The organism is Thalassotalea marina (genome assembly GCF_014656435.1).
In the GTDB taxonomy this organism is placed as follows: domain Bacteria; phylum Pseudomonadota; class Gammaproteobacteria; order Enterobacterales; family Alteromonadaceae; genus Thalassotalea_C; species Thalassotalea_C marina.
Genome location: NZ_BNCK01000010.1, coordinates 1 through 115,343, shown reverse-complemented (window position 1 = coordinate 115,343; position 115,343 = coordinate 1). Strand labels below are relative to the sequence as shown.

General features: G+C 38.8%; 116 protein-coding genes (1 of these 116 running past the window's edge). 47 read left to right on the top strand and 69 right to left on the bottom strand.

What is annotated here, in order from left to right; all coding sequences use genetic code 11:
* Positions 1-661, top strand: partial view of a DMT family transporter gene (locus tag IE199_RS18930; RefSeq protein WP_189773809.1) — the 3' portion only. The gene continues 251 nt to the left of window position 1, outside the view; the window shows 661 of its 912 coding nt (coding positions 252-912); its start codon lies off the left edge, out of view; its stop codon occupies positions 659-661.
* Between the two features lie 27 nt (positions 662-688).
* On the opposite strand, the gene IE199_RS18925 is transcribed toward IE199_RS18930, so the two are convergent.
* From IE199_RS18925 to IE199_RS18915, 3 genes are all read right to left on the bottom strand, one after another.
* The gene (locus tag IE199_RS18925; RefSeq protein ID WP_189773807.1) at positions 689-829 is read right to left on the bottom strand and encodes a hypothetical protein; all 141 of its coding nucleotides are present in this window, start codon (positions 827-829) and stop codon (positions 689-691) included.
* Positions 830-1,029: 200 nt separating this feature from the next.
* On the bottom strand, positions 1,030-1,731 hold the full coding sequence (locus IE199_RS18920; RefSeq protein ID WP_189773805.1) for a hypothetical protein: 702 nt from the start codon (positions 1,729-1,731) through the stop codon (positions 1,030-1,032).
* An 81-nt stretch (positions 1,732-1,812) separates the two neighbouring features.
* Positions 1,813-4,227 (bottom strand): zinc-dependent metalloprotease, encoded by a 2,415-nt coding sequence (locus IE199_RS18915; RefSeq protein ID WP_189773804.1) that lies wholly within the window; start codon positions 4,225-4,227, stop codon positions 1,813-1,815.
* A gap of 263 nt (positions 4,228-4,490) precedes the next feature.
* On the opposite strand from IE199_RS18915, the gene IE199_RS18910 reads away from it, so the two are divergent.
* From IE199_RS18910 to IE199_RS18890, 5 genes are all read left to right on the top strand, one after another.
* Positions 4,491-5,462 (top strand): class 1 fructose-bisphosphatase, encoded by a 972-nt coding sequence (locus IE199_RS18910; RefSeq protein WP_189773802.1) that lies wholly within the window; start codon positions 4,491-4,493, stop codon positions 5,460-5,462.
* A 115-nt stretch (positions 5,463-5,577) separates the two neighbouring features.
* Complete coding sequence (locus tag IE199_RS18905) at positions 5,578-6,498, top strand: manganese-dependent inorganic pyrophosphatase (RefSeq protein ID WP_189773800.1); 921 nt, start codon at positions 5,578-5,580, stop codon at positions 6,496-6,498.
* An 87-nt stretch (positions 6,499-6,585) separates the two neighbouring features.
* Entirely contained in the window at positions 6,586-7,131 is a 546-nt protein-coding gene (locus IE199_RS18900; RefSeq protein ID WP_189773799.1) for a GNAT family N-acetyltransferase, read from the top strand.
* A gap of 64 nt (positions 7,132-7,195) precedes the next feature.
* Positions 7,196-8,131 (top strand): ABC transporter ATP-binding protein, encoded by a 936-nt coding sequence (locus IE199_RS18895; RefSeq protein ID WP_189773798.1) that lies wholly within the window; start codon positions 7,196-7,198, stop codon positions 8,129-8,131.
* Positions 8,118-9,329, top strand: coding sequence for an ABC transporter permease (locus tag IE199_RS18890; RefSeq protein ID WP_189773797.1), 1,212 nt, complete (start codon positions 8,118-8,120; stop codon positions 9,327-9,329). Before IE199_RS18895 ends, IE199_RS18890 begins: the two co-directional genes overlap by 14 nt.
* Before the next feature lie 86 nt (positions 9,330-9,415).
* Here IE199_RS18890 and IE199_RS18885 read toward each other — a convergent pair whose 3' ends face one another.
* The 12 genes from IE199_RS18885 to IE199_RS18830 form a co-directional block, all read right to left on the bottom strand.
* A complete protein-coding gene (locus tag IE199_RS18885) occupies positions 9,416-11,494 on the bottom strand; it encodes a S9 family peptidase (protein WP_189773796.1) in 2,079 nt (692 codons plus the stop codon).
* Between the two features lie 136 nt (positions 11,495-11,630).
* Entirely contained in the window at positions 11,631-11,978 is a 348-nt protein-coding gene (locus IE199_RS18880; protein WP_189773795.1) for a MaoP family protein, read from the bottom strand.
* 246 nt (positions 11,979-12,224) lie between these two features.
* Positions 12,225-14,045, bottom strand: coding sequence for a hypothetical protein (locus IE199_RS18875; RefSeq protein ID WP_189773794.1), 1,821 nt, complete (start codon positions 14,043-14,045; stop codon positions 12,225-12,227).
* 511 nt (positions 14,046-14,556) lie between these two features.
* Positions 14,557-15,159 (bottom strand): DVUA0089 family protein, encoded by a 603-nt coding sequence (locus IE199_RS18870; RefSeq protein WP_189773976.1) that lies wholly within the window; start codon positions 15,157-15,159, stop codon positions 14,557-14,559.
* A 263-nt stretch (positions 15,160-15,422) separates the two neighbouring features.
* Positions 15,423-16,589, bottom strand: coding sequence for an acetyl-CoA C-acyltransferase FadA (gene fadA / locus IE199_RS18865; RefSeq protein ID WP_189773793.1), 1,167 nt, complete (start codon positions 16,587-16,589; stop codon positions 15,423-15,425).
* Between the two features lie 9 nt (positions 16,590-16,598).
* Positions 16,599-18,758, bottom strand: a complete 2,160-nt coding sequence (gene fadB, locus IE199_RS18860) for a fatty acid oxidation complex subunit alpha FadB (protein ID WP_189773792.1) — start codon at positions 18,756-18,758, stop codon at positions 16,599-16,601.
* Positions 18,759-18,876: 118 nt separating this feature from the next.
* Entirely contained in the window at positions 18,877-19,572 is a 696-nt protein-coding gene (locus IE199_RS18855) for a lysoplasmalogenase (RefSeq protein ID WP_189773790.1), read from the bottom strand.
* Entirely contained in the window at positions 19,565-20,800 is a 1,236-nt protein-coding gene (locus tag IE199_RS18850) for an ABC transporter permease (RefSeq protein ID WP_189773788.1), read from the bottom strand. Before IE199_RS18850 ends, IE199_RS18855 begins: the two co-directional genes overlap by 8 nt.
* Positions 20,800-21,984, bottom strand: coding sequence for an efflux RND transporter periplasmic adaptor subunit (locus tag IE199_RS18845; RefSeq protein WP_189773786.1), 1,185 nt, complete (start codon positions 21,982-21,984; stop codon positions 20,800-20,802). The genes IE199_RS18850 and IE199_RS18845 overlap by 1 nt, the downstream gene beginning before the upstream one ends.
* A 2-nt stretch (positions 21,985-21,986) precedes the next feature.
* Positions 21,987-22,994: an HlyD family secretion protein gene (locus tag IE199_RS18840; protein WP_189773784.1), complete on the bottom strand. Its 1,008-nt coding sequence runs from the start codon at positions 22,992-22,994 to the stop codon at positions 21,987-21,989.
* The gene (locus tag IE199_RS18835; protein WP_189773782.1) at positions 22,991-23,941 is read right to left on the bottom strand and encodes an HlyD family secretion protein; all 951 of its coding nucleotides are present in this window, start codon (positions 23,939-23,941) and stop codon (positions 22,991-22,993) included. The genes IE199_RS18840 and IE199_RS18835 overlap by 4 nt, the downstream gene beginning before the upstream one ends.
* Positions 23,929-24,609 carry an ABC transporter ATP-binding protein gene (locus IE199_RS18830; RefSeq protein WP_189773780.1) on the bottom strand — a complete coding sequence of 227 codons (681 nt, stop codon included), beginning with the start codon at positions 24,607-24,609 and terminating at the stop codon, positions 23,929-23,931. The genes IE199_RS18835 and IE199_RS18830 overlap by 13 nt, the downstream gene beginning before the upstream one ends.
* A 355-nt stretch (positions 24,610-24,964) precedes the next feature.
* Between IE199_RS18830 and IE199_RS18825 the strand changes: the two genes are divergently transcribed.
* Together IE199_RS18825 and IE199_RS18820 are read left to right on the top strand one after the other, a co-directional pair.
* On the top strand, positions 24,965-25,537 hold the full coding sequence (locus tag IE199_RS18825) for a hypothetical protein (protein WP_189773778.1): 573 nt from the start codon (positions 24,965-24,967) through the stop codon (positions 25,535-25,537).
* A 141-nt stretch (positions 25,538-25,678) separates the two neighbouring features.
* The gene (locus IE199_RS18820; RefSeq protein WP_189773776.1) at positions 25,679-26,866 is read left to right on the top strand and encodes an MFS transporter; all 1,188 of its coding nucleotides are present in this window, start codon (positions 25,679-25,681) and stop codon (positions 26,864-26,866) included.
* 46 nt (positions 26,867-26,912) lie between these two features.
* On the opposite strand, the gene IE199_RS18815 is transcribed toward IE199_RS18820, so the two are convergent.
* A complete protein-coding gene (locus IE199_RS18815; RefSeq protein ID WP_189773774.1) occupies positions 26,913-29,135 on the bottom strand; it encodes a bifunctional diguanylate cyclase/phosphodiesterase in 2,223 nt (740 codons plus the stop codon).
* Positions 29,136-29,478: 343 nt separating this feature from the next.
* On the opposite strand from IE199_RS18815, the gene IE199_RS18810 reads away from it, so the two are divergent.
* The gene (locus IE199_RS18810; RefSeq protein ID WP_189773772.1) at positions 29,479-30,381 is read left to right on the top strand and encodes a TIGR03899 family protein; all 903 of its coding nucleotides are present in this window, start codon (positions 29,479-29,481) and stop codon (positions 30,379-30,381) included.
* A gap of 61 nt (positions 30,382-30,442) precedes the next feature.
* Here the strand turns inward: IE199_RS18810 and IE199_RS18805 are convergent, their stop codons facing one another.
* The 3 genes from IE199_RS18805 to IE199_RS18795 are packed head-to-tail and all read right to left on the bottom strand — an operon-like array spanning position 30,443 to position 34,726.
* Positions 30,443-31,204, bottom strand: a complete 762-nt coding sequence (locus IE199_RS18805) for a phosphoadenylyl-sulfate reductase (RefSeq protein ID WP_189773770.1) — start codon at positions 31,202-31,204, stop codon at positions 30,443-30,445.
* On the bottom strand, positions 31,197-32,936 hold the full coding sequence (gene cysI, locus IE199_RS18800; protein ID WP_189773768.1) for an assimilatory sulfite reductase (NADPH) hemoprotein subunit: 1,740 nt from the start codon (positions 32,934-32,936) through the stop codon (positions 31,197-31,199). The genes IE199_RS18805 and cysI overlap by 8 nt, the downstream gene beginning before the upstream one ends.
* Positions 32,936-34,726 (bottom strand): assimilatory sulfite reductase (NADPH) flavoprotein subunit, encoded by a 1,791-nt coding sequence (locus IE199_RS18795; RefSeq protein WP_189773765.1) that lies wholly within the window; start codon positions 34,724-34,726, stop codon positions 32,936-32,938. The genes cysI and IE199_RS18795 overlap by 1 nt, the downstream gene beginning before the upstream one ends.
* Before the next feature lie 346 nt (positions 34,727-35,072).
* On the opposite strand from IE199_RS18795, the gene IE199_RS18790 reads away from it, so the two are divergent.
* Positions 35,073-36,791, top strand: a complete 1,719-nt coding sequence (locus IE199_RS18790; protein WP_189773763.1) for a S41 family peptidase — start codon at positions 35,073-35,075, stop codon at positions 36,789-36,791.
* Between the two features lie 169 nt (positions 36,792-36,960).
* Here the strand turns inward: IE199_RS18790 and IE199_RS18785 are convergent, their stop codons facing one another.
* From IE199_RS18785 to IE199_RS18770, 4 genes are all read right to left on the bottom strand, one after another.
* Positions 36,961-37,938 (bottom strand): Gfo/Idh/MocA family protein, encoded by a 978-nt coding sequence (locus tag IE199_RS18785; protein ID WP_189773762.1) that lies wholly within the window; start codon positions 37,936-37,938, stop codon positions 36,961-36,963.
* A 6-nt stretch (positions 37,939-37,944) separates the two neighbouring features.
* Positions 37,945-38,871 carry a Gfo/Idh/MocA family protein gene (locus IE199_RS18780; RefSeq protein WP_189773760.1) on the bottom strand — a complete coding sequence of 309 codons (927 nt, stop codon included), beginning with the start codon at positions 38,869-38,871 and terminating at the stop codon, positions 37,945-37,947.
* A 144-nt stretch (positions 38,872-39,015) separates the two neighbouring features.
* A complete protein-coding gene (locus IE199_RS18775) occupies positions 39,016-39,522 on the bottom strand; it encodes a helix-turn-helix transcriptional regulator (protein ID WP_189773758.1) in 507 nt (168 codons plus the stop codon).
* Positions 39,523-39,530: 8 nt separating this feature from the next.
* Entirely contained in the window at positions 39,531-40,271 is a 741-nt protein-coding gene (locus IE199_RS18770) for a cytochrome b/b6 domain-containing protein (RefSeq protein WP_189773756.1), read from the bottom strand.
* A gap of 249 nt (positions 40,272-40,520) precedes the next feature.
* On the opposite strand from IE199_RS18770, the gene IE199_RS18765 reads away from it, so the two are divergent.
* On the top strand, positions 40,521-41,003 hold the full coding sequence (locus tag IE199_RS18765) for a hypothetical protein (RefSeq protein ID WP_189773754.1): 483 nt from the start codon (positions 40,521-40,523) through the stop codon (positions 41,001-41,003).
* Positions 41,004-41,148: 145 nt separating this feature from the next.
* Positions 41,149-42,378: a cell division protein ZapE gene (gene zapE, locus IE199_RS18760; protein WP_189773751.1), complete on the top strand. Its 1,230-nt coding sequence runs from the start codon at positions 41,149-41,151 to the stop codon at positions 42,376-42,378.
* 105 nt (positions 42,379-42,483) lie between these two features.
* Here zapE and IE199_RS18755 read toward each other — a convergent pair whose 3' ends face one another.
* From IE199_RS18755 to IE199_RS18730, 6 genes are all read right to left on the bottom strand, one after another.
* The gene (locus IE199_RS18755; protein WP_189773749.1) at positions 42,484-43,881 is read right to left on the bottom strand and encodes a serine hydrolase domain-containing protein; all 1,398 of its coding nucleotides are present in this window, start codon (positions 43,879-43,881) and stop codon (positions 42,484-42,486) included.
* Between the two features lie 260 nt (positions 43,882-44,141).
* On the bottom strand, positions 44,142-44,417 hold the full coding sequence (locus tag IE199_RS18750) for a hypothetical protein (RefSeq protein ID WP_189773747.1): 276 nt from the start codon (positions 44,415-44,417) through the stop codon (positions 44,142-44,144).
* 378 nt (positions 44,418-44,795) lie between these two features.
* On the bottom strand, positions 44,796-46,730 hold the full coding sequence (locus IE199_RS18745) for a PAS domain S-box protein (protein WP_189773745.1): 1,935 nt from the start codon (positions 46,728-46,730) through the stop codon (positions 44,796-44,798).
* Positions 46,731-46,822: 92 nt separating this feature from the next.
* Positions 46,823-47,359 (bottom strand): RNA polymerase sigma factor SigX, encoded by a 537-nt coding sequence (gene sigX / locus IE199_RS18740; protein ID WP_189773743.1) that lies wholly within the window; start codon positions 47,357-47,359, stop codon positions 46,823-46,825.
* 18 nt (positions 47,360-47,377) lie between these two features.
* A complete protein-coding gene (locus tag IE199_RS18735) occupies positions 47,378-48,202 on the bottom strand; it encodes a mechanosensitive ion channel family protein (RefSeq protein ID WP_189773741.1) in 825 nt (274 codons plus the stop codon).
* On the bottom strand, positions 48,202-48,435 hold the full coding sequence (locus tag IE199_RS18730) for a hypothetical protein (RefSeq protein ID WP_189773739.1): 234 nt from the start codon (positions 48,433-48,435) through the stop codon (positions 48,202-48,204). The genes IE199_RS18735 and IE199_RS18730 overlap by 1 nt, the downstream gene beginning before the upstream one ends.
* A gap of 318 nt (positions 48,436-48,753) precedes the next feature.
* Here IE199_RS18730 and IE199_RS18725 point away from each other — a divergent pair, with 318 nt between their 5' ends.
* The 5 genes from IE199_RS18725 to IE199_RS18705 all read left to right on the top strand — a co-directional run bounded on the left by IE199_RS18725 (position 48,754) and on the right by IE199_RS18705 (position 53,006).
* Entirely contained in the window at positions 48,754-49,803 is a 1,050-nt protein-coding gene (locus IE199_RS18725; protein WP_189773737.1) for an OmpA family protein, read from the top strand.
* A gap of 119 nt (positions 49,804-49,922) precedes the next feature.
* Positions 49,923-50,090 carry a hypothetical protein gene (locus IE199_RS18720; RefSeq protein WP_189773735.1) on the top strand — a complete coding sequence of 56 codons (168 nt, stop codon included), beginning with the start codon at positions 49,923-49,925 and terminating at the stop codon, positions 50,088-50,090.
* 108 nt (positions 50,091-50,198) lie between these two features.
* Positions 50,199-50,918, top strand: coding sequence for a hypothetical protein (locus IE199_RS18715; RefSeq protein WP_189773733.1), 720 nt, complete (start codon positions 50,199-50,201; stop codon positions 50,916-50,918).
* A 350-nt stretch (positions 50,919-51,268) separates the two neighbouring features.
* Entirely contained in the window at positions 51,269-52,258 is a 990-nt protein-coding gene (locus IE199_RS18710) for a sensor histidine kinase (protein ID WP_229854833.1), read from the top strand.
* Entirely contained in the window at positions 52,251-53,006 is a 756-nt protein-coding gene (locus IE199_RS18705) for a LytR/AlgR family response regulator transcription factor (protein WP_189773731.1), read from the top strand. The genes IE199_RS18710 and IE199_RS18705 overlap by 8 nt, the downstream gene beginning before the upstream one ends.
* A gap of 245 nt (positions 53,007-53,251) precedes the next feature.
* On the opposite strand, the gene IE199_RS18700 is transcribed toward IE199_RS18705, so the two are convergent.
* Entirely contained in the window at positions 53,252-54,352 is a 1,101-nt protein-coding gene (locus tag IE199_RS18700) for an NAD(P)/FAD-dependent oxidoreductase (protein WP_189773729.1), read from the bottom strand.
* 102 nt (positions 54,353-54,454) lie between these two features.
* On the opposite strand from IE199_RS18700, the gene IE199_RS18695 reads away from it, so the two are divergent.
* The gene (locus tag IE199_RS18695) at positions 54,455-55,339 is read left to right on the top strand and encodes a S1/P1 nuclease (protein WP_189773727.1); all 885 of its coding nucleotides are present in this window, start codon (positions 54,455-54,457) and stop codon (positions 55,337-55,339) included.
* A gap of 83 nt (positions 55,340-55,422) precedes the next feature.
* Positions 55,423-55,884, top strand: coding sequence for a sigma D regulator (rsd, locus tag IE199_RS18690; protein WP_189773725.1), 462 nt, complete (start codon positions 55,423-55,425; stop codon positions 55,882-55,884).
* A 102-nt stretch (positions 55,885-55,986) separates the two neighbouring features.
* Here the strand turns inward: rsd and fkpA are convergent, their stop codons facing one another.
* Positions 55,987-56,799 carry an FKBP-type peptidyl-prolyl cis-trans isomerase gene (fkpA, locus tag IE199_RS18685; RefSeq protein WP_189773724.1) on the bottom strand — a complete coding sequence of 271 codons (813 nt, stop codon included), beginning with the start codon at positions 56,797-56,799 and terminating at the stop codon, positions 55,987-55,989.
* Between the two features lie 113 nt (positions 56,800-56,912).
* Here fkpA and IE199_RS18680 point away from each other — a divergent pair, with 113 nt between their 5' ends.
* Together IE199_RS18680 and IE199_RS18675 are read left to right on the top strand one after the other, a co-directional pair.
* On the top strand, positions 56,913-57,902 hold the full coding sequence (locus tag IE199_RS18680) for a WD40 repeat domain-containing protein (protein ID WP_189773723.1): 990 nt from the start codon (positions 56,913-56,915) through the stop codon (positions 57,900-57,902).
* Positions 57,884-58,123 carry a SlyX family protein gene (locus IE199_RS18675; RefSeq protein ID WP_189773722.1) on the top strand — a complete coding sequence of 80 codons (240 nt, stop codon included), beginning with the start codon at positions 57,884-57,886 and terminating at the stop codon, positions 58,121-58,123. Before IE199_RS18680 ends, IE199_RS18675 begins: the two co-directional genes overlap by 19 nt.
* Here IE199_RS18675 and IE199_RS18670 read toward each other — a convergent pair.
* A complete protein-coding gene (locus IE199_RS18670) occupies positions 58,120-58,314 on the bottom strand; it encodes a YheV family putative zinc ribbon protein (protein WP_189773721.1) in 195 nt (64 codons plus the stop codon). The two genes, IE199_RS18675 and IE199_RS18670, sit on opposite strands and share 4 nt — an antisense overlap.
* 106 nt (positions 58,315-58,420) lie before the next feature.
* Between IE199_RS18670 and IE199_RS18665 the strand changes: the two genes are divergently transcribed.
* The 5 genes from IE199_RS18665 (at position 58,421) to IE199_RS18650 (ending at position 62,714) form a co-directional block, all read left to right on the top strand.
* Complete coding sequence (locus tag IE199_RS18665; RefSeq protein WP_189773720.1) at positions 58,421-60,322, top strand: ATP-binding cassette domain-containing protein; 1,902 nt, start codon at positions 58,421-58,423, stop codon at positions 60,320-60,322.
* Between the two features lie 208 nt (positions 60,323-60,530).
* A complete protein-coding gene (locus tag IE199_RS18660; RefSeq protein ID WP_189773719.1) occupies positions 60,531-61,262 on the top strand; it encodes a tetratricopeptide repeat protein in 732 nt (243 codons plus the stop codon).
* Between the two features lie 144 nt (positions 61,263-61,406).
* Entirely contained in the window at positions 61,407-61,538 is a 132-nt protein-coding gene (locus IE199_RS21990; protein WP_229854831.1) for a DUF3149 domain-containing protein, read from the top strand.
* A gap of 181 nt (positions 61,539-61,719) precedes the next feature.
* Positions 61,720-62,409, top strand: coding sequence for a flagellin (locus IE199_RS18655; protein WP_189773718.1), 690 nt, complete (start codon positions 61,720-61,722; stop codon positions 62,407-62,409).
* Between the two features lie 71 nt (positions 62,410-62,480).
* Positions 62,481-62,714, top strand: a complete 234-nt coding sequence (locus tag IE199_RS18650) for a YheU family protein (protein ID WP_189773717.1) — start codon at positions 62,481-62,483, stop codon at positions 62,712-62,714.
* A gap of 3 nt (positions 62,715-62,717) precedes the next feature.
* Here the strand turns inward: IE199_RS18650 and IE199_RS18645 are convergent, their stop codons facing one another.
* The 3 genes from IE199_RS18645 to nudE are packed head-to-tail and all read right to left on the bottom strand — an operon-like array spanning position 62,718 to position 64,690.
* On the bottom strand, positions 62,718-63,290 hold the full coding sequence (locus tag IE199_RS18645; protein ID WP_189773716.1) for a YceI family protein: 573 nt from the start codon (positions 63,288-63,290) through the stop codon (positions 62,718-62,720).
* Between the two features lie 27 nt (positions 63,291-63,317).
* The gene (cysQ, locus tag IE199_RS18640; protein ID WP_189773715.1) at positions 63,318-64,136 is read right to left on the bottom strand and encodes a 3'(2'),5'-bisphosphate nucleotidase CysQ; all 819 of its coding nucleotides are present in this window, start codon (positions 64,134-64,136) and stop codon (positions 63,318-63,320) included.
* Positions 64,133-64,690: an ADP compounds hydrolase NudE gene (nudE, locus tag IE199_RS18635; protein WP_189773713.1), complete on the bottom strand. Its 558-nt coding sequence runs from the start codon at positions 64,688-64,690 to the stop codon at positions 64,133-64,135. The genes cysQ and nudE overlap by 4 nt, the downstream gene beginning before the upstream one ends.
* An 87-nt stretch (positions 64,691-64,777) precedes the next feature.
* Between nudE and yrfG the strand changes: the two genes are divergently transcribed.
* Positions 64,778-65,455, top strand: coding sequence for a GMP/IMP nucleotidase (yrfG, locus tag IE199_RS18630; RefSeq protein WP_189773711.1), 678 nt, complete (start codon positions 64,778-64,780; stop codon positions 65,453-65,455).
* Here yrfG and IE199_RS18625 read toward each other — a convergent pair.
* From IE199_RS18625 to gspC, 12 genes are read right to left on the bottom strand one after another with little or no spacing between them, the layout of a single operon-like run.
* The gene (locus IE199_RS18625) at positions 65,452-66,192 is read right to left on the bottom strand and encodes a type II secretion system protein N (protein ID WP_189773709.1); all 741 of its coding nucleotides are present in this window, start codon (positions 66,190-66,192) and stop codon (positions 65,452-65,454) included. The two genes, yrfG and IE199_RS18625, sit on opposite strands and share 4 nt — an antisense overlap.
* Positions 66,193-66,194: 2 nt before the next feature.
* Positions 66,195-66,659: a type II secretion system protein M gene (locus tag IE199_RS18620; protein WP_189773707.1), complete on the bottom strand. Its 465-nt coding sequence runs from the start codon at positions 66,657-66,659 to the stop codon at positions 66,195-66,197.
* Entirely contained in the window at positions 66,656-67,891 is a 1,236-nt protein-coding gene (gspL, locus tag IE199_RS18615; protein WP_189773705.1) for a type II secretion system protein GspL, read from the bottom strand. The genes IE199_RS18620 and gspL overlap by 4 nt, the downstream gene beginning before the upstream one ends.
* Entirely contained in the window at positions 67,891-68,874 is a 984-nt protein-coding gene (gene gspK, locus IE199_RS18610; RefSeq protein WP_189773703.1) for a type II secretion system minor pseudopilin GspK, read from the bottom strand. Before gspK ends, gspL begins: the two co-directional genes overlap by 1 nt.
* The gene (gene gspJ, locus IE199_RS18605; protein ID WP_189773701.1) at positions 68,874-69,578 is read right to left on the bottom strand and encodes a type II secretion system minor pseudopilin GspJ; all 705 of its coding nucleotides are present in this window, start codon (positions 69,576-69,578) and stop codon (positions 68,874-68,876) included. Before gspJ ends, gspK begins: the two co-directional genes overlap by 1 nt.
* On the bottom strand, positions 69,575-69,970 hold the full coding sequence (gspI, locus tag IE199_RS18600) for a type II secretion system minor pseudopilin GspI (protein ID WP_189773699.1): 396 nt from the start codon (positions 69,968-69,970) through the stop codon (positions 69,575-69,577). The genes gspJ and gspI overlap by 4 nt, the downstream gene beginning before the upstream one ends.
* A gap of 4 nt (positions 69,971-69,974) precedes the next feature.
* Positions 69,975-70,577, bottom strand: coding sequence for a type II secretion system minor pseudopilin GspH (gene gspH, locus IE199_RS18595; protein WP_189773697.1), 603 nt, complete (start codon positions 70,575-70,577; stop codon positions 69,975-69,977).
* A 20-nt stretch (positions 70,578-70,597) separates the two neighbouring features.
* Positions 70,598-71,026, bottom strand: coding sequence for a type II secretion system major pseudopilin GspG (gene gspG, locus IE199_RS18590; protein ID WP_189773695.1), 429 nt, complete (start codon positions 71,024-71,026; stop codon positions 70,598-70,600).
* A 20-nt stretch (positions 71,027-71,046) separates the two neighbouring features.
* Positions 71,047-72,270, bottom strand: coding sequence for a type II secretion system inner membrane protein GspF (gspF, locus tag IE199_RS18585; RefSeq protein ID WP_189773693.1), 1,224 nt, complete (start codon positions 72,268-72,270; stop codon positions 71,047-71,049).
* Positions 72,271-72,275: 5 nt separating this feature from the next.
* Complete coding sequence (gene gspE / locus IE199_RS18580) at positions 72,276-73,802, bottom strand: type II secretion system ATPase GspE (protein ID WP_189773691.1); 1,527 nt, start codon at positions 73,800-73,802, stop codon at positions 72,276-72,278.
* Between the two features lie 8 nt (positions 73,803-73,810).
* Entirely contained in the window at positions 73,811-75,895 is a 2,085-nt protein-coding gene (gene gspD, locus IE199_RS18575; RefSeq protein WP_189773972.1) for a type II secretion system secretin GspD, read from the bottom strand.
* A 28-nt stretch (positions 75,896-75,923) separates the two neighbouring features.
* Positions 75,924-76,847 carry a type II secretion system protein GspC gene (gene gspC, locus IE199_RS18570; RefSeq protein ID WP_189773689.1) on the bottom strand — a complete coding sequence of 308 codons (924 nt, stop codon included), beginning with the start codon at positions 76,845-76,847 and terminating at the stop codon, positions 75,924-75,926.
* Positions 76,848-77,031: 184 nt separating this feature from the next.
* On the opposite strand from gspC, the gene hslR reads away from it, so the two are divergent.
* The gene (hslR, locus tag IE199_RS18565) at positions 77,032-77,439 is read left to right on the top strand and encodes a ribosome-associated heat shock protein Hsp15 (RefSeq protein ID WP_189773687.1); all 408 of its coding nucleotides are present in this window, start codon (positions 77,032-77,034) and stop codon (positions 77,437-77,439) included.
* Positions 77,440-77,445: 6 nt separating this feature from the next.
* On the top strand, positions 77,446-78,306 hold the full coding sequence (gene hslO / locus IE199_RS18560; protein WP_189773970.1) for an Hsp33 family molecular chaperone HslO: 861 nt from the start codon (positions 77,446-77,448) through the stop codon (positions 78,304-78,306).
* A gap of 234 nt (positions 78,307-78,540) precedes the next feature.
* Here hslO and IE199_RS18555 read toward each other — a convergent pair whose 3' ends face one another.
* On the bottom strand, positions 78,541-81,492 hold the full coding sequence (locus IE199_RS18555; protein WP_189773685.1) for a TonB-dependent receptor: 2,952 nt from the start codon (positions 81,490-81,492) through the stop codon (positions 78,541-78,543).
* A gap of 440 nt (positions 81,493-81,932) precedes the next feature.
* On the opposite strand from IE199_RS18555, the gene IE199_RS18550 reads away from it, so the two are divergent.
* A complete protein-coding gene (locus IE199_RS18550; protein WP_189773683.1) occupies positions 81,933-82,286 on the top strand; it encodes a DUF3802 family protein in 354 nt (117 codons plus the stop codon).
* A 24-nt stretch (positions 82,287-82,310) separates the two neighbouring features.
* A complete protein-coding gene (locus IE199_RS18545; RefSeq protein ID WP_189773681.1) occupies positions 82,311-82,721 on the top strand; it encodes an OsmC family protein in 411 nt (136 codons plus the stop codon).
* 1 nt (position 82,722) lies between these two features.
* On the opposite strand, the gene IE199_RS18540 is transcribed toward IE199_RS18545, so the two are convergent.
* From IE199_RS18540 to rplN, 18 genes are all read right to left on the bottom strand, one after another.
* Positions 82,723-83,622, bottom strand: a complete 900-nt coding sequence (locus tag IE199_RS18540) for a phosphoribulokinase (protein ID WP_189773679.1) — start codon at positions 83,620-83,622, stop codon at positions 82,723-82,725.
* 200 nt (positions 83,623-83,822) lie between these two features.
* Entirely contained in the window at positions 83,823-84,230 is a 408-nt protein-coding gene (rplQ, locus tag IE199_RS18535) for a 50S ribosomal protein L17 (protein WP_189773677.1), read from the bottom strand.
* Positions 84,231-84,269: 39 nt separating this feature from the next.
* Positions 84,270-85,259 (bottom strand): DNA-directed RNA polymerase subunit alpha, encoded by a 990-nt coding sequence (locus IE199_RS18530; protein ID WP_189773675.1) that lies wholly within the window; start codon positions 85,257-85,259, stop codon positions 84,270-84,272.
* A gap of 24 nt (positions 85,260-85,283) precedes the next feature.
* Positions 85,284-85,904, bottom strand: coding sequence for a 30S ribosomal protein S4 (gene rpsD / locus IE199_RS18525; RefSeq protein ID WP_189773673.1), 621 nt, complete (start codon positions 85,902-85,904; stop codon positions 85,284-85,286).
* A gap of 21 nt (positions 85,905-85,925) precedes the next feature.
* Complete coding sequence (rpsK, locus tag IE199_RS18520) at positions 85,926-86,315, bottom strand: 30S ribosomal protein S11 (RefSeq protein WP_074496178.1); 390 nt, start codon at positions 86,313-86,315, stop codon at positions 85,926-85,928.
* 14 nt (positions 86,316-86,329) lie between these two features.
* Entirely contained in the window at positions 86,330-86,686 is a 357-nt protein-coding gene (rpsM, locus tag IE199_RS18515; RefSeq protein WP_093331397.1) for a 30S ribosomal protein S13, read from the bottom strand.
* Between the two features lie 148 nt (positions 86,687-86,834).
* On the bottom strand, positions 86,835-86,951 hold the full coding sequence (rpmJ, locus tag IE199_RS18510; protein WP_074496180.1) for a 50S ribosomal protein L36: 117 nt from the start codon (positions 86,949-86,951) through the stop codon (positions 86,835-86,837).
* Between the two features lie 19 nt (positions 86,952-86,970).
* Entirely contained in the window at positions 86,971-88,296 is a 1,326-nt protein-coding gene (gene secY, locus IE199_RS18505; protein WP_189773664.1) for a preprotein translocase subunit SecY, read from the bottom strand.
* An 8-nt stretch (positions 88,297-88,304) separates the two neighbouring features.
* A complete protein-coding gene (rplO, locus tag IE199_RS18500; protein ID WP_189773662.1) occupies positions 88,305-88,739 on the bottom strand; it encodes a 50S ribosomal protein L15 in 435 nt (144 codons plus the stop codon).
* 2 nt (positions 88,740-88,741) lie between these two features.
* Entirely contained in the window at positions 88,742-88,921 is a 180-nt protein-coding gene (gene rpmD / locus IE199_RS18495) for a 50S ribosomal protein L30 (RefSeq protein WP_189773660.1), read from the bottom strand.
* Positions 88,922-88,927: 6 nt separating this feature from the next.
* Positions 88,928-89,431: a 30S ribosomal protein S5 gene (rpsE, locus tag IE199_RS18490; protein ID WP_189773968.1), complete on the bottom strand. Its 504-nt coding sequence runs from the start codon at positions 89,429-89,431 to the stop codon at positions 88,928-88,930.
* Positions 89,432-89,440: 9 nt separating this feature from the next.
* Positions 89,441-89,794 carry a 50S ribosomal protein L18 gene (rplR, locus tag IE199_RS18485; protein WP_189773656.1) on the bottom strand — a complete coding sequence of 118 codons (354 nt, stop codon included), beginning with the start codon at positions 89,792-89,794 and terminating at the stop codon, positions 89,441-89,443.
* 9 nt (positions 89,795-89,803) lie between these two features.
* A complete protein-coding gene (gene rplF / locus IE199_RS18480) occupies positions 89,804-90,337 on the bottom strand; it encodes a 50S ribosomal protein L6 (RefSeq protein WP_189773654.1) in 534 nt (177 codons plus the stop codon).
* An 11-nt stretch (positions 90,338-90,348) separates the two neighbouring features.
* A complete protein-coding gene (gene rpsH, locus IE199_RS18475) occupies positions 90,349-90,738 on the bottom strand; it encodes a 30S ribosomal protein S8 (RefSeq protein WP_373304827.1) in 390 nt (129 codons plus the stop codon).
* A gap of 19 nt (positions 90,739-90,757) precedes the next feature.
* Complete coding sequence (gene rpsN / locus IE199_RS18470; RefSeq protein ID WP_189773651.1) at positions 90,758-91,063, bottom strand: 30S ribosomal protein S14; 306 nt, start codon at positions 91,061-91,063, stop codon at positions 90,758-90,760.
* A gap of 11 nt (positions 91,064-91,074) precedes the next feature.
* A complete protein-coding gene (gene rplE / locus IE199_RS18465; protein ID WP_189773641.1) occupies positions 91,075-91,614 on the bottom strand; it encodes a 50S ribosomal protein L5 in 540 nt (179 codons plus the stop codon).
* A gap of 19 nt (positions 91,615-91,633) precedes the next feature.
* On the bottom strand, positions 91,634-91,948 hold the full coding sequence (rplX, locus tag IE199_RS18460; protein ID WP_189773639.1) for a 50S ribosomal protein L24: 315 nt from the start codon (positions 91,946-91,948) through the stop codon (positions 91,634-91,636).
* A 12-nt stretch (positions 91,949-91,960) separates the two neighbouring features.
* Positions 91,961-92,329, bottom strand: a complete 369-nt coding sequence (gene rplN / locus IE199_RS18455; protein ID WP_189773637.1) for a 50S ribosomal protein L14 — start codon at positions 92,327-92,329, stop codon at positions 91,961-91,963.
* Positions 92,330-92,583: 254 nt separating this feature from the next.
* Between rplN and IE199_RS18450 the strand changes: the two genes are divergently transcribed.
* The 14 genes from IE199_RS18450 (at position 92,584) to IE199_RS18395 (ending at position 108,488) form a co-directional block, all read left to right on the top strand.
* Positions 92,584-93,798 carry a capsular polysaccharide export protein, LipB/KpsS family gene (locus IE199_RS18450; protein ID WP_189773635.1) on the top strand — a complete coding sequence of 405 codons (1,215 nt, stop codon included), beginning with the start codon at positions 92,584-92,586 and terminating at the stop codon, positions 93,796-93,798.
* A 54-nt stretch (positions 93,799-93,852) separates the two neighbouring features.
* Complete coding sequence (locus tag IE199_RS18445; RefSeq protein WP_189773633.1) at positions 93,853-94,686, top strand: glycosyltransferase family 2 protein; 834 nt, start codon at positions 93,853-93,855, stop codon at positions 94,684-94,686.
* A gap of 332 nt (positions 94,687-95,018) precedes the next feature.
* A complete protein-coding gene (locus IE199_RS18440; protein ID WP_189773631.1) occupies positions 95,019-95,954 on the top strand; it encodes a CPBP family intramembrane glutamic endopeptidase in 936 nt (311 codons plus the stop codon).
* A 9-nt stretch (positions 95,955-95,963) separates the two neighbouring features.
* Positions 95,964-96,161, top strand: a complete 198-nt coding sequence (locus IE199_RS18435; RefSeq protein ID WP_189773630.1) for a hypothetical protein — start codon at positions 95,964-95,966, stop codon at positions 96,159-96,161.
* 194 nt (positions 96,162-96,355) lie between these two features.
* Entirely contained in the window at positions 96,356-98,407 is a 2,052-nt protein-coding gene (locus IE199_RS18430; RefSeq protein WP_189773628.1) for a winged helix-turn-helix domain-containing protein, read from the top strand.
* A 281-nt stretch (positions 98,408-98,688) separates the two neighbouring features.
* Positions 98,689-99,936, top strand: coding sequence for an HlyD family secretion protein (locus IE199_RS18425; protein WP_189773625.1), 1,248 nt, complete (start codon positions 98,689-98,691; stop codon positions 99,934-99,936).
* Positions 99,937-100,094: 158 nt separating this feature from the next.
* A complete protein-coding gene (locus IE199_RS22115) occupies positions 100,095-100,223 on the top strand; it encodes a hypothetical protein (protein WP_268245334.1) in 129 nt (42 codons plus the stop codon).
* Positions 100,223-100,378, top strand: a complete 156-nt coding sequence (locus tag IE199_RS18420; protein WP_189773623.1) for a hypothetical protein — start codon at positions 100,223-100,225, stop codon at positions 100,376-100,378. Before IE199_RS22115 ends, IE199_RS18420 begins: the two co-directional genes overlap by 1 nt.
* The gene (locus tag IE199_RS22110; protein WP_268245333.1) at positions 100,375-100,506 is read left to right on the top strand and encodes a hypothetical protein; all 132 of its coding nucleotides are present in this window, start codon (positions 100,375-100,377) and stop codon (positions 100,504-100,506) included. Before IE199_RS18420 ends, IE199_RS22110 begins: the two co-directional genes overlap by 4 nt.
* A gap of 739 nt (positions 100,507-101,245) precedes the next feature.
* A complete protein-coding gene (locus IE199_RS18415; RefSeq protein ID WP_189773621.1) occupies positions 101,246-103,411 on the top strand; it encodes a peptidase domain-containing ABC transporter in 2,166 nt (721 codons plus the stop codon).
* 321 nt (positions 103,412-103,732) lie between these two features.
* Complete coding sequence (locus tag IE199_RS18410) at positions 103,733-103,900, top strand: hypothetical protein (protein WP_189773619.1); 168 nt, start codon at positions 103,733-103,735, stop codon at positions 103,898-103,900.
* A gap of 620 nt (positions 103,901-104,520) precedes the next feature.
* Positions 104,521-106,614 carry a winged helix-turn-helix domain-containing protein gene (locus tag IE199_RS18405; protein WP_189773617.1) on the top strand — a complete coding sequence of 698 codons (2,094 nt, stop codon included), beginning with the start codon at positions 104,521-104,523 and terminating at the stop codon, positions 106,612-106,614.
* 367 nt (positions 106,615-106,981) lie between these two features.
* The gene (locus IE199_RS18400; RefSeq protein WP_189773615.1) at positions 106,982-107,605 is read left to right on the top strand and encodes a fused MFS/spermidine synthase; all 624 of its coding nucleotides are present in this window, start codon (positions 106,982-106,984) and stop codon (positions 107,603-107,605) included.
* Positions 107,598-108,488 carry a spermidine synthase gene (locus IE199_RS18395; RefSeq protein WP_189773613.1) on the top strand — a complete coding sequence of 297 codons (891 nt, stop codon included), beginning with the start codon at positions 107,598-107,600 and terminating at the stop codon, positions 108,486-108,488. The genes IE199_RS18400 and IE199_RS18395 overlap by 8 nt, the downstream gene beginning before the upstream one ends.
* Before the next feature lie 4 nt (positions 108,489-108,492).
* Here the strand turns inward: IE199_RS18395 and IE199_RS18390 are convergent, their stop codons facing one another.
* Positions 108,493-109,098, bottom strand: coding sequence for an FMN-binding negative transcriptional regulator (locus tag IE199_RS18390; protein ID WP_189773611.1), 606 nt, complete (start codon positions 109,096-109,098; stop codon positions 108,493-108,495).
* Positions 109,099-109,249: 151 nt separating this feature from the next.
* Here IE199_RS18390 and IE199_RS18385 point away from each other — a divergent pair, with 151 nt between their 5' ends.
* Complete coding sequence (locus tag IE199_RS18385; RefSeq protein WP_189773609.1) at positions 109,250-111,511, top strand: hypothetical protein; 2,262 nt, start codon at positions 109,250-109,252, stop codon at positions 111,509-111,511.
* Between the two features lie 54 nt (positions 111,512-111,565).
* Here IE199_RS18385 and IE199_RS18380 read toward each other — a convergent pair whose 3' ends face one another.
* Positions 111,566-112,951, bottom strand: a complete 1,386-nt coding sequence (locus IE199_RS18380; RefSeq protein ID WP_189773607.1) for an aminotransferase-like domain-containing protein — start codon at positions 112,949-112,951, stop codon at positions 111,566-111,568.
* A gap of 83 nt (positions 112,952-113,034) precedes the next feature.
* On the opposite strand from IE199_RS18380, the gene IE199_RS18375 reads away from it, so the two are divergent.
* Complete coding sequence (locus IE199_RS18375) at positions 113,035-114,402, top strand: pyridoxal phosphate-dependent decarboxylase family protein (protein WP_189773605.1); 1,368 nt, start codon at positions 113,035-113,037, stop codon at positions 114,400-114,402.
* Positions 114,403-114,445: 43 nt separating this feature from the next.
* Here the strand turns inward: IE199_RS18375 and rluF are convergent, their stop codons facing one another.
* A complete protein-coding gene (gene rluF / locus IE199_RS18370) occupies positions 114,446-115,195 on the bottom strand; it encodes a 23S rRNA pseudouridine(2604) synthase RluF (RefSeq protein WP_229854830.1) in 750 nt (249 codons plus the stop codon).
* Positions 115,196-115,343 lie beyond the last annotated feature (148 nt).

Sequence of the window (115,343 nt, the reverse complement as noted above, 5' to 3'; positions counted from 1 at the left end):
CCAACAAAATATCAATTCAGCACTGGCCTGCATTGCCTTTTCCACCTTGATGATCATGAATATTTTTAACGCGCGTTTATTTTTTGGCACCAAAATTAAGGCCAATGTTTATCTCGGGAGTTTTTTAGGATTAGTGGGCATCATCACGCTGTTTTGGCCACAAGTGACCAACCTATCTTTATCAGATAGCACGGTATTGGGCTTTGTGTTGTGTCTAGTTGGCACCTTGTCTGCCTCTTTTGGCAATATGTTATCGATTAAAAATCAGCAAGATGGTTTTGCCATTATGCCAGCTAATGCGTGGGCCATGGGCTATGGTGCACTTTTCATGACGGTACTTTTATTATTACAGGGTAAAAGCTTTTCGTTTGAATGGAGCTTTAGTTACCTGGGTTCTTTGTTGTACTTGTCTATATTTGGCTCGGTTATCGCCTTTGCCTGTTATTTAACTTTGTTAACAAAAATAGGCGCGCAAAAAGCGTCTTACGCCAACATTCTGTTTCCCGCGGTCGCAGTTGCTATTTCAACGATGTTTGAAGGCTTTATCTGGAGTGAATACACCTTAATGGGCTTTGTTGCCATTATGTTAGGTAATGTGGTGATTATTACAGATATAAAAAAGTTAAGAGCTCGTAAAACAAATGTACCGGCAAGTATTTAAGGCTTTATGGCTAACACAGTGTTAGCTTTAGCGGTTTGAATCCCCTTCCGGTTCAAGCCGCTTTTTTATAAATTGCTTAACCGAAGGCAAACGCTCACACTTTACCGTGCCGCCCAGCAAGCCACGAATACCAATTGAATTAAATATTTGTTCAACATAGAACTTCATTAGCGTACTTAGAACAAGCTAAATAATTTAAGCATAGTCATTCTATGGTTAGATTATTTAGAGATGTTATCAGAGCGCTAATGAGTTCCCAAAGGGCGAGTTTAACAGGCTCATAGCCCGCGTTATTGATTTTAACAATGGAATAACCATTCTTTGCAATCAATGCCTTGCCTCTGAACTTGTTAACCCTCGCTAAGTGGTCAAATATTTATTTCAATTGGTATAAACACCGCGACACTTTTGTTTAGCGCGTTGTCACAATTGACCGGCTTAGTTTTTACCTTTAGCTCACCAACTGCAAGTCCCTCAACATAGGGCGTTATCGAGCGAGCTATTTGCGATTTTTTGTCAATAAATTCTTGATAATTGATAGTGGCAGCGTCGTTTTTTGCTTGCTCAACTATTTGTGAGGCTAAGCCTTGCAAGGTTTTTTCAGCTAACGAGGTTGGGGCAGACTTTGCTTGCTCCACTGGCGGTATTCGATGACTGACTTCAAGCTCAGTTTTCACTTTTTTATTGGTTATTGGTTTAACTGGAACAACTTCAGGATTGGGCAATGGTTCAGCGGGCACTGCTGACTCACTAACTTGTACTAGTGGCTGTTGCTGCTTTTGCTTTTTAACATAGTACAATTTAGCGTGAATTTGTGGCGTACCATCTGCTATCTGAGGCTTTTCAATGGTGACCTTCGCCATGTAAAACAATAACAAGTGGCCTAATAGTACCGATAAAATAATTGGGATGAATTGTGTTGGCGCTTTGGATAAAAAGTGATTTGTTTTAGTGCATTGCCCCCCATCTTTTTTCCAAGTTCCAAATATTTCATCGAGGTCATGTACAGTTAAAGAAGCCGTGTTAACCATAACACCAGCTTCCTTTTTAATGTCGCTTCCATGCTTCATGCCACCCCAAATGACTCAAGAATTTAATTTTTATGAGTCATTTGGCTAACATTAAGTTCCGTATTAGATTAATTGCTCGGCTTATCCACCAATTGGCGAGCCTGGCGGTAATTTAACCTTTGATGCTGGCACTGCAGGTTCACGATGTTCCAAGCTGAACTCAATTTGACGAGCTAACAAAGCAAAATGTGCGTTAAGTTCACGGTACTTTTTACTCTCGCTATAATCTTCAAACCAATCTTGCATATGTTCAAGTTCGGCTAACACTGCCGCTCTCACTTCTGACACTAATGACTTGTTATGCCACAACGACAATAAGTGCTCTACCACTTGTTGGTTAACACGTTGTTGCACCAACAACTGATGCCCACTAGCCGGCTTTTGTTTAAGTGTGTTTGTACTCAATTCACTTAACAATGCTTCCACTGAAGGAATTGTTTCATTGTTTGCCGCTTGCTGAGCAAGACGAGCTAAACGGCTCGAGTTCAATAACAAAGTTAAAGTATGTTTGGCACTCGCTTCTGCGGCACTGATCGGATCAAAGGCTAAACCAGTATTACTGGCAAAACTTTCACGGTCACGATAATAGCCATAAGCCTTAGGTGGGATTACATCAATAATGTGTTGTGGCAGCGTTAAAACTTGTGGCGATAACGTATTTAATAATGCACTCAGCGCTCGTTTTTGCTCAGCTCCAGATGTCACTGACATCTCACTAGGTACGCCAATTTCTTTTACTTGATAGCTATAGTTTAAACCAGCAATAGATTTCACCGCCGCTTCCACTTGATAACGGTGGAAGTTATAAATTGGCGCTAATACTGGTTCAATTTCAGATAACGGCGTGCCTTCTGGAATACTGTTTAACCCAAAGTCAGCCAAGGCTTTTTGACGAACTTTTAATACACGATTTAATTCATCAACCGCATTGGCACCGTTATCCCATAAATGACCATGAGCATCGGCACCAGAGCTAGGACGAGCATCAGGATCTGACATATATTGCAGACCTTTTTCTTGGGCTTGTTTAATAACATTAGCTAAATAAGCGGCTTCATCTTGGCCGGTTGTGTCTTGATAACCATAGGCAACAACGTGTTTGTCCCAGATACCAATATTGCTGTCATAAGCATCTGATAAATCAATTTTGCCATCGGTTAACTTAATGAGTGGATGAGGATAATCCATCACCGAAGCGCGGTTATTTACGCTAGCAGAAAAGTTATGTGCGATACCAAGGGTATGGCCCACTTCATGGGCTGACAATTGTTCGATACGTTTTAGCGCCATCGCCTTCATTTTGCTGGTATCGGTATTTTCTTGGCTAAAAGGTGAAGTTAAACCAAGCGCAATTAAATAGTCTTGGCGGACACGCAATGATCCTAAAGTTACATGACCTTTTAAGATTTCGCCCGTTCTTGGGTCAACAACGGATGAACCATACGACCAACCACGTGTCGCTCTATGTACCCATTGGATCACGTTATAACGAACATCCATCGGGTCGGCATCAGCAGGTAACATTTTTACCTGAAAGGCATTTTTATAACCAATTGCAGCAAATGCTTGATCCCACCATAACGCACCGTCAATTAATGCCGTTTTAATTGGCTCAGGAACGCCAGGATCTAAGTAGTAAACAATAGGCTCAACCGCTTCACTTACTTTTGCTTGTGGATTTTTCTTTTGTAGACGGTGTCTATTGATGACACGTTTTACCAGCGGCTGTTCAATTGGTGCTGCGTAGTCAGCATAGCTGTGTGCCCAGTGTCCACTGTATGGATGAAAAGTTCTTGGTTGATAATTATCATCTGGTAATGCAATTAATGAGTGATGTAATTGCACAGTTACGGCAGTTGGTTCAGGCGTTACAGAACGTAAGTATTGCCCCGCACCAGAACCTTTAAATGTCACGATCGCTTCTAATTCTGTATTTTGCGGAAAGGCTTTACTGCGAGGTTGATAAAACGCACTGCGATTACTATCAACTGAAAAGTTACCTTGTTTACGGTTTTTTAATGTCGCTGCTAAACCGTGAATATCTGATAATAAAAATGGCGTGTAATCAATTAACACTTTTTGACCATCACGTTTAGCAACCTTAAAGCCCCAAATAATTGAAGTAGCAAATGCTTCGTTTACAGCACGCTGCTCCAGTACATTGTCACTTACCGCGCGGTAATAAGGGTTGAGCTGTCTAAACAAGACTTTGTCGCCAACACGCTCAAACTTCACTAAACGTGTTTTGCCTAACTGCCCGCGATCTAAACCAATGTCATTTGACCCTACCCCATGAGGCATAGCACTTTGAAAGAGGAAATCTTGGTTGAATTTATCAATTTCAAGATAAACTTTGCCGGAATCTTCGTCATAATAGAAATTGAAGAAACCCTGATGCTTTTTCATGTCTTTGACAAAATCACCATAATCGGCCAAAGCACTAAATGAAAAAATACTACAAAAAAGTAGTAAAAAAACATATTTCACTGAATTCATTATTTTTCCTTTTTTGTTAGCCAATATCGCGTATTTCTTAGAATTATCTCTACAATAAACGGCAAACTTCTTGTTATAATCCACCTGAAAGTATCAGTGAAAACTTTTATTTTTAACTTACATCGCTAAGTTTGATTGAGTCATTCACTATACTAAAACTAACACTTTTAAATCATCGTGGGGCTAAGTTACTGCTTTTACGCTCAAAAAGTCACCATGATATACAATGTTAACTGTCATACTCTAAAAAATTAGGTAATACAATGCAACGACTTGCTCCCGCTTTACGTGAAGATAATGTGCCATTAGATCTTATTTCCCTAATAAAAACCATTTTGGCTGCAACAAAGGAAATTTCATTTCGTGTTAGCCAAGCACATTTAGGCGGTTTGATGGGTTCCACCTTAGACGAGAACATTCAGGGTGAAATTCAGAAAAAACTCGATGTCGTTGCCAATGAACTATTTAAAGATATTCTTTTAGAGTCAGGTTTTGTTCGTGCTATTTCTTCTGAAGAAGAAGAAAATTCAGTGGTTGGTGATGCCAAAGGCAAGTTTGTTGTTTCGTTTGATCCACTTGATGGCAGCTCAAATATCGATATCAATTCATTAATCGGTACTATTTTCTCAATCCATGAAGCACGTGACGATGTTGACGCTGCAGATCCTGCTCAGTTTAGACAAGCGGGCCATAAACAAGTTTGTGCCGGTTATGTGTTATATGGTCCATCAACGATGTTAGTGATGACCACAGGTAGAGGCACACACTTTTACGTATTGGATCGCACACATGGCGGTTATTTATTGGTAGAGCGTAACGTGCAAGTGCCACAAGATACAAAAGAGTTTGCCATTAACATGTCTAACCAACGTTTTTGGCAAGCGCCAATGCAACAGTATATTCAAGACTTAGTTGCTGGTGACACAGGTCCTCGTGGTAAAAACTTTAATATGCGCTGGATTGCTGCCATGGTAGGAGATATTCACCGAGTATTAACTCGCGGTGGTATTTTTACTTATCCGGCAGACAACAAAAACCCTGAACAACCTTATAAGCTTCGACTTATGTATGAAGCAAACCCAATGAGTTTTTTAATTGAACAAGCAGGTGGCTTAGCCATGACGTCTCAAGGTCGTATCATGGATATTGAGCCAGAAGATATTCACCAACGTGTTGAAGTGATAATGGGTTCAAAAAACGAAGTGGAAACTTGTTTAAGCTATTATCAACAATAACGGCTTAATATAACGAATATAAAGCCGCTTATAGCTTAAGCGGCTTTTTTTTGCCCGCAGAATTTTGCTAAAATAGCGACAGTTCTAATTAATCAGCCTCGAAAGAGAAAAATTTATGCCTAATTATGTAGTGGGACACAAGATCCCCGATTCAGATTCAATTTGTTCGGCTATCGCGCTTTCTTATTTGAAAACGCAATTAGGCGAAGAAACTGTGCCAGCTCGTCTTGGTGAGTTATCACCAGAAACCTTATTCATTTTAGACAAATTTGGTTTTGAGCAACCAGAATTAAAAATGAGCTATGCTGGGGAAAGCTTATACATTGTTGATCACTCAGAGCGCACTCAAGGTCCTGATGACATCGACGATGCGACTATTTTGGGTATTATTGATCACCATAAATTAGGTGATATTACCACTTCTACGCCGTTAGAGTGTTGGATCCGCCCAGTAGGTTGTACTAACACTATTATCAAAATGATGTACGACTTCCATGATGTAGAAATCCCTAAAAACATAGCTGGTGCTATGATGTGTGCCATTTTATCAGACACAGTTATCTTCAAGTCACCAACATGCACTACAGCTGATATTAAGTGTGTTGAAGCGTTAGCAGAAATTGCCGGTATTGAAGATCCGCAAGCACTTGGCATGGAAATGTTCAAAGTAAAATCTGCTGTTGAAGGTACACCAATTCGTGACCTAGTAATGCGTGATTTTAAAGACTTCGATATGAACGGTAACTTAGTTGGTATCGGTCAATTAGAAGTGATCGACCTTGCTATTTTTGACAATATCAAAGAACAGCTTGAAGCTGATATTGCTGCGTTAAAAGCAGAAGGTAACCGTCACAGTGTATTATTACTATTAACTGACATCATGAAGGAAGGTTCAGAAGTGTTAGTGGTTAGTGATAACGACGACTTAACCGAAAAAGCTTATGGCAAAGCCAGTGAAAATGGCCGTGTATGGCTAGATGGCGTGCTTTCTCGCAAGAAGCAAGTTGTACCGCCATTGCAAGACTCTTTAGCTTAAGCAATAAATAGCGTTTAAAACTCAGCTTCGGCTGAGTTTTTTATCTCTTTAAAAACTATTCAACTTAATAACTACCGAGGTACTGACATGCAAATCACCAATACAGAGCGTTTATCGTTTCGACTAATGGATGAAAATGACAGTGAACTTTTGTGGTTGTTAGACCAAGATCCCAAGGTGATGAAATACATTACTGGTGGCGAAATCTCATCAAAAGAAAAGATACACGATGTGTTTATTCCGCGAATGCAGGCTTACCGTAACTCAGAAAAAGGCTGGGGTCTTTGGCAGGTAAATTTACTAACAACCAATGAGTATTTGGGCTGGATTTTAATACGTCCGATGGAGTTCTTTACTGGCACTCCAGAAGAAGACAACTTAGAAATTGGCTGGCGCTTTTTTCAAAAAACATGGGGGCATGGTTACGCGACAGAGGCTGCTCAACATATTATCAATACCCTTTCTGCTAACCGTTCAATTCGTGCTTTCAGTGCTATCGCGGACGAAAACAACACGGCATCTATCGCGGTAATGAAAAAGCTTGGCATGACATACGTTAAAACCTACCACTATAAAGATCAGCTGATTGATTGCAATGTTGCTTATTATCAGGTGAAAAACAAAGTTTCTTAACAAACTGTAATAAAAATAACATTGCATCGACTACCCCGAAGTCAATTTTGATGTAAGGGGATTTATGAAAATCATAGTGGAAAATGTCGTTAAAGAATATGCGACAGTCAAAGCAGTCAATAGTTTGTCTTTTACTGTTAATCGGGGTGAAATATTTGCCTTATTAGGGCCAAATGGTGCAGGTAAATCATCACTGGTAAAAATGCTTACCGGTTTTACCAAACCTGATAGCGGCAACATTCAAGTTTCCCTAGATGATCAACAATTTGATGCTATCCCCAACTGGGCATTAGGTTACTTACCGGAAGATCGCGGCTTATATCCAGAAAAATCTGTTATTGATAACCTTGTCTATTTTGCTCAACTGAATGGCATGACTAAAACTGCCGCAAAGGAACAAGCAAACATTTGGCTAGAAAAGTTTGATTTAACGGAACGGACAAATGACCAGCTGAAATCTTTATCCAAGGGCAACCAACAAAAAGTGCAATTGATCACTGCGGTGATTCATCAGCCTCAATGGGTCATTTTAGATGAACCCTTTTCAGGTTTAGACCCAGTTAACCAAGAAAAAGTAGTTGTTTTTTTACAAGAGCTGAAAAAGCTTGGCATGACGGTTTTGTTAAGTGCCCACCAAATGGCCATGGTTGAAAAAATTGCTGACCGTATCATGTTAATGAACAAAGGCGAGCAGGTCTTTTTAGGCACGTTAAAAGAGATAGTTAAACAAGTTGGCGGCGCTAATCAAATTGTTGCCAAATACCAAGAGCCGTTAGCAGCTGAAACAGTTGCCAGCGTCTTACAAGATCTTGAACATCAACAAATCAACGACACAAGTCTTCGTGTTGTCGGCAATGCATCGGTCAACTTAAACCTTCTCTCAAATAAACTGACAGAGCTTGGCCAGTTAGTGTCACTGCAATCACAACAACTCGACCTACATCAAATTTACATCCAGGCGATTGAGCAACATGGAGGCCAAATAAATGAAGCAAAATAACTTAACACAAATTGGCTTAGTGACTCGCTGGGAGTTCATGCATTTTTTCAAGTGGAAACAAGAGATAATATCTAAGCTTATTATGATCCTTATTGCTGGTATTATTTTCGCTTGGCAATATTTTAAAGATGACACTTTTGACGTGTACCAAATTGCAGTGGCTAATAGCAATATTCAATTAGAGGACACTAAAAAGTTCAAATTCAAAACGGTTACACCAGAGACACAACCAGAAACACTGATTAACGAAGAGAGCGACTATAGTGGCTTACTATTGTTAACTACTCCTTCTGACAAACAAATTGCTGCTATTTCACTTATTGCGTTTGATAAACAAAGTTGGCAAGCAGAACTGAATGAGGAAATTAACAAACAATATCGTAAACATGCCGCAAATAGTTTAAACCTTAATGAAGATCAGGTTGCACTATTGCAAGAGCCAGTAACTATTGAACAGCAATATCTAGACAGTGCCGTTAAATCAGACGAGGAAACTAGCGACACCATCGCTGTTATCACCCTTATATTGATGGCTGTCGGCATTTTTACTGCTTTTGGTCAGTTGTTTGCCAGCGTTACTGGCGAGAAACAGCAACGAGTTACCGAGCAATTGTATTCTTGTATAAGTGCTCAAACATGGATTGACGGTAAAATTTTTGGTCAAATGCTGCACGCGTTGAAAGCGATGATTACCGCAGGATTATCTGGCTTATTGTTTTATGCATTTATGGCCGTGGTAGTAGATGGCAAAGCGTTAGATTTTGCCAGTATCGATTGGGGTTTTATGCCTTGGTTGTTGCTATTTTCGGCCTTGGGTATTTACATTAGCACAGCGTTTATCGCAGCAATTGCAGCCGCTATTGACGATCCAAATCACAGTGCCAAAACTGGTTTAATGTTATTACCACTACTTCCAATGATATTAGTTTTTATGACCATGGATGATGCATCTGGCTGGGCATTAAGCTTGTTAAGTTACTTACCTTTTACAGCATTTGTTGCCATGCCAGTTAAAATGTCGTTGATTGAAGTACCTTGGTGGCAAGTCGTCATTGCTATTGCTTCAAGCCTTGCATTTGCCTTATGGCTGCGCGGCGCGGCGGCACGTATATTTAAGATGTGTATGACTATGTATGGCAAAGAGCCCGATGTTACCACCATGATAGTGTGGATGATCAAAGAGCCAAACTATCAATAACGATTTAAATATTTTATAAAGTACAAATGTAAAAAAAACCAACCTAATTCGGTTGGTTTTTTATTTTTAAAGCGAACTAGTTCAGTTTAATCAGCTTTCTTTTTAGCTTTCTTTTTAGCTTCCATTTTAGCTTTGTGGTCAATTTCATATGCTGGCATTTCTTTTTTGCCTTCAATTAAGTAATTGTCCATCCAACGCATTAAACGTAAGCTGTAATCGTATTGCGCAGCAACTCGACGGTTACCATGGCCTTCACCTGGGTAGTAAACCAAACGTACGTCTTTACCTTGTACTTTCATATAACGGTACATTTCCATCGACTGTGCAGGATGAACACGTGGATCATCTTTACCATGCATAATCAATAGTGGCGTTTTTGACTGGCCAGCCCAATAAATAGGGCTTCGCTCTAAATACCACTGCCACTTATCCCAAGGGTAAGAGCGAGCATGTACTAAGTGCATTTCATTTGAAATATCGGTAGTACCAAATTTAGAAAGTTGATTTGTTACACCAACAAACATGACGCTAGTAGCAAAGTGTTCAGTTAGTTTAGTTGCAGCCCAAGCAGACGCATAACCACCGTATGAACCACCTGTAATACCAACACGATCGCTATCAACTAAGCCCATATCAACTAAGTGCTTTTTAAAAGTCACTAAATCGTCAAACTCTTTACCAGCATAATCATTTTGACCCAGCTTAGAGTAATCAACACCCTTACCTGTTGAGCCACGGTAATTAGGATAAAGTACGGCATAACCGCGAGCTGCAGCCATTTGACCAGGACGAGAGTAGTTTGTTACCCAACCGTCTTTATCGTGACTTTCAGGACCACCGTGTACTGACATAATTAACGGATAGCGTGTACCTTTTTTATAATCTAGAGGATACACAAGTACACCATCTAGTTCTGTGCCATCTGGTGCATTAAAGGTAATAGTTTCTTGTTTAGCAAAACGTTTATCAGCTAACCATGGGTTAGAATCTGTTAATCGTGTTGTTTTATTTTTACCACGAACGATAAACACTTCATTTGGGTGTTTTGCCGTGTTAGCTCGCAATGCTAATGTCTTGTCAGAATCGGAAACCGATAAGCTTGATGCGATAAACTTACCAGCTTTAACACGTGATTTATATTTATTGCTACCCGGTTTAATGGTTGCTACCACTGACTTAGTACCAATGTTTGCAATAAAGTTTAAGGTATTCGATTTGTTAGCCCATTCGATGTCAGCAACGTGGCCTTTAAAATCAGGTAACCATTCGGTAATTTTACCGCTATCAGCTTCTGCTAAATACAAACGGCCTGTGGCTGGATCATGTTTGTCTTGTGCACCAATAATTGCAATATATTTACCATCGTGAGAAAACTCAGCTACGCCAAGTTTACCTTCTGTTGCAAATGACATTGTTACCTGTTGATTAGCCACATTAAACAAGTGCCATTGAGACTTCATGTACTGGTCATCAATTAGCGCAGTAGGCTGCGTTTTAACAAGTAATTGCTTGCTATCGTCTGACCAATTCACGTCACTGACATATGTATCAATTGCTACTGGCTCAAGCGATAAAGGCTTTTCAGAAACGGCTAAATCCGTGATAAATAACTGACGATTTTTTAAACCCAGCTCATAAACTTCAGCTTTAAAACCTAGTTCTTTAAGTTTCTTCTCTGATTTGTCTTTTGCTGGATTCGCTAAAATGGCAATTTGTTTACCATTAGGACTAAGTTGATAACGAGCGATTGATGTATCTTTTAAAGAAAGTACCGCTTGACGCTCACCACCGTGTGTTGGAATACGGTATAGCGTAGTAAATTTATCGCCTTTGAATTTCCCTGTAAAATAAACAAATTCGCCATCAGCAGACCATTGAATACTACCGATATTTACGTCACCTGTAATAAACGGGCGTTCGTTACCTTTAGCATCTACGATAAACAAATTAGAGTAATTTGAGCCATCTTTGTCTTGATATAGCTCTCGTGGAATTGATCGAGTGAAAGCAACATAATCACCACTTGGACTAATGACTGATTGAGCAACAGATTGAATCGTTGGGATATCGTCGATAGTAATTACGTCGCTTGAACCTGAATAGGCGAAGCTTGCAGAACTTAACAACGCAGAAACCGCGGTTAAGGAAGTAAGAAGTTTGCGCATATTTTCCTCTTAAAGTTAACATGTCAGTTGCTAATTTTAAGAGAAAAATATATCAATACAATAGCTAAAGCCGCTAGAAAAGCTGAGCTAGAGCAAATACAAGACTAGTTGCTTATAACTTGTGCAAATGTTTACGCTAATATTCTGTTTCGTAAGCGTCTACATCAACATCACCAGCATTGACTTTAGTTCCACCACTTAAGGTATGAAAACTACGCTTCTTGGTTAACGATGTATACTTAAGCCATAATTTTTCTGCATGACTTTCCGGTGCTTTAACACCTGTACATACAGTAATGAAATCTTTTTCAACGTCGGTTTCAGGTAACGCTTTTCCTGCAGCTAAAAGCTGTAAACGTTTACCGATGCTGCTTAGTAATTCAGCTTCTTTGATAGTAAAGCTGCCACATTTGCGAAAACCACGAGGAAAGTTTGAATCGTCATAAAAGGCGGAAGTTTTAACAAAACCATGTGCTAAGTTCATGTGCATCACTCTCTTTACATTGATCTGTTTCGCCGGAGTATGCGCACTAACTAAAAGCAAGTAAAACAATAAAATTTTATCGTATCGACAAGTAAATCTTTTGATTGAACACTTAGCTTCAACCGAGCGACATCAAAGTCAGCAGGCTTATCTCGCTTGATAAAATTCTTATTTAATTTTTACTGCAATACCATAAGCAACTACCTCTGAACACCCTTCCATTAAAGAGTTGCAAAGTATATTTAATCATTTCATTAAAACAGGAAAAGTTTTGATGAGTTTTTTATAGGCTGTTTCATCATTTTTTTTAATTTTTTCAACTTGCTCTAAATGAGATTCATCAATAACTACACCATGTTTTAGTAAATTGGCAATAGTGCTAGTACGTTTGTCCCCTCGCTGGTATTTGAGCAATGCAAAACTTAGAGAAGAGTTATTGAAGTTCAATCCTTGAGCGGCTAAATAATCAATAAGTTTTGTATTTGTCATGTATTTCACATTCGCATCAACAGCATTCATATGACTACTATCACTATAAAACAAATCCAATCCATATTTTTCAAGGCTTTTTATTAATGTAAAATTTCCTTGCGAAGCCAAAATTATTACTGCGTTTTCTGGAAGTTGGGCTCCTTGCTCTAATATCCCTTTAATTACGTCAAATTCGGCGCGTGTAACTAATGCACGATATAACACAGCATTTAACATTTGCTCATTATCTTTGGCATCCAAATCAAGCTGATTTAGAATTTCTAGAATTTCAGACCAATTATTGCTTTTAAGCGCCCTAATATATCTTTTATCGATATCAACACTGAACACTTCAGATAAATGCATACTATTAGTTAGTTCTTTCGTTTTTCCAACATAAGTAGTATTGGATTCAATAAACTCTGCGCTACGTATTTGCTCATCACAAAAACTTTGTAAGCTTTTGATTTCAGAATCTATTGTCAGCAATGCTTTCTTTGTTTCTGACATTTCATAGAATTCTTCCTCTGTAAATCCGTCACGATTTATTTCTAATAACTCTAACTGTTTATCGGTAAAGAAACCTAAAAGCCTAAGGTAATCTGTAATATTAATTACCACATATCCATTTTGAATCAACTCACCAACCATAGCCTGTAAAGTGTCGGTAGCTTGATCATTATCAATTACAGGTATATGGGAATACAGGGAAATATTGTCACTCTTATTGACTCCCTCTTGGGTTAACCAATAATGAAGCCCTGCCAAATTTAGATTTTTTAAAGCAATTGTTATTAAAGAGTTCAACTTCCCATTTTCTTTCCAAACTTGGTTAGATATAGAATTATTTGGCGGTGGGAATAGCTTAAAGACTTCATTATCAACTTTGAGTTTAGTCAGAAGAATATAATCATCCAACGACAATGGAAGTTCTAATGATTGAATATTTTCCCAATCCGATAGATTCATATTTGTATTATTCTTTACTAAATAAGAAAAAATTGAATCACCATCTAAATAGCTTTGTTTATCAAATTGGTTGGAATCAAATGCCATACGAAGACCGGTAAAGTCTTTTTGCTCAATATAGTCCTTTAAAATTGCCGCCCCCTCTCTAGATAGCTTGCGGTTTTTATTATCGTTAATTGCTTTAATCATTGCCTTCACATTCTCAGGCGAATTATTCGATATGCTACTTTCTAATAATCTATTGTGTTTGGCCATCATTTGTGAAACTGAGCGAAAATTGTTTTCTTGTTCGTTAGCTTCACCTTGCATACTAGCTCTCAGACGCTCAACCTCACTATTAACTTGGGTAATTCCAGCAAGACGCTGTTCAAAGCCATCTATTAGTGTTTGTTGCTGAGTCATCAAAGCGTTTATTTTTGTTTGCATACTATTTTTAGACGAACAATTAAATACACTTTCATCTGGCTCTTCCTGGCCGCCAATTGCTATAAGATCTGCCTCTTTTGTTAATTTAGGTTGCTCAACTAAGTCTATTTCTTGACCACTATTTACATCCGGCTTGACAGTAGAACTGACTAGCAAGTATGTACCAATTAGTAGAAATGTAGCTAAAATCCAAAATTTCATTATATAGTCACTTCAGCATTTTATTTTCAGGTAATCAAAGTGTTAAGGTAACTGTGACGCAATACAATAGGCGTCTTTTTCAATTCCTTTACTCTCATTTAGTCGCCTCATAGACCAAATTTATAAACCACAAATAAAAGGACATGCCAAAATACGAATTTAAAGAAGAGAGAAGATGATAAAAGAATAAGAAGTTTTTCATGACCAGTCCTTGGTTAGATATACAAAAAATTAACGTTGATAAATTTAAATGTCAATTTAAATTTAGAATAAGCAAAAGCTGAAGTAACGACAAAAAGAAGGTGTAATGAGACTAAACGGCTTATGGTAAAGCTTAACGTATTCAATTTTAAACGAGCTAATAACGATTGTTAGTGAAATCCTTGAACGTTATACAACGGAAATCAGCAACTAGCCAAGAATTCCAACACGATTAAAATTTTTTGAACAAAACCAAATAAAAAAGCCCCGGCTAAACAGCACAGGGCTAAGTTTCATGAAATAAAACTTTTTATTTAGCTAGTTTTCTACGCGCGGCAAAGCCAAATGCTGTTAGAGCAAATAACGCCAACGTACCTGGCTCAGAAACAGGTGTTACATCGTGGCCGATACCACCAATGTTAGCTAGGTTTTCACCTGAGATATCAAAGGCAAAAAATGATGTTCTTCCATTAAAATTTGTTAAACCAGCCGGTTGCCAATTACCAGTAAGAAGGTCGCCTGAAATGTAGTCACTATTATATTGTGTCAACACAGCAAAATATCTACCTGTATCCAAAGTTAATGAAATTAATGCATCATATGATAAGTTGCTAGACGCAGAAACAACGGTAGAGCTATCATCATCTGAATCAAGTAAAGTATTTGCACTATCAAAAATAAATAATTGGCTATCAAAACCACCATCAGCGATTACTGTACCTGCAGCATTCACACCACCAGCATAACCCCAGCTTGTAAAATCTACTGTTGAGTTATCAGCCGTTACGTCAAATTGAATGTAATAACGACTTTCATCATTATCAAAGTTCCCTGTAAACGATTTTGACGTGATTAGTGTGGCGTTAGCAGTAAAGCTAAGTAATAAAGCTGCTGCAACGATTAATTTTTTCATTATGTAATGTTCCTTTTCTCTTTTAACTTACTAAGCGCCTAGCAATCAAAATCCATGCCAATATTTATTACAATTATTTATCAAGCAGTTACAAAAGAACAAAAACTCTAAAAAAGAAAAGTGTAAAATTTAAAGACAGTTTTATCGAATACAACTAGATGTGAGTTACAACCTTGATATAGGGATATAAAAAATGCCAATCCAGTATTACTGATTGGCATTTTTTATTTAGTTAACACTAAGTGTTAACCGGCTAGACGCTTTTACACTCGTTCAAACACGGTCGCGATACCTTGACCTAAACCAATACACATAGTGGCTAAGCCTAAGTTTACATCTTTGCCTTCCATTAAGTTGATTAGCGTCGTTGAAATACGAGCGCCCGAACAACCTAGCGGGTGACCTAATGCAATGGCGCCACCATTAAGGTTAATCATGTCATCAACTTTATCTTCAAGACCCAGTGCTCTAACACATGATAAAGCTTGAGCAGCAAACGCTTCGTTAAATTCAGCTAACTGAATATCTTCTAATGTTAGGCCTGCGCGTTTAAGTGCTTTTTTAGTCGCAGGAACTGGACCGTAACCCATAGTAGACGGATCACAACCAGCAACGCCCATACCACGAATTTTCACACGAGGAGTAAGTCCCATTGCAGCGGCTTTTTCCGCTGACATGACTAACATAGCAGAAGCACCATCAGATAATGCTGACGACGTACCCGCAGTCACTGTGCCGTTGGCAGGGTCAAATACTGGGCGCAATCCTGATAATGTTTCAATGGTCGTTTCAGGACGAATCACTTCATCGTAATCAACCATAGTTAATGCACCTGTTGCGGTATCATGACCAGGTGTTGCAACAATTTCATTTGCCCAACGCCCTTCAACCGACGCTTCATGCGCTTTTTGGTGAGAACGAGCACCAAAGGCGTCTTGTTGTTCACGTGTGATACCGTGTTGACGTCCTAATAGCTCAGCAGTTAAGCCCATATTTCCCGCTGCTCTAGAGATGTATTTGCTTAACGCAGGATCAAAGTCAACATCATACATCATCGGGACATGACCCATATGTTCAACACCACCAATGATAAATACATCACCTTGGTTTGACATAATGCTTTTTGCTGCGTCGTGTAAAGCTTGCATTGATGAACCACACAAGCGATTAACTGTAACAGCACCCACATGTTTTGGAATATCGGTTAACAACTGAGCATTACGTGCAATGTTAAAACCTTGTTCTTTGGTTTGTTTAACATTACCCCAAATAATATCTTCAATCTCGTTTGGATCTAAATTAGGGTTTCTCACCAACAATTGTTGCATCAAATGAGCAGACAAGGCTTCTGCTCGCGTATGTCTAAAAACACCGGCCTTTGAGCGACCCATTGGTGTGCGAATACAATCGACAATAACGACTTCTTTCATGGTTCTCTCCTAGGCAGTTTTCACATCAGTGTCAAAATAAGGTTTACCTTGTGCGGCCATTTGTCTCAGGCCATCGGTAACTTGGTAAATTTCACCTAAGTGTGCGTATTTGTCAGCCATTGCAATAAAGTTGTCTAATCCCAATGTTTCTAAATAACGAATTGGACCCCCTCTAAATGGCGGGAAGCCTAAACCATAAATTAGCCCCATATCTGCTTCAGCTGCAGTATCTACTACGCCTTCTTCTAAACAGCGAATAACTTCATTCACCATAGGCACCATAAGGCGAGCAATAATCTCTTCTTTATCAAATGACTTAACATCTAGGTTAAATAACTCATATGCTTCACCTGATGCGGTTTTGGTTGGTTTTCCACGTTTATCTTTACCGTAATCGTAAAAACCAGAACCATTTTTCTGACCTAATCGGCTCGCTTGATATAGTTTGCTCACCGGATCATTGTCTATTTTGGCCATACGTGTTGGGAATCCTTCAGACATAACGCCTGTACAATGATCAGCAGTATCAATACCAACTACATCAAGCAAGTACGCTGGCCCCATAGGCCATCCGAAGTCTTTTTCCATCACTTTATCGACTTGAGTAAAGTCGGCACCTTCTAATACCAGTTGGCTAAAACCGGCAAAATAAGGGAACAATACGCGGTTAATATAAAAACCAGGACAATCGTTTACGACAATTGGTGATTTACCCATTTTTGCCGCATAAGCAACGACAGTTGCGATAGTTTCATCTGACGTTTCTTTACCGCGGATCACTTCCACTAATGGCATTTTGTGCACAGGATTAAAGAAATGCATTCCGCAGAACTTGTCTTTGCGCTTAACGCTTTGTGCAAGTAAATCAATTGAGATAGTTGAGGTGTTTGAGGTAATAATCGTATCGTCAGCAACTGCCTGCTCAACTTCAGCGAGCACTATGCCTTTAACTTTTGGATTTTCTACAACGGCTTCAACCACAACGTCAACATCTTTAACGCCTTCATAACTTAAGGTTGGCGTTATATTATTTAACACGCCTGCCATTTTTCTTGCGTCGATACGACCTTGATCAGCCAGTTTAGTTAAAATTCCCGCTGCTGTGGTAAGACCTAAATCTAAGGCTTCATTATTGATATCTTTCATCACAATTGGTGTGCCTTTATAGGCTGATTGATAAGCAATACCACCACCCATAATGCCAGCACCAAGAACAGCTGCGCGCTCTACTTGTTTAGATGCCAATTTACCTGCTTTTTTCGCTTTACCTTTCACTACTTGATCAGCAAGGAACAAACCTATTTGCGCTGTCGCGGCATCGGTTTTTGCAAGCTGGGCAAAACCTTCATTTTCCAGTGCCATAGCACCTGCGCGATCAAGGCCAGCTGCTGCTTCAATCACGTTAATCGTTGCCATGGGTGCGGGATAGTGTTTACCCGCTTTGGCGGCCACCATTGCTTTACACGTGTTGAAGGTCATTACAGATTCTGTCGGTGATAGCTTCAACGGCTCTAATTTAGCCTGACGTTTTTTACGCCAATCTAGTTTTCCAGCAATTGCTTCATTTAACACGCTTAACGCCGCAGTACGTAAATTTTCAGGTTCAACGACCGCATCTAAAACACCTACTGCTAACGCTTGCTCAGGTTTGTGTGCTTTACCAGTAGACATCCACTCAATAGCGTTATCTGCGCCTATGATACGAGGTAACCTAACTGTGCCACCAAAGCCAGGCATTAAGCCCAACTTAACTTCTGGTAAGCCAATTGAAACACTTGTGTCTGCCACGCGATAATCACAAGCTAGTGACATTTCACAGCCGCCGCCTAAGGCAAAGCCATTAAGTGCAACAACGGTTGGCACATTTATGTCTTCAAAGGCGTCAAATACATCCGAGCCATTTTTAATCCATGGAATAAGTTCTTCGACCGGCTTTTTAAAGGTTGTTAAGAACTCTGTAATGTCAGCGCCAACTATAAAGTTTGATTTACCTGACGTGACTAAAACGCCTTTAGCTTCTGCACAGTTATTTATTGCATCAATAACAGCAATAAACTCTTTGAAGGTTGCTTGATCAAATTTATTGACCGAGCCTTGAGCGTCGAATTTAAATTCAACGATACCACCGTCCAGTAATTCGGCAGAAAGGCTATCGCCTTGAAATAACATGCCTAGTCTCCTCACAAATTGAATTCGAATTTGGTGCGTAAACGCAGATGTTTTTTAATAATAGTTGATTGAGTGTGCCTTGAAAGAAAATGAAAAGCAAATTTTTTAAACAAGCGTTTTAATTAAGTGTTTGGTTAACCAGTTGAGCGTTATTTTTGCTGGTTTTAATCATACCTAATAAAATAAAAACTTGTGCCATATAGTAGGTCAACATCACCCAAAGGTCATTGGCAGGTAATGGCGTTTTAAATAACCCCCAAGCCAAAATAGAGTCTGAACAAACAAAAGTTAATGCCCCTACTTTAGTCAAGACGTGGCAATTTGACAGCAACACTAACACGCCCATGGTAGAAATAACTGATAAATACACCACCACAGGTAACATAAGTTCACCTGTTACAGGCAATATAACAACAGCCATTACAACTGCGTATACAACGAGGATTACTGCTTGTGCCCGCTGAATAACACTAGGAACAGGCGTTTTAAAACCATAAAACACTCGGCAGTAAATTAGCTGCGCAACCAAAAAGGCACCAAGCCCAGCAATAAAGTTATAAGCAGCACTTGGTGCTAAGAATACATCACCTATCGCTGAACAAATCAGTGCCGTAGCCATGAGCTTTTGCAAGTTTTCTTTCAACTGATAAAAACTAGCAAAAACGAGCACTAGAATCGGGAAAGCTTTAATCGCAAATTGCCCAAAATAAGGGGAGGAGTTTAGTGAAACAAGATAGATGAGCGCCGACAAAGCAAAGGTTAATAACCAAATTTTCTCTGGCGCTCGGGTATTTTTCTTAATCGAATTAGTCACTTTGTAAAGCTTCTATTGGATCTAACTTAGAAGCTTTTATCGCAGGGTAAACACCAAAGGTCAAGCCGATAAGGGCACAAATACTAAACGATAATACAATAGCAGTTAACGACCAAGACACTGCCCACTCAGAGTACATAGCAATAACTTCTGATAGCAATATGCCAAACACTACACCTATCAAACCACCTAAAATTGAGATAGTGAAGCTCTCCGCCATAAATTGCATTTTAATGTCTTTTTGTGTGGCACCAACAGCGCGTAATAAACCAATTTCTTTAGTACGCTCTAACACGGTTGCCAACATGATATTCATGATACCTATACCACCAACAAGCAAAGAAATGCCCGCCACACATGACATGACAATATTAAAAATTTGTTGGGTTTGTTTTTGTTGTGCCAATAACTGCGCAGGTACTGTAATGGTGAAGTCATCAACTTCGTTATGACGTCGTGTTAATAAATGTTCAATGGACGAAGCCGCTTGTGTTGAATCTACATCAGCCGTTAAACGAAATTTAAGGCTGGTTAGTTCACTGGAGAGTTTCTTTCGTTGGAACTTAAATATTGCCGTATTCAACGGAATAAATAATTGATCTTGTTCATTACCCAGTTTAACTCCCTGAAATTCTGATTTTTTCAGCATAGGATCATGAATTACACCAACAACTTTGAACCACAAGTGGTTTATCTTAACATTTTGGCCAATTGCATCTTCATTGGGAAATAATTGTTTAGCTGCTTGGCTACCAAGTACAGTGACTTGTTTGTATTCAATATGATCTTGTTCATTGAGCGTACGTCCAGCTTGCACTTGCAAACTCGACAACTCAAAATAACTCGGGCTAACACCAACTGCTGTAGATTTTGTTTGTCCAAAAGCACTAAAAATGGAATACGTTTCAATTTCTTTTAAACCACTAAATGCTTCAACAAAAGGCAGTGAGGCTAGCGCCACTTCACCATCACGGATCGACAGACCAGCCGAGTGTTTGCGCTGTTCAATCAATTCTTTTTCTTCAAATGATTTACTATCAACAATAAGATTTCTCAATCCCATGGTTTCTATCATTTTCATGGCTTCACGCTCAGCGCCTTCACCTATATTGAGCATAGCAATTACCGCACCGACACCAAAAATCATGCCCAACAAGGTTAATAATGTGCGTAATTTATGTTGTGCTAATTCTGATAACGTATCGTAAAACATAGCAAGATATTTCATTAGCTTGCACCTCGCTCTATCAATGAAATTTTCTCTCCAGCTGTTAAGCCTTTTTCAATAACTGCATGACTTAAGCTGGTTTGTCCTAAAGTCACAGGTGTTTTTGCAAACTCTCCATTTTTAAATTGCCAAACAAACTGTTGATTATCTTTTGAAAATACCGCTTGAAGTGGCACAACCAACTGCTTTTCGCTTGGTTTAACATGAATTTTTGCCGTTACCTTTCGTCCTGGTACAAACAAGTCATTCTGTGGTTTATTCAGTTTAACAACCACTTCAAAAAACTTTTGCGGATCTCCGCGACTAATTGAACTGGGATAAGCGGAAATAGTCTCAATTTCACCTTGATAGCTTTCTTCAACATCCGCGTTAACTTGAATAGAAACAGCAACACCTGCTGCTAAATCAATGGCTTCTTTTTCAGGCACAAACAACTTAGCTTTCATTACATTAATATCTGGCAGTTCAGCAATCTTTTGACCTGGCCAGTACATTTGGCCAGGTCTGGCTTTTTCTCCGCGCCAGTTGCTGGCGTATACCAACATGCCATCATGGGGTGCTTTGATTTCTAAGTTTGATAAACTGCTATCAAGAATATTTAGCCTGGACTGGTGTTGTTTTTTCTGCATTTCTAAAATGCTCATTTCACCTTCAGCACTCTCGCTGAAGCTACCGCCTTTCCATTGTAAATAATCTTGTTTTGTCCCTAGATATTGGCTGTCTTGCATGGATTCAAGTATTTCTAATTTAGATAAAATACGTTCGTCTTCAATAGCAAACCTATCGGCAAAGTCTTTTTCCTGCTCAACAATATCAATATCTTTATTGATATCAGTTAGCTCTTTATTTAGTTGTCCTGACTTATCAATGATGTCTTGCAGCGTCATGTCTAATTCACTGCGTTTTTCTTCGCGATTTTTACTCATCGCTTCACCATCAAATTTGGCGACAATGTCACCTTTTTTCACGTAAGAATATTCAGGCGCTAACCAAGCTAAGGTTTGCCCGCCTCGGCGAGATGGTGGAGCACCTATCACGGTAGCTTTGGCTGCAAATAACTCACCTTGGGCAGGTATTTCAACAGCAAACTCTTGTTGTTCAACCGTATATAGCAATGGTTGGGGTGTTTGTTCACTGCAGCCGACAACAACCAATAAGGAAAGTAGTGAAACTAACTTTTTCATGTTTAAGCACCCTCTCGTAATTCATCAGTTGTAATATCAATTTCAACGCGTGCACTCATGCCCGGGCGCATTACTTTAAGGTCAATATTGTCGAGCGAAATAGTTGCATCAATTACCCGGGTTCTATCTTGATATGATTTATCTCTAAAGACCCGTCCCATTTGAGCAATTCGCCCAGAATATGCAATTTCGTTTGCCGTATCTAAAAATACTTTCACTTTCTGGCCTACTTGTAATTTACCACTGTCAGGCTCAGCCACTTGTGCCAATACTTGCATTTGTTCAACCACTGCGATTTCAATTACTGGCTGACCAAATTGAACACTTTCACCAACGGCAGGGCGTTCACCTTCCCAGTTGGCTCGATATATCACCATACCGTCGATTGGCGCTTTTACTTTTAGTTTTTCTTTGTCAGATAAAAAAGCATTCACTCTTGAGGTTAACCGTTCTACTTTGCCCTTGATTCGCTTCAGGTTCATTTGGCTATTTTCTCGATGGTATGCCAAACGCTTTTTCGCCATCGCTAAATCAGCTTTAGCAATAGTAAAATCAATTTGTGCTTTACGACGATCATTATCTGATTTGCTGTTGTCTACAATTTCAATACGACGTTTAGATTTGTCGTATTCCATCTGAGTTTCAGCAAGTGCCAAAATCAATTCCTGTTCTTTGGCCTGCTCTTTGTGTTCTTTGTTTTCTAGCTCTTTTTTAGCACGTTGCAATTTTCCTTGTTCATCAATTAAACGGTCAGAGATTTGTTTATCATCAAAAGTAACCACAACTTGCCCAACTTTAACTTTGGTATTTTCCGGCACCATGGTTTTTATTTGATATTGCCACATATGACCAACAGACGGAGGAGCAATCAAAGATGAAGTTTTAGATTCCAGCTCACCGCTTGCCGAAATCGCAGTTTGTTCAGCAACAGTTGGTACAACTGCCACTGGCTCATCACCGCATGCAGACAACTGCAATAACAGTGTTAAAACAATTAATGTCCTGATCATGATTGTTCTCCTTGCATTTCAATCTGAACACTCATACCAGGTAAAATAGGAAAGCTTTGATTACCTTGCAAAGGAAACTGCAAGCGATAATACACATCTCCTCCCCACTCCTTACGCTCCTCGGGTTGTGTACTTATAGATTCTAGGTTGCTGTTAAACTGAAATTGTGGATAGGCATCAAAAGTCAACACAGCTGAAATACCTGCTTTCACCTTTTTAAAATCAACTTCGTGTAACCAAGCCTCGATATACATACCCTTAGCGGATGGAATTTCTGCTATTTTCCATGAAGGTTGTGCAGTCATACCCACAAACACTTTTTCGCCATTCCACGGGTGTTCACCATAGATGACTGGCCCTTCGCGTTCTGCGGTTAAACTCATTTGGGCAAGTTTGTGTTGGTTGTATGCCAAGTTGCGTTTATGCTTTTCAATAGTTAGTTTTTGTTTGGTAATTTGTACTTCACCGCTGGTTTTAACTTGTTTCAAGTTATCCTTCGCTTTGGCTAAAGCAACAATTGCTTTTTCATACTTGAGTTGATTCTCTTCAAAATTAAATTGGCTGATATAAGTTTTACCAACAGAAGCATCAATTTTCGCCTTTTCTAACAACAACTCATTTCGCTTAACTTGATGTTCAGCTTCAAGTAAATTTTGTGCAGCCTCAGAGGTAATTCTATGTAGTTCATCTTCCGCCACAATTAAATTGGTTTCCGTTTGCTCTATGGTGCTTATTATTGAGCCGCTATCAAACACCACCACCACATCGCCGGTTTTAGCAACTTCGCCTTCGGGTAACATCCATTGAATTTGGGTTCGCCAATTATCTGATTTGGGTGAATAAAACACTTGGCTTTCCCCCGCCTTAATTCGGCCAGAAAGTAGCAAGTTCTCCTGCGCTACACTGACATTAGCTAGCAGCAATAGCAATAATGTTAAGCTACGCATTTGGTGTCCTCGATTATCTTGCCATCACGCATTCTAATAATGCGCTGAGCATATTCTGCAATATCTTCTTCGTGAGTCACTAGTACTATGGTTTGTCCTTGTTGGTGCAAAGACACAAGCAAGTCCATAATTTCATATGATGTTTTAGTATCTAAGTTACCCGTAGGTTCATCGGCAAAAATGACTTTCGGTGAATTAACCAGAGCTCGTGCGATCGCTACGCGTTGACGTTGACCACCTGACATTTCAAACGGCTTGTGATGGGCACGGCTAGTTAGCCCTACTTTGTCTAACATTGATTTACCAATTTCCAGCGCTTCTTCTGGCGTATAGTGTGAATAACGCAATGGCACGATAACGTTTTCTAATGCTGTCAACCTAGGTAATAGATGAAAGGTTTGAAATATAAATCCAATTTTTTCATTGCGAATTCTAGATAACGAAATATCGTCCATCTGCTGAATTGATGTACCTGACAAATGGTATTCACCCGAGGTTGGGCTGTCCAATGCGCCCAAAATATTCATCATACTGGACTTTCCTGAACCCGATTGCCCCATAATGGCAACAAACTCATTGGTAGCGATATCCAGTGAGACATTGTCTATTGCGACAACTTTAGACTCCCCATGCCCGTAGACGCGAGTAACATTACGCAACTCTATCATCCCAACTCCTAAACTCTTCGTACTTTGTAATAATTTTTATGTTCAATGTAACTATACTGATCTGGTTGCTAATTCAAGAACAGACTTTTGTTACAAATCATTAACAAGCGATAAACATTGATCCCGCCTCGGTAAAACATTAGATTAAATAAGTACTTATTTAATCTGTAGGCACATGTTATATCTGTTTTTGTTGTTTTAATAAGCTAATCAAGTCATAGAAACTTTACAAGCCCATTTAACGCGGTAATTCGACAGGCTCTCTTAAAACAATGACATTTAACGCGGTAATTCGACAGGCTCTCTTAAAACAATGACATTTATCAATAAAATGTGAGTATCAAAGGAAATGAAAATGAAAAACTTGGTGATAACGGTTTGTGTAGTGATTTTAGTTGGGATCTTCTGGTATAAACAATTTAAAAATCCATCTAATAAATCAACATCACAAAGCAAATTCGCAAATACTAACGCCTCTGTCCCCCCTGCAACAAAAGCTACCGTTGAAGTTGGAGGTACCATTATTGATCACTCTGCCAAGATACAAAAAAGCACAGAAGCTTCGTCCGATTTTCAAAACACAATAAATAAAGAACAACAAAAAACCCCTCAGTTGACCACAAAAAAACACCTACCATTCGATGAACAGGAAATAGACTATTTATGGGCAGATGCCATCAATTTGGCGATGCAAGATTTGTTTGTCATAAATGAAGATGTTAATCATATCTCATTAAAAGACGTTAAATGTAAAACAACGCAATGTTATTTCAGCGTATACATTAATGATGACTCAGACGTTATCGCTGAAGCACAAAAAATTGGCAAAGTCATTAAAGAAAAATGGCCAGAATATACATTTTATTTCAAGTCAAAATCAAAGGATGGAGTTCTAAATATGGAACTTAGCCGATTTAACGAAAGGTAACGCAAAGTAATTCGGATGTTTTGTACGTACATTGAATTCATTTAAGAAATTAGCAACAATTAATCACAATAAGTTAGCAGTAAAACAGTAAAAAAAGCGTTAGCATAATAGCTAAATTTCATTCTATTGAACTAAGCACAGATGTTTCTCGCAAAGCGCTTTAATCGTCCCGAATATTTGTTGTTGGCCATGGCTTTTATCATGCCACTAGTGTTTTCGGTTTGGATGGCTCTGCTCAACAACTTTGTTGTAGAAAAAGCCCATTTCACCGGAAAAGAAATAGGCATATTACAAAGTATTCGAGAAATCCCGGGATTTTTAGCGTTTACCGCTATCTATTTATTGCTGTTTCTCAAAGAACAAACCTTTGCCATTATCGCTTTAGGTGTAACTGCTTTTGGTGTTGCCATCACAGGCTACTTTCCAAACGCAATGGGGCTTTATATTACGACCATTATCATGTCGATTGGTTTTCATTATTTTGAAACCATTAGCCAATCACTCACCTTGCAATGGATTGATAAACAACATACCGCACACTTTATGGGCAAAATGTTATCGGCTAAAGCAGCGGCATCATTACTGGCATTTGGTAGTATTTGGTTGTTAATGGAATGGTTTAGCTGGAGTTATCAGGCAACTTATACCCTGTTTGGTGGCATCGCTCTATTACTCACCATTTTTATTGCTATGGCATTTAAGCAATTTCCTGTACATGCCGAGCAGCAAAAGCGTTTGATTTTAAGAAAACGGTATTGGTTATTTTATGCCTTAACTTTCTTTAGTGGTGCTAGAAGACAAATCTTTGTTGTCTTTGCCGGCTTTCTGATGGTTGAGAAGTTTGGCTATAGTGTTGCCGATATCAGCGCTTTGTTTCTTATTAATTATGTGTTTAATTGGTTTTTCGCCGCCAAAATAGGAAAAATGATTGGTCGCATTGGAGAGCGTCGCATTTTGATCATTGAATACACGGGTCTTGCTCTACTTTTTATAGCATACGGGTTAGCAGAAAACGCAACCTTTGCTGCCGCTCTTTATGTGATCGATCACATGTTTTTTGCTTTGGCCATTGCAATTAAAACCTATTTTCAAAAAATCGCTGCACCTGAAGATATAGCGGCAACCGCGGGAGTTAGTTTTTCAATAAACCATATTGCTGCAGTCGTTATACCAGCTTCACTAGGTTTGTTGTGGCTGGTTAATCCGTCATGGGTATTTTATGTAGGTGCTGGCTTTGCATGTTGTTCATTAGCGCTGTCGACACTCATTCCAAATTTACCAGCACAAGGTAAAGAACTCAGATGGCAGGAAAAGGCAGCTATATCTTAATAAAAAGGGAAGCATTGTGCTTCCCTTGATTATTTCAACAAATGGATTAGTTATTCTGCTTTAAGAAGGCTAAAAACTCATCGGCAGGCATAGGTTTAGCATAGAAAAACCCTTGCACTTCATCACACATTTGCGCTTTTAAGTGTTCTTCTTGATCTTTATTTTCAATACCTTCGGCAATAACTTTTAGGTTCATTTGTTTGCCTAAGTTGATAATGGTATCGGCAATAATGGACTGACCCGGTGTTGCTATGGTGTTGACAAATGCACGGTCAACTTTCAATCGATCCAACGGTAATTGTTGTAAATAACTAAGTGAGGAGTAACCAGTACCAAAGTCATCTAACGCAATACTGATACCTTCCTTTTTTAACCTAACTAATGCATCAACAACCACTTGTGGTTCATCCATTAAAATGTTCTCTGTTATTTCCAGCTCTAATTTATGAGGATGAATATCGTGCTTGTGAGTTGCATCAATAATGCTATCGACAAAATTGGCACGTTTAAATTGCGGGATTGAAACGTTAACCGAGATGCTGACTTGGTCAAACGATTGCTCTTCAAGTGATTTAATTTGCAAACATGCTTGATTTATTACCCAGTCGCCAATATCGATAATTAGCCCAGAGTATTCGGCTAATGGAATAAATTCAGCAGGTGAAATAAAGTTACCATCTGCGGTACGCCACCTAAGTAACGCTTCGGCACCAATAACTTTTCCAGTCGCTAAGCTCAATTGTGGTTGGTACCACAACTCTAAACGGTTATCGGCAAAGTCTGTTCTTAGCTGCCTTATCATGCCAAGACGCCACAGCGTTTTGTCTTCCATTTCTTGTTTGTAATAAACGAAATGTTCTTTATTACTTTTCTTCGCTAGGTTCAGTGCGATGTTAATTTGATTAAGTACTTTAACGCCTCGAGGGCCTGCATCTTCTTTTGTACAAAGACCAAAAGTAGCGCTGATAGGTAAATGTTGCTCGCCAGCTGAAAACGGCTGAACAAACATGGCATTTAATTTTTCCGGTGAAACAAATTCTTTTGGACCAATAATACCAAATACATCAGCGCCAATTCGAGCAAACCTACATGGACCAGCCTTAGCTTTCATCCTTGTAGTTACAGCCATCAGTAACTGATTACCTAAATCTTGCCCTAAACCATCATTGATATCGCTAAAGTGATTAATATCAATTAAACCCGCAACTAAATTTGGATCTTGGCTATGCGCAAAATCATCTAAAAGGTTTACAAACTCTAAGCGATTCGGAAGCTCAGTTAACCAATCTTTGTATGCAGCATCTCTAAGTTTCTGGAACAAATGAACGTTTTCATAGCCCATAGAAATGTTGGTTAGGAATACTTCAACCAATTGTTTATCAATGTCAGTAATAGGTGCATTAAGCTCTAAATAAATAACCGCTCTATAACCACCACTTGCCATGTACATGGCCACTTGATTTTCATTAAAGATATGCTGCTTTTGTTGAAAACAACTGGTAATTAACTGCTGTGCACTGCCATTATTAAGTGCATCTATTTTTTTATTTTTTAACTCAGTAGAAAGCCCTGTTTGACCTAAAACATAAAGGCCTAGGTCGTCAGCGCCTTCAACAATACCTTGTCCTCGCGCACAAAATGCACCCGAACTACAATCACACAAAGCGAGTAACTGCGCTAATACACCTTCGGCATATTCATTTACACTGTGTAATTCAAGTAAGTCAGCAGCAGCTTCTATAATTTTTTCAAGCCCTTGCCTATTTTGAGTGACGGTATCAATTTGTTGATACGAACGTATGGCAGCATATACCGTAGTGACTAACTTGCGGCGCGTGAGTTCGGTTTTGGTTTTGTAATCATTGATGTCATAATCTTTGATCACACTTTCTTCTGGTGCGTACCCAGGCTGACCGGTACGAAGAACAATTCTGATATCTTTGCGCGACAGCGCTTCACGGATATGTTTTACAACGTTAAGACCAGCGTCATCTGTTTCCATGACCACGTCGAGTAAAACTAAAACGATGTCTTTATGTTGCTCAATTAACTGGCAAGCGTCTCTACCAGAGTATGCATGTATATACTCTAGTCTTTTGCCCAAAACGATAAGATCTGACAAAGCAAGCTGAGTGACCGAATGAATCTCGGGGTCATCATCGACGATTAAGACTTTCCAAGTATCACTGCCAGCGTCTTCTACAATTTCATCTTCGTCACTATCATCGATAAATAAAAAGTCATCGTTAGTATCTTCGGAAGCCTGCATATTTTCCTCAAATCAGTGGGTTAACGCCACTGTTTAGTATCACTGAAATTACCAGCTAATTGTTATAGATTCTCTTTTCTATCACTTACATAATAAAAGTGAGTTACAGATTATTCAACCAAACTGTAGGATAATTATGAATAATTTCTTTCTGTATTAAACAGATGTAAATTTTAGCCTAATTATAGCAATATGCTAGAGCATATGCGCAAATCAAGTGGTATAAAATAGAGAATAAATCAATATTTAGTGATATTGTATATTTTTCAAACAACTATTATCTGAATACAAACAGTAGTAACAAGGCAAGTTAGATAAAAAGCAATTCGGAGTAGCAATTATCATGGCAACAGACAAAACGCCCCCCTCTCCCCCAGTAACGATTGAAGGGAAAGTGGAAACTCATGGTGAGTTATCAAGAGAAAGCGATAATAACAACCAAGCTAAGTCGAGTAGCCAATTCTCTCCCAACATGCAATTGCTGACTCTGGCTAAAAAATTTGCCATTGATGGCAGTTTATTGCCCAGCGATAAACAAATGCCATTAGAAGAGCGATATAGAAAAAGAGCTCGAGTTGACGACCTGCGTAAGCAACAGAATTTAGAGGCGATTATTCAACGCGCCATGCAATACTGTGCCAGTGATGAAATATCAGACAGAGCCGATGCTGACTGGTTTGCCAACTTCCTTGAATTGGCTGAAAACGTTGGCAATAAAACCATGCAAGATTTATGGGCGAAAATTTTAGCCGGTGAAGTATGTGCGCCAGCAAGTTTTTCAATTAAATCGTTAAAAGCCTTTCGTACCATGAGTATTCACGAGGCCAAGTTATTTGCCAAAGCTTGTAGCCTAGCGGTGAAAGACAGTTCAAGAAAAAATTACCGCATTATTTCCAGTGCTTCCCAAACGCCGGGCTTGTTTCATTTGTTCTCAGGAAAACCGTTTCATCCACTCAATTTAGCGAGTTTTGGTTTATCGTATGCTGAGTTAATGACATTGGCGGATAATCATCTCATTTTTTTACAAGAGACTGAAACTACACCTTATAAACGGGGTGAAGAGCTGAAGTTTGACTACAATGGTCAGCCACTGACCTTAACTGCACAAAAAAATAACTGTTTGATCTCATTTTATAAATTTACCCCTGTTGGGGTAGAACTTGCGCGTTTAATTGCCGATAAACCAGATGATAAGTTTGCTAAATACATGACCAAAGAATTTAGTGGCTTATTTACCGTTAACTAAACGCGAGCAAAAAAGCCGACAATACGTCGGCTTTCATATGTGATAACTTGCAAAGCGTAAACTAAATACCATCACCATCGGTATGCAATCCACATTCTCTTTGCATGCCAGAGAACCTTACTTCGCTTTCGTCCATCCCCAAAGTCAGTGGTCGTGTACTGTGTGTATCACCAACACTAATGTAACCTTTGTCCCATAATGGGTGATATGGCAAGCCATGTTTGGTTAAATATTCGTGCACTTGTCGGTTATTCCAATCAATGATCGGGTGTACTTTAAAGCGGCCACGCAAAATGCTAACTACAGACAAGCCTTCTCGGTGATTCGATTGCTGACGACGAATACCCGAAAACCAAGTACCTGCACCTAACTCAGTCAAACCTCGCTCTAAAGGTTCAACTTTATTACGTCGGTTATATGCTTTTAGTGAGCTTTCGTCTTTTGCCCATTCTTCACCATACTTAGCCAACTGCCATGCCGCACTTTCTTTAGCGCTGTATACACGTAAATTAAGGTTCAGTTTTTCAGTCAATGCTTCAACAAACTGATACGTTTCTGGAAACAAATGGCCAGTATCCGTTAACAACACGGGTATGTTTGGATCAACCTGTGTCAGCATATGCAACATAACCGCTGACTGAATACCAAAACTAGACGATAACACGAAGTGCCCAGGCAGGTTTTCCATCGCCCACTCTACACGTTGCGTTGCCGTTTGTTTTTCTAACAACTCATTCCACTGGTTTAGCCAAGGCTCCGGCAATGACGCCGGAAACTTGTTATTAATCACTCGACCAGGGTTAGTTGGAATAGTATTAGTCATGAAAGTCTCGCTTACTGACTTTAACTTCTTTAACGATGCCAGCTCTGATCACAAAGTCACCAAAAGCTTCACTACTTTCACGTTCTGCTACCCAACGTGCCACTAAAGAATCTATTTCTGTCAGAATATCTTGCTCACCCAAGTTTTCTTTATACATTTTAGGTACACGAGTACCCGCCACATTACCGCCTAAGTGCATGTTATATTTACCAGGACCTTTTCCTACTAAACCTAGCTCTGCCAACATGGCACGGCCACAACCATTTGGACAGCCCGTAACACGTAAAATAATGCTTTCGTCAGCAATACCGTGTTTAGCTAAAATGCTATCAACTTCATCAATTAAACCCGGTAAGTAGCGTTCAGCTTCTGCCATCGCCAATGGACACGTTGGAAATGCCACACACGCCATTGAGTTTTTGCGCTGGTTAGAAACACCGTCATCCATCAAGCCATGTTCACGAGCGATATTTTCAATCGTTGCTTTATCTTCAGGTGCCACACCAGCAATAATTAAATTCTGGTTTGACGTCATGCGAAAATCACCTTTGTGAATTTTGGCAATTTCAGCAACACCAGTTTTCAGCGGTTTACCTGGGTAATCCAATAGACGACCATTTTCAATAAACAGTGTTAAATGGTATTTACCATCGATACCATCAACCCAACCAATGCGATCACCACGGTCAGTAAATTCGTATGGACGGCTTTCTTCAAAAACCACACCTGCACGACGTTCAACTTCTGCTTTAAAAGTATCAATGCCAACACGGTCTAACGTATATTTAGTTTTAGCATTTTTACGATTTACACGGTTACCCCAGTCACGCTGCACGGTAACAACTGACGCGGCAACGTCTAATGTATTGGCTAAAGGTACAAAGCCAAAATCGTCAGCACGTCTTGGGTAAGTTGATTTATCACCATGAGTCATGGCTAAACCACCACCTACTAACACGTTAAAACCAACCAACTTGCCATTTTCAGCAATGGCAACAAAGTTCAAGTCGTTTGCGTGTACATCCACATCGTTTTGCGGCGGAATAACAACCGTTGTTTTAAACTTACGTGGCAAATAATTGTTACCTAAAATTGGCTCTTCTTGCTGTTCGTCTTTTTGCTCGCCGCCGGCAATTTTTTCACCGTCTAACCAAATTTCTGCATAAGCCTTAGTTTTAGGAAGCAAGTGCTCACTAATCTTTTTCGCCCATTCATAGGCTTCCTGATGTAACTCAGATTCAACAGGGTTAGTGGTACATAGTACGTTACGGTTAACGTCACCTGCCGTGGCAATTGAGTCAATGCCAATATCGTTTAACGTTTGGTGCATCAACTTAATGTTTGGCTTTAATACGCCGTGAAACTGAAACGTTTGACGAGTCGTAATACGAATACTGCCATACATGGTTTTTTCTTGGGCAAACTTATCAACCGCTAACCATTGCTCTGGGGTAATAATGCCACCAGGTAAACGGGCACGAAGCATCACGTTGTGTAACGGTTCTAATTTCTGCTTGGTACGCTCAGCACGAATATCACGGTCGTCTTGTTGATACATACCGTGGAAACGAATCAGCTGGAAGTTATCTGCGGTAAAACCACCCGTCATCGGATCGGTTAAATCGTCTTTGATTGTACCACGTAAAAAGTTACTTTCTCTTTTTAAACGTTCGTTATCAGCCAACTTACCTTCGACAATTAAAGGCCCTTGGTTTTGCTTTGAATCTGTCATTAGTATACGTCCTTCTGATAACGCTTAGCGTTACGTAAATCTTTTAAGTACTGCTCTGCTTGCTCAGCGGTTTTGTTGCCGTGCTCAGCAATGATCTCTAATAAAGCGGTTTCTACATCTTTTGCCATGCGGCTCATATCACCACAAATGTATAGATGTGCACCACGCTCTAACCAGGCATAAACATCAGCGGCTTTTTCACGCAATCTATCTTGCACGTATATTTTTTCAGCTTGATCGCGCGAGAACGCTAAATCGATACGTGTTAACAAGCCTGATTTTAAATAACCTTGCCATTCCACTTGATACAAGAAATCTTGAGTAAAGGTTTGGTCACCAAAAAATAGCCAGTTATCACCCTCTGCTTCTGTTGCATCACGCTCTTGTAAAAACGCTCTAAACGGTGCAATACCTGTACCTGGGCCGATCATGATCACCGGCGTATTGCCATCTGCTGGTAAACGGAAGTTATCATTGTGTTCAATAAACACTTTTACTTCACCGCCTTCTTCCAGGCGCTTAGCTAAAAAGCCTGACGCGCCGCCAGTACGGGTTTGGCCGTCTTGGTCGTATTCAACAACACCCACGGTTAAGTGTACTTCTTCGTCAACTTCAGCTTGGCTTGAAGCAATTGAATAAAGTCGTGGTGTGATCTTACGCAATGCATCAACAAACGCTTGTGCATCAACACTGGCTGGTGCTGCTTTAATCACATCAACTACTTGGTGATTTGCCGCATATTCACGCGTCGCATTTTTATCGGCGACTAGCGCCAATAAGGTTTCGTTTTGAGAAGTGTTAGCCCAAAACTCAACAAAGTTTAATGCTGTTTGCGTTATCTCTAGCTTGCTGGTTAACGCATCTTTTAACGTTAACTCTTGGTCAGCAACTTTTACCTTATCGTTTGCTGAAAAACCTAACTCACTGATCAACTCAGCCACTAGCTCAACATCATTTTCAAACCATACGCCCAACGCGTCGCCCGGTTGATAAGTGATACCTGATTCACCTAAGTCAATTTCAACATGACGTACATCTTTGTTTGAATCACGGCCGGTAATTTTCTGACTAACGTTTAACTCAGCAGCATATGGGTTTTGCTTGGTATATTCACTTGTCGCGCCAGCTGTTGGCATAGCAATAACGGTTGCCGACGTTTCATTAGAGCCTAATAGCTCTTTTGATTTACTAATAATGGCGTCTGACCAAGCTTGTGCGTCTGCTTCATAATCGACATCACAATCAACACGTGGCGTAATTTGCTTGGCACCAAGTTTTGCTAAATACTCATCAAAGTCTTTACCTGTTTGGCAGAAAAACTCATAGCTGGTATCGCCTAATGCCAATACGCTGTAATGTAAATGATCTAACTTAGGAGCTTTTTTCGATTGTAAAAACTCATGGAAACCCATGGCATCATCAGGCGGCTCGCCTTCACCGTTAGTACTAGCAACAATTAATAAATGCGTCACATTTTTAATGCTTTTAGGTTTAAAGTCGCCCATGCTTAAACAGTCAACCGTTAAACCTTGCGCTTGTGCTTGCTGTGCTAACGTTTTTGCTACACCTTTAGCATTGCCAGTTTGAGAGCCGTATAAAATGGTTAAAGTCGACGATGCCTGAGGCACACTTGCCGATGGAATAACCGCCACAGAAGACCCTTCACTTTTTGCAGCCAAATATCCACTAGCCCACGCTAACTGCAAAGGAGAATAGCTCCCGATTACTTGTTTTAACGATGTTAGTTGCTCTTGACTTAGCATCGTTTGATCTAATTTTTGCTCTGACATCTATCGTCAACTCGCCCATTTCGAAATATGAAGCAAGGATAGAAGGTAACTCTAAAAAGTAAAAAGAATAGAAAAGGCTTTTTTATTCCAAAAAGAAATATAAAAAGATAAGAGATTAAGATTTAAGGTATTTGGTGAATCTATTCGGGAATGAGAATATTCTCTTGTTTTTATGCATTGAATGTATTGATACTTACTGGAAGTCTGCTTAGAGATTAACGGAAATTAGAAATAAACAATGGTATGCTTAATTGAATGATTACAACGGAACACAACCCTTAAAATTCAATTATTGTTCCTGAGTAGGCTAGATAGATTGTTAACACATCTAAATGGACTTTATATAATGAAAATATCAACGCTATCTCTATTAGCTATATTATTTTTTTGCTCTTTTAACGCCAATTCAAATGAGAGCATCACTTCACAGCAAGCGTATGATAAAGCTCAGAGTTTACGTCATAAAGCAAATGCACTCATCAAAGAAGATGTTTTAGCTGAGGAATTGATAGAGTCTGAGAACTATTTAATGGAAGCGCTTGAATTTGTTCGTAGTGAAGAAATTAGGGCTATGTATAGCAGCAATAAATATTTAGAAGCTAGGCAGTGGGATATTCTCAGAGATTTGATTAAGGTGAACAGTATGCAGCAGGATAAAGAAGCTGCTATCTCCTACCTTAATGACCTTACAAAGTCCGCTCATGGTCTTTATTGGGTTGCCAACGAAAAAGCTGTTGTAGATTTTTTGGGTCAGCATGAAACCTTTGTAAAGGCTGTCGCAGGCGAGCAGTCATGGTCTCGAATACAATCTACAAATACCTTTGCAAGTGAATTTGTTGAAGAGCTTAGCGATGCAGAGAAACTGGCTGGCTTATCATTGCTTTGGGCTGAAATTAAGCAAGGCTTTGTCTACTTTGATCAAGTGCCCAACCTAAATTGGGATCAGACCTATAAAGACTATATTTCAATAGCTCTCAACACTAATTCTACATTGGATTACTATAAAGAACTCACCCGTATGATCTCTCTTCTCAAGGACGGACATACAAATGTTTATTACCCTAAAGAGTTATATGAAAGAGCCTATGCCCGTCCATCTCTAAGAACGAAGTTGGTTAATGGTAAGGTATTGATTACCGATATATATAGCGATTCGATATTGCAAATGGGGCTTGAAGTTGGTGATGAGGTTGTTGAAATTGATCAAACTGATGTCCATGATTATGCAAAAAGGAATATCCAGCCATTTCAAAGCGCTTCGACTACTCAGGATTTAGACGTAAGAACATACACCTATGGACTACTGTCAGGTGATAAGGAAAAACCTATTGAACTTTTACTTAAGAGTAAAGATGGCAATAGTAAAACGACTAAAGTTGATAGAAGGCTTTATGGCGATGAATCCTATCCTGATTCACACGAATTCAGGGTGTTGGCTAACAGGTATGGGTACTTTAAGTCGAATTCATTTGAGTCTAATGAAGCTGCACAATTTTTTGAGCGGAAATTTAAAGAAATAACAAAGCTTGATGGACTTATTATCGATATACGGAATAATGGAGGTGGCTCTAGCAAAGTCGGCTTTAGGATACTTAGTCACTTGTCTAGTAAGCCCATTTTAGGTTCTAAAGCTTATGTCAGAAAATCTCAGCCTATACAGAAAGCACGAGGGTATCCTATACCTGAATGGGAAGAACTAGAAAGTTATCCGTACAAAGCCCAGCGAAAAGAAATTTTTACTAAGCCTGTAATAGTACTTGCAGGAGCACAAACCTTCTCCGCAGCAGAAGACTTTTTGATAGCCTTTAAAGAATTAAGTCGAGGGCTTGTAATTGGAGAGAAAACAGCTGGAAGCACGGGACAGCCTTTGTCTATTTCCCTACCAGCAGGAGGTAAAGCTAGAGTTTGTGTGAAACGTGACAAATATCAGTCAGGTGAAGATTGGGTTGGCATAGGTATATCACCTGATATAGAGGTGAAAAATACTGTTGTCGACATTCAAAACCAGCATGATGTGATACTTGATGCTGCGATAAAACAGCTTGATAAAATGACTTCAATTTAACAGAGGCACTAAGCTCGCGTATGACACAAACCTCGCATTCGAGCTAACGACTCTGTAGCTAATTACGTATCGACTTAAGCATTAACTCGATAAAATCGCTTCTGGTGATGACTGCTCAATTCACCAAATAAAAAATTCCAGCTAATTTAAGTACTCTCTAAATATGCTCTTAATTATCAGAGGGAAAAACGACATGGGTTTGATGTCGTATCTCGGTCAGTATTTTCGCTACCGATAACGATCTAGCCACTTTACCTGAGTCCATTTCACCTGATTGCACGCACTTGGCAAACGCTATCGCTTCGTAATACATGGTATTGTTGTGTTGTACTTCTGTTAGGTCGATGTCAGATTCCCCTTTTTTGCATAACAATACCTGTTCCATCTGCGATATGCTTTTTATTTGGATCGCTGCCTTTTCACCTTGTATCTCACTATTTACAAATGAATTACTCACCTTCGAGTGAGTGATGGCCAGCGAGAAGTTAGGATACACAAAAAGGACTTGTCCATTACTATCCACGCCAGAACCCAACAGGTTCGCGCTAGCTTTTATCGACGATGGTTCACCAAACAATGCTACCGCCGTTGCAACACAATAGTAACCAATATCCATTATTGAGCCGTTGGCGAAAGTGGGGTTGAAAGTATTTGGGTTCTCACCTTCGAGGTATTTTTTATAACGTGAAGAATACTGGCAAAAGCTTAAGTTTGCTTGAGTGATTCTACCTATATTTTCGAGGCTATTTTGAACAACGTTGAAGTTGGGTAAAAACTCGGTGAGAAATGCTTCAAACAACACGACGTTATTTTCTTCTGCAACCCTAAACATCTCTTTTGCCTGCCCAAAATCTGCAGCTAACGGTTTTTCACAAATAACGTGTTTACCTGCTTTTAGCATTTGAACAGCTTGTTCAAAATGCAATGAGTTAGGGCTAGCAATATAAACAGCATCTATTTCTGAACAGCTAGCTAGTTTATCTAGAGTGTTAAAAACAAACCTTGCATTATGTTTGGCGGCTAACGCCTGGGCTTTCTCCGTGCTGCGCGAGTAAATACCAGCAATTTCGAACATATTGGCATGTTTAAGCGCATCTAAAAATTGTTCTGTGATGAAATTAGAGCCTATCGTCGCTATTCGAATCATATTTTCTTAATGTCCTTTATTAGGTTGCTGAGAAATAGCCGTTTCTATAATTTTTTCACACAGAGTATGTGTATCCAATATGCTTTGACTGTAATTAGGGTCAACCTTTTGCTCTCGAACTCGCACTATAAAATCATCTAACATGTTGACGAAGCCACGTTTAAGCAGCGTTGAATCCCAGTCATTAAAACCAAGTTGATTACTTGCGCCACTTTGATAATGCGAGCCATGTGATAAGTTGTCAATTTGCCATTTTTGTAGCTGGCCAAAAGCTTCGAAACGCTCTTCGGTTACTCCACAAACTCTGTTCATTGAGCCATGAAAATGGGTGTTATCTACACTCCACTGAACGTGCAAAGCCGCTAACTCATTATTGCGCCAATTAGTTTGCACCTGAAGGTTATTAATTTCAGAACTTTGACTAAAACTCAACAAGGTATCAACTACATGAATAAAGTCATCCATGATAAAAACTCTAGCCTGTGCGATAATATCCGAGCGGTTTTTCTGGAGCCGTAAATTGGTAAAGCCTTTATCCTTTATGGCGGTTAACAAAGGTGCATACCGTCGATTAAACCCTACAAACAAGGGAATCCCTTTGCTGTTAGCAAGAGTGATTAATTCTTTAGTTTCTTGTAAGTGATAACTAATAGGCTTATCAATGAACACTGGGATGTTATTTTGAATGAGGGTTTTAGCAAGCTCAAAATGACTTTCGGTGCTACTGTGAATCATAGCGGCATCAGGTTTAGCCAAAATGAGTGACGCTAAATTTGTATGGCATTCTTCAACTCGATATTGTTTAGCCAAGGCTTTTAGTAGCTCAGTATTACGTGTACACAATACAGGGGTAATTTCTACATGGTTACAAACCACAGGCAAGTATGCTTTTTGCGCGATATCACCTAAACCAATCGAAGCTATTCTCAACATTATTCTTTACCCGTGTTTGTTATTATTAAGAGCCATCCATTGTGCCATGTTCTTTTTGAACATAAAGGGACAAACTACGAATAATTGAATCGGTTAAAGAGATTTTGTTGCCTTGATTAAGTGCATCATTTTTACGTATTAATTTTATTGTGCCGGCAATAAATCTTCTAAGAAAAACGCAGATAACTCTGATCGGCCACTTAAACCCGCTTTAGCATATACCGACAAGGATTGTGCCCGAGCTGTTTTTTCACTGGTGCCACGCACGCCGGCAACTTCTTTTAAACTCATGCCTTTGAGCAGTAAAAAAGCCACTTCTTTTTCTGCTGGCGTAAGTTGCCAGTGATCGAGTTGTTCGTTAATCAGTTTCGATAGGCCATCTAAGTATTCTTTTGATTGCTGCCGCCATTGTGCCGCTTCTTGTTTTAAGTTAGCGGTAAGTTCACGCTCTGACTGTAAATCATGTTTTAATTTGTTTAGATCTTTAAAAATATAAAATACACCAGCTAACGCTAAAACCCCGGCTGCACCTTCGATCACAAGGTGCCAAATTTCGACACCTTCATTTAAATCTTTTATTAGGTCAAAGCTAATTAACACCGCAATTACTAAAAGAGTGGTTAGTAATACAACTCGGTCTTTATTGCTCATCGTTTGTTTTACTCATGTTTCGAATGGCTATTATGCTCTTCACTTTCATCATGCTCGTTTTCATCTGCACCTTCAAATTCAGACAAAGTTAATGTTATGCCAAATAACGAGGTGCTTCGACTGTCTGGATCAAAGTTTTTCAACAAAATAGTGCTACAGCTTAAAGTAAATACTAAATATACAAACGCAATCACAGTGTGTTTCGGTACTGATGTCAAAGATTCTGGCAAGTTCTGTTTTTCACCGGTTAACATGCTTTTGCCTATAGGATCTTTATGTTTAATGGTATGTAAAACAATACCCAATAAATGCAGTACAACGGTTAACATAAATGCGTTAGCGCAAAATTCGTGTATTTCTTCAATGGCGTGATCAAAGGGACCGGTTATCATCAACAAACCCGTTATGCCCAAACAGATAGCCAACAACATCATCACTAATGCTGCCCAACTAGACGCAGGATTGTGTCCAGCATAACGTTGATTTTCACCTGATACACTATGTCTTAAGTAGCTGAACAGCGCTTTAGGGTGTAATAAAAAGTCTGAAAAACGGGCGTGTTTACTGCCCCCTACCCCCCAGATTAACCGCCAAATTAATGCAAGACATAAGGTAATGCCGGCAATCATATGATAGGAAAACAATACGCTATCATCGTCTACCCAATTACCAATACTAAAGGCAATTAAAAAACAGCCGGCAAATAGCCAATGAAAAAATCTTGTTGGTAAGTCATATACACGTGTCATATTGTGCTCCTATTGACTAAGGTGTACTTTGCAATACGGGCTATTGTTGCGTTCATACTCACTTATTGGCCATAGAGCAAATGACCTACAAAAATGTTTTTACTTATTTTTCATGTAGATAAAACCAAACAATCAAAGAAGTTACCACGCTATTTTTTGCATATTAACAACAGCAAACATTGACTAACCCCAATAATGTTCCACACTAAAGTACAAGGATTTTCCGTTTTACTTTTTAAGGGTATTAACATGATAAAAAACACAAAGTTATTAACGCTATTATCGTTTTGTTTACTGATCGCAAACCCTAGCTTTGCTTATCAAATAAACAACGATAAAAGTGCTATTCAAAATGAAGAAATGACCAAAGAAGCTCAACAAGCGAGAAAAGAAAAAGCCAAGCTTGAACGAGAGCAACGCAAAGAGGCTGCTAAAGCACAAAAGCAGGCACAAAAAGAAAAAGCAAAACTTGAACGTGAAGTTCGTAAAGAAGAAGCGAGCGCTGAAAGAAATGCCCGCAAGGAAAAATCGAAACTTGAAAAAGAACAGCGAAAACAAGCTGCCAAATCGGAAAAACAAGCACGTAAAGAAAAAGCTAAATTAGAAAAAGAAAAACGTAAAGAATTGGCAAAAGCCGAAAAACAAGCTCGAAAAGAGCAAGCGAAATTAGAGAAGGAAAAAAGAAAACAAGCCGCCAAAGAAAAGATAGATAACGAAGAAAATCAAGGCTAACACTCAACATTTTATTTGAAATAGCGGTCGACAACACTGAATACCCCTACATTCTTTTTAAAGAATATCAAATGTTTGACCGCTAGTGTTTCCTGCCGTTAAGTAAAACATTACAATTGGTTGAAATAAACCCAATTGAATATTCATGTCGCCCGTTACTCTCTCCCCTATTAATGCTTATCAGGAACTAGTTGCCACTAAAAAAATTACCCTAGATAACAATCAGCAACAGGCGGTCGAGTTACTGGAGCAACTACATTTAGCCTGCACAGAACAAACTTCTTGGTTTAAGAAAAAGCAATTTACCCTCAAAGGAGTTTACCTATGGGGAAAAGTTGGACGAGGCAAAACCTTTTTAATGGATTTATTTGCCAATTCACTTCCGGATCATCTTTATCAACGTCAGCATTTTCATCATTTTATGCAAGATGTTTATCGGCAATTAAAAGCATATCAAGGTAAACCAGATCCTCTAAAACATGTGGCATATCAATTTCATCAGCAATATCGAGTTTTGTGTTTTGATGAGTTTTTTGTCAGCGATATTGGTGACGCCATGTTATTAGGTAATTTGCTGCAACATTTATTCGAGTTGGGCATTGCCGTTGTTTTTACCAGTAACTGTGCGCCCGACGAGCTATATCGTAACGGTTTGCAACGTGCACGCTTTTTACCTGCCATTGCTGCAATTAAACAATATGCCTCAATATTCCATTTAGATGGTGAGCAGGATTACCGTCACCGAGTATTAACCAGCTCTCCTTGCTACTTTGTTTTGCCACCTAAGGTTGAACAACAAGCCGAGCTACATCAAAAACTACTTAAACAACAAGGCCTAGTTCAACAACAAGCAGAAAACTCTGCGCCCAATGCCCATCAAATCACTATTTTGCATCGCCACATTTCATTTATCACACAAGGCCAATTTGATAAAAATAAAGCTATCGCATTTAATTTTAGTGACCTGTGTCTAGGGCCACGAAGCCACTTTGATTACGTCGAACTTGCGAGATTATTTAACACTATATTGCTGTTTGATGTGCCTGTACTTAGTGGTAACGCCCGCGAAACAATTAAAGCCAGAGGAACAGAAGATAACGGCTCGAATATCAACCTCGCTGCTAGCGAAACGGGTCAACGACAAGTTGTGCTAGCGCCAATGGACGACGGCGCACGACGTTTTATCGCCTTAGTTGATGAGTGTTATGACCGGAGAATTAAACTGATCATTACTGCTGATGTGCCGCTAAACCAACTGTATAGCAGTGGTAGCTTAATGTTTGAGTTTGAGCGAACAAAGAGTCGATTAACAGAAATGGCTTCGGTGGAATACAACAGCACGGTATATAATCCGAATAAATTGAATAAGTCTTAACATGATCTGTCAGATTTGATTTTTAGAGTTGAATTAAATCTGACAGTGAATAGCCGATTAGTGCCAATAACAGACTTACATTCTTACTTCCGTTTATCTAATGAACTAAATTTTTCGAGCGTTCATTCTCCAAAAATAAAGTTGCCCATTTTTTAATATTCTTATCACATTGCCATCTTCTAACATGACTAAAGAGTCTCTTGATATGGGATACAGTTGATGAGTGGTGCCTCTTGGAGTTTTCATTGTTAAGAATCCATCTGCTTGTTGGCTTATTTCAACATTAAATCCAGCGGGTTCCATCCTATAAACCCCTACGACATTTTCAATTTCAGTTTTAGTCCAGTCTGCCAAAGCTAACTTTTTACTTTTGTACGCACTCCACTCCGTTTGATTAGAAACACTTCGCATAATCTCTTCTATTAGCCGATTACTAAAGTTGCTATTTGCCATTACAACAACTGCATCACCACGCTCAGGAAAAGCAACCATGTATGCTCTGTAGCCTTTAGTCCAACCCGCGTGATCGATATGTAAATCAATTCCGTTGCCGTGAACACCGAACCCTAAACCCATTTTTGAATCTACGACTGTTGAAAGTTCTTTTGCTAACGTTGCCTGCATCATCGTGTTATCAATGCCCTGATAAGCTTTCATATATGCAATGAGTAGCCTAGCTAGATCTGAAGGAGTGGACCAAAGCCCTGCTGCTGCTTTTTGTGGATAATTAAACCAACCCAAAGGATATGCATTTCCCGAATATCCATGGCCTTTAGCGATGTTAGGTTGGTCTGAGTATTTAATGACTTCAAATGTACTTTGATTCGCCATAAACTTTTTAAAAAGCTGTGAGTTCATATATTCAGCAAAAGTTTGCTTCGATACATTCTCTATTATTAGCTGTAATAATGAGTACCCTCCGCCAGAGTATTTATATTGACCAATAGGAGATACGACCCTGACAGGTTCTATTTTTTTTGTTCCATTAAGAATATCTAGGGTACTGGGTAGTTCTTCTAGTTGTTCGTATCCAGGGTATGAAGCATTATTAACACCGGCAGTATGAGACAATAATTGACGAAGTGTTAACTTGTGCCTATCTTCAAACTCCCAAGAAGTAAGATAATTATTTATAGGTTCATCCAGTGAAAGTTGTTTAGTGGTCACTAAATGCATAATACCAAGGGCGGTTACTGCTTTGCTTAAAGAAGCAGCTTGAAACAGTGTTTGTTCATTGACGATATTAGGGCTGCTTTCAGCAAGTGTTCCATACCCTTTGGCGAAAACAAGGTTCTTGTTTTTTACAACCGCAATACTCACACCAGAAGCACCATAATACTTCATACGGTCGCGTAACTTGAATTCCATCCCATAATTTTCAAATTGAACAGCTGGCGCCAAAGATTTTCTAAATATTATCTCATCAAATTCGTGTGCATTTAATGGTGTTAATTGCAAACAAATAAGAATAATAAGCATCTTGCAATATGTATTAGCTGACATATTAAGCCCTATAGTTATACCTAGTGGTAAGCGGTAGTTTCTAGCGCTGGAAAATTAGAAATACCTGTTGATAATAATATGGTTTTTATATAGTAATTGAGATGGCTAGAAATTGAAAAAGGTTTAAAAACTGAGTTTCTGCTGAGTGCCAATAACTGTCATTCGTAACGCCGTGCTAAGCGGTTAAAAAGTTTGGCTAAAATTAGCAAGGAACGAGCACAAGCCAAACTTTTGTGTCCGTTTGAGCACCTTGTTATAAATCAATTACTCTGTAGTTGTTCTTTTAATTTTTGCTGCTCTATTTTGAGCTTTAATATTTTATTTTCTTGCTCGACTACATCAACCTCTGTTTTGGAGTATAGTTTTTCAGAAGTGATCAAATATAAAGCCAAAATACTTGGAATCGAAATAAGTAATATTGCAAAAATATCATCTTCTCTAATATGACTTTCGTTTATTAAATATATAATCGAAAATCCAAGCCCACCGATTGCAAACAACATTAAGATAACAGCGCAAATTTGTCTTAATTTCACAAAACTCTCCATGATTTATAGCAGTTTATTAAGAGGCAAGTTGCCTCTTTTTCTACCGCAACATCGCCTATTTACATTTTAGAGCAATTTACAACACTAATAATAAGTTGTTACTAGTCAGATGGTTATTTGAAAGTTAACATTTTATAAGTTGCGGAAAACAGGCAAATTGCCTGTTAATATTATTAAGGGAGAAGTAATCATTAATAAATGGAATAGGCATAATTTTTACTTCTAACAACTAAGAGTTTGATATGTGCATTGAGTAATCTATTCAATGACCGTTCCTCGCTCATAGCTGTCTATCAGATGAAGTCTGAACTTATTCATCGAAACTGTAAGATCAGATATGAGCTACTACAAACAATTAATAATAGTCTAAGTACTGCTCGAAATTTTTTTGATAGCTCGCGCAATATCATCAATATTAATAGGCTTAGCGACAAAGGCTTTCATACCGGCTTGAAAACATTTTTCTTTGTCGTCTTCTAGGGCGTTTGCCGTCATTGCAATAATCGACATAGAGCTTTGAAATGATAAGATTAATTTAGTTGCCGTGACACCGTCCATTACCGGCATTTGCATATCCATGAAAATTAATGTGAATTGCATTTCTTTGCACACTGAAACCGCTTCTTCTCCATTTTCAGCCAAAGTAACTTGATAGCCGAGTTTTGCTAATGTGAGTTTAGCAATAGTTTGGTTTATTTTATTGTCTTCAACTAGTAATACACGATGTGGATAGCAACTAGCAAAGTTTTGATAATCTATTTTTGCCACAGGTAACATTGACGTTTTTTGTTTGGATTTTTGCAAGCTCAATTCAAATGTAAAAGTAGAGCCAATATTCTTTTCACTTTGAACTGAAATTGTTCCCCCCATCAAGTTTAATAACTTGGAACAAATTGAAAGCCCTAACCCAGTGCCGCCAAATTGTCTTGTTATTCGCTCATCAGCTTGACTGAAATCTTTAAACAACCTCGATTGTTCTTTTTTCGTCATTCCAATGCCATGATCTATAACACTAAACTGCAGTGTGACATTATTGTTGTCTTCTTTTAACGGTAATATATTAAGAAGAACTTCTCCTCCATTGGGCGAAAACTTTATTGCATTGCCTAACAGATTGGTCAGTACTTGCCTTATTCGCAACACATCGCCTTCTAACTTTTTTGGTATATTCCGAGCGAAGTTAACAGCCAATACAACACCTCGTTCAGAAGCAAGATTTGCCATCAAATAAACTACTTCATCAATACTTTTTGCTAAGTTAAATGACCGCTTCTCAATTTTTAAACTACCAGATTCAATCTTAGATAAATCTAAAATGTCATTAATAATCGTGAGTAAACTTTCGCCGCAAGATTCTATCGTTGAAAGCATTTCGTTTTGGCTTACCGCTAACGAGGTATCTTTTAACAATGAAACCATACCAATAATGCCATTCATAGGTGTGCGAATTTCGTGACTCATATTGGCCAAAAATAAAGATTTAGCTTTTTCTGCAGCTTGTGCTTCTTCTTTTGAGCGCAAAAGTTCTGCTTGTTGCTCCTTAAAGTGAGTCATGTCCCTTAGAATGCAAGTAAAATAAAGCCCGTCTTCAGTACTTGCCTCTCCCACATTCATAACAACAGGAATCAAAACACCAGACTTTCCTCTTCCATTTACTTCTATTTCTATCCCTGTTATGTCTGAAATAGTATTGTCATGATAATGTTGCAGATATTCTTTTTGCTCGTCATTCAGTTCAATTGGAATAATGTTTGTGAAGTGTTTGCCAACCAGTTCTTTTTCGTCAAAACCAAACAGGCTTTCACCCTTTTTATTCAAACTCAGAATAATGCCGTGATGATCAATAACCAGAAATGCATCTGGACTAGTTTCAATAAGCGCTTGTAACTTAGCATTATTTTTTTGATTAATAACAGATTGTTGTTTTAAATCGGTAATGTCGCGCGATGAAGCATATAAATAGAATTCGTTGTTGATCTCTATACCACGTGCGTTTATTTCAACATCAAAAATGTCGCCATTTTTCTTTTGATGTTTGGTAATAAAAATTTGAGGTGATTGAATAAGATCTTTAATGACAGGTACTAGTTGTTCAACATGAAATTTTCTGTCCCAATCCCTAACATTAAGCTCGAGAGCTTCTTCATAGCTAAAGCCAAGTAGATCTGCAAAAACATTACTGCAGTAAACTACATCTCCCTGCTGATTAAGAATATGAATTCCATCTGGCGCGTTTTCTACTAAATTTTTTAGTAGCTTTAATTCATCTGTAGAAGATTTAAATGCATTCTTAATATTCATAACAAAGTATGTACATCTCCTGCATTGCTGAAGTAGAAATTATCATTAACCAATCAAAAATGTATATGGCATAAGCAGACAAGTAAATCAGGTCAACCACTTTGTATTTGCGTTTGCAAATAGTCTATTACACGTTTGTGACGCATTTTCACTGCCGAGAGTTTCATGTCGCAAATATCTGCGATTTCTTGAAATTCCAGCCCAGTACGGTAACGTAACAAAATAATATTACGATCAACAAACGACAGCTCTTCCACCAAATGCATCATAACCTTGGCAACATCATGTTCTTTGGGCAAGTGAGCTTCTAACGAATCTAAATAATCATCGCCATTATCGACTTGCTCCCATCGACGCTCTCGAATTTTATTGATGCATTCATTGTGTGCAATTTTAAAAATCCACACTTTAAACGAAACGATCCACTTAAAGCTTTTCATGTTTGTCATGGCTTTAATGATCGTTTCTTGCACCGCATCTTCAGCGTCAGACACATTACCCAATACTTTGACACAATAAGCTTTAAGCTTGGGCAAGTAAGGCGTAACGAGCTGTTGAAAGAACTGCGTATTGTAAGGCAGACTTTCTTGCACTAATGCAACAAGCTGCCTTTCGGTAAACTGAGTCAAAACGTAATCGGTTGGCTATTACTGTTTTATGACTTTATTTGCCAATAAAAACGTATTGGGCACAGTAATCATGTTCTCATCTTTAGACATGACTTTACTGGCGACACTACCAATGGAAATCACCGTTCCAGATACGTCTTGTACCGTTATATTGTCGCCTGCTTGATACATTTCACGTAAATACACACCGGCAACAATTTCTTTCGCCATTGATTTTGTACCAATACCTAACGAAATAGCGGCCGCTAAACCAATACTGGCAATAACCACTGAAATAATGGTATTCAGTAGCGATATGTCTATGTCTAACTGCGTAATCGATAACGAAAAGGTTATGACGATAATGATGCCACGACAAACTTCCGCGACTGAGCGTCCGTAATCTACACCAGTATTTTTTGCTGCAATTTTAACTGCATTAAACACGAGCTGTGCGACAAAAAAGCCACACAATAACACAGCCAGTGCCGCTAAAATTTTAGGCAGAAATAGCGCTAGGGTATCGATCAAGCCAGACAACATAGTTAAACCGACAATATCTAACGCGGCCAACAAAAATATCAGCAATACGAACACGGAAATAATCTTAGCAACAATTTCACTACCCGATGTTTTTACTTCCATTTTGTCGAGCACTTCATTTAAGCCCAACTTATTAGTGAAAGTGTTAAAACCAATTTTATCGAGTGTTTTGTTTAAAAAGCGTTTACACAACTTGGCAATAATCCAACCAAGTAACAAAAAAATGAACGCGACAATAATATCGGGCAGTATGGTCATGATCTTATGCCAGATGGTCATCAACCCGTTGTAAGTTTTATCTGTGATATTTGCCGTATCCATTATTTACTCCTACCTTGTGCCATATTGTTAAAAATTGGCTTTAAAATTTTCATTAATAGGCTGGCAAATACGACCCAAATAGATGCCATTCCCAACAAAACCAGGTCTTTACTTCCCTGTTGAACATTGACCGTCGTCGCTGCTCGATTAAATAGTTCTTGATCTGAAGTGGTAAAAGTCACGTCGTCGTCACTTTCCAACCCTTCAACCAACTGTTGTTCAATACTCTTCATGTTTACCCCTAGCATTAACCTTTAGCATTCACCCCTGCTACAGTTATTAACGTTTCAAACGTTCAAAAGTCACAATTAAACGTTGCGGGCGTATTTTACGCCAAATAAAAATTAATTCATTCAGATATTCTAGTCACTTCAGAAACAAGACAAGACACTGTTTTTATTGAGCTTATCCGAACGATTCAACTTATAAAAAACCAACTTTTACGTAAAAAAATAAAATTAAAAATATTTTTTTGTGACTTTTGCCATCCGCCCTCGTTATTACTTACAGAAATATAAGAACCCTTTCGAAACACAATAAAAGGAATAATGATGAAATTATTTAAATTTTCTCTTTTAGCAGCGCTAATTAGCTCTCCACTTGCTGCACAAGAAATCGATAAAGAATGGCAACTTGGCGTATTTGGTGATTACATTAAATCGAGCACCAATAAAGACAACCAATTAGACTGGCAACGTATCGAAGCAGGAAAATCTTTAGGTTTTGATTTAAAAAAAGAAATTAATGACCTGTGGAGTATGCGCCTTGAATTAGCTAGAACGCGTTATGACATTGACAATGGTAATGACAAATCTTACGGATACCGCTACGGTGTAGACGCTATTTACAATGTAGAAAACAGCGACTTTTATCTATTCACTGGTATCAAACGTTTTAACAACGTAAAAGATTACTATGCGGTAAATGTTGGTGGTGGTTACAACATTCAAATCAACGACAGATTATCAGCTTATACAGAAGCGGCTATATATAGAGACGTTGACTACGGGTTTGTTGATCAGGGCTTTAAAATTGGTCTTCAGTATACCTTTGGTGAAACTAAGTCTGTTCCTGTTGCTAAACCGGCGCCAACACCAATAAAACCAGCTAAACAAGAAAAAACCTCATGGACAGATGCTGATAACGATGGCGTTTTAGATCAAGACGATCAATGCCCAAACACAGCGGCTAACTTAAAAGTAGATAGCAAAGGTTGTGTCGTTTACACCACAGAAACAGATGAAATTACCTTAGCAATTAACTTTGCTCACGACAGTGCTTTTGTTGAGCCTGCAAATTATGCAGAAATTAAACGTTTGGCTGATTTCATGAAAAAGTACCCTGAAACCTCAGTTGAAATTGAAGGTCACACATCAGCTAAAGGCAAAGATGCGTACAACATGACACTTTCAGAAAAACGTGCCCAAGCAGTAAAACAAATTTTAATTGAGCAATTTTCGATTAACAGCAATCGTTTATCGGCCAAAGGCTACGGTGAAACACGCTTACTTGCGACAGAAAACTCTGCTCAGGCAGACAAAAAGAATCGTCGTGTAGTCGCTAAAATTTCTACCTCGACTCAAAAAGCAGTGTCTAAATAAAGTATTTCCGTATCTGCGTATTAGTCGAGCGCAACATACGGCATTTATACACTGTTTGAGAATGCGGACTCCCCGCCGCATTCTCCCCTTCATTAGCCAATCAGAAGGTGAAATTAACAATGAAACAGCTAAAAACATCTACTAAAAAGTTTATTTTTGCCAATATTAAACATAATGCCTCAACGTCTTCATACCCAACAAGAAAACTGGCAGACGGTGAAAACCCTATAGACAACACCACTCGTAAAGTTGAACACTTGAGCGAAAAAGCCTCTAGTGGTTCCTAATACCAATTGAAACAACGTACAAAAGAACACTTTTAAATAACACTTAATTACAGTACCTCGGCATGACGTGTTTTATTTTGAAGGAAATTCACTCCAAGGAATAACAACATGAAACACAGCTTTGCCGTTTTAACCACTTGTTTTGCCATCAGCCTAAGTGCATGTGATAGCGACAGTAACGACATTAATCTAGACCAACCACACTCGATTGATTTTCAGCAGGCCGAACATCAATTTACCCCGATATTTTCAGATTACCCAGTAAGTACCGACGAGCAAAACAACGAGGAGTTTTATCAGCTAGAAGGGAATTACATTAAATCACCAACAGATGACACATTAACACCCGGTTGGCGATTATCAGGCGACAACCGTTCTGACGATTTACTTATGGCAATTAAAGGATATGTCAGGGGATTGAAAGCAAATCGCCATTACCAATTTACTTTGTCCGTTTCCCTTTCCACTGACATTCCTTCTAACTGTGTCGGCATAGGTGGTGCTCCTGGTGAGTCTGTGTTTGTAAAACTCGCGGCATCAGCCGAAGAGCCAAAAAATGAAAAAGTAGATGGTATGTATCGGCTCAATATTGATTTGGGTAACCAATCGCAATCGGGAACACAAGGCGTAACCGTGGGAGATATCAGTAACGGCATAGACTGCAACGATGAACAAAAATATGTAAAAAAAACTTTATCTATGCAACATGCTATAGATGTAAAAACGGATCGTTTTGGCGGTTTTTGGTTACTTGCAGGAACCGATTCAGGCTTTGAGGGAACAACAACCTACTACATCAACAAAATCACCATGAATATAGCAAAGTAATACTTTTCAGCTCTTATACCAATTAGCTTAAATATCTATGCTAAATGGTATTATCATCTAACTTGCCGTTAGCGTGTTACTGATGGCAAGTTATAGGTGATAAGCGGTATAGCGCCATCAGCACACTTTGCTTAGTATTAAACAATATCCGTGAAACAAGCACTTAGCGCTTTTAACTTTTACGTGATTTGTTTTTTTACTAACTGTCATAAATACTGCAGTTAACATTAGATTAAATTTCGCTTATGTGGTCTTCGTTAATAAACAAGCTCCCCTCACGACAATTGTTCTTAGCCAATTGTCTTTTCTGGCTGCTACTCAACACCATTGCGGCACTGCATAGTTATAGAATGCAGTTACATTATGAGAAACCAGCAGTATTTACTGATATTTGGCTGGAATACTTACCTTGGTGGGGAAATTGGATTTTTATTGCGCCATTGGTATTTGCAGCAACCTCAATGATCACATTTGACAAAAATCGACCAGCACAATTTATTATTCTCAATGTGATCAGCTCTTTTACATTGTGCAGTGCTTATTGGTTGCTCACCATAGTGGAAGTAGCCTTGATTAAAAAAGGCTATATTAACTTAGAAATATTGCAGCATGCATTTGAACGGCTATTGTTGAGCCCAATGCATATCGACTTTCTGGTGTACCTAGCCATTTTCTGTACCGGATACTCAATCACTTATTATACTCGAGCCAAACAACAAACTCGTAAAAGCGAAGTCTTAAGCAAACAACTGCTGCAAGTTGAATTACAGTCACTGCGTTCACAACTAAACCCACACTTTTTGTTTAATACCCTTAATTCGGTCGCAGGCCTAATTCGGTTGGACGAAAAACAAAAGGCGGTTAAAGCATTGAGTGAACTGAGTCTAATGCTGAGAAAAGTATTAGAAAACCAAAATAATCAGCTAATTCCGCTTCAGCAAGAGATTGACTTTATTCAGAGCTATTTGACCATTCAGAAAATGCGCTTTGAAGATAAACTGGAAACCCAGTTTGTTATTGAAGGTGACTATCAAGACTGTCATATCCCATTTATGTTGTTACAACCACTTGTTGAAAACGCAATTCAACATGGCTGCCAACTCGAAAGTAATAAAAATACCTTAACCATTAATATTACGGTTGATCATGACAAACTCCATTTTATTTTGATCAATAAACTGCCCGAAACAGATCAACATCAGGGTTTTGGCATTGGTATAAAAAACTGCCGACTAAGATTAGAAAAGTTATTTAATGACTATACTTTTAGTTTAACTGAATTAGATAACAGCTATTTCAAAACTTCATTAACCTTGCCTGTCGGAGCACAAAATGATTGATGTGTTAATTGCTGATGACGAGCGTATTGCAAGGGAAACCATTAAGTTATTATTAAAAGACCAACCTGATATTGGCAACATTTACCTAGCAGCAGATGGCGAGCAGGCCATTGCTCTTGCCAAAGAGCATAATCCTCAACTGATTTTTCTCGATATTCAAATGCCAGGCAAAACAGGCATTGAAGCGGTAGGTGAACTTGCCGAAGAAGCTGTGGTGATTTTTGCCACCGCTTATGACCAATATGCCATTGCAGCATTTGAACTCAATGCCGTCGATTACTTATTAAAACCATTTGATGACGACCGGTTTTATCAATCATTACTGAGAGCTAGATTAAAAATTGCCAGTCAAGATAACAACCAATTAAAAGACATGAAAAAATTGGTTACCCTGCTGTCACAAGAGCCTGAAAAACAATACAAATCACAGTTAATAGTGAAAGACCCAGGTCGCATTCGATTAATTGATGTAGCGTCTATTTCCCATATTCAAGGTGCAGGAAATTACGCTGATATTCATTTGCAAGACGGTGGACATTTGTTACATAGAGCAACGTTGACAACATTAGAATCTCAGTTAGATCCACAAGAGTTTATTCGCATTCATCGCTCCACCATCGTTAAACGCTCGTGTGTCAAAGAGCTTAACGCAACAGAAAATGGCGACTATGTGGTAACCCTCTGCACCGGTGCACAATTAACATTGAGCAGAAGAAATAAAAGTAAGCTTGATTTACTCATCTCTTAAAAAAATAGGGCAACATTTGTTGCCCTTTTGCTGAACAGTAAACGCTTTGCGTTGACTAAATAGCCAATAATCTAGAAGCCCAAAAAGGAATCACATCCACTTCTAAAAAACTCAACAGTTGCTCATTCCAGGCGGTGGTTTACAACAATCAAGCCCCTTTCATACTGCCACTTTATTCAACAAATACGAATAATAATTCAAAATAACTTATAGCTGTTTGTTTTATATACAAGCTTATAAAGCTGTTAAATAATTTTTTCGACGTAATCTGCTATCGCTAAACTAGAAGTTAAACCTGGAGAATCTATGCCGAATAAATTAACTAAACCTTCAATCTGATGCTTCGCAGAAGTTTGAATCATAAAGTCTTTAAATCCTTCATGCTCACTTTGTAACTTAGGACGAATGCCTGAATATGCAGGTTGTAATTTTTCTGCATCAGCCGATGGAAAATATTTAACAATCGCTTGAAAAAACTTTTCTTTAAGTTTTGCATCAACTTGATAGTCGATTTCGTCAATATATTGTGTATCTGGACCAAATTTTATTTGCCCAGCAATATCGATGGAAGCGTGAATTCCCAAACCATTGTTTTCAGGTATAGGGTAAATTAAACGTGCAAAAGGGCTTTTGCCTGAATAACTAAAATAATGCCCTCGACACATGTGTAACTGTGGAATATGACTTTTATCTAACTCTTGTACAGAAGCTGCAACTTTCATCGCATGTAAGCCCGCACAATTAACCACAACATCAGATTGAATTGTCATCATTTGGTCAACGCTAGTAAGTGTTAGGTTTAAACCTGCACTGGCTTTTGTAATGGTTTCTACCTGCGTGTTGGCAACATACAAACCCTTGGCTTGTTCAAAATCAAATAGTAAAGCCTGCATATACGAATGCACATCAATAATGCCTGACGATGGCGACATCAAACCCGTTTCAGCACTAACTAAAGGTTCTAAATCGTGCAATTGATTTTTACTAACCAAAAAAAGATCATCAACACCATTGCTGATACCCTGTTGCATAATACTTTCAAGCTTTTCTTGCTCATTAACACTATGCGCTACCACAAGCTTGCCTGTGTTATTAAAGGGAATGTTTTTATCTTGGCAATATTGGTAAAGCTTGTGTTTTCCTTCAACACAAAACTTAGCTTTCAAGCTGTTGGTTGGATAATAAAGCCCAGCGTGAATCACTTCACTATTACGACTACTGGTTTCTTCTCCAAAGCGGGCGTTCTTTTCAACTAATAACACGCTGTTAAAACGTTTGCTTAACTTGGCCGCTACGGCCAACCCGACAACACCAGCTCCAATAACTACGGCATCAAATTTTTCCATGTGCATCTCAAATTGTTCACTTCATTGATAAAACAATATTCAACGTTTATCAGTTTAATTATACTGATACTCTTTAAAAATACCCTGTAAACAACCACTATCATGCAAAAAATATCATTTTTCATTTTATTAATCTGCTTTAGTGCACCTAGCTACTCTTTGGGAAAACAAGGACATCAACTAGTTTGTCAGTTGACTTACCAACTTTTGTCAGCAGAACAACAAGCCAATGTAGATCAGTTGTTAGCTAGTTTGCCAACAAAAGAAAAGCGCCGAATTAATAAATACAATCGATTAAAAGCTAACACAGATATTACTTTAGCCACCGCCTGCACTTGGGCTGATGCAATTAAGTCAGAATCTGAATATGACCAATATAAACCTTGGCATTACATTAACGTAAACCGCACTCAGCAAAACATCTCTGCACAAACCTGCCAAAAGGATTGTGTAACGCAGGCAATTCAATTTCATACCAAGCAACTCACATCAAGTGAATTAAGTATTGAAGAAAGAGCCAAAGCACTGATGTTTTTAGGCCATTGGATTGGAGATATTCATCAACCTCTGCATGTCAGCTTTGCCAGTGATTTGGGTGGAAATAAACTCGACATCAAACCCTTTGTAGGAAAGTGCAAAAACTTGCATTGGTACTGGGATCAATGTTTGTTGTACCCTGCCACCCGCCAAAAACAACCACTTAATGAATATTGGCAGGCAAAACTTCGCCAGGTACTCACTCGAGAAAAAATGCAGCAGTGGCAAAATAGCGATCTATTCCAATGGGCAAATGAATCATTATCACTCGTTCGAGCTCCAGCTACTAATTATTGTCAGCTTGCAGGGGATTCATGTAATGTGCCAGCTGAACAGCCAATAGTCCTTAGCCAAAGCTACCATGAAAAAAATCAACAGATATTAGTCGAAAGAATTGCGCAAGCTTCGGTGCGTTTTGCTCAAACACTAAATGACAATTTGACTTTGTAACAGCAAAAATAACAGTTGATTTTTTAATCAGTTAAACAGCATACTAGAGTTTCGTGAGCGCTTAATTTTTCATGGGAGAGGGAATGTTAACGCAACTTGAACAAAGTAAAAAACGCTGGGGTGGACAAAACAAAGTCATCGACAACTGGCTCAAAGAAAGACAACTATTATTAGTGGCATACTGTGAACTTATCGGTATGCCACAAAAAGAAGATCACAATCATTCATTACCTTCTCAGCAAGATTTAACACGATTTTGCCAAATATTGATGGACTACCTTTCTGCCGGACATTTTGAAATATTTACCAATATCGTTGCTGAATGTAATGAAAAAGGTCCTGATGATAAACGTCAAGCAGACACAATTTTTCCAAAGTTAAATGACTCAACAGATCTCGCATTACAATTTAACGATAAATACGCAGAAATGCCGGTCGATGATTTACCGGATAATTTTGATATAGAACTTTCTGCTTTAGGTCGAGCACTTGAAGATAGGTTTTCATTGGAAGATCAGCTTTTAGATATGTTGGTGCACTATTAAAAATAGCCCTAGAAACGCATTGCTTTTGCCAAGCTGAGGTTATTTCAATTTAGTCATAAAAAAAGCCCTATAAATAGGGCTTTTTCAATTGAGTCTTTTCGACTAGTGACCGTGACCTTCGTGGCCAGCTTCACCTTCAGTTGGCGCTAGAATGTCTAAAAGCTCAACTTCAAAAATAAGCGTTTTGTTGCCAGGAATTGAAGGAGGTCTACCATTTGGACCGTAAGCAATATCGCCTGGAATAGCGAAACGGTATTTAGCACCTACACCCATTAACTGTAAACCTTCTGTCCAGCCAGCAATAACGCCATTTAATGGAAACTCAGCAGGTTGGTTTCTTTTGTAAGAGCTATCAAACTCAGTACCATCGATGAAAGTGCCACGATAGTGAACACGTACTTGGTCTGTAGCCGCTGGTTTTTGGTCGTTACCTGCAGTTAACACTTCATATTGAAGGCCTGATTCTGTTGTTACAACCCCTTCTTTTTTACCATTTTCAGCTAAGTATTGCTCACCTTCAGCTAGCGCTTCTTCTGCAGCTTTTTGAGCTTCTTCTTGCTGTTTAGCCATAAACTCTTGTTGCTTTTCACGAAGTGTAGATTCAAGGTTACCCATTAACGCTTGAATTTCTTCTTGTTCAAAAGCTACTTTATTATCAAGTTGATTTAAAAGGCCTTGGCGAATAATGTTCGCATCTAAAGTAATGCCTAACTTTTCTTGTTGTTCAATATTACGTTGAACAAAAGTACCAAAGGTAGCACCTAAAGCATAAGCTTGCTTTTGCTCTTCAGTTTCAAATGCAGGTGTTTGCGCTTGAGCTGTCGCTTCTGTTTTCGTTTCTTCTTTTGCTTCTTGTTGGCAGCCCATCGCTGTGACTAATGCCAACGCTACCATGGTAGGTTTAAAAAATTTCATTAAATACTCCGTTAATACTCCAAGCGTCGACTTGAATGCAAACTCACAGTGTTATACACATGTGCCGTAAAAGGTCATATACTAACGACAAATGCCACGAGAAAAAAGTATTAATGTGTAGAGCGATTCAACCGATTGTTATTGCAGTTATATCTTTGATTTTTATCGCTGCGTGCCAACCTTCAGGCCAGCAGCCCTTACAAAGGTGGCAACATGCTGTAGAAGGTGCTTATGCTGCGTCAATTTCAGACGATAGTAGCCTAGCCGCAGTAAGCTCAGTGCATCATGGCATAAGCTTATGGGACCTTAATAAAAACACCCAGCTATTTAATTGGTCACAACAACAAGATTCAGCAGATAACCTTGTTCTTGCCATCGATATCGCCGCCAATAATAGCCATGTATTAACGGCTAGCAGCGAAAATTTTTCTTTGTGGAATGCCACCACAGGTAAATCTGAAGGCTTTTGGCAAATTGACGCATCAACGATACGTGACGTTGCACTGTCCAATAATGGCCAGCATATTTTAATTGGTCGTACAGATGGTAAAGTCACACATGTAACCCCAAAAACAGGTAGACGCTTAGAATTCCTTGGCCATCAAGAAAAAATTAACGCGGTAGACATGTTGCCCAATGGTCGTATCGCTATCTCAGGCGGTAATGATTTTGTCGCCTATGTTTGGGATACACAAACTGGCCAAGTCATTTACAAATTTAACCACCCTAGCAGAGTTACCATGGTAGCTATGGATGCCAAAGGACGTTTTGCTTTTACTGCCGACAGTAAAAAGCTTGCACATATTTGGGACCTTAAAACGGGGGAAGAAATAAGTCAGTTGCAATATAGCAATCGACAAGAAGTATTTAGCTCGGTGAGATTTTCTGAAGATGGTCAATACCTGGTCACGGGCGCCCCTTCCCGTAAAGTAAGTGTTTGGCAAATAAGCTCAGGAAAGCGCATGGCTAGCTGGCGAGTAACACCAAAAGAGGATATTCACCCTGCCAGTGCCGTTGTATACAGCGTAGCTTTTAGAGATAATAGCCACATTATTACTGAGTCCTCATCGGGATACGCAGAGCTATGGCAGATACCCAAATAGCCAATTCACTAAAATATTTAGAAGAACATATTGAAGCACTTGAATCACGCAATGCGTTTCAAGACGATGTTATTGAGCAATTAAGTCACGAACTTTCGGTACATCAAGCCGAAATTAGTGAGTTAAAATTGCAGCTAAAAATAATTGCTGAGCGATTTAAAAACCAGCAAAATTTTGGCTTAATGAAACCGGAAGATGAACCACCTCCCCCCCACTATTAGGGTTTAAAAACCCCAATAACACTTTCATTTTTGCGTACTTGCACTGACACATGCTCTTCAGGCTGTGTCATTTGATGATTACAGTTTACACACGTCACTTTTTCCACATCATTTTCTTTGGTTAATGCCATGGTATCCATTGCGTGACATTTTGGGCAAGTTGCGCCGGCGATAAAGCGTTTTTTGGCCATAAGTACTACTGTTTACAAAATAGAGTTGAGTAATGTGTATTTTACCTTGAATAACACCATGAGGAAAAGCGACAATAGCGCGGAATTTTTTTACTTGGAATAAAAGATGATAAATGCTGTAGAACTTACCTTGCACCGAGGGGTAAAACAATTAATTGAAGGCTCAAGTTTTACGATTCACCCAAATCATAAAGTCGGCTTAGTAGGTGCGAATGGCTGCGGTAAATCATCTTTATTTTCAGCGCTTTTAGGTAAATTACAACCAGATGCTGGAGAGCTCACTTTACCTTCAACGTGGAAAATTGCCACGGTAAAACAAGAAACGCCAGCACTTGAAGTATCAGCCATTGAATATGTAATCGACGGTGATGTTGAATTTAGAGCACTAGAACAACAGCTAGAACTAGCCCGCCAAGATGAAAATGGTACCTTAGAAGCAACCTTGATCAATCAAATTGACGCCATTGGCGGCTATAGTCTTCCAGCAAGGGCTGGTGAGTTATTGCATGGTTTAGGTTTTTTGCAAGAGCAACTAACGTTGCCAGTAAAAGACTTTTCAGGTGGATGGCGAATGCGCTTAAACTTAGCCCAAGCGCTAATAAGCCGAGCAGATCTAATGCTGCTCGACGAACCTACAAACCATTTAGATCTTGATGCGGTGATCTGGCTACAACGTTGGTTAAAGCGCTATAGTGGCACACTTGTGTTAATTTCTCACGATAGAGATTTCCTTGACGATGTTGTTGGGCAAATTCTGCATATCGAACGACAAAAGGCCAAACTTTATGCCGGCAACTACACTGCATTTGAACGCCAGCGTGCAGAGCATTTAGCACAGCAAGATGTTCAATATCAAAAACAACAAAAAGAAGTTGCACATTTAACCGCCTTTGTTGACCGATTTAGAGCCAAAGCCAGTAAAGCGAAACAAGCACAAAGCCGTTTAAAGCGTTTACAAAAACTGCCTGAGCTCGCTCCAGCGCATGTCGATACTCCATTTAGTTTTGGTTTCGAAAAACCTGACTACATGCCATACCCTTTACTTTCAATGGAACAGGCAAATTGTGGTTACGATACTGCAACCCCAATTTTAACTTCTGCAAACTTATCTTTGGTTCCTGGTAGTCGAATTGGTTTATTAGGCAGAAATGGCGCTGGTAAATCGACGTTAATCAAGTCACTAGCGGGTGACATCGCATTGTTAACGGGTCAGCGTTATCAAGCGCAAGAGTTGCGCATTGGCTACTTTTCTCAACATCAGCTTGAACAACTGCATATGCCATCAAGTGCTGTTGAGCACATCCTTAGAGCAAAACCAGAAATGACCGACTTGCAAGCTCGCAACTTTTTAGGGCGTTTTGGCTTTAGTGGAGATCAAGCACTTGGGCAAGTAGCTACAATGTCTGGTGGTGAAAAAGCTCGATTGGTTTTAGCACTCATCGTGCTTGAAAAACCGCAATTATTGTTAATGGATGAACCAACAAACCATTTAGATTTAGAAATGCGTCAAGCGCTGGTGTTAGCACTGCAAGATTTTGAAGGTGCAATTATTCTTATTGCCCATGATAGGTATTTACTCGAATCATGTGTTGACGAGTTTTATCTCGTTGCTGATGGCAAAGTAAGTGAATTTAATGGGGATATAGACGATTACCAAAAATGGTTAAACGACGATAAGAAAACACAAACAACACAACAAAAAAATTCAGAGAACCAAAGTAGCGGACCTGACAAAAAACAACAAAGAAAACAGCAGGCAGAACTTCGTCAACAAGCAGCGCCGTTAAAAAAACAAGCGCAAAAATATGAACAGCAAATTCAAGTATGGCAACAGCAATTAGATGAAGTTGAAGCAACTCTTGCAGATAACGACATTTACAGTGCGGATAACAAAGAGAAGCTAACCCAATTGTTAAAGCAACAAAGCCAACTCAGTCAAGACATTGAGTCTGCAGAAATGGAGTGGCTCACACTTGAAGAAGAAATAGAAGCGATAATGAATCCTTAATCGTATGCTTTGTGAAGTTTTGGATACAATCTGTTGCAAATTAATGCGTTAACATTTAAACAAATAGATTTATTCTCAGTGTTAATGACATGTGAATGATAAACCTTTTAGATAATTGACGATTATCTGCAGATACTTTTATTCTCGCTCAATGGATAAATCGTTATTATAATTGCTAATTAAAAGCCAACGAACAAATGGATAGAATATGAAAAAATTATCGTTAGTAGCGGCATTATTACTCTCAGTAGGCACTAGCCAAGCCGCCGATCTTGAACTAGGTATTTTTGAATTAAATCGTGGCCAGTTTATTAAAGCGATAGCTGAGTTCGAACCATTAGTTGCAGAAGGTTACGCGCCAGCCCAATACCAAATGGCAATGGTGTATCAAAATGGTTGGGGCAAACGTAAAGATCCTAAAAAAGCCGTTGAGTTGATGACGCAAGCCGCAGAGCAAAACTACCCAGACGCCTTGTTTGCACTTTCAGTGATGTATTCCGAAGGAAAATTAGTCCCTCAAGATCTGGAAAAAGCATTCTCCTTAATGAAAAAGGCTGCAGACAAAGAACTTGCCACGGCAATGTTTAATGTCGCTGTTATGTACGCCAATGGTGAAGGTGTACCTAAAAACAGCGCACAAGCCGTCAAATGGTATGAAAAAGCAGCTCGTAAAAGCTATGTTCTTGCTCAGTTTAATTTGGCACTGATGCATTATGAAGGACAAGGCGTAGAACAAAGCATCGAACAATCTTACATTTGGAACTATGTCGCAGCAAAAAGTGGTTATGTACCTGCCGAGAAAAGCAGAGACATGGACGTGCGTAAATTACCACAAGACCAAGTAAGAGAAATCACCGAAAAAGCTGAAGCGCTATACAAACAAATACAAGATCAAATTAAACTAAAAGTAAGAGCGGCTGAAGCCAGCAGCTTGTATTAACGTTTCACCTCAAATACTCCCTCTCTATTACCTTGTTGCACGAATCATCTTGCTCGTGCAACAAGATTTGATCCACGTCATAAAAGCGAATTTTTAACCGATTTACAATAGCACCGTTACATAAATTAAATTACGGAGCTGATTATGGACTTCTTCAATATGTTACTTAACGACCCTATGGTTTACATTCCAATGATAGGTCTATTTATTGTGCTAGGTATTTGTGGCTACTACGTTTACTACTTTATGAAAAATATCTCTGAAAGCGAAAAATAAGCCTTTAATAATCTCGTTATCAAGCAACCGTGAATCAAAAAATGAGCTTGGTAACTGCACAAAATTGCTAAGCTACTCAAATTCAAATGTTTGTTTTTTGAGCTACCGATAAGATTATTTGCTATACTAGCTTGCAGTATCCTTTTTAAAATATTGCAAGCTGAACTCAGGAGTTGTAGCTATGAACTTATCGATTAATAGCCCGTCTTCTTCGCTAAGCATCATTGATCGTGTCAACAAAGAGCGTGAAGAAAAGGAAGAGAAACTAGCTTCAGGAAAACGCATTAATAGTGCTGCAGATGATGCTGCAGGATTACAAATTAGCGAACGCTTAACTTCACAAATCAATGGATATGAGCAACTTAGTGTTAACGCTCAAGACCAAATTAATACCAATAATGTCCAATCTGGGCAACTGTCTTCGATCAGTGAAAGCTTACAACGCGCCAATGTGTTATCTATTCAATCGGCAAACCCGCTAAGCGATAACAACGCCATTCAGGGTGAGTTAGATCAATTAACTGAGCAAATTAATACTATTGCGGGCGAAGCACTGGGTAACAATAGCTTTATTTCAGGTTTAGATGCCAATGACCCACAAGCGACTCAACAAGCTCTCGAAGCGGCTTTTACCTCAATCAATTCAGACGCAGCAGCATTAGGTGCTGACTCCAACGCTTTATCAAGCCAAGTATCGAGTTATGAAGTAACACGCGTCAATGTCAGCGAATCAAGATCGCGTATCCAAGATACAGACTATGCATCAACTGGCAGTGAACAGCAGCAACTAAACACTTTATTGCAAGCAGCGGTTATTAACAAAAAAGATGAAGATTCACGTAAAGGCTTATTGATAAACCAGCTGGTGTAAACTGTATATTTTTTCCAATAAATTGATAACATAGCGCTTTTATTATTAATAAAAGCGCTATTATTCTTTCAATGATTATTCCACTTAACGCTATTGAACCACAAACATTGCTCAACATCATTGAGTCATTTATTTTACGTGAAGGCACCGATTACGGCGATGAAGAAGCCAGCATGGAAGAGAAAATTGCCGCCGTTAAAATAGCACTGCAACAAGGTAAAGTTGTGCTGGTTTATTCCGAGCTATATGAAACAGTTAATATAGTACCAGCTGAACAATTTCAAGCTGGTACCCAAGAGTTTTAATGACTATTGCTTTGAAAAGCTAAACGTGAAGTTTACTGGCACCGTTTGGCTGATACCTGGCAGAGCTGCAAGCTCTTTCAATTTAGCAATTCCATCATTTAAATTAAATGCAGGCGCTGACAATAAAACAGGCATCACCGTATTAACTTGGATTTTATCATCTGCAAGTTTTGCCACATTCACTTTTGCTTGTAATGTTTGAGCAACGCCATGTAACGATAATTTAGCCTCTACAGGTAAAATCATGGTTGTACCTACCTCGATCTTGGCAATTTTATCCATGTCAATTTTTGCATCAATTGTCGCATTGGCAAACTTGCCAACATTAAATAAATGCTCTTTCATACGCTCATCGCGGATAGCAATGTTAGTATCAACACTGGCAAGATTTATGGTGACATTCACTTGCCCTTGGTCATCAATATGACCGTCTACCTGTTTAAAATAATGATTTTCAGCGATGTGTTCTTTTTTAAATGAAGTAAAACTTAAAACGCTCTCTTTAGTGTTTAACTGCCATTGTGCAACTGACGGAAACGCGATCAGAGCGGTGAATAAAACAATAATTGATTTCATTAACTTTCCTTAAGTAATCTATGCTAACTATCTTGGTGAATAGTGGGGGATAATCACTTGCTGCCATGGTATGTTGTCATTCCCCAAACTAATAAAATCGGGATTTAATAAACTTTCCCGTTGATTATATGACAGAGCCTCAAATTCACTGTCGAGTATTGTACCGCCGGCTTGTTCTAAAATACATTGGCTAGCGCCTGTATCCCACTCTCCAGTTGGTCCTACACGCAAATAGCAATCTGCACCACCTTCTGCGATCAAACAGTTTTTAAGTGAACAACTGCCAAGGGCGATATGTTCATATTGGAAATCTGGTTTTAAGTATTGCCCCATCAAATGAAGTTCTTGCCTTCTGCTAATGGCCACTCGTATTTTTCGTTTACAATCATAAGGTGCAACATTAATTTGCTCGGTGCCATGAACATGCTCTTTAAAGGCACCTAGCCCTTTACTCGCATAATAGGTAATTCGATGATCTGGAGCATGAATAACACCGATTGCAGGCCAACCATTCTCAACCAAGGCAATATTCACAGCAAAGTCGCCACTACCAATAATGAACTCTCCTGTCCCATCAATAGGGTCAATCAACCAATAACGAGACCAGCTTTTACGCTCATCTAAAGGCACTGTTCCTACTTCTTCGGAAATAACGGGAATATCTGGCGTTAATCGTGATAATTCAGCCATCAATACTTCGTTGGCTGCGATATCTGCACTGGTAACAGGGCTGTTATCCTCTTTGGTTTCAGCCGTATAATTACCACGCGTATAATACTTGAGCACCTCTACACCGGCCAGCTTTGCGCTTTGAATGGCAATTTGTAAAAGTGACTCTAAGTTCATGCATTATTCCTCATTAAATCAACAACAAGCATAAGTGCTGCAATACTGCGTGCTTCGTTAAAATCAGGCCGAGCTAATAATTCTTGGTATTGCTTGATAGGCCAATAGACAACTTCAAGTGGTTCAGGTTCATCTCCTTCGAGCGACTCTTGATACAAATCACGTGCAAGAAATATTTCCATTGAACCTTTAAAAAAGGCCGGTGCCATAGCGACGGTATGCACAGCCTCTAAATGCTTTGCTCCAACACCTACTTCTTCTTTTAATTCACGGTTGGCAGCGATAATAGCTTCTTCACCAGGATCAATTAATCCTTTAGGAAAGCCCAGTTCATAACTGTGTGTACCAGCACAATATTCCCTAATCAAGATCAGAGTATCATCGTCAAGCATAGGAACAATCATTACCGCCCCACGCCCTGAGCCCTGCATTCGCTCGTAAATACGATTTACGCCATTACTGAACGTTAAATCTAACTGCTCAATTGTAAACAGCTTACTTTTCGCGACTGCGGTACGTTTATTAATTATAGGTAATGATTTTTTTTCAGTCATGCAATAGCAGCTCACCAATTTTAATTTAGAACAGCTTTAGTGAATTCGATATACTGTTATGATAATTGGTTTTACTAGGAAAAATCTATGCTTGATTGGTCAAAAATTGAAACAGTGTTATTAGATATGGATGGCACCATTCTAGATTTACATTTTGACAATCATTTCTGGTTAGAACATTTACCGAAACGTTATAGCGAAAGTAAACAACTCCCCCTAAAAGAGGCACAACAAGAGCTACTTAATCACTATGAAAAAGTGTTTGGTACGATTGCTTGGTATTGTTTAGATTATTGGGCAGAACAAACCCAATTACCCATCACTCAATTAAAACGAGAAGTTGATCATTTAATTCAACTTAGAGACGATGCACATGACTTTTTAGTTGCACTAAGAAACTCAGGTAGGCGCGTTGTTTTGGTGACCAATGCCCACCCAGATAGTTTGTCGCTAAAAATCGAAAAAACAAAGCTAGATCAGTATTTTGATAAGCTGTATTCCACCCATGAATTTGGTGTATCGAAAGAATCTCAAATGTTATGGCAAGCGCTGAATAAAGTAGAGCCTTTTAACTCTGACACCACGCTATTTGTAGATGACAGCGTCGCTATTTTACAATCAGCGCAACAATTTGGAATCAAACATTTATTAGCGGTTGCCAACCCTGACAGCCAAAAACCAGTCAAAAATATTTCTTCGTTTCCCGCCACATCGAACTTTGATGAGTTTATTGAAGCAATAATGGCTACCCCAATCGCGCGCTAGAATCGCAAGGGGTAGCGGCCTTGTCCGTCGGGACGACTAACTAATGGCAGCACATCCATGATTGCTTTTGGTGTAGTAGCAGATGGTTGAATGTAACCTTGACCGTACATATTCATGTTTTTACCAAGAGTCGCTGTCAAAGATAACCCTAGTCCATTGGGCTGTTTAACAGCGAGTTTTATTTCACCATTATTGCAATGTAAATCAGCTCTAAGATCTAACAAATCCACCTTTTGTCCATAAACAGTGACCGCTGCTTTACGCCAGTCAATTTGTCCAACCAACGCACCACATATGGGCTCACCGAGTTCAAAGGTCTCTAACTTCAGTTCAATGTATTTATGTGCCGTTAACTCAATCGGTGTAGGAACAAATTGAGCGATTAAATTAGCAGGTATGTTTATCTCGGTATTTTGTATCTGAAGTGTAGATGTACCCGATACCGTTGCGTGGCCATCTATGCCCGAAAGCATGGGATCACCAAACGTTACATCAACAGAAGGATGAAAAGACAATAGCGATAACACACTTAAAGAGGCATCTACATTATCAATACGTATGTTATCAACAATAACTGTATCAAAATGGCTTTGCCAAATCGTTCCTTTTACTCCACTTAACTGAATGTTATGGGGTAAATTAACCATATTTAACACAAAACCAATCGGTAACATCACTACCAAAAATAGACAATACAGCCCCAAAATACCAAGAGCCAAAGATAACCGTTTTTTCACTACTAACTTCCTAATTGCAGTCGTTTAACCACTACTTCACCTGCGGCATTTCCTTGCGTTAAATCAACGGACTTGACGTAAATCCCCTGTTCATTTGCCAATACAGAAAACCAATCCAATAAGCGGTTAAATTCAATATTATCTATCCAAACCTGTACATCACTGCCTTGCGGTTGAACTCGAGAAATCGTGATATTGCGCTGGCGAGCAGAACGATTTATTGCACTAGATAAACTGCCTGTCCAGCCCTTTGCTTGACCACCGGTTGAAGCTTTTAGCCTAGCCGTTTCGGTGTTAACCCAAGTCGCTAATTCTTGTTGACGAGATAGTTTTTTATCTGCCGCCGCTATAGCTTCATTTAAAGGGGACCAAATTAGTTGATAGAACATAAAGATCACAACAAAAGGCAACATGACTAATACTAGCTGCTGCTCTCTAGTTTGAAGATTCTGCCACCACTGCTTCATGAGCGACCTCCATTGTTCATTTTAATACTGATAGACCCAGTAACACTGTTACCTTGACTATTTAATGCCCCCTGAGAAGTTTCTAGTTGACGCTGTTTTAATGCATTTTGAAATTTTTCAAAAGCTTGGTAATCCTTAGCACTCGCTTGCATACGCATCTCGTTTCGCTTGCTGTCATACCTCAAAGATTCAGGCTTGATACTAGTAGCCTGTGCAAAAGCAGGTTGCATTTGTTCAAGCATATGTAAGAAGTCAGCTTGTTGGCTGTTACCACCTATTCCTGCCAGCTTACGTTTCAATTGAGAGCGTATGGTAGTAATTCTGATACGTTGAGTTTGAGGAAACGCCTTTTTATAACTAGCAACGATTTGCTGCTCAGTTTGCGTGATTTGATCATTAAGTTGCATTAAATGAATGCCTTTGTACGCAACATTTAAAAGAATAGCGGTGACTGCGATTCCCGCAGCCCAAGCCCAGCTTTTTACCCAAGGAGCACGTTCAGTTTTTAATTTAAATTCACCTTGAAGCAAATTAAATGCTTTAACATCAACGTTCATTGCAAGTAGCGCTAGGGGCAACTCCTCTGGTTGCTCTACAACATTTACACCATCAACGAGTTCAGGTAATGGTGAGTAATTTGCTATTTCAATAGGCTCATCTGAATCGGCCTCTGTTGCAATAAGTTTGGGCAGTAAAAATGCCCAGATAGAACGATCAATACTATACCCCGACCATTTGCCAGTACGTAGCAGTATAGTGTTATTAATGGCAATGCTTTGCCATTGGTTATCGGCTTGAGGCATCGCCAGTATATCTGGGATCATATAATTAGCTTCAATACTAGCCTCAGCTAGCCACGCTAACCAAGTTTGCATTTGACTGCGTTCTACTATCGCCACTGAACAATTGCTTTTGTCAGTCGTGTGTGTGCCATAGGCAAAAAATAAGCTATCTACTTCTTGCGCCAAATCATCCTCTAGCATGTATGGTACGGCTTGATGTATTGCCTTTTTGGACTTTGCAGGAACATTAAGCTGTTTTAAGGTGATATTTTGGCTATCAGTTAGCACAACAACATTTCGCTTGCTCGCTTTGTCAGTCAACAGCGAAAGCTGTTCTGCCCCGGTGAGCTCACCACTTGCGATAATTTCTTTTTCTGCGCTGGACCATACTAACCAGTATATTGGCTGTTCTTGAGTACTTGGCAATCGAATAAATAATTGTTCTGCCATTATTCACGTCCTATCGTGCGGCCGATCACGTTAATTTGATTGTTGTTAACAACCTGCATAATCGAATTCAAATAAAAATAACTGTCGTTAAACATGGCAGTTGTCTTTAGTTTAAAAAACTCGCTATCAACAGTAAACTGCTGTTTCTGTTCATCTTTTAAATTAAGCCGACTAACTTCTGCCATATTGTAAAAATCTTCAATTTTATCAAACCCCTCAGTCTTTCGACTGCTGAGTATTTGCTCTGCCTCGCCTTTTGAAATCGACAATAATGCCTGCAATAATTCCGGCTGTTCTGGCGAGATAGTATTAATATTAATTTTGTGTAAATTGGTCGTAGGTAACACACAAACAAAGGGCTTTAACTCATTAATGATCACTGGCGTAAAGTGCTCTATCACCCTAAGTTCATTTACACTAGCTAAATATTGATTAGCCGCAAGATAAGCATGTGTCTTGGCTGCATAATCGCTATCTTCTGCTCCCCCTGAGCTGACCAATGTACTGTTGTCATCTAGCCAATCAACAAGAGCGTCAGCCAAATATTCTGCTTCAAATTGGTCAACATAATCAATTTCCAATGCGAGCACTAACGCTTCAAAAGCCTGTCTAGCACTGGACTTCTTCTCTAGTGGCGCATTTTCATTCTCAACAACACGAAGTGAGTTTAAATTAAAACAACTTTGTAAGTCTGTTATTTCGCCAGTAATTTCCCCAAGGTCAACTGGATAGGTTGTTTCGCCTTGCGCCCATGCTTGTTTTAATGTTGTTTTTTCACTTTCTTGCTCAAACGTTGAACTTAGCGCTCGTATAGCAAACGATTCCGCTCCCATGGCGTACCAATAAGCTTGCTGGTTAAATTCAATATTGGACGATTTTTTCAATTCTAACCGAACATTAGCTAACAGATGAGTCGCAATAATAGCGGCAAGTGCAACGATTAACATAACCGTAATTAATGCGATGCCTTGTACCTTTTTCATTATGGTAATGCCTCGCCAGTATTGGTATTTTGTTGTTCGCGATTTTCTGGCTGATCGTTGCCATCATTAGATCGTTCATTTTGTTTTTGAGTAATAGGCGATGGTTTCTCAGCGATGATAAATTTACGATTTACCTCACCTACGCCTTTTATAGTCAGTTTAAAGTCTATTGCTGCTGGCCACGCGCCTGTGGGTAATTGCTCTTGCCACTTATTGTCGACATAGTATTGAACTTGCATCTGTTCAACACCTTTAATTAATTCCCTTATTTTCGGCTCTTCACCCACCACTGCATCCACAAAATTGAAATGTAATCGTTGAAAGTTTTCCTCTTTAATTCGATAGGCAACAGCTTGTAAATCACTTCTTGGTAATACTAAGTTAGGGTTACTCCAACCAGCTCTAACAAAAGACAGCCATTGGTCACTGTCATCATAACTATCTTGGCTGGCATACAAATAATTTGTTGATGGCGACTCCCCTTCAACACGCATTGAACGCCAAGCAATTTGCAGCAAGTCTCGTTCAATAATCAGCCATGCTCGCTGAATTTCATTAAGCTGTGCTTGTTTCGACTCTACACCGTCTTTGGTTTTAATCACGCCGTCTAATACGCTAAAGCTTGCAAGACTAATAACAGCAAATATTGCCGTTGCCAGCAGTACCTCTATTAAAGTAAAACCACTCATTCTTTTTACGCTCATTGTTTACTTTCCAATGAAACGTAGGTCATTAACCTAGCAGTAGGTGTTTCTGAGTCTTCAACCATTCTCACTTCAATGGCAACTGCACGCATATTTTTGTCAAACGTTTCCAAAACCTCTTGCCGCCAAAACCACTCTCGACCGGCTAACTCTACTTTTCCTCGTTTATTGTTTTTTGGTGGCCATTGCTTTTCAATATTGACCTCAACAAGTTGATTTGAAGCTACCCAGTTGGCAAACATTTTTTCTTCAATATGATTTAAGCTAGAAAAGTGGGTTTCTGATGTACTTAGCAGCGCAACGCCAGCCAAAGCAAAGACTGATAACGCCAGCAACACTTCAATTAAGGTAAAGCCTAAAGGTTTACGATGACCAGAACAAGACACTTGCATAGCGTTACAATGCCTCACCCGTAATCTCTAACGCCACTTTAAGTGGAAGTTCATATTCACCTGTAACTCGTGCGGTATATTCAGGTTCACTTTCAATTGCAAACGTTAGTTCAAATGGTGTAATTTCACCGCCAGTTAATAAGTAGATCTGTGGAATAATTAGCTTTTCATTTTTCTTTAAGCCTTCCCTCATCTGCTCCAGATCTTCTTCGTCTGGCACAAAAATAGAGGGATCTAATAAAGCACTTTCATCTATGGGTAAATCTTCTAAATTAAGTGTGATAGTGACGGTATCAGGTAATTGATAGGTATCTAAATTTTCTTCTGCAGGAATAGCGCTCCAACGAATACCATCAAAGCCGACAAATTGATAGCTTTGCTCTTCAACTACAACGCCAATTTCAATGTTATTCAACAGTCCATACTCTGCTGCTAAGTTAAATACCGCCACAAACCGCTCAGATTGCTGTTCAAGTGTTTGTGCCGGCTTGTTAGCAAAGAAGTTAATTTGTACAGCGGCTACCATGACACCAATGACCACGATAACCATCATCACTTCTATCAGCGTAAAGCCTTTAACTTTACGAGTATATTTACACTGACTCATAACGATAAAGGCATAAAAGGCTATTGTTGATGTTCGGCTAAATTCCAGTTACCGATATCATCATCAGTACCTGCTTCACCGTCTGGGCCCATCGAAAATACGTCCATTTTTCCATGTTCACCTGGATTTAATAGCTGATAGTCATTGCCCCAAGGATCAGTTGGTAATCGCTTGATATAACCACCTTCTTGAAAACGACGAGGAATAGGCTCTATAGTTGTTTGCTCTACTAGCGCTTCTAATCCTTGCTCTGTTGTTGGGTAGTCATAGTTTTGTGAGCGATAAAGTGCTAGTGCCGACTCTAATGAACCAATGTCGATTACGGCTTTTTGTCTTTTAGCCGTGTCTTGGCTTCCCATGATATTTGGCACGATCATACTGGCGATAATGCCAATAATCACTAAAACCACCATAACTTCTAACAATGAAAAACCTGATACTCTTTTCATAATAAACCTTGTTAATTCAATTAAATTCCAATGAGTGTATTCATTTTCAAAATAGGCTGCAAAATCGCCATGACAATGAAAAGGACAATGCCCGCCATGGTAATCATAATCGCGGGTTCAAACGCTTTTAATGATATGTTGACTAAGGCTTCAAATTCCCTGTCTTGGTTATCAGCTGAACGTCCTAACATATGTTCTAACTGACCACTTTTTTCACCACTTGCTATCATATGTAACATCATGGGCGGGAATAATTTTGTTTGTTCTAGTGCCCTACGCAAGCTTGTACCTTCACGTACTTTATCAGCAGCTTCTCTAATTTTCTGCTTCATATACACGTTACCTAGCACCTCTCCAGAAATACTCATACTTTCTAACAGTGGCACAGCGCTGGCGGTAAGTATACTCAATGTGCGTGCAAATCTTGCCGTGTTAACGCCTCGAATCACTTTACCAACACCGGGTAGTGATAAGGATTTTTCATGTACTGAAAATTTAATTTTATCTCGCTTCATTGCTTGCCAGCTGGCCACGATCGCCAGCAATATCAATATCAGCAGCATTAAGCCGTTTTGTTGTAAAAATTCACTAATGGCAATTAACAGCTGGGTCGAACCAGGTAAACTTGCACCCATATCGTCAAACTGTTCAACAACTTGAGGGACAACTGACACTAACAGCACAACAATAACACTAATAGCCACTATGGTCATAATGGCAGGATATACTAACGCTTGTACCATTTGAGACTTTAACTGCTGGCGTTGTTCCGTGTAATCGGCAAGCCTATTTAGCACTTTGTCTAAATGGCCCGATTTTTCACCCGCAGCCACCATGGCTCGAAACAGGTAATTAAACACATGAGGGAATTCCGCCATGCTCTCCGCTAGGCCATAACCTTCAGTGACTTTTGTTCTAACTGCCATCACCATGCTTTTGATTGCATCTTTATCGCATTGTTCAGCCACAGCAAGCAAAGACTCTTCTAACGGTAACCCTGACTCAACTAACGTAGCTAACTGACGTGTTAATAGCGCTAACTCACTGGCTGATACTTTTTGTCGGCCAGAGAAAAAAGTAGATGATGATTTTTGCTTACTTTTAACTAAACTCGCAGTAACTTCCGTTGGGATCAAGCCCTGTTCACGTAGAAGTGATCGCACATGCCTAGCCGTATCCCCTTCGATAACGCCTTTTTTTACTTTTCCGCGGTTATCAACCGCCTGATAATCAAATGCCGCCATGGCCGTTAGTCTTCCCTAGTCACTCTAAGTACTTCTTCTAACGTCGTCATGCCAGCAATTACTTTATCAAATCCATCTCGACGAATACTCGGGGTTGATTGGCGAATGTACTTTTCGATAGCCTGTTCACCTTTTCCATTGTGCACTAGCTCTCTCACTTTTTCGTCGACCAACAGCAATTCATGAATACCGGTTCGCCCTTTGTACCCTTTAAAGTTACATTCAACACAGCCTTTAGCCCTGAATATTTGGCAATTGTCTCCCGATGGTAACCCCAGCAGGTTCAATTCTTCCTCGTCGGCATAATGCGCTTCTTTACAGACAGGGCAAAGAGTTCGCACAAGGCGCTGGGCAAGCACACCAAGTAAACTCGACGATAACAAAAATGGCTCTACACCCATATCTTCCATACGAGTGATAGCACCCGCAGCGGTATTTGTATGCAAAGTAGATAGTACTAAGTGACCAGTTAAACTTGCTTGAACACCGATTTGAGCGGTTTCTAAGTCACGAATTTCACCTACCATAACTACATCAGGATCTTGACGTAAAATAGCACGTAAACCACGAGCAAATGTCATATCCACTTTGGTGTTAACTTGTGTTTGGCCAATGCCCTCTATGGCATATTCAATCGGGTCTTCCACCGTCAATACATTGCGTTGCTTATTATCAATTTGGCTCAAACCAGCATATAAGGTTGTTGATTTACCCGATCCTGTTGGCCCAGTCACCAAGATAATTCCATGGGGTTTATCTATCAGCTGTGAAAACTTCAATCGATTGGCATCTGTCATGCCAAGATCTTGCAAGTCTAAGCGTGCAGCGTTTTTATCTAATAAACGAAGTACCACTCGCTCGCCATGACCCGTAGGCATAGTTGAAACACGCACGTCAACCGCTCGACCAGCAATTCTCAATGAGATTCGTCCATCTTGCGGAATACGCTTTTCGGCGATATCAAGTTTTGCCATGACTTTAATACGTGAGACAAGCAATGACGCTAGCTTTCTGTTTGGTTTTAAGACTTCCCTTAATACGCCATCTACTCGGAAACGAATTTGCAACGATTGTTCGAACGTTTCAATATGAATATCTGATGCATTTTCTTTGATGGCTTCGCTCAACATAGCGTTGATCATTTTAATGATTGGCGCATCGTCTTCATTTTCGAGTAAGTCTTCAGTTTCCACTAATTCGTCAGTGATAGAATATAGATCAACCTCATTGCCGATATCTTCCATCATTTGTTTTGCTTCAGAAGAATCTCGTTGGTATGCACTAGCCAGCAACAGTTCAAATTGCTCTGGCGTACTTATTTCAATATCAAACTCGCGTTTTGCTACACGTTTAACTTCTAACAACACTTGAGGTTGCACCGACTCTAGGCAATGCAACACTAACTTGGTATCTTGCTGCTTTAAAAGTACATGATGTCGTTTTGCATAACCAAAAGGTAACCTCACTGCAGTTGATCCTGTTATAACTGCAGCCTCATCAATGTGTTGTTCGGTATTTGCTAACTCAGTCATACCACTCACTACTTGTCTTCAGCTTTTTTGGCTTTGCTGCTGTCTTTTTCTTTTAAGTAATCTTCAAAAGATGGCGGCAAGGTAAGTTCATCATTCCACTTCGGTAGTAGTGGTAGCTTCTCGTCACTCATCAGCTCTAAGCCTTGCTCTTGCTTTTTGATCTCTTCAGCTCGAATGTAGTTATACTTTTCTTTACTGATTTGATTCATTACTTGTCCATCACGAATGATGGTCGGCTTTAAAAACACCATTAAGTTACGTTTACGTTTGGTATTGCTTGTAGATTTAAATAAGTGACCCAGAATAGGTATATCACCAAGTAATGGCACTTTTTGCTCACTTTCTTGCACGTCCTCATCAATCAAGCCACCCAAAATAACGGTAGCGCCATTATCAGCCATTACCGAGGTTTTGATTTCACGTTTATTAATACCAATATCAACACCTGTTGCACCTGTCACCGAAGACACTTCTTGTTCTATGGTTAACATAACCCCTGTGCCTTCATTTACTTGTGGAGTGACTTTTAATTTAATACCCACTTCTTTGCGATCAATCGTTTGGAATGGGCTACTGTTATTACTACTCTTAGTTGAACCTGTGATGACTGGCACTTCTTGACCAACAAGGAAAGTTGCTTCTTCGTTATCCAAAGTAGTAATGCTAGGTGTGGCAAGTATATTTGAATTGGTATCTGAACTAACCGCTTGTACGATTGCCCCCCAATCATTACGAATTACCCCCGTTAGCATACCGTTTACACTACCAAGTAATTCAGCCAATAAAGTGTAATCACCTTTAACATCGTTTTGATAAAAGCCATCTTTTATTTTACGACCGTCGCTGTTGTATTCAGCTGGAACAAAATCGCCTTTTTTGGTTCTAGCCGCTTCAACACCTGCCGCGGCACCAGCAATTGGAATGGGACCATTGTTAAATTGGGTAAATCCAACGTCCTCGTGATACCACTGAACACCTAGATTGACACCATCACTTTCAAAGACCTCAACAATGATTGCTTCAACAAGTACTTGCGCTCGACGAACGTCCAACTTATGAATGACGGCCTCAAGAGAACGCAACATATCTGGCTGCGCTGTGATCACAATCGTATTTGTTTCAGCGTGGGCATTAATACTAACGTTACGGTTATTTTTACCACGTTTTGGTACAGCACCAGTTTGTTCTTCGGCTTCAATTGATTCACTAACACCAGTAAGCACTTCAACCAGATCTTCGGCTTTTGAATATTTCAGATAATAAACACGTGTATTGCCGTTAGTTTCAAGCTCTTTGTCTAGGCGATTAATTAATTTAACTACACGTTCACGGGCTTGTTTTTCACCGCTGACAATAACGCTATTGGTGCGTTCATCAGCAACTATTTTGGGGACTAAAAAATCTGGCGTGCCAGCTTTAGCTTGTCCTGACTGATTTAGCTTTTCTATGATGCGAACCATTTCACTAGCAGACGCATGTTTAAGCTTTATAATTTCTTCGAATCTGTCACCTGCGCGATCGACTCGTTTGATGATATCAGCTAAGCGATTAACTACCGCAGCGGTACCTGTCATAATAAATACGTTTGCAGGCTCGTAATGCACAGCGGTTCCGCCGCCTGCCTGATCTGACATTTGACGTAACAGTGGTGAAAGCTCTCGAACTGTAACGTTTTTAACTTCAACTACGCGCGTTACCATCTCGTCCCCTATACCAGGGTTATCATCGTCAACAAGTGGTGTCGCGGCAGATTTTGCCTGCTTGTTTCTAACAATTTTTACGATATTGTTATCCATCTCAATAGCAGAGTAGCCGTAAACTTCGAGAACATTTAAGAAAAAGTGGTAGTACTGCTGTTCGGATAACAGATCGTAACTACGAACATTCACTTTTCCTTTGACATTAGGATCAACAATCATGGTCTTTTTCAAGTTCTTACCAACAATGTTGATAAACTCAGTCATTTCAGTGCCTTTGAAATTAGGCGAATATTGCGCCTCTGCTGCGGCTTGGGCGCTAAAAAGAGCACCACTGAAAAGGCAAAAAGTTGACATGACGACGACTAGTTTTCGCCTCCAAGATGCTGCAAGCATTTTGCGCATGAAAAATTCCTTATATCTTTTATTGAATACTAAATAAAATTTCTGTCATGACTCCATTGCGATCAATTAACAATGAAATCTCTGTTTCTTCTTTAAGTGTTTGCAACGCCTGAGCTGCATCACTCGGGTTAGTTAAATCTAACCCATTCATCTGTACCGCTACATCACCTGACTTTAAGCCAGCGTTTTTGAAAAACTCAGCTTTACTGCCAGGCATTAAACGAAAACCTTTAATTTCGTCATTTTCTCTTAACGGCGAAATTTTCAGATAGTCAGCGATACTACCAGGATTTTGCACTAAATCTTCCCGTAATTGCAGGGCAGATTCGGAAAGCTCTTCATTGTCACGTTGATCAATCACCGCAGCTTCAGCTTGATGATTGCCTTGATGCTGTGGTTGACTTAACACACTTATCGTTGTTGGTTTACTGTATTTAAAACCATCAAGCATTAAAGTTTCTAAGCTACCAGACACTTTAATTAAAACGCGGTCAGCAGCTACAGACTCAAGTGTAGCTCGTGTACCCGTAATTTTTTCACCAATACCATAGGTTTCTTGTTTACCGTTATTCTCGATGATTGCCGCTGCAGTATCGGGGTCACTGCTTGCGACAGTACCCGTTAAAGTCAGTCGTAATTTTGTTTCTGGTGCATCTTGGACTTGGACTGGGGCTATTACTTTTTGTTCATTGTAAACACCAAAAAGATTAAGTCGCTGAATTGGCGAGATATCAGTTGTTCGCGGCTCTGTGCTTGATGTAACTACGGGGTTTATTTGGGTCAGCGGAGCATCAACGCTCGTTGGAATGACTAACCAAGTTAATTTCGCCGCTAAATAAGCAATGTAACACAATAATATAGCACTAATGACTTTAGCAATTTTTGCTTGAGGTAAGCCACTAACGAGTGTTTGAATTGACGAAATGTCTCTCGGAAAATGCATATTTAACGGTCACAATCTGAATATTTTTAGGTTATATTTGGCTGATGATACTGTAGCTGGCTCAAAGCAACAAGAAGTCAACACAGTTTTTAACCATTATTTACAAACAAATGTCTATAGATGGCTAACTCTAGCAAGCTATGCTAACGTTCGCGGCATTCTGTAGTGCTTATATGACAAAACGATGAAACAAGACAAAAATAGTGATTCTGCCAATAGTACCAGACTAGATAAATGGCTTTGGGCTGCACGTTTTTATAAAACACGTGCCATTGCAAAACAGATGATCGATGGCGGTAAAGTATTTTATAATGGCCAACGAACAAAGTCGGGTAAAACAGTTGCGCTGGGTGACAAAATAAAACTAAGACAGGGTTATGACGAAAAAGAGGTTATAATTATTGCGCTGGCCGATAAAAGGCGAGACGCCACTTTTGCTCAAACTTTGTATCAAGAAACAGAGCAAAGTATTAAAGCTCGAGAAGATAACGCTCTAGCCAGAAAGCAAGGTATTTTATTTAGTCCAGCTACAGATACCAAACCTGACAAAAAACAACGCAGACAAATTAGACAATTGAAAGAAAGGATATAACTTGTGATTTCCTCATCTGACCAACTAAACCGTTACCTTTTTGACAACTTACACGCACGCGGTGAGCTGGTTCAATTATCAAGTACATTTCAAAATATAGTAAAGGCACACAATTATCCTGAAGGCGTAAAAGCCCTACTAGGGGAGCTTATTACAGTAACAAGCTTATTGACTGCTACCTTAAAATTAGAAGGTGAAATTGCAGTGCAACTGCAAGGTGACGGCCCCGTTGATTACTTTGCCGTTAATGCAAACCATCAACAGGAAATTAGAGGTATTGCCAAAGTTACGCAAGCTACTAATGCTGTTGGGCTTAAAGACTTAGTGGGTAAAGGTAATATGATAATAACCATACGCCCTACCAAAGGTGAACCATACCAAGGTGTTGTAGCCCTAGAACACGACACACTTGCACAGTGCCTGTCACATTACTTTGAAGTATCAGAGCAAATCCCGACTAAATTATGGTTGTTTCACAATAAAGAGAACTCCGAAGTCGCTGGTGCTTTAGTGCAACTTTTACCAGATAGTGACGATAAAGCACAACAGTTAAACGATTTTGAGCACCTTTGCCAGTTAACTGATACCATCAAGCCAGAAGAAATATTTACTTTAGACGCTGAAACATTACTCTATCGATTGTATCACCAAGAAACAGTTAGGATTTTTGAACCACAAGCGGTAACCAATAAGTGCAGCTGTTCAAGAGACAAGTGTGAATCTGCGATTATTCATTTAGGTGAAAGCGAAATTAAAGAAATTATTACCCAAGATGGCTCGCTTAATATGACTTGTGACTATTGTTTAACAAACTACCAGTTTGACGAACAACACTTGCTTCAATTGATCAATCAAAATAAACACTAATCCGCATAAATATCTTAGGTCATTATATAAATAATCTAATGACCTTCATTTCTTTCCTATACTCCAGACTATTAGAATTCTTGTTCTAAGCTAAACAGATAACCTTTGTTGCCTGCAATTCGCCTATTTTTAAAAACAGTATTTAAGACATAAAAAAACGCCTGATGAATTACATCAGGCGTTTTGAGTCAGAGTTGTTATTGTAATCAACAATAACAATTTTAAACCCTTATCTTAGAATTTAAATCTAGCTGATAGACGAATCGAGCGTGGAGCTTGGAAGTCAGAAGCGTTCATAAATTCTGGGTTACGGTATGGTGCATCACGGTTAACATCACCAGTTTCAGTGAACTTAGTCACTTCTTGGAAGTTAAGCACGTTAAATAAGTCCATGCGGAATGTTACTTTACCGTCAGCCCAATCTGGGTTGTACATTACACCCATATCAAGGCGTTTAGTCCAAGGAGTATGACCAAAGTCACCACGCTTGCCTAACTCATGTTCACCATTTTCGTTTAAGCAGTAGAAGCTTGATGCTGAGTAGTAGTATAAGTTACCAGCATCTTCACCTAAAGCTGGATCGTCAAGTGGTACATAACCTGTACAGCTTAACGGACGACCTGATTGCAAAGTTAAGTTAGCAGAAAGTGCTATCTCATCAGTCAAGTCATACATACCAAATACTTTAAACGTATGACGACGTTCGTTTGGTAATGAACCGTATGAACCTTGTTGGAACATTGCATGGTCAAGATCTTGCGTTAAACCTGCATCATCTTGGCCTAGAGTAGAGTTTACGTAACCCTCGATGTTACCTTCACTCTTCGCCCAAGTATATGAGCCTTGCAAGAACCAGTTATCCGTTTTAGGACGCTCAAAGAAGAACTCAAGTGCTTTATAAGTACGCTTGTACTTGTCAAGACCTAAGTATTCTTTTGGTATAGTGTTTTCAGTTAAATTACCGTCGTTGTTTAAATCCATAAAGATTTTGAAATCTTTACCTGGATTCATCATCATACAGCCAGCCATTGTGCTTGTATCGAAGTTAGTATGACCGTTGTCAGCCGCCCAGTCAGCAAATGGTTGGTGAGAGCAGTAATCGTCCATACCGTCTTTAACGTCACGATATACAGCACGTAAACCTAACATCCACTCGTTAACTTCTTGTTGGTAACCTAAAATGAACTCGTCTTGGTGCATTGGGTCAAGGTCTGTAACAGAAATTACGCGTGAGTCAGGGGCTTCTTGTGAACCGCTTGATAAAATTGGCTCACCAATTTGTGTTAAACCACTTGGTGCCCAAGTTACAGGATCAATGTCTGTGTACTCGTAGTAAGTAGTAATACGGTATTCTGTACCTGATGCACGGATGTTTGTATTAGTAGCTACAGGAATATAGTAACGTCCCCAAGTACCAAATAGTTTCTTAGTAGAGTCACCATCAACATCCCAAGTAAAACCTAAACGTGGAGCATCTAGTTCATCAGCTTCTACGAAAGTGTTACCTTCACCATTTAAGTTTTCAAAAGTTTCTCTACGTAAACCTGCGTAAACTGTCCAGTTGTCGTTTACTTGCCAAGTGTCTTCAATGTAAAACGCTGTGTTTTCAGCACTGAAAGATGCTGACCCAGTTTTGTAATCCCACTTACGAACTACATAACCATTTGGCGTTGGATCAAGACCTAAGTCTGCTGCATTGAAGTAACGCCAGTAAGCATCACCTGTGTATACAGTACCAGCGCTACCTGAGATATACTCTTCTTTGTCATAACCAATACGAATGTTATGGTCACCAATAACGTAATCTAACGTAAAGCGGTATGTTTCGCGCTCGTCAGTGTTAGGGCCAAAGTTTGGATCACGTATTGTTACTTGAGCAGTGTTCCAACAACCTTGATATTCTACTTGGCCGGCACTTGCTGTAAAACGGCTATCGAATACTCGAGGACACTCTGCACCTGGGAGTGCTTCTGGGTTTCTGATATCTTCACTTTCTAACTTACCGTAAAGTGCAGAAACGGTTAAATCATCAGTTAAGAAACCAGTGTATTTAACGATATCAACTGTACCGCCACTTTTTTCTGTGTATTCAGCTTCAACGTCACCATGTTTACCAACGAAGAATACATCGTCAGCATTTTTATAGTCTACAACATCTTTATCTGATTCGTTATTAATATGGGTATATTCTAATAAGTGATCATCAGTAATGTTCCAGTCAACTTTGACCATATACTGAGGTGAATCAATTTCTTCTTTAGTACTTGTAGTACGGCCGTAAGCTTCCGCTTCATATTTTTGTCCTTCAACCATACCAAAAATAAATAAGGTATCTTCGATAATTGGACCGCCACCGTAGATATTATATTTAGTATCAGACGACTTGTTGTATGATCTGAATCTATGGTATCTGTGTGCGTAATCTAATTCAGGATCACGGCTTACAACGTTTTTCTGATCTTCTTTTAAACTACCAGGAGTAGTATAGATAGCACCACCAAATTTCCATTCGTTAGTACCGCGCTTAGTTACAAGGTTTACGATACCACCTAGTGAACGGCCAAATTCTGCACCGTAACCACCAGTTTTAACTTGTTGCTGTGCAATTGCATCGTATGGTAAATCTGCGAATGAGATAAGTTTACGTAAATCAGTTACGTCAAAACCGTTGATGTAATAACCGTTTTCAGCAACTGAAGAGCCACCAAAAGATGCTAAGTTACCAAACGCGCTATCACCTTGTGTTGTACCTGGTGCTAATAAAGCTACACTTGTTACGTCAAGGTTTACAGGAAGAGTTTCTAATTGCTCAGCTGTAAATACAGTTGTTGATTCAACAGACGTAGTATCGATAGCAGTCATACGACCACCTGTAACTTCGATACGCTCAACACTACTATCTAAGAACGCTTGTTGATTTGTACCGATAGTAACGGTTAAGTCGATTGAGTTACCGTCACTGCTAACTTTGTACTTACCAACTGGTAACGATTTAAGGTTGAACTTACCGTCTTCGCCAGCAGTTACTGTACGTCTTAAACCTGTATCTTGGTTAACAACTGTTACAGTTGCACCAGCTTTTGCTGAACCGTAAATACCACCTGAAGAGTTATCGGCAGCGTATGCTGTTGACGTAGCCATAACTACCGCCAATGCTAACGCTGAACGTTTTAAATTTATCATCATTGTTTTCTCTCTGGACTAAGAATATTTTTGCAATTCTTTTTATATTAATTTTAAGCGTTTGTTACAGTTTGTAACACCTGCGCAATTATTCTTGCGCGAATAAACATTAATTTCAACCTGTTTTTTTATTATTCAATAAAAGTTCAATTTTTTTAAAATATTTTTTATATTGTTGTTTTTATTCATTTTTATAACATACAAGTCATTTGCCAGTGCTTTATCAGCATGAAAAATGTACTTTTTATTATACAGTTCGTCAAATTTTTGATCGAAACTTCATTTACATTTCGGCCTTTGTGTTTCCATTTGTAACACACGAGAAACATTTATGTAACAATGTTAACCGGCAGGTGAAGTAATATTTTAGGACAGAGGAAATTAATATTGATTATTAGACGTTTCAAAGCATAATATAAAAGTATTGGCATAGAGGGGGGAACATGGTTACTGACTCAGACGGTTATGTTCAAATCATCGAGTATCTTACCGAACATTTAAGTTTGTTTGAAAACTGTGAGGGTGCAAACATTAACTCTCCTTCTGTAATGGAAGTAATAGAGCAAGAGTTAAGTGAACAAATTATTCTTGTTTGTAGTCAAAACGAAAAGCTCAGCTTCAATCAAAGAAATACCATAATTCGCGAGGTAGATGCCATTGTGTACGACCTCGAAGAAATTCTGTCTGGTGTAGTTAATAATCCCGTTACCTCAGAACAAGAGTCATTTCTAAAAGAATTCTCATTATTAATCAAAAATATGTTTGATACTGAAATCCATTCCGGTGTTTTCAGTTAGACTTACATTCCCTTCGGAGAAAAAATGAAAGCAGAAGTAAAATGGATCGGCGAAGAGATGTTCGCTGGTATATCTGAGAGTGGTCATACTATAGTTTTAGATGCTAATGGCGGTAAGTTAGCACCAAGTCCACTAGAAAACGTATTGTTATCCTTAGGCGGCTGCTCTTCTGTAGATGTAGTGAGTATTTTGCAAAAAGCACGTCAGGGTATTGATGGTTGCGTTGTCGAAATAAATGGAACGCGCATAGATACAGTACCTAAGTTATTTTCAGACATTCACCTGCACTTTAAAATTACCGGAAAAAACGTCGCAGAAAAACATGTAGAGCGTGCAGTAGCTTTGTCTGCAGACAAATACTGTTCTGTTGCTTTGATGCTAAACAAAGCAGTCAATATTACTCACGACTTTTCGATAATTGAATCTACAAAATAAATTAAAGATCACTCATCCAATCGAGCTGCTTATTAGCTTCATGCTTTTTCTGTATTAGCTCTTGGATGAGTGGTGTTAATATCAATTCCATTGCAAACCCCATTTTTCCTCCAGGAACAACCAAAGTGTTCACGCGAGACATAAATGATCCGGCGATCATTCTAAGGTAATAAGGAAAGTCGACTTGATTTGACTCTCTAAATCTTATGACGACAAAACTTTCATCCAAAGAAGGGATTGCTTTAGCGCTAAATGGGTTTGAAGTATCTACTGTAGGGACACGTTGGAAGTTAATGTGTGTTCGCGAAAATTGTGGGGTTATAAACGCAATATAGTCTTCCATACTGCGCACTATACTTGCGGTGACGGCTTCTCGACTATGGCCACGCTGGTTGGTATCTCGAATAATCTTTTGAATCCACTCTAAGTTCACGATAGGTACCATTCCGATCAGTAGATCTACATGTTGAGCAACATTTATATTGTCTGTTACAACTCCACCGTGAAGACCTTCATAGAATAATAAATCAGTTCCCTCACCAAGATCTTCCCAGGGGGTAAATGTACCAGGCATTTGATTATAAGGAACAGCCTCATCAAATGTATGCAAATACCTCCTAATTTTACCCTTTCCCGTTTCAGAGTAATCTTTGAATAGCCTTTCTAAGGACACAAAGTCGTTTGCTTGATCGCCAAAATAGCTGATACTACGACCATCTTGCTTGGCTTTTCGCTTTTCAAAATCCATTTCTTGTCTGGAAAAACGATGAAAACTATCACCTTCAACTTTCGCCGATTTAATACTTAATGATCTGAAAATATGCTCGAAAGACTCAGATGTAGTTGACGTTCCAGCGCCAGAAGAACCTGTTACAGCAATTATCGGGTTTCTTGAAGACATAATTTTTACAATGAATTTGCGATGTATAAAGTTATACGGATTGGAGTCATTAACGTCAAGGAATATAACTTTAAGCTAAAACCTAGATTAGGAATTAACTTGTAAGCGAATAACGAACATCATTTTAACGACAAAGTTAGAAAAGAGTAGATACAAAAAAGGCGAGGTATAACCTCGCCTTTTTATGAATAAAGCTTTAATTAAGCTTCAGTACTTGCTTCTTCAGTCGCTTCAACAGCTTCTTCAACTGCTGGACGATCTACAAGCTCAACGTATGCCATTGGCGCTTTGTCACCTGTACGGTAACCGCACTTAAGAATACGTGTGTAACCACCTGGACGCTCTGAATAGCGAGGGCCAAGTTCGTTGAAAAGTAAACCTACAACTTCTTGGTTACGAGTACGAGCAAACGCTAAACGACGGTTTGCTACACTGTCGGTTTTGGCCAATGTAATTAGTGGCTCAACAACGCGACGTAATTCTTTTGCTTTAGCTACAGTTGTTTTAATAACACCGTGCTTAACTAAAGAACTTGCCATATTGCGGAACATCGCCTGGCGATGACTGCTATTACGGTTTAACTGGCGACCGCTTTTACGATGACGCATAAGTTAATCCTTATCTCAACTAAAAAAATGATGACCGACTTAGTCGTTATCAGCGATGCTTTCAGGTGGCCAGTTTTCTAGGCGCATACCTAGAGATAAGCCACGAGACGCTAACACGTCTTTGATTTCCGTTAGAGACTTCTTACCTAAGTTAGGAGTTTTAAGAAGCTCAACTTCTGCACGCTGTACTAAATCACCAATGTATTGAATCGCTTCTGCTTTTAAGCAGTTCGCAGAACGAACAGTAAGCTCGAGGTCATCAACTGGACGAAGTAAAATTGGGTCGAATAGAGGCTTCTCTTCTTTCTGTTCAACTTCTGTTACATCGCGTAATTCAACAAATGCATCTAACTGTTCAGCTAGAATGGTTGACGCGCGACGGATTGCTTCTTCTGGATCTAACGTACCGTTAGTTTCCATGTCGATGATTAATTTATCTAAATCTGTGCGTTGTTCAACACGCGCAGAATCAACATCATAAGCAATACGTACAACAGGGCTGAATGAAGCATCTACTAATAGACGACCAATTGCACGATCTTCATCTTCGGCTTCGCGACGAGTTGAAGCTGGAACGTAGCCACGACCTAACTCAACTTTGATGCGCATACTGATAGAACCGTCACCAGTTAAGTGACAAATTACATGATCTGGGTTTGCAATAGATACATCACCATCATGTTGAATATCAGCTGCCGTAACAGGGCCTTCACCTGACTTAGTTAAGGTAAGAACTGCTTCAGTTTTGCCTTCTAAACCTATTGCTAGTCCTTTAAGGTTTAACAGTATTTCGATGATGTCTTCTTGAACACCTTCTTTACTACTGTATTCATGTAATACGCCATCAATTTCAACTTCAGTTACGGCACAACCCGGCATTGAAGATAATAAAATGCGACGTAAGGCATTACCTAAAGTGTGACCAAAACCACGCTCTAGTGGCTCCAAAGTAACTTTAGAGCGAGTTGGGCTAACAGTTTCAATGTCAACCATACGTGGTCTTAGAAATTCGGTTACAGAACCCTGCATTATGTCCTCTCTTAAAGTTCAGCTTTACTTAGAGTAAAGTTCTACTATCAACTGTTCATTAATTTCAGCAGATAAATCTGAACGATCAGGAATACGCTTGAATACGCCTTCCATTTTCTTATTATCTACTTCAACCCAGACTGGCTTCTCACGTTGCTCAGCTAACTCTAAAGCAGCAACGATACGCGCTTGAGTTTTAGCTTTTTCACGTACAGAAACTACGTCTTCAGCTTTAACAGTGAAAGATGGAATATTTACAACTTTACCATTAACTACGATTGCTTTGTGGCTAACAAGCTGACGAGCTTCAGCACGAGTGCTTGCAAAACCCATACGATAAACAACGTTATCTAATCGCTTTTCTAAAAGTTGTAACAAGTTTTCACCTGTATTACCTTTTAAGCGCGCAGCTTCTTTGTAGTAGTTACGGAATTGTTTTTCTAGAACGCCGTAAATACGACGTACTTTTTGCTTCTCACGAAGCTGAACACCATAGTCAGACAAACGACCGCGACGTGCGCCGTGTTGACCAGGGATCATTTCGAATTTACATTTAGTGTCAATCGCTCTAACACCGCTCTTAAGGAACAAGTCTGTACCTTCGCGGCGGCTAAGCTTTAGTTTTGGACCTAAATATCTTGCCATTTTCTTTCTCCAACTATCCTATTAAACGCGACGTTTCTTAGGTGGACGACAACCATTATGAGGAATAGGTGTAACGTCAGTAATGTTGGTGATTTTAAAACCAGCAGCATTTAAGGCACGGATAGCAGATTCACGACCTGGACCTGGACCTTTAACGAACACTTCAATATTCTTCAAACCAAACTCTTGAGCAGCTTTACCAGCACGGTCAGCAGCTACCTGAGCAGCAAACGGAGTAGATTTACGTGAACCACGGAAACCTGAACCACCTGCAGTTGCCCAAGATAATGCGTTACCTTGACGGTCTGTAAGAGTTACGATTGTGTTGTTGAAAGAAGCATGGATATGAGCCATGCCATCAGCAACTTGTTTTTTCACGCGTTTGCGTGAACGAACTGGAGTTTTAGCCATTTTCTATCCCCTCGCTACTTCTTAATAGGTTTACGAGGACCTTTACGGGTACGCGCATTTGTTTTAGTGCGTTGACCACGTAGAGGAAGGCTACGACGGTGGCGAATGCCACGGAAACAGCCTAGGTCCATCAAACGTTTGATGTTCATTGAAACTTCACGGCGTAAGTCACCTTCAACAGTGTACTTATCCACTTCTGCACGAAGCAAATCGATTTGTGCTTCGTCTAATTCACTGATCTTAGTAGATTCTGCGATACCAGTTGACGCACAAATAGCTTTTGCGCGTGTTGCACCAATACCGTAAATCGCAGTAAGGGCGATTACTGCATGTTTACGATCAGGGATGTTAATGCCAGCGATACGGGCCACTAACACATCTCCTATTTAAAAATTAATAACCACAGGTTGAAAAGCCCGTTAGGATACTCAACCCGACTCTTTTTTGCAAAGCGAAGCGGCATTATACAGAAAAATCTGCATAATACCACTTCAAAAAGAATTTGCTGTAAGGTTATGATTAACCTTGACGTTGCTTATGCTTTGGATCGGTTTTACAAATAACACGAACCACGCCAGCACGCTTAACTACTTTACAGTTACGGCAAATCTTTTTTACGGATGCACGAACTTTCATCTTACTACTCCGTTAAATCTTAGCGGCCATAGCCTTTAAGATTAGCTTTCTTAAGTACACTGTCATATTGATGTGACATCAAATGCGTTTGTACTTGTGCCATAAAGTCCATGATTACAACTACGATGATCAACAATGACGTACCGCCAAAGTAAAACTGAACATCCCAGGCTATCATCATAAACTCAGGAACCAAACAGATGAAGGTAATATATAACGCGCCAGCTAATGTTAAGCGTGTCATTACCTTATCAATATACTTAGACGTTTGCTCGCCAGGACGAATCCCAGGAATAAACGCACCAGATTTTTTCAGGTTATCTGCGGTTTCACGCGGATTAAATACCAATGCCGTGTAAAAGAAACAGAAAAATATTATTGCTGCAGCAAGTAACATAACATACAACGGCTGACCAGGAGATATCGCAATTGATAACTCTTGTAAAACGTCAGCAATCATGCCATCGCCTTGTCCAAACCAACTCGCAATTGAGCCAGGGAACAATAGAATACTTGATGCAAATATTGGAGGGATTACACCTGCCATATTAACTTTTAAAGGTAAATGTGTTGACTGTGCAGCAAAAACCTTACGTCCTTGCTGACGTTTGGCATAGTTAACGACGATACGACGTTGACCACGCTCAACAAATACCACAAAAAAGGTTACCGCAAAAACGATAACAGCAATTAGCAATAATACTAAAATGTTTAATTCACCTTGACGCGCCATTTCAGCGGTTTGACCAACAGCTGAAGGCATACCAGCAACGATACCAGCAAAAATCAGAATAGAGATACCGTTACCGATACCTCTTTCTGTAATCTGCTCACCAAGCCACATTAGGAACATTGTTCCCGTAACTAGTGATACAACCGCAGTGAAATAGAAACCAAAACCGGCATCCATTACAAGCCCAGGCATCATACCCGGTAAGCTTTTAGCGATTGCTATAGATTGTACAGTTGCAAGTACTAAAGTACCGTAGCGCGTGTATTGGCTGATTTTACGTCTTCCAGCCTCACCCTCTTTCTTAAGTTCAGCCATTGTCGGGTTAATTACCGTTAATAGCTGCATAATAATCGAAGCTGAGATGTAAGGCATAATACCTAATGCCAATACAGAGGCACGCTCAAGTGCACCACCAGAGAACATGTTAAACATTTCAACGATGGTGCCCTTTTGTTGTTCAAACAACTGAGCTAATACAGCGGCGTCAATACCAGGGATTGGCACAAATGAACCTAATCTAAACACGATAAGTGCTAAGAATACGAACCACAATCTTTGTTTCAGCTCTGACAGTCCGCCTGAGCTTTTGTTATCCATTCCTGGTGTAGCCATAACCTGTATTATTCCTCGATTTTGCCACCAGCAGCTTCGATAGCCGCACGAGCACCTTTAGTCACACTTAAACCACGAACTGTAACAGGTTTGTTGATCTCACCAGAAAGCATGATCTTAACTGTTTCAATGTTACGTGTGATTAAGCTAGCATTTTTAAGCGCATGAATGTCTACAACATCACCTTCTACGTTGTTTAGTTCGTGTAAACGAACTTCAGCGTGTACTAGAGACTTACGAGACGTAAAACCGAACTTAGGTAAACGCTGTTTCAATGGCATTTGACCGCCTTCGAAACCTGGACGTACACCACCGCCAGAACGAGACTTCTGACCTTTGTGACCACGACCACCTGTTTTGCCTAAGCCAGAACCAATACCACGACCACAGCGTTTCTTGGCTTTCTTAGCACCTGGTGCAGGAGATAAAGTATTTAAATGCATTATTAGTCCTCCACCTTAACCATGTAATTTACTTGGTTGATCATACCGCGTACAGAAGGAGTATCTTCTAACTCTACTGTATGGTTGATACGACGTAAACCAAGACCTTTCAATGTAGCTCTATGCTTCGGTAAACGACCGATTGAGCTTTTAACTTGAGTTACTTTAACTGTTTTAGCCATGGTAAATTACCCCAAGATATCTTCAACGCTCTTGCCACGCTTAGCAGCTACAGCTTGTGGCGACTTCATGTTCGCTAAAGCTGATACTGTTGCACGTACAACGTTGATTGGGTTAGTAGAACCGTATGCTTTTGACAATACGTTCTGTACGCCAGCAACTTCAAGTACTGCACGCATCGCACCACCGGCGATGATACCTGTACCTTCAGAAGCAGGTTGCATGTAAACTTTAGAACCTGAGTGACGACCTTTAACAGGATGCTGAAGAGTAGTACCCTTCAAGTCAACAGTTACTAAGTTACGACGAGCCTTTTCCATTGCTTTTTGGATTGCAGCAGGAACTTCACGTGCCTTACCGTAACCAAAACCAACGCGGCCATTACCATCACCAACTACAGTTAGTGCTGTGAAACTGAAAATACGACCACCTTTAACCACTTTTGATACGCGGTTAACTGCGATTAACTTTTCAGCTAAATCACTTTGTTGTGTGTTTTCTACATTAGCCATCATCAACTCCTAGAACTGAAGGCCAGCTTCACGAGCTGCATCAGCTAGCGCTTTCACGCGACCATGGTAACGGAAACCTGAACGGTCAAATGCTACAGACTCAATGCCTTTAGCTTTTGCGCGCTCAGCGATTGCTTTACCTACAGCTTCAGCTGCAGCAATGTTACCTGTTTTTTCAACTTGTGCTTTAACTTCTTTATCTAAAGTAGACGCAGATGCGATAACTTCAGATCCAGTTGGAGCGATAAGTTGCGCGTAAATATGGCGAGGAGTACGGTGAACGACTAAACGATTCGCACCCAACTCGCTGATCTTTGCACGTGCACGTTTTGCACGGCGTAAACGAGATGTTTTCTTATCCATCGTATTACCCTACTTCTTCTTAGCTTCTTTACGGCGTACAATTTCATCGCTATAACGAATACCTTTACCTTTATAAGGCTCAGGCTTACGGTATGCACGAATGTTCGCAGCAACTTGACCTATCAACTGCTTGTTAGCACTTTTCAGGATAACTTCAGTTTGGCTAGGAGTTTCACATGTAACCCCAGCAGGGATTGCATGATCTACCGGGTGAGAGAAACCTAAAGATAGGTTTAACACTTCACCAGCAGCTTTTGCACGGTAACCAACACCGTTAAGAATTAACTTTCTTTCGAAGCCTTGGCTCACGCCAACAACCATGTTGTTGATATTTGCGCGCGCTGTACCGGCTTGCATCCAAGCAGCTTTTGAATCTTCTGCAACTTCAGTCTTGATAGCGTTTTCTTCTTGAGAAACTTTAACAAGGTTGTGAATAGTAGCAGTCAATTCGCCCACTGGACCTTTAACTGTGATGTCTTGGCCTGATAACGTAACAGTAACGCCTGCAGGAACTTCGACATGTGCTTTTGCAACACGAGACATTTTTTTGCTCCTTACGCTACGATACCGATGATTTCGCCGCCTAAACCCGCTTTGCGAGCGTCGCGATCAGCCATCAAACCTTTAGAAGTAGAAACAATAGCAACACCCATGCCCGCTAATACTTTAGGTAGCTCTTGAGCACCTTTGTATACACGAAGACCTGGACGAGAAACACGTTTAATTGTTTCAATAACTTCTTTACCTTCAAAATACTTCAATTCAACAGTAAGAACTGGCTTAACGTCGCCTTCTACTGAAAAATCTGAAATATAACCTTCTTCTTTAAGCAAGTTAGCAATTGCTACTTTTAGCTTAGAAGATGGCATTTGTACTGCAGTTTTAGCTGCAGATTGACCGTTGCGGATGCGTGTGAACATGTCCGCGATAGGATCAGTCATCATAACCATTTACTCCCGTGAATTACCAACTAGCTTTCTTAAGACCAGGAACTTCACCGCGCATCATGTGCTCACGTAACATAATACGGCTTAAGCCGAACTTACGTAAGTAACCATGTGGACGGCCAGTCACGTTACAACGATTACGTTGACGTGCAGAGCTCGAATCACGAGGTAAAGTTTGAAGTTTTAATACTGCATCCCAACGCTCTTCTTCAGAAGAGTTTACGTCAGAGATGATTGCTTTTAACGCACGACGCTTTTCTGCGTACTTAGCAACAAGTTTTGTGCGTTTAGCTTCACGAGCTTTCATTGACGATTTAGCCATAACTCTACACCTTATTTCTTGAACGGAAAGTTAAAGGCAGTCAGCAAAGCATGACCTTCTTCATTTGATTGAGCCGTAGTAGTGATAGTAATATCCATACCGCGGATCTTATCGATTTTATCATAATCGATTTCAGGGAAGATGATTTGCTCTTTCACGCCCATGCTATAATTACCACGGCCATCGAACGATTTAGGGTTCAAGCCACGGAAATCACGAATACGAGGAACTGAAATAGAGATTAAACGCTCTAAAAATTCCCACATTCTTTCACCGCGTAGAGTTACTTTTGCGCCAATAGGGTAGCCTTCACGAATCTTGAAGCCAGCAACTGATTTGCGCGCTTTCGTGATTAAAGGCTTTTGACCCGAGATTGCAGTAAGATCATTTGTGGCAGCTTCTAATACTTTCTTATCAGAAATTGCTTCACCAACGCCCATATTAAGGGTGATCTTTTCAATCCGAGGGACTTGCATGACACTTTTGTATTCAAACTTCTTTTGAAGTTCTGCAACAACTGTATCTTTGTAAAAATCATGCAGTTTCGCCATCGTTTACTCCAATTAAAAATTAAACTAATTCGTTATTAGACTTGAAGAAACGTACTTTTTTACCGTCTTCAACTCTAAAACCAACACGATCTGCCTTGCCTGTAGCAGGGTTTAAGATCGCAACATTAGATACGTGGATAGGTGCTTCTTTTTCTACGATGCCACCAGCTTGCTGTAACTGAGGTACAGGCTTCTGATGTTTCTTAACTAAGTTAACACCTTCTACAAATACTTTGCTGTCAGCAACAAGAACTTTAGTAACTTTACCAGTTTTGCCCTTGTCTTTGCCTGCAAGTACAACTACTTCATCATCACGACGAATCTTAAGTGCCATTATCGTGACTCCTTATAGTACTTCTGGTGCTAGTGACACGATTTTCATGAACTTTTCAGTTCTTAATTCACGTGTAACAGGACCAAAGATACGAGTACCAATTGGCTGTAAGTTGGTATTCAACATTACTGCCGCGTTGCCATCAAAACGAATAGATGAACCATCTTGACGACGAACGCCCTTTTTAGTGCGCACCACTACTGCATTAAGTACATCACCTTTTTTTACTTTGCCGCGAGGAATTGCTTCCTTAACAGCTACTTTGATGATGTCGCCAATGTGTGCGTAGCGACGGTGCGAGCCACCAAGGACCTTAATACATTGCACGCGTCGAGCGCCGCTGTTGTCAGCAACGTCTAACTGTGTTTGCATTTGGATCATTTTATGTGCTCCGCTGTTAAAAATTCAGGACTAAAATTAAGCCCTTCTCTGCCTTTATTAAACCCACTCCAAATGAGTGGGCGCGAGATTATAACACCACCACTTCAAAAGTGGTACTTTATTTAAACAATTTTTTAAGTGTGCTATTTAACAGGCTAGATGTGTTCAAAATTTGTAAATTCAACCCCTGTCATTAATTAGTCATAAGGTTGTGTTATCTCTAAAGATCAAGTTTTGGAATTGGTGCCTAACACATGCTTGACCTTTTAATAATCACCAAACGTAATAACCACGGTAAATATTTTAAAAAGCTAGCAGAAAATTCACGCTTAAAAATTAAACTTCATTATATTTCTACTTTTTCACCATTTAACCCTTTGCAACTCTTTGGCGAAGATAACGTAGGGAAACGAGAAGTTTGTCAAAGACAGTTAGCGAGAAAACAAAAAGTTTATCCTAGGCTACTTTCAATCTACGCTTTTAAACACATTTACTGGATCCTACTCTATTTATCTGTGTGTATTGAAAGCGCACAATATCACTATTTAATTACACGAAATAAAACCAAACGCATCGCCCTTTGGAATGGTGAGAAATTGCCTTATCACACCGTTGTAAAAGTAGCCAAAGCGATTGGCATTCCTATTGTTTACTTTGAGAATGGATTGTTACCTAATACTACCACTGTCGATTTTAACGGTGTAAATGCTAAAAATTCACTACCACGTTTGCCTCAGTTTTATCGTGCATTCGCTCAGCATGCCAGAACACAAAGTGAAATAAAGTTGTACCAGCGACCAACGCATAAAAAACGTATACCAAACCGGATAATAACCTTGCCTAAAAAGTATCTTTTCATTCCTCTGCAAGTACCAAATGATTCACAAATAGTAGCTAATTCACCTTGGATAAAATCGATGGAACAGTTGTTTTCTACGGTTGTACAAGCATGGCAGGAATCAGTGATGAAAGACTATCATTTAGTTTTTAAAGCACACCCTTCTTGGCCTAATGATTTTAAGCATCTAAGCATTTCAAATCACAAGGTACTTTTTGCTAACGGAAATACAACACAAGAGCTAATTGAAAAGGCCAAAGCAGTAATAACCATTAATTCGACAGTAGGTATAGAATCATTATTACTGGGCAAACCCGTCCTCACACTTGGCAATGCCTGTTACAACATTAATAACTTAGTGTTACATGCGGATTCTAGTGACACATTAGATGAAATGTTCAAACTACTGCCAACCTGGCAACCTGAAGAAGCAGTCAGGCAAGGGTTTATTTCCTATTTAAAGCATATTTATTGTATACCACAGCGTTGGAGCCAAGCCGAAACAATACACTTCACAACTCTAGAGAAAAGATTATGTGGAGAAGACGAATACAGTAGATACTTAGATTCATTTGAACATCAACTTACCAACGAGTTGTCATTAAACTTAAAGAAAACTGTCAACGTTTGATCATAAGTATTAAACAAAATGGTACTTCAATGCTTACAAACCAAGTAATGAATTATGTTTAATGCACAACCTCAAATATCGGTAATTTTCACCACTTACAACTCTCCTGCCTGGCTTGAAAAAGTGCTATGGGGTTTTCATTTCCAAACAGACCGTAATTTTGAAGTCGTCATCGCCGACGACGGTTCAACGGATGAAACTAAGCACCTTATAGAAAGATTTAAGAAAAACACTCATCTTTCAATTCAACACGTTTGGCAAGAAGATGATGGATTTCAAAAATGTAGAATAATGAACAAAGCGTTAAGAGCAGCCAAGGGTGATTATGTAGTATTTACTGATGGTGACTGTATCCCGCGTAACGATTTTGTTGCTGTTCATCGTAAATATGCTGAACCAGGATATTACCTATCTGGTGGTTATTTTAAGTTGCCCATGTTGATTTCAGAAGCAATTAACAAAGACGATATTGCACAAGGCAAATGTTTTGATGCCAACTGGCTATTAAGCTTAGGGCTAAAAAAAACACACAAGTTAAGCAAACTAACCGCAAAAGGCACGATGGCTGACTTATACAACTCTCTTACACCAACTCGCAGAACTTGGAATGGTCACAATGCTTCTGGGTGGAAAGCTGATCTTTTTGCTGTCAATGGCTTTGATGAAAGAATGCAATATGGTGGTCAAGATTGTGAATTGGGCTATCGTTTACGTAACAGCGGCATCAAAGCAAAACAAATTCGATACAGCGCCATTGTTGTACATTTAGATCATGCCCGAGGTTATGTAACAGAATCTATGCTAGCACATAGCGATATGATCAAAAAGAATACCAAACAGCAAAAGCGAACATTTACTGATTTTGGTATTAACCAAAACGCGGGCTAATTTTGCTATAAACCTAACTAAAAGCCGATGTTTTATCATTCGGCTTTTTCAACAACGAAATACTTTTTGAATTTAGAAACTTTTGCTTTGTTGACCCTTAGTTTCGCGCCCAGCTAACAGCACAAAATTTATTCTGTTTTATCAAAAATTACCGTCACAACCTTTCACAACCTTTTCCAACAACAATACAACAACACATTTAACCCTATAAAAACAGCAACTTATGACAAACAGATGAGTTTGGTCAATTTTGTCATCTTGTTGAATAAATTTAACCCGTTAAAGTAAAAATCAATTTGATTTCACTGCTGCTTGTAACATAAGGAATTGCAATGAGTGACACAACAATAAGTAACAAAATGGCGAATAACCCATCAACAACTCAGCATAAAATAACGTTTATCAATACCATCGGTTGGGCAATTGTAGGGATTATTTGTATAGGCATTTTACAGCTAATACTAATAAGCCCACTATTTATGTCTGGCTACTTTACTTGGGATATTTTCCAACTCTCTAATGCCGAATTCCACCAAACGCTTGGTGTGAGCGGCCAAGCAATATTTAAACTATTTGAGTGTATAGCAACAATTTTAATTGTCGCGTACTTGGTAAAAAGAGATGGTAAGAGTTTGTCCAAAATCGGCTTATCAATTCGTGGCTTTACTGAACATGGCTTAATTGCTTTTGCTCTTGGAACACTAATTTTATTGATCGGCTTTGTTTTGTTATATGTCACCAATTATATCGATTTCTCCATTAATGAAATGTCGAGTGTTCCATGGATAGCAAATATCGGTTTATTTACTGCGGTTGCCATAGGTGAAGAAGTTTTTTGCCGAGGCTATATTCAGCACAGACTGAGCACCGTTTTAAAACCATTAACGGCCATGCTTATAACTTCTGGATGTTTTGCTGCGCTTCATTACGCCAACGACAATTTAAATTTGGTCGGTTTTTTAAACTTATTTTTAGCCGGAATACTTTTTGGCGTTTATTACATGCACACCAACAACTTACTATTTCCCATCGTGTTGCATTTTGCATGGAATTTTATTCAAGGGCCAATTTTAGGTTTTTCTGTTAGTGGTATGGAAACTTCAAGTTGGTTAAGCATAACGGCTAGCGACAACCCATTAATCACTGGTGGAGCCTTTGGTTTTGAAGGTTCAATTCTGTGCACAATTCTCACAGTAATTGCAATTATCAAAGTTCATCATTGGTTAAAGCCAAGATCTTTAACAACACAATCATTATCAACTAAGTAAGAACTACACATGTTAAAGATTGCTTATTTTATGTTGGCATTAGCATTATTAATACTGATTGGTACGTTAACAGAAAGCTTTAGCTACGCCAAACAGAGAGAAACAGCATTAAAGCTATGTGGAAGCGAAGAAAATATTGCCTATGTAGATTCAGATACTGTGATGTGCAAACGAGATGAAGTAATTGGTAACTCAGATAAGGAATAAACATGCCACTACTATTACTACTTTTTATACTGCTCATCTTATTGTGAAGTCAGTTTTGTGCTCAAAATATCTTAATCACCTGACTTTGAGCACATTATTTTCTTAGTTTTCATCGTTATTACAGCAAAGAGTATTTATCTGTAAAACATTTCGCGCTACGATTGTTAACAAAAAAGTAACAAGCCAATATCTTCATGTCGTCTATCGAATTTAGCTTTTTTCAATGGCAGTTTATTCCTGTACAAAATTTACTTGTTAACACTGACGATGGGTCAGAACACGTACTTGAGGCAAAACAAGCTGATTTACTCGTATTTTTAATCGAACATCATCAGCAAATAGTGTCTAGGGAACAATTAGTTGAACATGTATGGCAAAATCGCTACGTAGACGACAAAACAGTCAACTCTACCATTTCAAGAATTCGCAAAATATTGGGCGGCAATATTAATGAGTACATAAAAACCCACCCTAAAAAAGGATATAGTTTTGTTGCTCCTGTAATCAGTAACTCAACTCAAAAACCAGAGCTCAAGGTTAAAACAAGTAATAAAAGAGGCTTGTTGATTGGGGTTACAAGTTTATGTTTGATCATTTTTGCCATAGCTGCTGCATTAAAAATACTTCAGCAACAGGGGATCACTCAGCCCCTAGCTAACGATACACCTACGCCAATTACAGACTACATAGGGTGGGAAATGTTTCCGCAAATTAATTCAGATAATTTGCTGGCCTACATCTATTATGATACCGAAAGCCGAACAACTTACACCAAAGTACAAACCATAGCGTCACGCAATATTCGCGAGGTACTGTCACTCAAAGAAGCATATTTTCCTACATGGTCAAATGAAGGTGACACTTTGTATTACCAGCAATGGGATGCTAATAGCTGTACTTATGAATATCAAAAGCTTTTAGCTGATCAAACGTTTTCTAAACCACAGCAATTAGCAACCTGTTCCCTCGCAGAAAGAAGCCTATTTTCAATCGACAACAATCAACAATGGATTTATTTCGACGGCGTTGCACAAGATGGCAAGTCACGAATAATTAAAAGGCGAGATATAACAACAGATAAAGTAGAAGAACTCACCCGACCGGGTATCACTTATAATGACGACCGAAACGTATCATTAAGCCCTAACGGCCAATATATCGCTTTTATTAGAGAATATAACAAGCGAGATCACCAACTCATGTTACTGGATCTCTATAACGGGCAGATCACTTCTTTAGCTAAAGTAAGTAAAACTAATTATGTTTCACGCCCTACTTGGCATAAATCTGGTGAAGAAATTTTTTATGTTTCTGATGATATCGCAATTTCTAGCGTAAATATTAATAGCAAAAAATCAAGCTTACGTTATCAAGCTAACGAGCCTATTAGCCATGTCGCAATATCATACGACAACCAGCTAGTATTCATGCAAGGCAAACAAGTTATCGCCAATGCTGTTCAAGTTAACTTAGCAAATGACTCGTTAAAACCTGAATATATTGCTCGCTCCACATTTGAAAACTACGCAGCTACAACGTTTCGCAATAACACAACAAACAAAAGTGCCTTTGTTTCATTTCGCTCAGAAAGCGAACAAATTTGGTTAAAACAAGGAACAAACTACACCCAACTAACCGACTTTTCAGACGGTGGAACCACTTACTTGTTGTTTTCGAATGACGGAGAACAACTTTTGTTTATGCGACAACAAGCATTATATTTCTTGGATATCAACAGCAAGAAAATCTCGCCTGCAAAACTGCCATGGCAAGAATACAACTACCCTTATTGGCAATGTGGCTCAAACAACGAAATAATACTCAGTGCCTTAGAAAACGGCCAATGGAATTTATATCAATACAATATTGAAACACATCAAACACAAAAGGTTTTGGCCAACGTAGCCTCATACCATCACAGCTGTGAACAAAACCGACGCTTTGTTACCCTACCTGGAAAGAAAGGCATATTTGAACTAGACGGCAGCGGACAAATACTAAAAGAACATCACTTTTTCAACGATACCATGATCAGACATTGGCGCAATTGGGACGCATATGACAACAAGTTATTTGTGATGACTTCTTACGCTAAATTTATCGAATTAGACTTAACAACCATGGAACAAACAGAACGCCAGTTTACCGACTTATCAACCTGGGCAATTAATGTTGAGTATGGCTATATGGTATTAAACAAGTCTACTGAAAAAGATACACATTTGGCGATGGTTCCCATTCACTAAATCTGCTAAATATAAGTTAGTAGCCTGTCTCAAAAATAGGCTACTAACTTGGCACTTCGCACACTTTTAAATTTCAAATTCGTTAAACTTGGCCCACATCAATTTCACAGCATAAATACAATAACCATATTATTTTATGTTATTCAAAACCTTATGAGCATTTACCTTTACGGCTCGGATCCTAAAGTAAAAACACTTCCCAACATAGGTTTATAGTGTTTAAAAAGGATTTTTCGTTGGCTCTAGTATATCTAACGACAACAACTAAAGGTGATAAGGACGTGTCACAATTATTCAGAAAACAAGCGGTCGAAGCTCAATCACAAAGGCTGATGGGAGCAATTACTTTAGCGCAACCACTTTCGTTAAAGTTGACAACGGCCACCATTTTGCTGGTTGTTAGCTTAACGTTAATTTATTTGTTTAACGCTGAGTATACGAGAAAAGAGACCGTGCAAGGCTTTTTAAGACCTGATAAAGGTTTGATCAAATCTTATTCAAATCGTTCTGGCACCATTCAAAACATACTAGTTCGTGAAGGACAATTTGTTAAAAAAGGTACTCCCCTTATTAATTTGGTTAGCTACCGAAGTTTAGATAACGGCATAGAACTCAGTGATAAATTAATACAAGAGCTTAATCAACAACATAAACTGTTAATTGACGAAAAAAAACAGCTTCAAACACTTGAGCAACAAGAGGTCAAACGTATCAAAGCTCGACAAGAGTTCTTGTTAAAATCAAAACAGGTCATTGCTACTCAACAAGAATTATTACGAGAAAAATTATCTCTTTACCAACAGCAGCAATCGCAGTTTAATCGCCTATATCAGCAAGGATATGTCTCTGAACTTGAATTCCAACAAAAGCAAGAACGCCATATAGTAGTAAAACAAGAGTATGAAAATTTAACTCGAACGTTAATCGATCATCAAGATGAACTTTCACAGCTTAATTTTGAATTTATTCACACCCCACAAAAATATCTAACCAAAAAGCGAGATATAGAGCGCCAACAATCTCAGATTAATCGACAACTTACAGAAACAAAAAATAATTTTAGTTATACCGTTAAAGCTACACATAGTGGCGTGATCACTGGCATCCAAGTTGTTGAGGGAGAAACTTTACACAACATAAGGCCACTACTAACAATTTTGCCTGAAGGTGCAACTCTGATAGCAGAACTGATGCTACCTACCCGCTCATCTGGATTCGTGGCAGAAGGAGATATTGCAAAGCTAAGATTTGATGCCTTTCCTCACCAACGGTTTGGTTTTGTATACGGCACGATAAGCCGTGTTGACAAAACACTTATCACTCAAGAAGAAAGTAATTTTCCCGTTCAACTCTCAGAACCAGTGTATAGATTACAAGCAGAGTTAGATCACCAGTTTATAGTTGGATATGACCGAGAATTTCCGTTCAAAAGCGGCATGTTGTTTAGTGCCGATATAATTCTAGACAAACGCACGCTTATCGAATGGATGTTAGACCCTATTTTAAGTGTAAAAGGAAGACTGAACTAAGGATTTAATGTGTTGGCTCCTTATAGCTTACACATTGAAAACGGCAGCAAAAGCTGCACTCACTCTGGCTACTCCGTTTAGCGACATAGGTAGCCAAATCAACAACCCGATATTTACAAGAGAATAAAGTATTTATTGGATATTAAAAGGAAAAGAAAATGAGAGAACTAACCGCAACAGAGCGACGAGAAGTAGATGGTGGACACCCTATGCTAGTGGTTTGGGTAGTTTACACAATTACTATGCCTGTATTTGCAGCTGGAGTAGCTGTTGGAGCGTCAGAATAATGAAAGAACTAACAGAAGCTCAAACCAAGACGATCCATGGTGGTATCGTGATGCTTGCTATAGGCGCAGTATCAGGGTTAATTGCAATCTACAATTTAGGAAGAACCTTAGGTAGAAAAATAAAGGAAAGTCAAAAACAAGGAGAAATACAATGAGAGAGTTACATCATTCAGAATTAAACCAAGTTAATGCTGGAATTTTACCTATTGTTGCCACTGTATTTAAAGTCATTGGTGGTATCGGGGCTGTTGCAAGCATTATTGATTTTATAATTAGCGACTAAAGATAATATAGGCTAAATAATAAATACTATTTAGCCTATATTTAAGGTTGAAAATGAAAAAATACTTCTTTTACTCTGTTGCTTGTATTTTAACGTTCATATCACTGTATAAGTTAGTGATTATCATAAATACAGGCAACTTAAATGATATTTTAGATATTAAATTTTTAGGCTTAATTGGATGCACTTTATTTTGTATTAATGAAGCCTTGGCTATTCTAAAAAGTAATACTAAATGAGGCTGCACGACGACCCATCAGCTTGAGGCCAATTCCTATGCAATTATTGGGAAATGGCCAACTCCTATTTTTCCTTTACAAAATCAAAAATTCACAAGTACAAATCTGCTTTTTTCATCGTCCAATTAACACCTTGGTAAATTCAGCTAATTTTATTGACCTGCGGCAATTAATAACTCTCATATAAATGGCATAACTACCTAAACCACTTTCAATAAGCACCATTAACTTTCTCAACGCTATCTAGGTCAAATTCAAATCTACATTTTGTTGTTATTGATGATGAGAAAACATACATGCTATTTACAACATTTAAACAACAATCAGTTTAAATTTATATTTCAACCACTTAAAAACAAAACCTTATTTAAACTCAATTAGTCTCCTTGTTCATTTTGTTAAGCTTGCTAACTTGGTTAATACAACTTTTTCATTGCGATTTATAAATAATTTTCTAATTTAACCATTTGGATTTTGCAAAAAGTAATCAAGGGATAGATATGACAACCACGGCCAATGCTGAGCAACTACTAGAATTTTCTAGCCAAAAACGAGTTCCATTAATTCTTCAGGCAGAAGTTGCTGAATGCGGATTAGCATCCATGGCAATGGTCGCATCATATTATGGTCATAAGTTGGATATGCCAGCGATGCGTAACAGGTTTTCAGCTAATCTCAAAGGAATGAACCTCCAGCAGTTGATAGAGCTTGGAGATAGTTTAGGGCTTGCAAGTAGAGCATTACAGTGCCCGCTTGAAGATGTTCCAAAACTATCTCTGCCATGTATATTACATTGGGATATGAATCATTTTGTCGTACTTACAAAGTTTACCGACAAAAAGGCATATATTAACGACCCTGCAGTTGGAAAAAAAACAATAGCAATAAGTGATTTTGCCAATCACTTTACAGGTATTGCTTTGGAGCTTACCCCGACCAGTAAATTTGAAACCAAAATAGAAAGACAGCAAATGAGGCTGTCCCAGCTGTGGAGTAAAATAACCGGATTAAAATCAGCACTAGTAAAACTACTTATTCTGTCACTAGTGTTGCAAGTATTTGCATTGGCATCTCCATACTACATGCAATGGGTAGTTGATGAAGTGCTTATTAGCCAAGATCAAGCTTTATTAACTGTGCTTGCAATTGGCTTCGGTTTACTCTGTTTTTTCTCCGTTGCAACAACTGCAATCCGAAGTTGGTTAGTCATTAGACTCTCAAGCTTAATGAATATGCAAATGGGCGTAAACTTACTTAGGCATTTGTTGCGCCTGCCAATGAATTACTTCGAGTCACGCCATATAGGTGATGTAGTCTCACGCTTTAGCTCATTAAATCAAATAAGAGAACGAATCACTACAGGCCTAGTAGAAGCAACCGTTGACGGCATCATGTCCATAACGGTACTCATAATGATGTTTATGTACAGCATCAAGCTAACTTTTGTGGTCCTTGCTGCGATTTTATTATATGTGATAGCGAGGTTTGCGTTATATCGGCCACTGCATCAGGCAACAGAAGAATCAATTCAAAATACAGCAAAAGAGCAGAGCAGCTTTTTAGAAAATATTCGAGGCATCCAAACAATCAAACTGTTTGGTAACGAATCTCAGCGCCAGGGTATTTGGCAAAATCGTTATGCAGAAGTTATCAACGCAGAAATTCGTTTAGGCAAGCTACAAATCAGCTTCGACAGTATCAACAAAATAATCTTTGGTATTGAAAATGTTGTTGTCATTTATCTGGCTGCGACCCTTGTTATGCAAAACACTCTATCAATAGGTATGGTGTTAGCTTTTGTTGCGTACAAAGGTCAGTTAATTCAACGAATTGCCAGTTTTATAGAACAAATTATTCAATTCAAGATGATGCGCCTGCACTTAGATAGAATCTCTGACATTGCACTACATGAGCAGGAAGTAAATAGAGAAACTGAGCACACTATTTCACCCTCTTCTGTTTTTAAGGGCGAGATAACTCTAGAAAACGTTTGTTTCAGTTATGGAGCGGGCGAACGTAACGTAATTAATAATATCAATTACACGTTTGCGGCTGGTGACTGTGTAGCAATTACTGGAGATTCAGGCTGTGGTAAAACAACGCTCGCAAAAATTATGCTTGGTTTGTTACAACCAACCAGTGGCCGTGTTTTATTCGATGGCATAGATATTAATCAACTAGGTTTAAAACAATATAGAAAGCTAGTGGCAGCGGTTATGCAAGATGACACCCTGCTAGCTGGTTCAATCGCAGATAACATCACGTTTTTTGATCCTGAACCCAATTACTTGCGCATAGAGCAGTGTGCCCAGTTAGCTGCAATTCATCACGATATAACTCATATGACAATGGGCTACAACGCATTAGTTGGCGACATGGGTTCAAGTTTATCTGGTGGGCAAATGCAACGCATACTTCTAGCAAGAGCACTATACAAACAACCAAATGTTTTATTTATGGATGAAGCGACTAGTCACCTTGATATCGCTAACGAATGCAAAATTAGTGATCAAATTAAACATTTAAAGATGACTAGAATCCTTATCGCCCATCGTCCGGAAACAATAAACAAAGCTAATTATGTTTTAAGAATGGTAAATGGAAATCTAGAGAAGGTTATATCAATAGCCCCAAAAGAGGCAGAGGGTTCAAATCATTTTAATTAAATAGGCTGGCTTCCCGTTTAGCGACATAAAGCCAGCCAAATCAACAACCGAATAAATCGGACATTAACAAAGGGAATATAACAATGAAGATTTGAAAAGTAAAACACTCAGCAAAAGCTTTAAATAATCCAATGGCAACCAATGATACTGAACTATCGCTAATCAAAATTACTTATTTGGATTGACGATAATTGAAACCTTATTTGACATAGGGACACGAGAACAAAGCTAATGTGCTCTCTTTGTCATTTCGCACATTGAATCGTTTAGCGACATATTCAATGTAAACAACAACCTTAAATTTTAATAAGGACATTAACGATGAAAACTTTAAATAACGAAAAACTAAAAGAGATCTTGGGTGGTACTAATACAGCTGTTTCGCCGGCTCCAAGTATTAAACCTATTGTGTACCAACCTGCACCGATCTCACCACCTACTGATCTTTGGGATCCAAGAGTACCAGTGCCAGCACCAATAGCACTTTAATCTCTTTTATGTTAGCGACTTTAATTGCTACCTAGCTTTTAGAGTCGTTAACCCCATTCTTTAGCTAATTACCGAATCAAATTAATTATTGGTATATAATCCGAGAGCTAGATGAATCCTCGAAAACAAAAAGTACTCTGGCAATTTTTTATAAAAATTTTAGGGATTTCTTTATTTTGTTTAAGCCTGTTAACTGTTTTTTTACTTAAAAACTATTGGATAGCTTTATTATTAATCGCTTTAGCTAATTATTATTTGTTATATCCTAAGTATGAACCTTACATCCATACGCTATTAGTATTTGCTCTTGCAGGTACCCTCGCAATAACCTCTTTTTTAGCCCCAATCCTACTAACTTCGGCCATCATCGTTATATTAATTTTTTTGTTCATCAATAAGTGCCTAAACAAAACTTTCAAAAGATAACGTGATAAATGCTCAGTGTTTAACTGGTACGAGATCTTTGTAACATCCTTGCAATATTTTCAACCTCGTGCTTGTATAGAAAATGTACAAAAAATAAAGGACTTGTTAATCAACATATTAGATTTGACTAATGTACAACTTTTTTAAGTCCCAATAAGAGGATAGTTTGCGACACTATAGATAGGGATACTATTGTGGAAAAATTAGAACTAATAAAAATAAAAAACTGGGTGTTTGATCCATTAAAAAAAACACTAACTACTAAAGACAGTGACAACAACCAAATTGTTGAAACTTTAGAGGCAAAACATGCTGATTTACTGCACTGTCTTATAAGCCACCAAGATGAGATCATTACAAGGGATCAACTTATAGAGCTGGTCTGGAAAAGTCGATTTGTTGATGACCGTACTATTAACGCCACTATTTCTAGGCTAAGAAAGATTTTAGGTGGCTCAAAAGATGAGTTTATAAAAACCCATCCTAAACTTGGCTATAGTTTTCAGGCATCAATTGAGTATATTGATCGGCCAATACCGGAAAAAATCAAACAATCTCAAAAAGAAAAATCGAAGTTTAAACTTTATAAAACATTAATTGTTATAGGTGTCATGTGTTTCTCGACGCTAATTTGGTTCACATTAACCGGCTTCGAAAAAGAGCCAACTATATTAACCAAAAATGAAGTAAACATTGAACCACTGACCTATGAAGAGGGTTGGGAGTTTGAACCAAGCTTATCGTTCGATGGTAAATATTTAGCGTATGTTGGTAAGACAAATAACGCAGAGATCTACAAAATCAAAATTAAAAACTTAGAGAGAAATGAGACAATAACGTTACCATTAGACTCTGAAGCGCGTTCTCCAATCTGGTCTTCTGTAACTAATTCACTCTTTTATGCTAAGGAGAATAATGGCGGATGTGTTATACAACGAGTTAATATTGTTGAGCACTTTGTTTTTTCTCCACCAGAAGATATTACAAGTTGCGGAATGGAGTATGATTTCCCTTCTATTTCCATAGATAATAATGAGAATTGGCTCTATTTTACATATAAAGAACTTAATATTTCCTCTATTATAAAGCGAATAAATTTAGACTCTGGCACGATAGAGCCTCTAACTGTTCCCCTGCAATATGGCGGGGACTATCAAGCAAAACTTAATAAAGACAATACACAATTAGCTTTCATACGTACGTACGACAATTACCAGTCTTACATTTTTTTAATTGACCTAGATACTCTTCAAGTAGAACAACTTACAAATGCTACCCAAGATCCCTCATACTTAACATGGGGAGAAACCTCACAAGCCCTAATATTTGTTGACATATCTAACAACAGTTTAAATTCCATCAATATAAAAACACTTGCTGTTACCCCACTGTTTCAGCATCATGAGCAAATTGAGACGCCTATTCAAGTAGATAACAACCAATTTATCTTGGGAATAGGTGACAGTTATAAGTCGAATGTAGTTAAAGCAACAACAATTGAAAACAGTAACATTCTTAAAACTTCTAAATATATACATTCCACTTTTAAAGATCATGAAATTCAAATATCTAATGATCCAATGAATGAAAAAACTTATTTCGTTTCAAACCGCTCTGGTGGCTATCAAATTTGGCAAAAATCTAACTCTGTCTACAAACAACTTACTAACTTTCATGATAAGTTTGCAGAAATTATCGAGCTAATTCTTTCACCAGATCAGACGAAGCTACTTTTTAAACTAAACGAAAAGTTACACGTCTTTAATTTACAACTAGAAACAATCCATGAAATATCCCATCCAACAAATCTGATTGGTAACGCGGCATGGTCATGTGATAGTGATGCAACACTATTAATTACAGGGAAAAAAGGTGGTGAGTGGGGATTGTATAATTATAGCCTCGAAACTAAAGATTATTTCTTAGAGGCTAAAGACATAGTCAGTATAAAGAGTGTCTGTGATAAATATAGTTATGCTTTAGTTAAAGCAAATACATTTGGTATATTTTTGCAAGAGAGACTACTCGAAGACGACTCCAGCAGTCATGTTTTCCCATCACTAAATCTTTCAGAGAATTTAATTTGGGATGTTAGTGATAAATATTTATTGGCTTTTCACGATTCTAAATTTCACAGGGTCAATTTGGTTGATTTAAAAGCTACTGAATTCATTGTAAATGGTTACATTGTTAACAATCCGAGATTGATTGGTAACAGTATATATTTTAATGGCTTAGAGGTTAATAATACTTATATTGGGAGATTTGCAATACCTAAAGTTAGATAAACTATTTTAAGACAATAAAAATTGGACAGTTTTTACATAGGCTAATCTTGTTCTCAAATTTATTAAAAGGATTAAAATTGAAAACTTTATTTTTATTTATTGCTATTAGTCTATCTAGTAACGGCATCAAAACATCATTCATGAAGAAAATGGGATTTCATCATGAATTGTTCACAATCTCTCTTTCTGATACAGAAAGTTATTCGCTACTTGCGGGAAAGAAAAAGAAGGGAGTCAGAATTTAATTTATGTTATCCACTTAGGAATCTAGTTTTTAATAGAGTTAGAAAGCACTTACCGATTAGTAAGTGCATTTTTTCTCCACTTCATATAGGATTTTACAAAAAACTATAATGAAGACATACGGATGGCAGTAAAACAACAACTTCATAATTCGCTAGTATATTTTTTAGCATTCTCTTCTGGCTTTTCTATTATGGGGATTGAGTTACTAGGGGGTCGCATTTTAGCGCCCTACTTTGGTAGCTCAGTGCATATATGGGGCAGTATTATTACTGTGTTTATGTTAAGCCTGAGTTTAGGGTATTTGTTTGGTGGTAAGTTATCGACATTAAACCCGTCACTTAAACGTTATGGCCTGATTTTTATTCTCTCTGGCATCACTGTTTTACCTATTGCCTTGTGGGCACCAAACATTATGGAGAGTATTTTTATTCGTATAGAAGATACTCGTTATGGTTCGTTATTAGCTTCAATGGCACTGTTTTTTATTCCCACGGTTATTTTGGGCATGATTTCTCCCTATTCAATACGGTTACTTGTGGAAGATAGAGAAAAAAGTGGACAAGTTGCCGGTAGGCTTTACTTTGTATCAACCATAGGCAGTGCACTTGGTACAATTATGACTTCTTTTTATTTTGTACTTTGGTTTGAAGTAAATGACATCATATTTGCCTATTGTACTGTGTTAATTGCACTAGGTTTAATCGCATTAGCTTTTCACCACAAGGAACCTTCACGCCATGAATAGATATATAATTGGGTTAATCGCCATCGTTTTCTGTTGTTCGTTGCAGGCAAAAGTTGTGCACCAAGAGCGTTCCATGTACAGAAATATTGTTGTTGAAGACGATAATGTACTGCGCTGTTTAAGGTTTAACGTTAGAACAAGCAAAACCAATCAAAGCTGCATGTTTAAAGACGACCCAAACAAACTCGTTTTTAACTACACAAAACTCTTGTTTGCTAGTTTGTTAGTCATGGAAGAAGCGCCAAAAAATATACTAATTATTGGCCTTGGTGGTGGCACTATGTCTAATGCGCTACACCAAATTTATCCCGAAGCAATAATTGAAAACGTTGAAATTGATCCTGCGGTTATAAAAGTAGCACGAGAGTATTTTGGCTTTTTTGAAAATGGCTCAGTGACATCAAAAGTTCAAGACGGACGAATTTTTATCAAACGAGCGGGTTTAAAACAGCAAAAATACGACTGGATAATCCTCGACGCATTTAATGGTGACTATATACCCGAGCATTTGTTAACCCGAGAATTTTTAGCAGAAGCAAAACAAATATTAACACCAAAAGGAGTATTATCTTCAAATACCTTTTCTACTAGCGAGCTATATGCACACGAGTCTGCTACTTACTTAGATGTATTTGGTGATTTTTTTAATGTGACTCATGAAAATAATGGCAACAGAATCATTTTAACGACAAATTTTGGTTTACCTAGTGAGACGATAATCTCTTCAAGAGCAAAAGAGCTGCACGACACTTTAAAGCCTTTTGGTGTAAACACTATTGAGTTAACAACCTTTTTTACATCGACCAAAGATGAAAAGGATTGGCCCAGTGATACCAAAGTTTTAACCGACCAATATTCACCTGCAAACTTGCTAAAAAACTAAGGTATTACTCGCCAACGCCAATTTTCCACTGCCTCATTAGTGCTAATAGTTGTTCACTGTTAGCACTGCCTTGTAAAGATAAACTCTCAGCCACTGCCTTTTGGTCTGCCGCTGTTCTATGTTGTCCAAGTTTAGCCTTGGCTTCTATTTGCTCCACTTTCATAGAAAAGCCCACAATACCTTTTAACAGCTTTTGCTGATATTCCTTGGTCATCACGTTATTAGCATAGTTGAGTGTAGGCTCATATTTGTTGATTAAATCATGTAAAGATTGAAGGGTTTGCTCGGGCTCTAATAAAGTCACAAGACCTTTAATATGCACACTTGCATAGTTCCATGTAGGCACAGCAGGATGACTATCATACCAAGTTGGTGAAATATAACTGTGTGGCCCATCAAAAATGGCTAAACACCTAGAGTTATTTGCCGTTTTCCAATGTGGGTTTGAACGAGCAAAATGGCCAATCAATTGACTTGTACTTTCATCATACACTAGCGGTAATCGGCTTGAGTCCAGTGAAGGCGAAACTAATGTCGCAAAAGAGAATTTGTGGATAAACGCGGTAACTTCTTCATTGGAAGGAAATTGCCACTTATCTGGTACATGCATGATTTAGTCGATTGTTTTCCTTAAAGATATCAAGGTATCAAATGTTGTTGTTATTTTAAACAATTATGCCTGTTTATCACTGCAATATCTTAATCTTCATCTATAGTTAATATTGAATAGTTTTTGAACAATAGTAGTTGGAGCAAGGAATATGCAAATAAAGCGTACCGTTAAAACAACAAAAACAGCGACAAGCACACCAAGTGCTTCACACAAAATAGAAACTGCGGACGACTTTGATATTGTAGTAAAAAGCAAACGCTCCGTTACAAACCAAGATCAAAACACTGAAATGACCAATGAAATGAGCGAATTGCCGAAATATTTCACGGAAAAAGATCTTAATCGAATTCTAAAGAACTTAGATATATTACGCTCAGACGTGTACCCCAGAGATCACAGTGAAGCTGTTGAAGACAATATTGCTCAAAGCTTCCCTTCTGTTTGTCTAATTGGGCTTGGCCGATGCGGTTCTAATATTGCTCTTGATGTAGCATCACTAGTACATGATGCAAGAAACTATTATTTAAATGAGTTTCATGATGAAGAGAAAAAACGAAAAGAGAAAGAATCTCGTGCCGTAAAATGGATACAACGCAATTTAAAGCTAAGCAATGAGCACGATGTAAAACCTGTATTCCTCATCGAACCTTTAGTCATGTTAGGTGATTTAGACAAAGATATTGAAGGCCGAATCAAGTACTCCTCCAAGGGGGAAGCCAATAACCTATTAGCGGAATACAACAAGTTAAAAATTATGGACTTGTCAGAAGTGCACGCAGGCGGCGCGGGTAATGCGCCGATTCTCGGTCAATATTTAGCGAAGATGATCTTAAACAAGGAGACTGAACAATTTACCAATGAAGATTGGAAGTTCATTCACTCCTACCTGATTGACTCCTGTGGCATCAAAGCCAATCAATCTAGGTTGTATTTTTATATTTTTAGTGCTGGCGGCGGAACGGGCTCTGGAATGGCATCAGAGTTTGGTTTAGCACAACAGTATTCTTATATGACAAAAACTTTTGAGATACGCCCAGAAAAAGACATCAATAGTCAAAACCATTCTTTTGTTTTCGAGCCTATTTTTACCAGTGGTATTTGTATTCTTCCTAATATTAATTGCCCAAGTGTTGAGCTTTCAGAAGCTTTACATATCAATGCCGGTAGATTGTTATGTAAGTATTTAGCTGAAGAATGGGACTTCTCATATAACTTAGAAAACGAGGATTGCACTTCAGACAATGTGATGCGTCGTATTCGTCCTTGGAACTCGATGATGTTAATTTCAAATGACATTATGCGTTATGCCGAGGAAAATGATAGTGAAGGTGGTATTCAAAATATTGATGTAAATGCAATGGAAGCACATGCTAATCAATACATCAGCCAACAAATTTTTAATATATTAAGCGCCCAAGCGGTAACAACCGATTATGACGAAAACTATTTTAGACGTGCAGGTATAGATTTAGGAGAAACGATAAGGTTAGACGCAAATGATTTATTTATGAGCTTGGCTGGGCCCGTTGCCATTGCTTATGCAGAATCAGTAGTTAAAAGTAATTTAGATCCTGACAGCAACTTTATGGTTCAAGAAGGTAATTCGGGTGGATTAAATATTGATGAACTGTTTTACCGCTCAATTGATCTGCCACACTTTAATAAACAAACACAGGCTATTGAGGGGGTAAGTTTATTGCCCGTTGAGTCAAAACATTATAGAGAAGCGTTAAAAAAATATCGTGAAAACAATAATGATGCTAGTTATCTAAAAGACATTCATTTCTTTAAGAACTGCTCTTCCGTGGTGTCGATTGTTTCTCTTCCAAAAGATTATAAATTGTCATACATGGACCTTAACCGACTCAAATCACATTTAAACAGTTTATTTCCAAATACTACATTAAAGAGATATGCGCTTGTTATTGGGGCATCTGCCAACTTATCACTCACCACTTTAATCGCTAAGAGCCCGTGCTTAAGTGATGACTTCTTGACCCTGATAGTTTCATACATTAAACGCTGTTTCGCGAAAGACCAGTATCGTTTTGACGAGACCTTAGATCATGAAATTGTTAACTTGATCAAAAATGAAACATTTGATGAAACTATTTTAGAAACTATGCTGATGGATTTTGAAAATCCAGCCAAGATCTTAGATACCAATTGGTATGCAATAAAACCAATGTACGAAAAGAAATATAGAGAGTTAATACGAGACAACCAAAAGTTTACCTCAATTAACGATATTAGGTTAAGTATTGAATCGGTTACCAAAGCAATACATTATTTGCGAGAAATCTATCGTCACCGCATTAGTAAAACCAAGATCATTTCGCTTAATAGCCCAACCAAAGTTAACACTAAAGTGACAAAAGCCATACCGAAAGACGAAGGAACACAAGAATAGAATATTTGTGGTATTTGCTCTTGATTTATTTCAACAAATCAAGAGCATTTATCGTTATTCTGTACATTGATTTACCAATTCGCAAAGGCTTAACAATTGCTGTTTTAGGTTATCATCAAGAGAGTAACCAACATTTAATCTAAAATATTCTTTATATAAATTGGTCATAGTAAATTCACTCCCCACTCTTAGCCCTATTTTTTGATCAAATGCCATTATTTGCAGTCGCTCACTGTTTAAATTTGGCACGTAAATCCAAAGTACCATCCCTCCTTCAGGATTCGAGATAACCAAGCCCTTTGAATTAATTGCTTGCATGAGTATTTTTCTGTAAGTATTTACATTTATTAAAAGTTGTTTTCTAAATGCAGACAAATGCCTTTTGTAATGTCCACTATATATATAGTTTGCCGTCATATACTGTACGGGCATATTAACGCCAAAACTTTCTGTTGCTCGTTGGGCGATATACTTTTTAATGTATTTTCCAGGACTTGCCCACCCTATTCGAAATCCTGAAGCTAAGGTTTTAGAAAATGAAGAACACCAAATGATAGTGCCTGTTTTGTCAAAAGCTTTAATTGGCAGGTTTACAGAACCATTAAAACTTAACTCTTGGTATACGTCATCTTCGATTAAAGGTATATCATATTTATTTGATAATTCAGCAAGCACTTGTTTATTCTTAATGCATATAGAACCCCCCTGCGGGTTATGATGATTGGCACTTAATAAACATGCTTGAACTTTTTGCTGAGCAAGTATTAACTCAATTTGTGCTATATCTATCCCTTCTTCATTTGAAGAAACTTCTAATATTTTGCGCCCCAGATTTATAACCAAAGACAGCAAACCATTAAAACATGGTGAAGCTACTAAGATTACGTCGCCTGGTGACGTTGTGACTAATATTGCAATGCGTATCGAGTCTAAGCACCCATTGTTAATAACAAGGTCTTTAACCGGCAAATTAAATCCGTATTTAGCATAATGATTCGAAAGCGCATCACGTAGATCAAATAATCCCTGTTTTTCACCATATCCTTGCATATGACCAAAGTGTTTTCGAATAGCGTTATTCATCGATGATTTTAGATGTTGAGCTGAGGCAGGACTTAAAACAGATTGGGCGCGAGCAAATGGATGCTCTTGCTCATATTTAAATATATAAGGTAATGATGCCGATTGTTTTATGGGGAATTGAGGAACTGGAACTTTAGCGCTATCTTGGCGATCACTTACAAAGTAGCCTCGTTTATTTACAGCTTCAACTAAACCAAGTTTCTCTAGTTCCCGATAACACGAAATGGCTGTGTTAATGCTAACCTGATTTATTTGTGCAAACTGCCTGATAGGTAATAATTTATCAAAAGGGTTTCGTCGACCCAGCTTAATATCTTCGGCAATTTGTTTTGCTAATTGTAAATATTTAGCCTTCACAACCTGTACCCACTTATTTAACTTTATTCTGTGCCTGTACCCATTGTTTCATCTAACACAAAATAAGGCAACGTCGTCACTAAATGAGCAAAATTATGCAAGAGTATTTATCACAGTTTAATCACTTAGCGAGTCTATTTTTAGCACAGCTAGATAAAATGCCATCAGCTAAACTTAATAGTCAAATAAAGCACAAATCACTCTCTGAAGTACCAAGCGGTGCAACCAGTGCATTATTAACGTTACAAAAAGAGATTATTCCACAATTATCAGGTTCAGCTGGACCTAGATATTGGGGATTTGTTACAGGAGGAGCCAATCCCGCAGCACTATTTGCCGACTGGCTTGTTAGCACTTTTGACCAAAATGTATCAAAAGGTGGTGATTCAATTGCATCCGAGGTTGAGCATCAAACTTTATCTTGGTTGAGAGAATTGTTTTATTTACCAGACACATTTGATGGTTTAATTACAACTGGCGCAACATCCTCAAATATTTTAGCAGCCATAACGGCAAGACAGTTTGCGGGTAATAAACAAAATGTTCATGTGGCCAAAGATGGTATGAATAACTTATCAGTAGAGATCTTTGCGAGTTGTCCTCACGCGAGTATGGTAAAAGCATTAGGACTTGCTGGATTTGGCCAACATAATATTACTTTTATCGAAAAAGTAGAGAATACTGAATCAATCAACATAGAACTGCTTGAACAAGACTTGCTCGAATCTCGTGCAGTAAGCAAGATAGTTTTAGCTAGCGCAGCCACAGTGACAACAACAAGTTTTGATAACTTAGAATCAATAGCAAAATTATGTCAAAAGTATAATGCATGGCTTCATGTCGACGCGGCATTTGGTATTTTCGAACGGTGTCTCAACGGCCCAGACAGTCTGACCAAAGGACTAGAGTTTGCAGATTCAATTACAGTAGATTTTCATAAATGGCTTAATGTACCTTATGATGCAGGAGGATTCTTTACCCAACATTTAAACCTAGTCGCACAAAGTTGTGAAGTTGTCGCACCTTATCTCATCAACAATAGTGACAAAAAGGATTTTCTGGCCATAGGTATAGAAAATTCAAGACGATTTAGAGCGTTACCTATTTGGTACACTATACATACCTATGGAAGAGAAGGTATTAATCAGTGGATATCTCAAAACATAGAATGTACTAAGTTATTGGCTAATTGGGTAGCTAAACATCCCAAGCTCACGTTGGCCTTCGAACCCAATCTTAATGTTTGTGGTTTTTATCTTTCAGAGCAACCACAAAAGACCAATCTACTACTGGATGAAATTAACCAACTTGGGGAGGTTTTCCTTTCTCCTGGAGAGTGGCAAGGTAAATTTATAATTCGAGCCGCTCTCAGTAACTGGCAAACAAAAGAAAGCGATATAGAAATCGCAATCACATCAATTGAGCGTGCTATTAACAATATGTGTGCATAAAACTCGGTCATAACGAATGAAGTTTAACTTCATTCGTTAACAATTAAGACGAGGCTTTAGAAGATGTTTTTCTTGAATCCTTAACAGCACTATTAATTTCTTTCATTTCTAGTGCTGTAAGATCGCGCCATTGACCCGGTTTAAGATTCCCCAGCTCAACGTTCATAATACGTGTGCGCTTGAGCTTTGTAACTTCATATCCTAAATACTCACACATTCGGCGAATTTGCCTATTTAGCCCTTGTGTTAAGATAATTCGAAATACAAATTTGCTTTGTCTTGAAACTTTACATGGATTGGTAATCGTACCTAGAATTGGAACACCACGTGACATTCTTTCAATAAAACGGTCGCTAACAGGCTTATCTACCGTCACGACATATTCTTTGTCATGTGCATTTTCAGCACGTAGTATCTTGTTAACGATGTCACCATCGCTAGTTAAAAATATAAGCCCTTCCGAAGGTTTATCTAATCGGCCGATGGGAAAGATACGTTGCTTATGTTTAATGGCATCAACGATGTTGCCTTTTACCTTTCTTTCAGTAGTACAAGTTATACCGATAGGTTTATTATAGGCAATGTATACTCTGTCAGATTTATTGTCTGGTGCTGCATTGATCGATTTGCCATCTACCTGCACCTTATCAGTTGGCATAACCTTTGTGCCTAACTCTGGTACTTGACCATTGATGGTTACTCTATTTGCTTCTATTAATTTATCCGCCTCACGACGAGAACAAAAGCCTGTTTCGCTGATAAATTTGTTAAGACGTTTACCTTCAGTAGACACAATTTTTCTCTTTATATCGAAGTGTCGTTATTCTAGCGTATAAAACAAAAAACCCGTAGCCTTAGCTACGGGTTTCTTTTAAATAAAAGCTTAGCGATGTCCTACTCTCACATGGGAACTTTCTACAACGCTATTGTCGCTAAGCATA

What these genes read in the sequence shown, in the direction of transcription:
- IE199_RS18920 (WP_189773805.1), bottom strand. Translation starts at nt 1,731, where the DNA reads ATGAAGCATGGAAGCGACATTAAAAAGGAAGCTGGTGTTATGGTTAAC.
- IE199_RS18710 (WP_229854833.1), top strand. Translation starts at nt 51,269, where the DNA reads ATGCAGTTACATTATGAGAAACCAGCAGTATTTACTGATATTTGGCTG.
- cysI (WP_189773768.1), bottom strand. Translation starts at nt 32,936, where the DNA reads ATGACAGATTCAAAGCAAAACCAAGGGCCTTTAATTGTCGAAGGTAAG.
- IE199_RS18820 (WP_189773776.1), top strand. Translation starts at nt 25,679, where the DNA reads ATGTTTCTCGCAAAGCGCTTTAATCGTCCCGAATATTTGTTGTTGGCC.
- gspJ (WP_189773701.1), bottom strand. Translation starts at nt 69,578, where the DNA reads ATGAGCGTAAAAAGAATGAGTGGTTTTACTTTAATAGAGGTACTGCTG.
- IE199_RS18660 (WP_189773719.1), top strand. Translation starts at nt 60,531, where the DNA reads ATGAAAAAATTATCGTTAGTAGCGGCATTATTACTCTCAGTAGGCACT.
- cysQ (WP_189773715.1), bottom strand. Translation starts at nt 64,136, where the DNA reads ATGAACTTAGAGTCACTTTTACAAATTGCCATTCAAAGCGCAAAGCTG.
- IE199_RS18415 (WP_189773621.1), top strand. Translation starts at nt 101,246, where the DNA reads ATGACAACCACGGCCAATGCTGAGCAACTACTAGAATTTTCTAGCCAA.
- IE199_RS18900 (WP_189773799.1), top strand. Translation starts at nt 6,586, where the DNA reads ATGCAAATCACCAATACAGAGCGTTTATCGTTTCGACTAATGGATGAA.
- IE199_RS18735 (WP_189773741.1), bottom strand. Translation starts at nt 48,202, where the DNA reads ATGGATACGGCAAATATCACAGATAAAACTTACAACGGGTTGATGACC.
- IE199_RS18815 (WP_189773774.1), bottom strand. Translation starts at nt 29,135, where the DNA reads ATGCAGGCTTCCGAAGATACTAACGATGACTTTTTATTTATCGATGAT.
- IE199_RS22110 (WP_268245333.1), top strand. Translation starts at nt 100,375, where the DNA reads ATGAGAGAGTTACATCATTCAGAATTAAACCAAGTTAATGCTGGAATT.
- rpsE (WP_189773968.1), bottom strand. Translation starts at nt 89,431, where the DNA reads ATGGCTAATGTAGAAAACACACAACAAAGTGATTTAGCTGAAAAGTTA.
- IE199_RS18785 (WP_189773762.1), bottom strand. Translation starts at nt 37,938, where the DNA reads ATGATTCGAATAGCGACGATAGGCTCTAATTTCATCACAGAACAATTT.
- IE199_RS18890 (WP_189773797.1), top strand. Translation starts at nt 8,118, where the DNA reads ATGAAGCAAAATAACTTAACACAAATTGGCTTAGTGACTCGCTGGGAG.
- IE199_RS18440 (WP_189773631.1), top strand. Translation starts at nt 95,019, where the DNA reads ATGAGTGACACAACAATAAGTAACAAAATGGCGAATAACCCATCAACA.
- secY (WP_189773664.1), bottom strand. Translation starts at nt 88,296, where the DNA reads ATGGCTACACCAGGAATGGATAACAAAAGCTCAGGCGGACTGTCAGAG.
- rpsK (WP_074496178.1), bottom strand. Translation starts at nt 86,315, where the DNA reads ATGGCTAAAACTCCAGTTCGTTCACGCAAACGCGTGAAAAAACAAGTT.
- IE199_RS18700 (WP_189773729.1), bottom strand. Translation starts at nt 54,352, where the DNA reads ATGGAAAAATTTGATGCCGTAGTTATTGGAGCTGGTGTTGTCGGGTTG.
- rplO (WP_189773662.1), bottom strand. Translation starts at nt 88,739, where the DNA reads ATGCATTTAAATACTTTATCTCCTGCACCAGGTGCTAAGAAAGCCAAG.
- IE199_RS18755 (WP_189773749.1), bottom strand. Translation starts at nt 43,881, where the DNA reads ATGTCAGCTAATACATATTGCAAGATGCTTATTATTCTTATTTGTTTG.
- zapE (WP_189773751.1), top strand. Translation starts at nt 41,149, where the DNA reads ATGTCGCCCGTTACTCTCTCCCCTATTAATGCTTATCAGGAACTAGTT.
- IE199_RS18655 (WP_189773718.1), top strand. Translation starts at nt 61,720, where the DNA reads ATGAACTTATCGATTAATAGCCCGTCTTCTTCGCTAAGCATCATTGAT.
- gspF (WP_189773693.1), bottom strand. Translation starts at nt 72,270, where the DNA reads ATGGCGGCATTTGATTATCAGGCGGTTGATAACCGCGGAAAAGTAAAA.
- IE199_RS18910 (WP_189773802.1), top strand. Translation starts at nt 4,491, where the DNA reads ATGCAACGACTTGCTCCCGCTTTACGTGAAGATAATGTGCCATTAGAT.
- gspC (WP_189773689.1), bottom strand. Translation starts at nt 76,847, where the DNA reads ATGCATTTTCCGAGAGACATTTCGTCAATTCAAACACTCGTTAGTGGC.
- rplF (WP_189773654.1), bottom strand. Translation starts at nt 90,337, where the DNA reads ATGTCTCGTGTTGCAAAAGCACATGTCGAAGTTCCTGCAGGCGTTACT.
- IE199_RS18745 (WP_189773745.1), bottom strand. Translation starts at nt 46,730, where the DNA reads ATGAATATTAAGAATGCATTTAAATCTTCTACAGATGAATTAAAGCTA.
- IE199_RS18875 (WP_189773794.1), bottom strand. Translation starts at nt 14,045, where the DNA reads ATGAAATTTTGGATTTTAGCTACATTTCTACTAATTGGTACATACTTG.
- IE199_RS18825 (WP_189773778.1), top strand. Translation starts at nt 24,965, where the DNA reads ATGAAAAACTTGGTGATAACGGTTTGTGTAGTGATTTTAGTTGGGATC.
- nudE (WP_189773713.1), bottom strand. Translation starts at nt 64,690, where the DNA reads ATGACTGAAAAAAAATCATTACCTATAATTAATAAACGTACCGCAGTC.
- IE199_RS18870 (WP_189773976.1), bottom strand. Translation starts at nt 15,159, where the DNA reads ATGAAAAAATTAATCGTTGCAGCAGCTTTATTACTTAGCTTTACTGCT.
- fkpA (WP_189773724.1), bottom strand. Translation starts at nt 56,799, where the DNA reads ATGAAATTTTTTAAACCTACCATGGTAGCGTTGGCATTAGTCACAGCG.
- IE199_RS18885 (WP_189773796.1), bottom strand. Translation starts at nt 11,494, where the DNA reads ATGCGCAAACTTCTTACTTCCTTAACCGCGGTTTCTGCGTTGTTAAGT.
- IE199_RS18830 (WP_189773780.1), bottom strand. Translation starts at nt 24,609, where the DNA reads ATGATAGAGTTGCGTAATGTTACTCGCGTCTACGGGCATGGGGAGTCT.
- IE199_RS18645 (WP_189773716.1), bottom strand. Translation starts at nt 63,290, where the DNA reads ATGAAATCAATTATTGTTTTATTCACCGCTCTGATCGCGTTTCCGTCA.
- IE199_RS18895 (WP_189773798.1), top strand. Translation starts at nt 7,196, where the DNA reads ATGAAAATCATAGTGGAAAATGTCGTTAAAGAATATGCGACAGTCAAA.
- rplQ (WP_189773677.1), bottom strand. Translation starts at nt 84,230, where the DNA reads ATGCGTCATCGTAAAAGCGGTCGCCAGTTAAACCGTAATAGCAGTCAT.
- IE199_RS18845 (WP_189773786.1), bottom strand. Translation starts at nt 21,984, where the DNA reads ATGAAAAAGTTAGTTTCACTACTTTCCTTATTGGTTGTTGTCGGCTGC.
- IE199_RS18445 (WP_189773633.1), top strand. Translation starts at nt 93,853, where the DNA reads ATGTTTAATGCACAACCTCAAATATCGGTAATTTTCACCACTTACAAC.
- IE199_RS18765 (WP_189773754.1), top strand. Translation starts at nt 40,521, where the DNA reads ATGATAAAAAACACAAAGTTATTAACGCTATTATCGTTTTGTTTACTG.
- IE199_RS18620 (WP_189773707.1), bottom strand. Translation starts at nt 66,659, where the DNA reads ATGAAGCAGTGGTGGCAGAATCTTCAAACTAGAGAGCAGCAGCTAGTA.
- IE199_RS18770 (WP_189773756.1), bottom strand. Translation starts at nt 40,271, where the DNA reads ATGACACGTGTATATGACTTACCAACAAGATTTTTTCATTGGCTATTT.
- rplE (WP_189773641.1), bottom strand. Translation starts at nt 91,614, where the DNA reads ATGGCGAAACTGCATGATTTTTACAAAGATACAGTTGTTGCAGAACTT.
- IE199_RS18780 (WP_189773760.1), bottom strand. Translation starts at nt 38,871, where the DNA reads ATGTTGAGAATAGCTTCGATTGGTTTAGGTGATATCGCGCAAAAAGCA.
- IE199_RS18720 (WP_189773735.1), top strand. Translation starts at nt 49,923, where the DNA reads ATGAAACAGCTAAAAACATCTACTAAAAAGTTTATTTTTGCCAATATT.
- IE199_RS18715 (WP_189773733.1), top strand. Translation starts at nt 50,199, where the DNA reads ATGAAACACAGCTTTGCCGTTTTAACCACTTGTTTTGCCATCAGCCTA.
- IE199_RS18880 (WP_189773795.1), bottom strand. Translation starts at nt 11,978, where the DNA reads ATGAACTTAGCACATGGTTTTGTTAAAACTTCCGCCTTTTATGACGAT.
- IE199_RS18665 (WP_189773720.1), top strand. Translation starts at nt 58,421, where the DNA reads ATGATAAATGCTGTAGAACTTACCTTGCACCGAGGGGTAAAACAATTA.
- IE199_RS18555 (WP_189773685.1), bottom strand. Translation starts at nt 81,492, where the DNA reads ATGATGATAAATTTAAAACGTTCAGCGTTAGCATTGGCGGTAGTTATG.
- rpmD (WP_189773660.1), bottom strand. Translation starts at nt 88,921, where the DNA reads ATGGCTAAAACAGTTAAAGTAACTCAAGTTAAAAGCTCAATCGGTCGT.
- rpsN (WP_189773651.1), bottom strand. Translation starts at nt 91,063, where the DNA reads ATGGCTAAATCGTCAATGAAAGCTCGTGAAGCTAAACGCACAAAACTT.
- IE199_RS18850 (WP_189773788.1), bottom strand. Translation starts at nt 20,800, where the DNA reads ATGAAATATCTTGCTATGTTTTACGATACGTTATCAGAATTAGCACAA.
- rpsD (WP_189773673.1), bottom strand. Translation starts at nt 85,904, where the DNA reads ATGGCAAGATATTTAGGTCCAAAACTAAAGCTTAGCCGCCGCGAAGGT.
- IE199_RS18705 (WP_189773731.1), top strand. Translation starts at nt 52,251, where the DNA reads ATGATTGATGTGTTAATTGCTGATGACGAGCGTATTGCAAGGGAAACC.
- IE199_RS18385 (WP_189773609.1), top strand. Translation starts at nt 109,250, where the DNA reads ATGCAAATAAAGCGTACCGTTAAAACAACAAAAACAGCGACAAGCACA.
- fadA (WP_189773793.1), bottom strand. Translation starts at nt 16,589, where the DNA reads ATGAAAGAAGTCGTTATTGTCGATTGTATTCGCACACCAATGGGTCGC.
- IE199_RS18670 (WP_189773721.1), bottom strand. Translation starts at nt 58,314, where the DNA reads ATGGCCAAAAAACGCTTTATCGCCGGCGCAACTTGCCCAAAATGTCAC.
- IE199_RS18435 (WP_189773630.1), top strand. Translation starts at nt 95,964, where the DNA reads ATGTTAAAGATTGCTTATTTTATGTTGGCATTAGCATTATTAATACTG.
- IE199_RS18915 (WP_189773804.1), bottom strand. Translation starts at nt 4,227, where the DNA reads ATGAATTCAGTGAAATATGTTTTTTTACTACTTTTTTGTAGTATTTTT.
- IE199_RS18540 (WP_189773679.1), bottom strand. Translation starts at nt 83,622, where the DNA reads ATGTCTTCAAGAAACCCGATAATTGCTGTAACAGGTTCTTCTGGCGCT.
- IE199_RS18530 (WP_189773675.1), bottom strand. Translation starts at nt 85,259, where the DNA reads ATGCAGGGTTCTGTAACCGAATTTCTAAGACCACGTATGGTTGACATT.
- IE199_RS18395 (WP_189773613.1), top strand. Translation starts at nt 107,598, where the DNA reads ATGAATAGATATATAATTGGGTTAATCGCCATCGTTTTCTGTTGTTCG.
- IE199_RS18905 (WP_189773800.1), top strand. Translation starts at nt 5,578, where the DNA reads ATGCCTAATTATGTAGTGGGACACAAGATCCCCGATTCAGATTCAATT.
- IE199_RS18450 (WP_189773635.1), top strand. Translation starts at nt 92,584, where the DNA reads ATGCTTGACCTTTTAATAATCACCAAACGTAATAACCACGGTAAATAT.
- IE199_RS18390 (WP_189773611.1), bottom strand. Translation starts at nt 109,098, where the DNA reads ATGCATGTACCAGATAAGTGGCAATTTCCTTCCAATGAAGAAGTTACC.
- rplN (WP_189773637.1), bottom strand. Translation starts at nt 92,329, where the DNA reads ATGATCCAAATGCAAACACAGTTAGACGTTGCTGACAACAGCGGCGCT.
- IE199_RS18725 (WP_189773737.1), top strand. Translation starts at nt 48,754, where the DNA reads ATGAAATTATTTAAATTTTCTCTTTTAGCAGCGCTAATTAGCTCTCCA.
- rpmJ (WP_074496180.1), bottom strand. Translation starts at nt 86,951, where the DNA reads ATGAAAGTTCGTGCATCCGTAAAAAAGATTTGCCGTAACTGTAAAGTA.
- IE199_RS18375 (WP_189773605.1), top strand. Translation starts at nt 113,035, where the DNA reads ATGAGCAAAATTATGCAAGAGTATTTATCACAGTTTAATCACTTAGCG.
- IE199_RS22115 (WP_268245334.1), top strand. Translation starts at nt 100,095, where the DNA reads ATGAGAGAACTAACCGCAACAGAGCGACGAGAAGTAGATGGTGGACAC.
- IE199_RS18430 (WP_189773628.1), top strand. Translation starts at nt 96,356, where the DNA reads ATGTCGTCTATCGAATTTAGCTTTTTTCAATGGCAGTTTATTCCTGTA.
- IE199_RS18675 (WP_189773722.1), top strand. Translation starts at nt 57,884, where the DNA reads ATGGCAGATACCCAAATAGCCAATTCACTAAAATATTTAGAAGAACAT.
- rplX (WP_189773639.1), bottom strand. Translation starts at nt 91,948, where the DNA reads ATGGCACTTAAGATTCGTCGTGATGATGAAGTAGTTGTACTTGCAGGC.
- IE199_RS18835 (WP_189773782.1), bottom strand. Translation starts at nt 23,941, where the DNA reads ATGCGTAGCTTAACATTATTGCTATTGCTGCTAGCTAATGTCAGTGTA.
- IE199_RS18420 (WP_189773623.1), top strand. Translation starts at nt 100,223, where the DNA reads ATGAAAGAACTAACAGAAGCTCAAACCAAGACGATCCATGGTGGTATC.
- gspD (WP_189773972.1), bottom strand. Translation starts at nt 75,895, where the DNA reads ATGCTTGCAGCATCTTGGAGGCGAAAACTAGTCGTCGTCATGTCAACT.
- IE199_RS18680 (WP_189773723.1), top strand. Translation starts at nt 56,913, where the DNA reads ATGTGTAGAGCGATTCAACCGATTGTTATTGCAGTTATATCTTTGATT.
- gspL (WP_189773705.1), bottom strand. Translation starts at nt 67,891, where the DNA reads ATGGCAGAACAATTATTTATTCGATTGCCAAGTACTCAAGAACAGCCA.
- IE199_RS18730 (WP_189773739.1), bottom strand. Translation starts at nt 48,435, where the DNA reads ATGAAGAGTATTGAACAACAGTTGGTTGAAGGGTTGGAAAGTGACGAC.
- IE199_RS18545 (WP_189773681.1), top strand. Translation starts at nt 82,311, where the DNA reads ATGAAAGCAGAAGTAAAATGGATCGGCGAAGAGATGTTCGCTGGTATA.
- gspG (WP_189773695.1), bottom strand. Translation starts at nt 71,026, where the DNA reads ATGAAAAGAGTATCAGGTTTTTCATTGTTAGAAGTTATGGTGGTTTTA.
- IE199_RS18775 (WP_189773758.1), bottom strand. Translation starts at nt 39,522, where the DNA reads ATGAGCAATAAAGACCGAGTTGTATTACTAACCACTCTTTTAGTAATT.
- IE199_RS18810 (WP_189773772.1), top strand. Translation starts at nt 29,479, where the DNA reads ATGGCAACAGACAAAACGCCCCCCTCTCCCCCAGTAACGATTGAAGGG.
- IE199_RS18795 (WP_189773765.1), bottom strand. Translation starts at nt 34,726, where the DNA reads ATGTCAGAGCAAAAATTAGATCAAACGATGCTAAGTCAAGAGCAACTA.
- rsd (WP_189773725.1), top strand. Translation starts at nt 55,423, where the DNA reads ATGTTAACGCAACTTGAACAAAGTAAAAAACGCTGGGGTGGACAAAAC.
- IE199_RS18790 (WP_189773763.1), top strand. Translation starts at nt 35,073, where the DNA reads ATGAAAATATCAACGCTATCTCTATTAGCTATATTATTTTTTTGCTCT.
- IE199_RS18650 (WP_189773717.1), top strand. Translation starts at nt 62,481, where the DNA reads ATGATTATTCCACTTAACGCTATTGAACCACAAACATTGCTCAACATC.
- gspK (WP_189773703.1), bottom strand. Translation starts at nt 68,874, where the DNA reads ATGAAAAAGGTACAAGGCATCGCATTAATTACGGTTATGTTAATCGTT.
- hslR (WP_189773687.1), top strand. Translation starts at nt 77,032, where the DNA reads ATGAAACAAGACAAAAATAGTGATTCTGCCAATAGTACCAGACTAGAT.
- IE199_RS18925 (WP_189773807.1), bottom strand. Translation starts at nt 829, where the DNA reads ATGAAGTTCTATGTTGAACAAATATTTAATTCAATTGGTATTCGTGGC.
- IE199_RS18550 (WP_189773683.1), top strand. Translation starts at nt 81,933, where the DNA reads ATGGTTACTGACTCAGACGGTTATGTTCAAATCATCGAGTATCTTACC.
- gspI (WP_189773699.1), bottom strand. Translation starts at nt 69,970, where the DNA reads ATGCAAGTGTCTTGTTCTGGTCATCGTAAACCTTTAGGCTTTACCTTA.
- yrfG (WP_189773711.1), top strand. Translation starts at nt 64,778, where the DNA reads ATGCTTGATTGGTCAAAAATTGAAACAGTGTTATTAGATATGGATGGC.
- rplR (WP_189773656.1), bottom strand. Translation starts at nt 89,794, where the DNA reads ATGGATAAGAAAACATCTCGTTTACGCCGTGCAAAACGTGCACGTGCA.
- gspH (WP_189773697.1), bottom strand. Translation starts at nt 70,577, where the DNA reads ATGAGTCAGTGTAAATATACTCGTAAAGTTAAAGGCTTTACGCTGATA.
- gspE (WP_189773691.1), bottom strand. Translation starts at nt 73,802, where the DNA reads ATGACTGAGTTAGCAAATACCGAACAACACATTGATGAGGCTGCAGTT.
- IE199_RS18400 (WP_189773615.1), top strand. Translation starts at nt 106,982, where the DNA reads ATGGCAGTAAAACAACAACTTCATAATTCGCTAGTATATTTTTTAGCA.
- IE199_RS18410 (WP_189773619.1), top strand. Translation starts at nt 103,733, where the DNA reads ATGAAAACTTTAAATAACGAAAAACTAAAAGAGATCTTGGGTGGTACT.
- IE199_RS18695 (WP_189773727.1), top strand. Translation starts at nt 54,455, where the DNA reads ATGCAAAAAATATCATTTTTCATTTTATTAATCTGCTTTAGTGCACCT.
- IE199_RS18805 (WP_189773770.1), bottom strand. Translation starts at nt 31,204, where the DNA reads ATGACTAATACTATTCCAACTAACCCTGGTCGAGTGATTAATAACAAG.
- fadB (WP_189773792.1), bottom strand. Translation starts at nt 18,758, where the DNA reads ATGTTATTTCAAGGCGATAGCCTTTCTGCCGAATTACTGGACGGTGGT.
- IE199_RS18840 (WP_189773784.1), bottom strand. Translation starts at nt 22,994, where the DNA reads ATGATCAGGACATTAATTGTTTTAACACTGTTATTGCAGTTGTCTGCA.
- IE199_RS21990 (WP_229854831.1), top strand. Translation starts at nt 61,407, where the DNA reads ATGGACTTCTTCAATATGTTACTTAACGACCCTATGGTTTACATTCCA.
- rpsH (WP_373304827.1), bottom strand. Translation starts at nt 90,738, where the DNA reads ATGATGACTGATCCTATCGCGGACATGTTCACACGCATCCGCAACGGT.